Genomic DNA, 115343 nt, shown 5'->3' with positions numbered 1-115343 from the left:
GACCGAGATGGCCAGGCGGGAATGCTCCCGGTGGGCCGTGATTTCTACCAGATGCTTGAGCAGCGGTTTTTTCATCTCGTCGTCGATGTCCTGCATGAGCCCATTGTTCTATGTATGGTCGGTACTCGGCTGTGCTTGCCCGGCGTCTTCGACAGCGGGCTGGCTGACATGCCATGAAGCAGTGCCCGGCCATCGGCAGGAGCGCAGTCAGGAGCAAGGCATGTCACAGCGCAACGAAGACGATCCCGTTGCAAGATTCACGCCATCAAGCTAGCACGGAAGCAAAGCGATTTTACAGGCGGCAAGCAGGGGAATGAAGCAGTTTCTGCATTTCACTGCAGAAAAATCTCCATTTCATTTCCATGTGGAAACTCCAACTCTTGCGTGATTTTCACTTACGTGCGACTTGGTGAGTTTTTCTCTCCCGGGCGCCTTCCGATATCAGACAAACCGGCTACAAACCAGCTGTGTAGCGGAATTGACGCTGATCTGACATTGTCTGCCGGCGACCGGTCCTGCTTCTCATGCTCCGAAAATCAATACGCCAGTTCCGGGATTGACTTAAAAAAATCGCCGACTGGGTAGCCGGCGATTTTTGTTTATATCATTTACGATCTTGTTTCGGATTGCCGATGGCGGCTACCCTCCATCCAGCCTCAGGCATAGATGATCAGCAGGGCGACGGCAATGATGAGACCGAACTTGGTGATCTTGTAGACGGTCTTGTTCCAGTTCTTGAAGCGGCGGCGATACTGCCCGGCCAGCCAGACGAAACGGAACAGCTTGTTGACGCGCCCGGTCTGGTCGCCGGTCTCATTGGGGGAGGCGGCGGCGGTCATCATGGTGCGGCCGAGGAAGCCATTGATGGCTTCTGCCCAGCGATAGCGCAGCGGTCGCTCGACATCGCAGAAGAGGATGATACGGTTCGTCTCGGTACCGTTCTGCGCCCAGTGGATGAAGGTCTCGTCGAACACCACGCTCTGGCCATCGCGCCAGCTGTAGCGCTGGCCGTCGACTTCGATGAAGCAGCGGTCATCGTTGGGCGTGACCAGGCCCAGGTGGTAGCGCAGCGAACCGGCGAAGGGGTCGCGGTGCGGATTGAGGGTCCCGCCCGGGGCCAGCTCGGCGAACATGGCGGCCTTGACCGAGGGAATGCGCTTCAAGATTTCCACGGTCTTGGGGCAGAACTTCTCGGCCGAGGGATGACTGGCGTTGTACCACTTGAGGTAGAAGCGCTTCCAGCCAGCCTTGAAGAAGGAGTTGAAACCGGCATCATCATTTTTCTCCGCCGCCTTGATCTTGGCCATTTCACGCAGGGCCACGGCTTCGTCGCGGATCACTTCCCAGTTCTGGTCGATGATGGCCAGGTCATCAAACTGCTTGACGGCCGGATAAGGCACGGCTGGCACGCGCGAAAACGCGTACATGAACAGATTGATCGGCGACATGATCGACGAGTGGTCGAAGAACTGCCGAAGGAAGGGCAGGCGCACCCGACCTCGGAAGTGGATGAACAGGATGGAAAAGAGATAAATGAAGACAATTGCCCATTTCATTGCAGGGTCCTTTGATGTTGCCGGCCTCTTCAACTGAAGGAAAAGGCTGTGACGGATATCCGTCCATATGGGGTCGGGAGCAGGGAGATCAACGACAACAAGCGGTTCGAGCCGGGGCAGCAGCAGAAAAAAACAGGCTGGAAGAAGCCATGATGCCGCAAGATGCACGATGATGAGTTGAAATCCCGCTCACTGCGCAGGCCCGGCGAGACGCCGACGACGCAGAGCAAGCGAGGATTCTACACCAAGGGGGAGTCAGCGTTTGTAAGGAGGGCTGATTGCCCTATGTGAATATTCTTTCAACAGCGGCTTGCGCTGATCCAGATCAAGGGGATAAAAAAAGGACCGGGAGTCCGGTCCTTCGCGAGAGGGTGAAGCAAAAGGCTCAAGCGGCCTGGGTCACCACCTGGCGTGCCCGGTTCCAGCGCGGCAGTCCGGTGAAGGCGAAATCGATTTCCGGCACTTGGCCGGAGACGATCTCGGCAATCGCGCGGCCCGAACCGCAGCCCATGGTCCAGCCCAGGGTGCCGTGACCGGTGTTCAGATACAGGTTGGCGAACTTGGTCTTGCCCACATAGGGGACGTTGGAGGGCGTCAGCGGACGCAGGCCGGTCCAGTAGGTCGGGTTTTCGTAGTCGCAGCCATCGGGGAACAGTTCACGGGTGCGGCGGGTGATGGCTTCGCAGCGGGTGGTGTTCAGTTCGCGGGTATAGCCGTTCAGTTCGCAGGTACCGGCCACGCGCAGGCGGTCGCCCAGGCGCGAGACCACCAGCTTGTAGCCGTCGTCGGTGAGCGAGACGGTGGGGGCGGCGTCCGGGTTGGTGACCTTGTAGGTGGCCGAATAGCCCTTGCCGGGGTAGAGCAGCAGGTCGATGCCCAGCGGCTTGACCAGTTGCTGCGAGAAGCTGCCCATGGCGACCACGAAGGTGTCGGCCTGCAAGACTTCATGGCGGCCGTCCGGGTTGATGATTTCCACGCCGGTCACGCGGGCCGATGCACCGGCACCTTCGGTAATGAGACGGGTGATGGTGGTGGAATAGCGGAATTCGACGCCGGCTTCCTCGCTCTTCTTGGCCAGGCCGGTGGTGAGCTTGAAGACATCACCCGATTCATCGGTGGCGGTGAAGTCGCCGCCGACGATCTTGTTGCGGATCGAGGCCAGTGCCGGTTCGATGCGTATCACTTCATCGGCGCCGATGGATTCGCGTGGGCAGCCCAGGTCGCGCATGAGCTTGGCGGCCGGCAGGGAGTCCTGGAATTCCTTTTCTTCAGTATAGAAGTGCAGGATCCCGCGGGTCAGGTGGTCGTACTGCACGCCCGTCTCTGCGCGCACGGCCTGCAGGGTCTGGCGGCTGTATTCGCACAGGGCGACGATGTTGCGGATGTTCTCGTCGGTGCGGGCGGCGGTGCATTCGCGCAGGAAGGCCACGGCCCACTTCCATTGCAGCCATTCCGGACGGAAGCGGTAGAGCAGCGGGGCGTCTTCCTTGCCCAGCCACTTCAGGACCTTCATCGGGGCAGCCGGATTGGCCCAGGGTTCAGCGTGCGAGACCGAGATCTGGCAGCCGTTGGCGAAGCTGGTTTCCTGCGCTGCGCCGGGCTGACGGTCAATGACGGTGACGTCGTAGCCCTGCTTCTTCAGGAACCAGGCCGAAGCGGTTCCGATAATGCCTGCGCCCAATACGATCACTTTCATCTTGCTCTCCCGGTGTTGCGTGAACTTGCTGTGGTTGTTCGGACGTTCGCATCCCTGAATTCAAATGCGAACAATGCAAGCATTGTAAGAAAAGCGTGATTGCAGATGTGATCAATACTGGATCAATTTTTTGTGAATAAAAAGACTGATGCGGAATTTTTATTCAAAATAAAAAGAAAAATCAGATCGTATTTACATTTTTGAAGATGTGAAACGTGCCATCTCTTCCGCGACGGCCCGCTCTACCGTTTCGGTCAAGGCATCGCGCAGGCCTTCCCTGACGCGCTGCATCACGATCTCGGAAAGATGGTCCAGGGCCAGCGCCATCTGGTCTTGCAGGTGTTGGTGCAGCACGGTATCGACGCGTTCGAGCAGGCTTTGCAGGACGTTTTCGCGGATTTCCTGTTCCCATTGGCGGTATTGCTCGGCGACCGGGGTAACCGGGGGCATGGCGGCCATCATGGGCGCCGCAGCGGCGGGCGCCTGGTAGCTGGCCGCAGCAGGCTGGGTGTGGAAGGCGCCGGGTTGCGCGGGCGCGGTGTAATCCGGGGCGGCAGGTGCCAGCGGGATGATCTCGGTGAGGAGGGGAATGCTGTTGTCGTCGTGGTTCATGGCATGAGCGGGCGGGGCGGGCTCAGGCGGCCACATGGTGCGAGAGGGGGTAGCCGCGTTCTTTATAGAAACGGTAGCGGTCACGGCCGGCGGCCTTGTCGGCATCGTCGGCGGAAATGATTTCCAGCAGGCGTTCGAAGCGGGCGAAGTGCGCGGGGGTGTCGCCACCCAGGTTGATGAGGATCTGGTGGTGCGGCAGTTCGGTGCTGTCGTCGGCGGTCAGGATGATGGGCGTCTGCGCCGCCAGCGGGTCGCCGGCCATCACGTGGGGCAGGAAATCCTGCTCGGAGAAGCTCCAGAGCGCCTGGTCGAGCTGCTGCAACTCGGCGCGGTCGGGCGTGCGCAGCACCAGGTTGGCGCCGGAAGCGCGCGCTTTGCGCACCAGACGGCACACGTAAGCGATCTTTTGCGGGACGTTGCTGTGAAAGTCGATTCGGGTCATCCCGTCAGTATAGTGGGTCGCGGTGCAGCAGGCTATCGGAGTGCCAAAGAACGCCCTTGTCCGCCGGATTTCGGTGGTGGTTCCCGTCAGGTGAGTCGATCTTTTTCGAGAAATGGAGTCTGATTGCTTGAGGGCAATCTGCTTTGCCGGTTGTCAAATTTAGACTCCTTTCACTCCAAAACGTCAGCACCTCTTCAGCGAGCGCTGATGGGCTTTGGGGCGAGCGTTTGCGACTGATGGAAGGAGCAAAAATGAAACACACGGAATCGGATGGGCGGCACTTGGCAAGCGATTTTTCAGGCAGCATCGGCACGCATGGCCTTCTACAAGCTGGCTACCTGTGCCGGACGGGAGATCGCGCATGAAGATCATCGGTTGGATTCGCTACGGTGACAAAGCCGCCTGCGGTGGTACGGTGATCGAAGGTGACCAGACTTGCCTCAGCCATGGGCGTGCCTACGCATTCCAAGGCGCTCGCATGGCGTGCCGCAAGCATGAGCAAGATTCTGGTGCAACAAGCCAAGGTGCGGACCAACACCATCAAGGACTCGGTGTGCAAGATTGACGTGCCTGTCGTGAAATTCTCGGACCTGTGGGACAACTACGTGAGTGGCGCTCCGTTCAAGCCGGGGCCTGAGGACAAAGGGGACTACAGCAACCAGTGCGCCTTGCGCGTCAGTGCCACATTTCACAAGGTGGGCATTCAGATGCGCTCCTTCTCGCAGAAGACGGTCAAGCCGATGCCAGGCGCCAAAGCCTTGGGCCGTGTCATGATGGATGGCAAGCCGGCAGCCGTGCGAGCGTATGAGCTTGGCGAGTGGCTCAAGCTGCAACCATTCTGCGGTTTGCCCAAGCAGCCAGAGGACATCACAGGCAAGGATTGGGAGTCGAAGGTGAAAGGGCGTACAGGGATCATCATGTTTCATGCGTATTGGACTCATGAGGGACAGGCTGCCGCCAATGCAAGCGGTGGGCATATTGACCTTTGGAATGGGTCACGCATGACTATCAGCGGAGCTGGCAGCTTTTTGGTAATGATGGGGCGCTATCTGGGACGGCAATCGTTTTTCCCTGGGACTCGCTACGGCTACTCTGACCTACGGAATTCAAAGGTCATTCTGTTCTGGGCGGTAGAGTGATCCGCCGGTCCGCTATAGCGTTGTTGTTTGCTGTCCTAGGTTTTTTCAGCCTGATATTGCTTGGCGTTGCTGAAGCAAAAATATGTGAACTCTTTCCAGGGTTGCGTCAGTGCCGCTCTGAGTTTCACAGATGCGGTCTTGACTGCTCTGAGTTGTGGTCGCTGACTGAGCAGATAAAAGCATTTTTGTTTTATTTCAGCCCGTCGATAGTGTTCGCCGTTACCGCATTCATTTTCAGTAAACGTCGTCATCGGACCATCGTTTGGGGCGCTCTACTTCTCGGTCTTGTGTCAGTACACGGCATATTACTGTGGGTTGGCTATGTCATTAGCATTAGCGGCTGATCTGGTTATTTACGAGGAACAAGTTCTTGTAGCCTCAGGAAAAAACGCCCCAAAAAACGATAAAGCCTTGGTTTTTGCCAAGGCTTTATCGTTCATCTGAAGAACTGTCTACTCAGGCCGCCATCCCACTATGCCGCAACAGCGCATCAATGCTCGGCTCCCGCCCACGGAACGCCTTGAAGGACTCGATGGCCGGACGCGAACCGCCCACGGCCAGGATTTCCTGCTGGAAGCGGCGGCCGGTTTCCAGCGAGATCACATTGCCGCTGCTGGCAGCTGCCTCTTCAAAGGCGCTGTAAGCGTCAGCCGACAGCACTTCCGCCCACTTGTAGCTGTAGTAACCCGCCGCATACCCACCCGCAAAGATGTGCGAGAACGAATGCTGGAAACGGTTGAACTCCGGCGGACGGATCACGGCGATGCGGTCGCGCACGCTGTCGAGCAGTTGCTGCACGGTCTGGTTGCCGCCCACTTCATATTCATGGTGGATCAGCATGTCGAACAGCGAAAACTCCACCTGGCGCAGCATCTGCAAGCCGGACTGGAAGTTCTTGGCGGCGATCATCTTGTCATACAGCGCGCGCGGCAGCGGCTCGCCGGTTTCTGCATGTGCAGTCAGCTGCTGCAGCACATCCCATTCCCAGCAGAAGTTTTCCATGAACTGTGAAGGCAGTTCCACCGCATCCCATTCCACGCCGGAAATACCCGATACGCCCACTTCATCGACCTGCGTCAGCATGTGGTGCAGGCCATGGCCAAACTCATGGAACAGGGTGATGACTTCATCATGGGTGAACAGGGCCGGCTTGGTCACGCCATCGACCATGGCAGGTTCGGTGAAATTGCAGACCAGATAGGCAATCGGGGTTTGCACGCCTTGCGCGGTGAGGCGGCGGGCGCGGGCGTCATCCATCCAGGCGCCGCCACGCTTGCCGGAGCGGGCATACAGGTCCAGATAGAACTGGCCGACCAGCTGGCCATCGCGCTCGATGCGGAAGAACTTCACATCCTTGTGCCAGACCGGGGCGGTATCGGGCTTGATCTGCACGCCGAACAGTTGCTGCGCTACCTGGAACAGGCCGCCGACCACCTTGGGTTCGGGGAAATATTGCTTCACTTCCTGTTCCGAGAAGGCGTAGCGCTGCTCGCGCAGCTTTTCGGAGGCATAGGTGCTGTCCCAAGCCTTCAGTTCGTCCAGGCCCAGCTTTTCGCGGGCGAAGGTCTTCAGTTCTTCATAGTCTTTCTGGCCGAAGGGGCGGGCGCGCTGGCCCAGGTCTTCCAGGAAGGCAATCACTTCGCTGGGCGACTTGGCCATCTTGGCCACCAGCGAGACTTCGGCGAAGTTGGCATAGCCCAGCAATTGCGCTTCTTCCTTGCGCAGTTGCAGGATCTGGTCGATGTTGGCGCTGTTGTCCCATTCGGGCTTTGCGCCCAGTTCCGACGCCTTGGTCGCGTTGGCGCGGTAGATCTTCTCGCGCAGCGCGCGATTATCTGCATATTGCAGAACCGGGAAATACGAGGGGAAGTGCAGCGTGAACTTGTAGCCGGGCTTGCCGTCCTTCTCGGCGGCGGCACGTGCAGCTTGCTTCACATCGGTCGGAAGCCCCGACAGTTCGGCCTCGTCCTCGACGAAGAGGGCGAAGTCATTGGTGGCGTCCAGCACGTTTTCGGAGAAACGCGTGGTCAGCATGGCCTGCTTTTCCTGGATCTCGGCGAAGCGTTCCTTCTTGTCCTCGGCCAGTTCGGCACCGGACAGACGGAAATCGCGCACGGCATTGTCCACCACCTTGCGGCGCGCGGCCGACAGGGAAGCGAAGGCCGGGCTGGTCTGCAGCGCCTTGTACTTCTCGAACAAGGCCAGGTTCTGGCCCAGCCCGGTCCAGAATTCCACCAGGCGCGGCTGGTTCTCATTGTAGGTGGCGCGCAGGGCCGGGGTGTCCATCACCGAATTCAAGTGGCCGACCACGCTCCAGGCGCGGCCCAGCTTTTCGGTGGCCGATTCCAGCGGCTCGACGAAATTGTCCCAGGTGACTTCGGCCATCGGCGCTTCCAGTTCGGTGACCAGACGGCTGGCGTCGGCCAGCAGCTTGTCCAGCGCCGGGGTGACGTGTTCGGGCTGGATGGCGTCGAACTGGGCATAGCCCGAGAAATCGAGCAGGGGATTGGCGGCGATGTCGGTGGTGGTCATGGGCTCTCGTTTCTCTGAAAACATCCGGCAGCCAGGCTGCCGGAGGGTATTGCGCTAGGGGCGTGCCGATCAGCTGCGTTCGGCGGCTTCGATGGTGTTGACCAGCAGCATGGTGATGGTCATCGGACCCACGCCACCCGGCACCGGGGTGATCCAGCCGGCGACTTCCTTCGCGTTGGCGAAATCGACGTCGCCACACAGCTTGCCGTTGTCATCGCGGTTCATGCCGACGTCGATGACGACCGCGCCAGGCTTGACCATATCCGCAGTGACAATGTTGCGCTTGCCGGTGGCGACCACCAGGATGTCGGCCTGGCGGGTGTGGTGGCCGAGGTCACGGGTCTTGGAGTTACAGATAGTGACGGTGGCACCCGCTTGCAAGAGCAACATGGCTTGCGGCTTGCCGACGATGTTGGAAGCCCCCACCACCACGGCATTGGCGCCGCGCACCGGGTAATTGATCGATTCCAGCATCTTCATGACGCCGTAGGGCGTGCAGGGGCGGAACAGCGGCTGGCCGGTCATCAACAGGCCGGCGTTGCTGACGTGGAAGCCGTCCACATCCTTTTCCGGGGCGATGGCTTCGATCACCTTGTGGGCGTCGATGTGCGCCGGCAGCGGCAGCTGCACCAGGATGCCGTTGATCTTGGGATCGCCGTTGAGGGCGTCGATGCGGGCCAGGAGCTCGGCTTCCGTCATCGTGGCTTCATATTTCTCAAGAACAGAATGAAGGCCATTGTCCTGGCAGGCCTTGACCTTGTTGCGCACGTAGACCTGGGAAGCCGGGCTGTCGCCCACCAGGATCACGGCCAGGCCGGGTTGCTTGCCTTGGGCGGTGAGGGCGGCGGCGCGCTGGGCCACTTCGGCGCGCAGTTGTTGGGAGAGCAGGTTTCCGTCGATCAGTTGGGCAGACATGGCAGATAGGGCAAATAGAAAGTGAAGGGCAGGGCTGGGAAGAAAGCGCCCGGACAGGCCGGGGCCACTGAAGGGCGCTAGGCGCCAGAACCCGTGATTATAAAGCCAGGCGGCAGGCCGGACGAAATGCCGGCGAGCGAGGATTTGTTGTCATATTGAAAATAGATATTGTCCCCTTGATCTGACATTGGCTTTTGGGGCAGCGCACGACGGGGATTTGCAATTTCGGTTATGCTCCCGCAACCAAGCCTCCCGGCCCCTGATAGACCGCCCTGAAGAAACAAGGATTACCGCATGACCGATCTCCTGACCCGCCGCCTGCACCAGCTATCCCAGCCGCAACATCTTGCGTTGTTGGGCCAGGGCCTGCGCGGGGTGGAGCGGGAGACGCTGCGCGTGGACGCCCGGGGCCACCTGGCCCGCACGCCCCATCCGCCGGCACTGGGTTCGGCCCTGACCAATGACCTGATCACCACCGATTACTCTGAAGCGCTGCTGGAATTCATCACCCCGGCCATGCCCGACATCGCCGATGCCTTGCAGCGCCTGGATGAGATCCACCGCTTTGCCTATACCAAACTGGGGGGCGAATTCCTGTGGAACGCCTCCATGCCCTGCGTGCTGCCGCCGGAAGACGAGATTCCCATCGCCTGGTACGGCAGCTCTCACATCGGCATGTTGAAGCACGTCTACCGCCGTGGCCTGGCGCTGCGCTATGGCCGCACCATGCAGTGCATCGCGGGTATTCACTACAACTTCTCCTTGAGTGAAGACCTGTGGGAAGTCCTGCGCGAGGGCGATGAGAGCGTCGATCCCTCGCTGTCGCGCCGCGATTACCAGTCCGAGCGCTACATCGCCCTGATCCGCAACTTCCGCCGCTACAGCTGGTTGCTGATGTACCTGTTCGGCGCCTCGCCGGCGGTGGCGACCAATTTCCTGCGCGGCCGGCCGCACCAGCTGGAGACGCTGTCCGACGATACGCTCTTCCTGCCCTACGGCACCAGCCTGCGCATGAGCGACCTGGGCTACCAGAACCACGCCCAGGCCAACATCACCCCGCATTACAACAACCTGCCGGCCTACATCCGCAGCCTGTCGCATGCGGTCAGCGAGCCGTATCCGCCGTATGAAGCCATCGGCACCCAGCGCGATGGCCAATGGGTGCAGATCAATACCAATATTCTGCAGATCGAAAACGAGTTCTATTCGTCGATCCGTCCCAAGCGCGTCATCAACAGCGGCGAGCGGCCGATACAGGCGCTCTCGGCGCGCGGCGTGCAGTATGTGGAAGTGCGCTGCATGGACATCGATCCCTTCAATCCCTTGGGCATCGGGCTGGAAGCCGCGCGCTTCCTGGATGTGTTCCTGCACTTCCTGGCGCTGGAATCGAGCTGCCTGACCTCGGACGAGGAAGGCGTGGAAAATCGCGCCAACTTCCTGGCCACCGTCAAGGAAGGTCGTCGGCCCGGCCTGCGCCTGCAATTCAAGGGGGAATCCCTGCTGCTGACCGACTGGGGCCGTCAGTTGCTGGACCGCATGGCACCGGTGGCCGAGCTGCTGGACCGTCAGCGCGGCGGCAGCCAGCACCGCGACAGCCTGGCCGCCCAGCGCGCCAAGCTGGCCGATCCCGATGCCACGCCCTCGGCACGCGTGCTGCGGGAAATCCGCGCCGCCGGCAATTCCTTCCCGGCCTATACCCTCGCCCAGAGTCAGCGCCAGGCCGCCGAACTGATCGCCCGTCCGTTGTCGTCCGACCAGACCGCCGATTTCGTCGCCATCGCTCAGGCTTCGCTGGATGCCCAGCGCGAGATCGAACGCACCCAGGTGGGCGACTTCGATACCTTCGTGGCGGCTTACCGGGCCAGCACCCTGGGCAATATCGCTATCTAGCCCACCTTCGCTTATTCACTTATATAGAGCAATAACTGAACAAGAAACCGACAAGAGCGCCTCGTCCCCGGACGAGGCGTTTTTGCTGGTCGGTCGGAAAGCCCCATGCTTGCTGTCCTGGCAATTCTTTATGTTCACTTTTCTTGGGCAAAAAATGCTGTTTTGTGCGCTCCGGCAGGTCTTTGCCGCATTGCAAACAGGGCAAGAAAACCCCGCCGCAAGGGCGATATAGTAAAAATACGAGGCCCTGGAAGCCCCTATTCATGCCGCTTTGCAGCATATTTTCGTATTATGAAATCGATTATCGTAATTTGAAAATTGAAAATTCCCTGATAAAATTCGTCGTCCACACGGCTGGAAGACCGTACATTTAAGCCTGTTTCGCCTCCGACGCCTTGCCCCAAGGGTCAGGAAAGATTGCAATACAGGCAACACATGACAACTTCCTGCATCACCTGCCGGCGGCATTGCGTACCGAATGACCCGACCGACCCGCCTGGTTTATCCGACCGGACGGATCTCTCAACAACCAGGAGACATGACATGTCAGCCCAAATCGATCAAGTTCTGGCGCAGGCCGCCAACGATCCCGATGTGATGGAAACCCAGGAGTGGCTTGACGCCCTCGAAGCCGTGATCGAAAAGGAAGGCCCGGATCGCGCCCACTACCTGATGGAACGCATGGTCGATCTGGCCCGCCGTCGTGGTGCCCATATCCCCTTCTCCAGCAACACCGCCTACGTCAACACCATTCCCGCCGACCAGGGCGAGCACTGCCCGGGCAACCTGGAATATGAAGAGCGCCTGCGCTCCTGGATGCGCTGGAACGCCATGGCCATGGTGGTCAAGGCCAACCGCGTCGATGGCGATCTGGGTGGTCACCTGTCTTCCTTCGCGTCGCTTGCCAACATGCTGGGCATCGGCTTCAACCACTTCTGGCACGCCCCGACCGAAGACCACGGCGGTGACCTGCTGTACATCCAGGGCCACTCCTCGCCCGGCATCTACGCACGCGCCTTCCTGGAAGGCCGCCTGACCGAAGACCAACTGATCCACTTCCGCCGCGAAGCCGATGGCCATGGTCTGTCGTCCTACCCGCACCCCAAGCTGATGCCGGAATTCTGGCAGTTCCCGACCGTCTCGATGGGCCTGGGCCCCTTGATGGCGATCTACCAGGCCCGCTTCCTGAAGTACCTGCACGCCCGTGGCATCGCCAAGACCGACAACCGCAAGGTCTGGGCCTTCTGTGGCGACGGCGAAATGGACGAGCCGGAATCGATGGGCGCCATCGGCATGGCCGGCCGCGAAAAACTGAACAACCTGGTCATCGTGGTCAACTGCAACCTGCAGCGTCTGGACGGTCCGGTGCGCGGCAACGGCAAGATCATCCAGGAACTGGAGTCCGATTTCCGCGGCGCCGGCTGGAACGTGGTCAAGGTCATCTGGGGCAGCGGCTGGGACGAGCTGCTGGCCAAGGACAAGGACGGCATCCTGCAGAAGGTCATGATGGAAACCGTCGACGGCGAGTACCAGAACTACAAGGCCAAGGATGGCGCCTACGTGCGCAAGCACTTCTTCGGCAAGCATCCCAAGTTGCTGGAAATGGTCTCCAAGATGTCGGATGACGACATCTGGCGCCTGACCCGTGGCGGCCACGACCCGCACAAGATCTACGCCGCCTTCAAGGTCGCGCAGGAATCCAAGGACCAGCCCACCGTGATCCTGGCCAAGTCGATCAAGGGCTATGGCTTCGGCAAGGCCGGCGAAGCGCGCAACACCGCGCACAACACCAAGAAACTGGACGACGAAGCCATCCGCGCCATGCGCGACCGCTTCCAGCTGCCGATCTCGGACGCTGAACTGCCCAACATCCCGTTCTTCAAGCCCGCTGACGACGCACCGGAAATGCAGTACCTGCACGAGCGCCGCAAGGCCCTGGGCGGTTACCTGCCGCAACGCCGCGTGCACGCGGACGAAAAGCTGCCGGTGCCGGAACTGTCGGCCTTCCAGGCCATGCTGGAGCCCACTGCCGAAGGCCGTGAAATCTCCACCACCGCCGCTTATTCGCGCGTGCTGACCGCACTGCTGCGCGACCCCAACCTGGGCTCGCGTGTGGTGCCGATCATGGTCGACGAGTCCCGTACCTTCGGGATGGAAGGCCTGTTCCGCCAGATCGGCATCTTCAGCCAGGTCGGCCAGCTGTATGAACCGGTCGACAAGGACCAGGTGATGTACTACCGCGAAGACAAGGCCGGCCAGATCCTGCAGGAAGGCATCAACGAAGCGGGCGGCATGAGCTCGTGGATCGCTGCGGCGACCTCGTACTCGACCAACAACCGCGTGATGATTCCGTTCTACACCTACTACTCCATGTTCGGTCTGCAGCGTATCGGCGACCTGGCCTGGGCAGCGGGTGACATGCGCGCACGCGGCTTCCTGATCGGCGGCACCGCCGGCCGTACCACCTTGAACGGTGAAGGCCTGCAGCACGAAGACGGCCACAGCCACGTGTTCGCTTCGGCCATTCCGAACTGCGTCCCCTACGACCCGACCTTCGCCCACGAAGTCGCCGTGATCATCCATGATGGCCTGCGCCGCATGGTGGCCAACCAGGAAGACGTGTTCTACTACATCACCGTGATGAACGAGAACTACGGTCACCCTGGCATCAAGCCGGGCCAGGAAGAGGGCATCATCAAGGGCCTGTACCTGTTGAACGAAGGTGGCAAGGAAAACAAGCTGCGCGTGCAACTGCTGGGTTCGGGCACCATCCTGCGCGAAGTCATCGCCGCCGCCGACCTGCTGCGTGATGACTGGAAGGTCGATGCCGACGTTTGGTCCGCACCGTCCTTCACCCTGCTGGCCCGCGATGGCCAGGATGTGGAACGCTGGAACATGCTGCACCCGGCCGAGGCCCCGAAGAAGAGCTACTTCGAGCAATCGCTGGAAGGCAGCGAAGGCCCGATCGTGGTCTCCACCGACTACATGCGCACCTACGCCGAGCAGGTCCGCGCCTTCGTGCCGAAGGGTCGTTCCTACAAGGTGCTGGGCACCGACGGTTATGGCCGTTCGGACACCCGCGCCAAGCTGCGTGAGTTCTTCGAAGTGAACCGTTACTTCGTGACCGTGGCGGCCCTGAAGTCGCTGGCCGATGAAGGCAAGATCAAGCCGGAAGTGGTGGCGCAAGCCATCGCCAAGTACGGCATCGATCCGAACAAGCCGAACCCGGTGACCCTGTAAGGACTGCCTGACCGACCATCCCCGCCTCAGCCTGCTGATCGCGGGGATGTGTCGTGTCTGGAACTGCCACCCAAGGGGAAGGTCTGCCACCCGATGATGTGATGGCTCAAGAAGCCAGCGTCGTGCGGCACATCCAGTACCTTCCCACCTGCGAATACTTCTCCCGGCCCAATGCCGGGGAACAGAACAACGGAGCGCATCAGATGAGTCAAGTCGAAGTAAAAGTCCCGGACATCGGCGATTTCAAGGAAGTCGAAGTCATTGAGGTGATGGTCAAGGTCGGTGACACGATCAAGGTCGACCAGTCGCTGATCACGGTTGAATCCGACAAGGCCAGCATGGAAATCCCGTCCAGCCAGGCGGGCGTGGTCAAGGAAATCAAGGTCAAGGTCGGTGACAAGGTCGCCGAAGGTTCGCTGCTGGTGATCGTCGAAGGCGAGGGCGCTGCTGCTCCCGCCGCCGCACCGCAAGCCGCCGCTGCCGCTCCTGCGGCCGCTCAGGCCTCCGCCCCGGCACCGGCCCCTGCTGCTGCACCGGCAGCCGCTGCTGGCGGTACCGTCGAGATCGAAGTGCCCGACATCGGCGACTTCAAGGAAGTGGAAGTCATCGAAGTCATGGTCAAGGTGGGTGACACCGTCAAGGCCGAGCAATCGCTGTTGACCGTGGAATCCGACAAGGCCAGCATGGAGATCCCCTCCAGCCACGCCGGCGTCATCAAGGAACTGAAGATCAAGCTGGGTGACAAGGTTGCCAAGGGCAGCATCATCGCCACCATCGAAGCTGCGGGCGGCGCACCTGCTGCTGCTGCGCCTGCCGCAGCGCCTGCAGCTGCACCGGCTCCTGCAGCGGCCCCCGCTCCTGCAGCAGCAACCGCGCCCGCCGCTGCGGCCGCCGTACCTGCCATCGCTACCGCGTCGGCCACCAGTACCGGTGGCAAGGCCCACGCTTCGCCTTCCGTGCGCAAGTTTGCTCGCGAACTGGGCGTGGACCTGTCGCGCGTGCCGGCCACCGGTCCCAAGGGCCGCATCCTGCAATTGGACGTGCAGAACTTCGTCAAGGGCGTCATGGCCGGTTCCACCTCGGTGGCCGCTTCCGCACCGGCGACCAATGGCAGCGGCGCGGGCATGAACCTGCTGCCGTGGCCGTCGCTGGACTTCAGCAAGTTCGGTGAAACCGAACTGCAACCGCTGTCGCGTATCAAGAAGATCAGCGGCCCCAACCTGCATCGCAACTGGGTGATGATCCCCCACGTGACGCAGTTCGACGAAGCCGACGTGACCGAGCTGGAAGAATTCCGCAAGACCTCCAACGACGCCTTCGCCAAGGCCAAGTCGCCGGTCAAGCTGACCATGCTGGCCTTTGTCATCAAGGCCAGCGTCTCGGCCCTGAAGAAATTCCCGGCCTTCAATGCGTCCCTGGACGAGAAGGGCGAGAACCTGATCCTGAAGAAGTACTACAACATCGGCTTCGCCGCCGATACCCCGAATGGCCTGGTGGTCCCGGTCATCAAGAACGCCGACCAGAAGAGCATCGGCCAGATCGCCACCGAAATGGGCGAGCTGTCCGCACAAGCCCGCGACGGCAAGTTGAAGCCGGCCGACATGCAGGGTGCCACCTTCACCATTTCCTCGCTGGGTGGCATTGGCGGTACCGCCTTCACGCCCATCATCAATGCGCCGGAAGTGGCCATCCTCGGCCTGTCCAAGTCGATCACCAAGCCGGTCTGGGATGGCAAGCAGTTCGTGCCGCGCCTGATGCTGCCGACCTCGCTGTCCTATGACCATCGCGTCATCGACGGCGCCATGGGCGCGCGCTTCTCGGCTTATCTGGCCGACGTGCTGGGTGACCTGCGCAAGTCGCTCCTCTAAGCCACCACCGAACATTACGGAGTCAGGACAATGAGTCTCTCTGAAGTCAAGGTCCCCGATATCGGGGATTTCAAGGAAGTCGAAGTCATCGAGGTGATGGTCAAGGTCGGCGATACCATCAAGGTGGACCAGTCGCTGATCACGGTCGAATCCGACAAGGCCAGCATGGAAATCCCGTCCAGCCAGGCCGGCGTGGTCAAGGAAGTGAAGGTCAAGGTCGGCGACAAGGTCGCCGAAGGCTCGCTGCTGTTGCTGGTGGAAGCCGCTGGTGAAGTTGCTGCCGCACCGGCTCCTGCTGCAGCACCTGCACCGGCTGCAGCGCCTGCTGCGGCAGCCGCTCCCGCTGCTGCGCCTGCCGCTGCCAGCTTCGGCGGCAGCGCTGATGTGCAGTGCGACGTGATGGTGCTGGGTGGTGGTCCTGGTGGTTACTCGGCTGCCTTCCGCGCCGCCGACCTGGGCTTGAACACCGTCATCGTCGAACGTGAAGCAACGCTCGGTGGCGTCTGCCTCAACGTCGGTTGCATCCCGTCCAAGGCACTGCTGCACGTGGCCGCCGTGATCGACGAGACGGCCGCCATGGCCTCGCACGGTGTCACCTTCGGCAAGCCCGAAATCGACATCGACAAGCTGCGCGCCTACAAGGACAAGGTCATCGGCACCATGACCGGTGGCCTGGCCGGCATGGCCAAGGCCCGCAAGGTGCAGGTGGTCAATGGCGACGGCCAGTTCGCCGGCCCCAACCACATCGAAGTCACTGCAGCGGACGGCAGCAAGAAGGTGGTGCAGTTCAAGCACGCCATCATCGCCGCCGGTTCCTCGGTGGTGAACCTGCCGTTCGTGCCGCAGGATCCGCGCATCGTCGACTCGACCGGCGCGCTGGAACTGCGCCAGGTGCCCAAGCGCATGCTGGTCATCGGTGGCGGCATCATCGGCCTGGAAATGGCGACCGTCTATTCCACCCTGGGCGCGCGCATCGATGTGGTCGAGATGATGGACGGCCTGATGCAAGGTGCGGACCGCGACATGGTCAAGGTCTGGCAGAAGTTCAACGAGAAGCGCTTCGACAACGTCATGGTCAAGACCAAGACCGTGGCCGTGGAAGCCCTGCCCGAAGGCATCAAGGTCACGTTCGAAGCCGCTGAAGCTGGTGCCACCGCACCCGAGCCGCAGCTGTACGACCTGGTGCTGGTGGCCGTGGGCCGCAGCCCGAACGGCAAGAAGCTGTCGGCCGACAAGGCTGGCGTGATCGTCTCGGACCGCGGCTTCATCGCTGTCGACAAGCAGATGCGTACCAACGTGCCGCACATCTTCGCCATCGGCGACCTGGTGGGCCAGCCCATGCTGGCGCACAAGGCGGTGCACGAAGGCCACGTGGCCGCCGAAGCGATTGCCGGCGAGAAGAGCTTCTTCGACGCCAGCGTCATTCCTTCGGTGGCTTATACCGATCCGGAAGTGGCATGGGTCGGCGTGACCGAAGACGAAGCCAAGGCCAAGGGTATCAAGATCGAGAAGGGCCACTTCCCGTGGGCCGCTTCCGGCCGCGCCGTGGCCAATGGCCGTTCGGAAGGCTTCACCAAGCTGCTCTTTGATGCCGAGACCCATCGCATCATCGGTGGCGGCATCGTTGGTACCCATGCCGGCGACATGATCGGCGAAGTGGCGCTGGCTATCGAGATGGGCGCCGATGCGGTCGATATCGGCAAGACCATCCACCCGCACCCGACCCTGGGTGAATCGCTGGGGATGGCTGCTGAAGTCGCAGAAGGCCATTGCACCGACTTGCCGCCGCAGCGCAAGAAGTAAGCGCAGCGTCGTGCATGAAAAATGGCGGACCTTCGGGTCCGCCATTTTTTTCGTGGGTTCATGGTCACGCCGGCGTGATTAGCGGGCTAGAGCAGTTTGCCCGGATTCATGATCAGGTTGGGATCAAACGCCTGCTTGATGCGCAGCATCAGTTCCATCTCCAGCGGCGACTTGTAGTGCCGCAGTTCATCGCGCCGCAATTGGCCCACGCCGTGTTCGGCACTGATGCTGCCTTGTTTCTCCGTCACCAGGTCGTGCACCAGCCGGTTCAACTGCAACGTGGCCTGCTTGACCTCTTCATACGAGGAGGACAACGGAATCATCACATTGAAATGCAGGTTGCCATCGCCCAGGTGGCCGAAGTTGATGATCTCTGCCTGCAGCTCGCAAGCGGCAATCATGCGCTCGGCCTGCTCCACGAACTCGGCGATGGCCGAGATCGGTAGTGCGATGTCGTGCTTGATGACCTTGCCCGCCCGCACCTGGGCCTGCGAAATGCCCTCGCGGATTTTCCACAGGGCGGCGGCCTGCGTACCGCTGGTGCAGAGCATGGCGTCATTGACCAGGGCATCTTCCATCGCTTGCCCGAGCAGTTCTTCCAGCATGGCCTGCAAGCCCAGGTCTTCGGTATCGGCCAGTTCGATGAGGGCGTTGTAGCGCGCCGGCTGGGCCAGTGGTGCGCGGGTATCGGTCACGTGCTGCAGCACCAGCGCCAAGGAGGCGGCCGACATCATCTCGAAAGCCACCAGCCGGTCGCCGCAGCGCGCCCGCGTGCGCGCGAGCAACTCCGCCAGCTGCGCCAGGCTGTCGCAGCCGACCCAGGCGGTAGCGCGCGCATGCGGTTGCGAAAACAGTTTCAGCACTGCACCAGTGATCACGCCCAGGCTGCCTTCGGAGCCAATGAACAGGTCGCGCAGGTCATAGCCGGTATTGTCCTTGCGCAGGCCGCGCAAGCCATTCCAGATGCGGCCATCGGGCAGGACCACCTCCAGCCCCAGCGCCAGCTCGCGCATGTTGCCAAAGCGCAGTACCGCAATGCCGCCGGCATTGGTGGCCAGGTTGCCGCCGATCGTGCAGCTGCCTTCTGCACCCAGGCTGAGCGGAAAGTAGCGTCCTGCGGCGCGCGCCGCGTCCTGCGCATGGGCCAGGATCACGCCGGCATCCACCGTCATGGTGTTGTTGATGGGGTCCACCGCGCGGATGCGGTTCATGCGCGTGGTCGAGAGAATCACCTGGGCACCGCTGTCGTCGGGCGTAGCGCCCCCACTCATGCCGGTGTTGCCGCCCTGGGTGACGATGGGGGTGTGGGTCCGGTGGCACAGGCGTACCACCTCGGCGGTTTGTGCGGTGTCGGCGGGGCGCACCACGACGGCAACCCGGCCATGCCACTTGTTGAGCCAATCCTTCACATACGAAGCCTGCTCCTCGGCCGCCGTGACCAGTCCCGCGTCACCCACGATGCTGCGCAGTTGCGCTATCAGTTGCTGGGTATTTTCATTCATATCGGTCCTCAGGCGCCATGCCAGTTCATCTTGATGCGGCCGATGGCCATCGCCGCTGCCGCCTGGCTGGGTTCCACCACGGGTATGCCCAGCGCTTCCTGCAAGGCGTCTCGATAGACCGCCATGCCCGCGCAGCCCATGACGATGACATCGGCTCCCTGCGTATCGCGCAGGCGCAAGCCCACCTCGTGCATGCGGGCCAGCGTGCGCTCGTAGTCGGCCAGTTCGGTCACTTTCAGGCCGATGGCCAGTTCGCCCGCCAGCCGCGCTTGCACGCCCATCGCCCCGTAGGCGCGCAGATGGCGCGGGATCGAGCCCGGCAGGATGGCGATGACGCCGAAGCGCTGGCCCAGTGTCAGGGCCGTCAGCACGCCACTTTCCATGATGCCCAGCACCGGCACGTCGACCGCCTCGCGCACCGCATGCAGGCCGGGATCGGAGTAGCAGGCGATGACGAACGCACCGGCACGGGGACGCAAGGAGCGCGCCAGCGATACCAGCTGTGGCGCCACGCTGTCCACGTCCTGCTGGGTCTGGATGCCGGGCGGGCCGGAGGGCAGCGACAGGCATTCGATGACCGGCCCCCCGGCCATGCGCAGCGGCGCCATCGCGGCATCGATGCCGCGCGTGACGGCGGCCGTACTATTGGGATTGATGACGAACAGGGCAGGGCCGTCGGCCGCGACATTGGACATGATGGTTTCTCGCAAAACAGGAGTCAGCACAGGCAACGACTGTACCCCAGCCTGACGGGCATGCTCCTTGCTCATTTGTCGGTTCCCCTTAACATGCTGTTATGCGCGATGAGGATCCATGGCACTGAACCTGCGCCAGATCGAGGTGTTCCGGGCGGTCATGACGACCGGCTCCATCAGCGGCGCCTCGCAATTGCTGTTCGTCTCGCAGCCGGCCGTCAGCCGCCTGCTGTCCCACACCGAGCAGCGGGTCGGCTTCGCCCTGTTCGAACGCATCAAGGGCCGGCTGTATGCCACGCCCGAGGCCAAGAAGCTGTTCCATGAAGTGGAACACGTGTACCAGGCCGTGCAGCGCGTCAACGAGCTGGCCACCGATCTGTCGGAAAACCGCAGCGGCATCCTCAACATCGTCTCCAGCCCGAGCATCGGGCAGATGCTGATCCCGCAGGCCATCGCGCTGTTCCGCAATCGCCATCCGGACGTCAAGCTGACCTTCCACTGCCTCAACTATGGCTACCTGAAAGATCGCCTGCTGGCGCGCCAGGCCGACCTGGGCATCATCATCCTGCCGATGGAGCATCCCAGCCTGCAGGTCACGCCCTTGTGCAGCAATCGCCTGGTCTGCGTGCTGCCCTACAACCATGAGCTGACCCGGCGTGGCACCCTGAGCCTGGCCGATCTGCGGCCCTTCCCGCTGATCTCGTACAACCGTGATTCCCCTTTCGGCGGCATCGTCGGGCGCTTCTACCAGTCCGAAGAGGAAGCCTTGCGGCCCATCATGGAAGTGGGCTCGCCACAGAACGCCTGTTCGCTGGTGCAGATGGGTGCGGGCGTGGCGCTGGTGGATGAATTCTCGGTGCGCAGCTGGGCCGGGACCAGCCAGATGGTGGTGCGGCCGGTGGCGCGGGCGCCCATCCTGCGGGCCAACCTGGTGCACGTGCGCACCGAGCCGCTGTCGCAATTGACCCAGGCCTTCATTGCTGAATTGCAGCAGCTGGTGCGCACGCAGGGTTACGGCTTGCCCGATGAAGAAACGAACATATCGGCTGCAAGCGGCGATTAACACGACGTTAAGGCGTGCACACAAAAAGGCATGCGACAAGCGCAGATGACTCCACGACAATCGTTTCCAACTTCTCCGGTCCGGCCCCTGGGCGGGCCGCCGCTCCACACTTTCTTCATGGAACGTCGCGCATGTCTTCTTCTCTTGCCCCTGCTTCCGCGCTGGCCACTGCGCGCGGTGTCTATACCATCTGCCCCACCCCGTTCCACGCCGATGGCGCACTCGACCTGGGCAGCATCGCCAGCCTGGTCGAATTCCAGATCGCAGCCGGCGTGTCCGGCCTGGCCATCCTCGGTTTCCTGGGCGAAGCCCACAAGCTCTCCAACGCCGAGCGCCGCGCGGTGACGTCCACGTTCGTCAAGTGTGCTGCCGGACGGGTGCCGGTGTGGGTCGGTGTGCGCGCACTGGGCCTGGCCGGTGCCATCGAGCAAGCGACCGAGGCGGCCGAGGCGGGGGCGGCGGCCGTCTTCGCGGCGCCGCTGGACATGGCCTCCGATGCGGTGCAGTTCGACTACTACAAGTCGCTGGCGGCGGCCCTCTCTATCCCCGTGGTGATCCACGATTTCCCCGATTCCTTCGGCACCGAGATCAAGGCCGAGGTGATCGCCCGCCTGGGACGCGAAGGCGGCGTCAACTTCATCAAGATGGAAGAGCCGCCGGTAGGCCAGAAGATCAGCCGCATCCGCGACCTGGCCGGGGAATCGATGCGCATCTTCGGTGGCCTGGGCGGTGTGTATTTCCTGGAAGAGTTGCAGCGCGGTGCGGTCGGCACCATGACCGGGTTTGCCTTCCCGGAGATCCTGGTGCGCATCTATGACCAGTTCGCGGCCGGTGACCTGGCCGGTGCGGCGGCCACTTTCGACAAGTACTGCCCGCTGATCCGCTATGAATTCCAGCCCAAGATCGGGCTCTCGTTGCGCAAGTACGTCTATCGCAAGCGCGGTGTCATCAGCAGCGACGCCATCCGCTCGCCCGGCATGCGTATCGATCCCGAGACCGAGCGCGAACTGGAAGCCGTGATCGCCCGCGTGGGCCTGGACCTGGATCAGCGCGGCGCGCTGGTGATCCGCTGAGGAGCCGCCGATGAATCTGGGAATCGCCGGACGACGCGCACTGGTCTGCGCTTCCAGCAAAGGCCTGGGACTGGCCTGCGCCATCTCGCTGGCGCGCGAGGGTGTGGCCGTGACCATGACCGCACGGGGTGCCGAGGTGCTTGAGGCAGCGGCGCAGCAGGTGCGGGACGCCACCGGCGCCACCGTCATCACCGTGGCCGGTGACATCACCACCCCCGAGGGCCGTGCCCTGGCGCTGGCCGCCTGTCCCGCGCCGGACATCCTGGTGACCAATGCAGGTGGCCCCAAGCCGGGCGACTTCCGCGAGTGGTCGCGCGAAGACTGGCTCGCCGCCATCGACGCCAACATGCTGACCCCCATCGAACTGATCAAGGCCACCGTGGATGGGATGATGAAGCGAGGCTTCGGCCGCATCGTCAACATCACTTCCGGGGCGGTGAAGGCACCCATCGACATCCTTGGCCTGTCCAATGGCGCGCGTTCCGGCCTGACCGGATTCGTTGCCGGTCTGGCGAGAAAGACCGTGGCCCACAATGTGACGATCAACAATCTCTTGCCCGGTCCCTTCGAGACCGAGCGCCTTCTCACCACGGCGGCAGCCAGCGCCCGTGGCACCGGCAAGACGGCTGAGGAAGTATTGGCTGCGCGCCGTGCCGCCAACCCGGCCGGCCGCTTCGGCCAGCCGGCCGAATTCGGCGATGCCTGCGCCTGGCTGTGCAGCGCCCAGGCCGGTTTTGTCACCGGACAAAACCTGCTCATGGATGGCGGCGCCTATCCCGGAACCTTCTGACCCTGAGACCACCGCATGGACTTCGACCTGACCATCCGCAATGGCCGCATCAGTACTGATCGCGAGACCTTCCTGGCCGATATCGGCGTCAAGGATGGCGTGATCGTGCGCATCGCGGCGGACCTGCCGCCCGGCCGCGACGACATTGATGCCGCAGGCCGCTGGGTCCTGCCCGGTGGCATCGATAGCCATTGCCACATCGAACAGCTCTCCGGCATGGGCATGATGTGTGCCGATGATTTCTATTCAGGCACGGTCTCGGCCGCTTTCGGCGGCACCACCACCATCATTCCCTTTGCGGCCCAGCATCGCGGCAATCGCATCCCCGACGTGATCGCCGATTATGCGCAACGTGCCCGCGAGAAGGCGGTGATCGACTATGGTTTCCACCTGATCCTGGCCGATCCCGACGAGCAGGCCCTGCAGCACGATTTGCCGCAGGCCATCCGCGATGGCATCACTTCGCTGAAGGTCTACATGACCTACAACGCACTCAAGCTGGACGATTACCAGCTGCTGGACGTGATGGCGCTGGCCGGCCGCGAAGGGGCGCTGGTGATGATCCATGCCGAGAACCACGACATGATCCGCTGGCTCGCCTCGCGCCTGCTGGACCAGGGGCATACGGCTCCCAAGTTCCACGCGGTGGCCCACGATCCGCTGGCCGAGGCCGAAGCCAGTCATCGTGCTATCGCCCTGTCTCGCCTGATCGGCGTGCCGGTCCTGATCGTGCACGTGGCTGGTGCCGAGACCGTGCAGACCATCCGCAACGCCCGGCTGCTGGGCGCGCAGATCTACGCCGAGAGCTGCCCGCAATACCTGTTCCTCACGGCCGAGGATATCGACCTGCCCGGCGTGGAGGGCGCCAAGTATTGCTGTAGCCCGCCGCCGCGCGACGCCAATGCGCAGGAGGCGGTCTGGGCCGGTCTCAAGGATGGCACGCTGGGCATGTATTCCTCGGACCATGCGCCTTATCGTTTTGATGAAAGCGGCAAGTTGCCGCGCGGCGAGGACACCACCTTCAAGGAAATGGCCAATGGCGTGCCGGGGATCGAGCTGCGCCTGCCGCTGCTGTTTTCCGAGGGCGTGCAGAAGGGCCGCATCGACATTCACGAATTCGTACGCCTCACCGCCACCAATCACGCCCACATGTATGGGGTGTCGCACTGCAAGGGCAACATCGCCGAGGGACTCGACGCCGACCTGGTGATCTGGAACCCGGAGCGCGAGACCACCATCACTGCCGCTCTCCTGCACGACAACGTGGGCTATACGCCCTACGAAGGACGGCAGATCAAGGGCTGGCCGGAAGTGGTCATCAGCCGTGGCCGCGTGGTGGTCAGCGCGGGTGAACTGAAAGTGGCGCGCGGCTCGGGCCGCTACATCGCGCGCCAGTGTCCGGAGCCGGCCAGCATTGCGCAGCGGCCGACACGCAGCCATCTGCCGGGTCTGCTCGGCCTCAAGGGAAAGGCATGGGAATCGCAATGAGCAACAAGCACAATCGCTTCGGCCTGGCCGTGGCCCAGATGGGACCGGTGCAACTGGCCGAGGACCGGACCACGGTAGTGCGCCGCCTGCTGGAGATGATGCGCGAGGCCGCCGCCCGTGGCGCGAAGATGGTGGTGTTTCCCGAACTGGCACTGACCACCTTCTTCCCGCGCTACTGGATGGAAGACCAGGCCGAGATCGATGCCCGTTTCTTCGAGTCCGAGATGCCCGGCCCGCAGACCCGGCCGCTGTTTGATCTGGCTGCGCAGCTGGGGATCGGCTTCTACCTGGGCTATGGTGAACTTACACCCGATGGCCATCACTACAACACCGCCATCCTGGTGGATGACCAGGCCAGGATCGTGGCGCGCTATCGCAAGATCCACCTGCCCGGACACAGCGACCACAAGCCCGATGCGCCTTTCCAGCATCTGGAAAAGAAGTACTTCGAAGTCGGCAACGATGGCTTCGGTGTCACCGACATGCTGGGTACCCGCATCGGCCAGTGTCTGTGCAATGACCGCCGCTGGCCCGAGACGTATCGGGTCATGAGCCTGCAGAGTGCACGCATCGTCGCGCTGGGCTACAACACGCCGTCCTGGAACATCCACTGGAACGAGCCGCCGCACCTGCGCATGTTCCACCACCTGCTGTCGCTGCAGGCCAATGCCTACCAGAACGGATTGTGGGTGGCCGCCGCTGCCAAGTGCGGGTTCGAGGATGGCTTCCACATGATCGGCGGCTCGGCCATCGTCGCGCCCTCCGGCGAGATCGTGGCGCAGGCGCAGGGTGAAGAGGATGAGGTGATCTTCGCCAGTTGCGATCTGCAACTGGGTGAAACATTTCTGCAGCATGTCTTCAACTTCGCCAAGCATCGCCGTCCGGAACATTACCGCCTCATCGTCGAGCGCACCGGGGCCGGCGAGCCGTTGTCGCCGTCCGAGCTGTCTACCTGAATCACTGTCCACCTTCCACCCAATCGAGGAGTGTTGCGATGTTCCCGTTCCTGGCCCTGCCTTCCAAGTCTTCCCTGAAGTGTTCCCTGCTGGCCGTACTTTCTGCCAGTGCGCTGTTGTCGGCCGGCGCGATGGCGCAGAGTGGTCCGCTGCGTACCGGTGTGGATGCCACCTTTGCGCCGCATGCCATGGTCAAGCTGGGCGGTGGCCTGCAAGGCTTCAACATCGACCTGGGCGAAGAACTGGCGCGCCGCCTGGGCCGCAAGATCGAGATCGAAGGCACCGAGTTTTCCGGCCTGGTACCGGGGCTCAATGCCAAGAAATATGACTTCGTGCTGGCGCCCGTGACGGCCACCCCCGAGCGCGCCAAGTCCATGCTCTTCACCGAAGGTTATCTGGATACCGACTACACCTTCGTCATCAAGAAGGGCGCCGCCCCCATCAATGCGCTGGACGACCTGAAGGGCAAGACCATCTCGGTCAACAAGGGCTCGGCCTATGAGCTGTGGGCACGCGACAACGCACCCAAGTACGGCTTCAAGTACGACGTCTATGGCAACAACGCCGATGCGGTGCAGGCCGTGCAATCCGGCCGTGCCGATGCCAACCTCGCCGGCAGCACCGTGGCCGCCTGGGCCGCCAAGCAGAATCCGGCCGTGCAGACCTCCTACACCGTCAAGACCGGCCTGGTGTGGGCACTGGCCTTCCGCCTGGATGACAAGGCCGGCCGCGACGCCGCCGGCATGGCGCTCAAGTGCATGAAGCAAGACGGCACGCTGGGCAAGATCGCGCAGAAGTGGTTCGGCTATAGCCCGGCGCCAGATGCCACCGTGGTCAAGGTCGGCGTGGGGCAGGGCGTGCCGGGCCTGGATGGCTACGACCCGACGCCCGTGACGCTCAAGTGCAAGTGAGCCCGCAGCACCGCGCCCGGATTGCCCGAATCGCCTGAACGAACCGAGACTGATGCCGCCATGAACCTTGCCGCACCCATCCTTGAAATCGTCGGCCTGCACAAGTCCTATGAGGGCAATACGGTCCTGCGCGGGATCGACCTGCGCGTGCGGCCGGGCCAGTTGATCTGCGTGATCGGCCCGTCCGGTTCGGGCAAGAGCACCATGCTGCGTTGCTGCAACCGGCTCGAAGAACCCAGCGCCGGCCAGATCGTGGTGGACGGCGTGGACATCATGCACGCCCGCGCCGACCTCAATGCGATCCGCCAGAAGGTCGGCATGGTGTTCCAGCAGTTCAACCTCTATCCACACATGAGCGTGCTGGGCAACGTGATGCTGGCCCTGAAGAAGGTGCAGAAGCATTCCCAGGCCGAGGCCGAGCGGCGCGCGCGGCGGGCCCTGGAGCAGGTGGGGATGCTGGAGAAGGCATCAGCCTTCCCCGGCCAGCTTTCCGGCGGCCAGCAGCAGCGCGTGGGCATCGCCCGCGGCATCGCACTGGAACCCAAGGTGATGCTGTTCGATGAACCGACCAGCGCGCTCGATCCCGAACTGGTCGGCAGCGTGTTGCAGGTGATGCGTCAACTGCGCGAAGCCGGCATGACCATGCTGGTGGTCACGCACGAAATGGCCTTTGCCCGCGCGGCGGCCGATCGCGTGGTCTTCATGGACGGTGGCGTGATCGTCGAGGAAGGACCGCCCGAGCAGATCTTCGGCGATCCGCAGCAAGCCCGCACCAAGGCCTTCGTGGCGCGCTTTGCACAGCACGGCTGAACCATGGAGCAATTCCTCTTCACCTTCTTCAACGCCGAGATCGCCGCCCGCTACTGGCCCGACATCCTGCGCGGCATGGGCGTGACCGTGCTGCTGAGCCTGGTCGTGATCGTCTCCGGCCTGCTGCTGGGCCTGCTGCTGGCGGTGCTGCGCGCTACCGGCAAGCGCGGCCTGGTGTGGCTGGTGGTGGCCTTTGCCGATGTGATGCGGGCCTTGCCGCCGCTGATCCTGATCATCGTGCTCTTCTTTGCGTTTCCGTATATCGACCTGGCCATGTCGTCCTTCACCGCGACCTGGCTGGCGCTGACGCTTGTATTGGCCGCCTATGCCGAAGAGAGCATCTGGGCCGGCATCGCTTCCTTGCCGCGCGGGCAGAGCGAGGCGGCCCGCTCGACCGGGCTGTCCTGGGGGCAGACCATGGCCGCCGTGATCCTGCCGCAGGCCTTGCGCATGGCCGTGCCGCCGCTGACCAACCGCGTCATCTCGATCACCAAGAATACGGCGCTGGGCTCGGTGGTGGCCTTGTCCGAAATTCTCAACACGGCCCAGGCCGCCAGCAGCAATGCCGGCAATCCGACCCCGCTGATGCTGGGAGCGGCAGCCTACCTGCTGATCTTCATTCCGGTGGTCTTGTTGGCGCGCTGGCTGGAAACGCGCTGGCGCTGGAAACGATAGGAGAGGGCCATCATGGATGCCTTGCTGCAGAATTTCTTCAACCTGGAGGTGTACCGCCAGGTCCTGCCCTTCCTGCTGGGAGGCTTGTGGACCACGGTGTGGCTGTCGCTGCTGGTCATTCCGATTGGTGTGATCTCGGGTTTGCTGCTGGCCTTGCTGGCGACCCAGAGCCGTTCGCGCACGGTGCGCATTGCCGTGGCGGTATATGTGGACTTTTTCCGTTCCTTCCCGCCGCTGGTGCTGCTGATCCTGATCTATTTCGGCGCGCCGTTCCTGGGGCTGGAACTGCCCAAGCTGCTGGCGGTGGCGCTGGGCTTCATGCTCAACAATTCCAGTTACTTCGCCGAGGTGCTGCGCGCCGGCATCGAGAGCGTTCCCGGCGGACAGATGGAAGCGGCGCGCTCCACTGGTCTCTCGCGCGCCCAGGCGCTGGCGTATGTGGTGGTTCCCCAGGCGGTGCGCAACGCCTTGCCGGACCTGGTGGGAAATGGCATCGAAGTCATCAAGCTCACCACCATTGCCAGCGTGGTGGCGCTGCCCGAACTGCTGCGCGTGGCGCGCGATGCCCAGTCGCTGGTCTACAATCCTTCGCCCATCGTGCTGGCGGCCTTGCTTTACCTGGCGCTGTTGCTGCCGCTGGTGCGCTGGCTGTCGTGGCTGGAGCACCGCGGCCGCGCCCTGCATTGAGGAGGCGGCCGGCGGCGCGACTTCAGGCCGGGCTCAGCAGGGCAGTCGTGCTGCCAAAGCCGGGTTCACGAGAAACAAGCGGCGCCAGCGCTGGCGGCTCGATACGAAATACCGACACGGCCTGTCGCAGGCTGTCGGCCTGTTGCGCCATGGATTGCGCCGCGCTGGCCGATTCTTCCACCAGCGCTGCGTTCTGCTGCGTCACTTCATCCATCTGCGAGATGGCGATGTTGATCTGGCTGATGCCCGAGCTCTGTTCGCTGGACGCCGCCGTGATTTCGCTCATCAGGTCATTGACCTGCTGGATCGACTGCACCACCTGGCTCATGGTCTGGCCGGCCTCGTCGACCAGTTTCTGGCCTGCTCCCACGTGCTGTACCGACGACTCGATCAAGCCCCGGATTTCCTTGGCCGCCGAGGCACTGCGCTGGGCCAGCGAACGCACCTCGGTCGCCACCACTGCGAAGCCGCGGCCCTGTTCGCCGGCACGAGCGGCTTCCACGGCGGCGTTGAGTGCCAGGATATTGGTCTGGAAAGCGATACCTTCCACGGTCGAAATGATCTCGGTGATCTTGTTGGCGCTGTCGGAAATATCCTTCATGGTATCGACCACACGTTCCACCACCTCGCCGCCCTTTTGCGCATGCAGTGAGGCAGAGCGCGCCAGCTGGTTGCCCTGGCCGGCGTTCTGGGTGTTCTGCTCCACGGTGGAGGTGATCTCTTCCATGCTCGACGCAGTTTCTTCCAGCGACGCCGCCTGCTCTTCGGTACGGCGCGACAGATCCAGGTTGCCTACCGCGATCTGGCCGGCGGCGGTGGAAATCGACTCGGCCGAACGCTTGATGCCATCGACGATGCTGGTCAGCTGGGCGCGCATGTTCTCCAGCGAGGCCATCAGGCTGCTGTGGTCACCCTTGGCCAGCGGGATAGTCACGGCCAGGTTGCCCTGGGCGATCTGGGCCGCCAGTTCCTGGGCATGTGCCGGTTCGCCACCGAGCTGGCGCAGCACGCTGCGCACGATCAGGAAGGCTGCGCCCAAGGCCAGCAGTACCGCAACGGCCACCAGCGTCCAGGTGGTGGTCAGGATGCCACTGTAAGTGACGTCAGAGTCGGCAGCCGCCTGGGCGTTGAGCTTGTCTTCGAAACTGCCCAGTTCATCCAGGTTGTCCAGCCATTTGGCCTGGACCGGGCGGATCTTCTGGACCAGCAGGCTGGTCACTTCCGCCGTCTTGTTGTCCTGGGCCAGCGCCACGGCCTGGGCCAGCAGTGGCTCGGTCTCGGCGGCGTTCTGCGCGATCCGATCAAAGAGTTCATGTTCCTTTGGCGTCGTCCCCGGCTGTTCAAAGAGCTTGGCGAGCTTGGTGCGCGCCTCCTGGTAGGACTTTTCCTGCACCTTGATGCGATCGATCTCGCGCTTGATCAGCGCCGGATCCTGGAACAGCGCAATGTTGCGGATGGCCAGAGCACGGACGCGCACGCTGGTGTTCATCTGGTCCACCATCGAACCCTGCTGGTTGTTGACGATGATGTCGGACAGGTTGCCCTTGACCGTGGACATGCCCCACACGCCGACGAGAGAAATGACGACCAGCAAGACGACAACGCTGGCAAAGCCCAAGGCCAGGCGGGTGGATACTTTCAATTTGTTCATGGAAAAGCCCCTCTAGATGTAATTTGCTTCCGATCAGGTTGCAAGACCCCCTCAGACCTGCCATGGCTGTGGCCGCCATGTACAGGGTGAATGAAATTCCCGTATATAAATGATGCAATTACACATTTTTACGCGGCCTATATGCCATGTTCGTTTAATTGCATGCAGGTTGTGCAACTAATTGCCTGCTTTATGACGATATGCACGGATCTTGTAACGTTATTGAGTTGACTCATCCAGAAAAGATCCGTCAAGTTGTGATTATTTTTCCGTGATATCGATTCAGTTGCTTTCTCATGGCATTTCCACGACAAGCACGGGGAAGCCCGGCGTAATGCCCAGCGTCGCGTAGCCGCGACAGGCGCCAACGCAGTGCAAAGCTGCACCGTACTTTGGTGGCGACGGGAGATTTTGGGGCGACGAAGTTTGTCCTGCCTGACATAAACCCGGTCAGACGGGGCTTTCGAGCCTGGTATGCAATTTGCTTTTTGCTCTGAAACGGTTTTTATATAAACCATCAGTTTATATATGGAACAAAATAAGTTATTCCGCGCCGAGATATCTGCTATATTGGCGTTGAATATCTCCCATATATAAATTGTTGTTTCATATATGGAACGTTTCCGCGCCCGGCAGGAGACACCCGTCCATCAGAGGCGGCAGCCGGGAAGACTAGCTGGGGCGCAATCGCGTGCCAGGGCAAAGAGCAGAGGCAACATGATCGAAATCGAATTCCGCAAGGTCGGCAAGCGTTTTGTCGATCGCCAGACGGCACAAGCACGGGCGGCCGTCACCAATGTCAATCTGTCCATCAAAAGTGGCGAGGTGGTCTCCATCATCGGTCCCTCGGGCTGTGGCAAGAGCACGCTGCTCAACATGGGGGCCGGCCTGTACCTGCCCAGCGAGGGCGAGGTCTTCGTCGGTGGCGAGAAGGTGACCAAGCCGGTCCGCAAGGTGGCCTTCATGCTGCAGAAGGATTTGCTCATGCCCTGGCGCAATATCCGCGCCAACGTCACCCTCGGCCTGGAGATCGATGGCATGCGCGAGGCCGAACGCCGTCGCATCGCCGATGAACTGCTGGCCAAGTGCCACCTCAAGGGCTTCGAGGAGCATTACCCGTACCAGCTCTCCGGTGGCATGCGCCAGCGCGCCGCGCTGGCCCGGACGCTGGCGGTGGATCCGCAGGTGCTGTTGCTCGATGAGCCTTTCTCTGCCCTGGATGCGCAGACCAAGATGGTGCTGCAGCAGGACCTGGCCAAGATGCTCTACGAAAAGAAGAAGACCGCGCTCTTCATCACCCACGACCTGGTGGAAGCCATCGCCCTGTCGGACCGTCTGCTGGTCATGAGCGAACGTCCCGGCACCATCGTCGAGGAAATCGAAGTCAACCTGCCGTTCCGCGACAACCCGCTGGAGCGTCGCAAGCTGCCCGAGATCGGTCCGTTGCAAGGACGCCTGATGGAACTGCTCAAGGTGGGCAAAGAGACCGCCGAGCTCCACTGATTTCACGCTGCATCTTCACCCGTTTTCACCCGTCAACAGAGAGACCTCAAGGGAGAGCCAGAAACATGAAGAACCTGTTTGCATCCGCCGCCAGTGCACTTGCCCTGGTTGCCGCCGTCGGCGTGACCGTCGTTCCGGCAGTGGCCCACGCGGCCCCGGAAGAAGTGACCTACCTGCTGCCCGCGCCCCCCAATTCACCAGCCTTCGCCCCTTGGGTGCTGGCCCAGCACAAGGGCTATTACGCCGACGAAAATCTCAAGGTCAGTTTCATCGTCGCCAAGGGCGGCGTTGACGTGGCCAAGCAGATCGGTGCCGGCAATGCCGTCATCGGCGGTGCCATCGGGGATACGCCCATCGTGGTACGTGCCAACGGCATTCCGGTGAAGGCCATTGCCGTGCTGGGGGCAGGTTCCGTCACCATGGTGGCGGCCAATCCGGCCGATGGCATCAAGACCCTGAAGGATCTGAAGGGCAAGACAGTGACCGTCATGTCCTATACCGACACCACCTATTACGCCTTCCTCGGTAGCCTCAAGACTGCCGGACTGTCCAAGACCGATGTGCAGATCCAGGCCGCCGGTCCCGCCGGCGTGTGGCAGCTCTACACCTCGGGCAAGTCGCAGGGCTTTGCCGGGGTGCCCGACTGGGTGGTCAATGCGACCGATGCCGGCGCCAAGCTGGAGCTGCTGGACAACGGCGGTTTCAAGAGCATGGCGCAGGCCATCCTGGCCTCGGATGACACCATCAAGAAGAACCCCGAACTGTTGAAGCGGCTGGTGCGCGCCACCCTGCGCGGCATGCAGGACATCATGAAAGACCCCAAGGCGGCTGCCGATGACTATGTCGCCGCGCTGCCCAGCTACAAGGGCAAGGAAGCCAGCATCCAGGCCACCTTCGAGATGTACGACAAATACGTCTATGCCAACCAGAAGACCCTGGGCCAGATCGACCCGGCGCGCATGGATGCGGTGCAGAAGTTCTACGTCAGCGAAGGCATCGTGAGCAAAGCCACGCCGCTCAATGAACTCTTCACCAACCAGTTCGTGGGAGTGGCCAAGTAATCATGAACACCACGACAGCCAAAGACCTGACCATGTCCAGTTCCGAGCCATCCGCTGTACCCGCGACCCAGCCGCGTCGTCCGCTGTTCAGTGAGAAGGCACGTACCGTATGTGGCAGCCTGGTGCTGCTGGTGCTCTTCATCGCCGCCTGGCAATGGGGGCCCGGCATGCTCGGCCTGCCCGAATACATCCTGCCCAATTTCATGCAGGTCGTGCGTGAGGGCGTGGTGATGTGGAACAACGCACAACTGCTGCAGCACTTCGGTGTGACTGCCATGGAGGTGGTGTTCGGTTTCCTCTTCGGGGCCTTGCTCGGCTTGGCCGTCGGTGTGGCGCTGGGCCTCTCGCCGCGTGCCGAAGCCATGCTCTCGCCCTACATCCTGGCACTGCAGATCGCGCCCAAGGTCGCTTTTGCGCCGCTGTTCGTGATGTGGCTGGGCTACACCATCTATCCCAAGATCATCGTGGCGGTATTGATCGTGTTCTTCCCCATCATGATCAACGTGCTCTCGGCCATCCGTACCGTCGACCCCGATATGGTCAACCTGGTGCGTACGCTCAACGCCGGGCGCTGGCAGATTTTCCATCTGGTGGAGTTTCGCTCGGCACTGCCGGCACTGTTCTCGGGGCTGCGTATCGCCTCCACGCTGTCGGTGATCGGCGTGACCGTGGGCGAGCTGGTCGGTGGCAACCAGGGTCTGGGCTATCTGCTGGTGGATGGCGAAGGGCAGGGCAACACCGCCGCCGTCTTCGTCTCCATCGTCGCCCTGACCCTGATCGGCGTAGTCACCTACGGCGCGGTGGTCTGGGCCGAACGCAAGGTGCTGCACTACCTGCCCAAGGTCCATACCAGCACCGTCTGAGCTTGATGGCGATTTCCCGACAGGACACAGGAGCATGAACATGTCAGCAGCAAGCACGGCGACTCTTTTGGCAGGACGACGCATTCTGGTCACTGGCGCGGCACGCGGCCTCGGCCTGGCGTTCGTCGAAGCCCTTGCCGCCGCCGGGGCCAGGGTGGCCATGGCCGATATCCTGCAGGACACCCTGGCGGCTGCGGTCTGCACGTTGCAGCAACGCGGTCTGGCCGTCGAGGGTTTCACGCTGGACCTGGCGGATCCGTCATCGGTGCAATCCTCTGCGCAGGCCGCCATCGCATGGCTGGGGGGACTTGACGGGCTGGTCAACAACGCCGCCATCACCAATTCCGGTGGCAGGAGCAGCGAGCAACTGGCGCTGGAGATGTGGGACCGCGTCATGGACGTCAACGTGCGCGGTACCTGGCTCATGACCAATGCCTGCCTGCCGGCCTTGCGCGCCTCGGGGCGTGGCGCCATCGTCAATCTTTCTTCGGACACGCCATTGTGGGGCGCGCCCAATCTGCTGGCCTATGTCGCCAGCAAGAGTGCGGTCATCGGCATGACCCGCTCGCTGGCGCGCGAACTGGGCGGCGACAATATCACGGTCAATGCCGTGGCACCCGGCCTGACCCTGGTGGAGGCGACCGAGTACGTGCCGCAGGCGCGTCATCAACATTACCTCGATGGCCGCGCCCTGCAACGAGATCAGTTGCCGGAGGATGTGTGCGGTGCCGTGGTGTTCGCCCTGTCGGATCTGGCGCGTTTCTTTACCGGCCAGGTAATGGCCGTCAATGGCGGATTCGTGATGCACTGAAGCTGCCTGCAGGGCAGGTGCTGGACCCGGATCAATTCAGAACCAATTCAAGGAGAAAAGCATGACCGATATGTCCGAACAGGAAAACATGGGCCGCAGCTGGGACCGCCCGGCCGGCGCCAGCTTTGCCGACTGGATGGAGTCGCGCGTGGCGCGCCTGTCGACCCGCACGTACGACTGGAATGCGCTGAAGTTCCAGGCCGACTACGACCCCAAGTATCGCCGCGCCCAGATGCGCTACATCGGTACAGGCGGAACCGGGGTGGCGCAAGATGCCAACGTGATTCCATCCGAACACTTCACCTTCTCGACCATGATCATCCCGGCCGGCCACGAAGGTCCCTCGCATCTGCACATCGATGTCGAGGAAGTGTTCTTTGTCCTGCGCGGCAAACTCAAGCTGGTACTTGAGAAGGATGGCGAACGTTTCGAAACCATCCTCACCGACCGCGACGTGGTGTCGGTGCCGCCAGGGGTGTATCGCGAGGAAATCAACATCGGTGACGAGGATGCCCTGATGTGCGTGATGCTGGGCGCCAAGAAGCCCATCACGCCGACCTATCCGCCCGAGCATCCACTGGCCTCGATCAAGCGCTGAAGACAGAGAGACCGACCATGAACGCCACGTTGCCCGCCGGATCGGATGACAGCCTGCATGCCTGGCTGGCACTGCTGGCCCGTCATTTTCCCGAGCAGCACGTTGCCGTGCCAGGCGGGCAGGTCAGCTATCGCGTCGGCGGGCGCAGCGACAACGAGCGGGTCGTGGTCCTGCTGCATGGCATCAGCTCCGGCGCGGCCTCCTGGCTCAATACGGCGTTGGCGCTGGCCGCCGATGCCCGCGTGATCGCTTGGAATGCGCCCGGCTATGGCAGCTCCACGCCACTGCCGATGGCCGTGCCCAAGGCGGACGATTATGCCCGGCGTCTGCAGCAGATGCTGGCGGCGCTGGAGATCACGCAGTGCGTGCTGGTCGGTCACTCGCTGGGGGCCTTGATGGCGGCCGCCTACCTGGCCCACGGTGATGGTCGGGCACGCTGCACCCTGCTGGCCGACCCGGCCCAGGGCTATGGCGCGGCCGGTCAGCAAGAACGGTCTGCGCAGGTGCGCCGGGAGCGCCTGGACGCCTTGCAGCGGCTGGGTGTGGCTGGTCTGGCCTCGCAGCGCACGCGCCTGCTGTCGGCACAGGCCAGTGAAGAACAGCACGCCTGGGTACGCTGGAACATGCAGCGGCTCGATGCGCAGGGCTATACCCAGGCGGTGCTCTTGTTGTGCGGTGATGATATCGCGACTTATCTGCAGGCAGCGCCACGACGGGGGGTGTCGGTGGCCTGCGGTGCAGAAGATATCGTCACCACCCCGCAGGCCAGTGAAGGGCTGGCCCGGCAGTTTGAACTTCCCTTTCAATTGGTGGACGGCGCCGGCCATGCCTGCTATATCGAGCAGCCGTCGTCCTTTGCCGCGCTGGTGCGCGCGCAGTTCACCTCAACCAACCAGAACAGATAATCATCATGAACAAACCAGTGATGCCAGAAGAAGAGTCGCAAGACAAGTACTCCGTCCCCGGCCTGGAACGTGGCCTGCGCCTGCTGTGCGAATTCAGCCGCCAGGACAAGACCCTCTCCGCTCCCGAGCTGGCGCGCCGCCTGGACATTCCGCGCTCCACCGTGTTCCGTCTCTTGGCCACGCTGGAACGCATGGGCTTCGTCGAGCGCGCCGATGGCGGGCGTGACTATCGTCTGGGCATGTCGGTACTGCGCCTGGGCTTTGAATATCTGGCCTCGCTGGAGCTGACCGAGATCGGCCGCCCGCTGCTGGAGCGCCTGCGCGACGAGATCGGCTACTCCTGCAACCTGGTGGTGCGCGATGGCCGTTCCATCGTCTACGTCGCCAAGTCGGTCACCCAGACCGCCTTCACCAGCCACGTCAACGTCGGTACCCGCCTGCCCGCGCATGCCACCGTGCTGGGCCGCGTGCTGCTGGAAGACCTGACCCTGCCGCAACTGCGCACTCTGTATCCGGAAGAACACCTGGAAGTCTTCTCCAGCAACACGCCCAAGACCGTGGTCGAGCTGTTCGACATGGTGCAGGCCGACAAGGAGCGCGGCTTCGTCTTGCAGGAAGGCTTCTTCGAAACCAGCATTTCCACCGTCGCCGCCCCGGTGCGCGATCATTCCGGCAATGTGGTGGCGGCGCTGGGTGCGACCATTCCCTCACCACACATCGACGCCAGCCAGCTGGACGTGATCGTGGCCCGGGTCCGCGAGACCGCCGCCGAACTCTCGCGCCTGCTGGACCATGCGCCCGAGCGTGGCGCCAAGGTCGTCAACATGTGGCGAGGCTGAGATGCCCATGACTTCTCTTCAGGGCAGGGTGGCCGTGGTGACCGGTGGTTCCTCCGGCATCGGCCTGGCCACCGTGGAACTCTTGCTGGAAGCCGGTGCGGCGGTGGCCTTCTGCGGCCGCGATGGCGAGCGCCTGAAGCAGGCTGAGGCCGCGCTGCGTGAACGCTATCCCCAAGCCCGACTCTACAGCGCGCCCTGTGACGTGCTGGCGCAGGAGCAGGTGCAAGCCTTTGCAGCCTCGGTGGAAAGCACGCTGGGCCCGGTCTCCATGCTGGTCAACAACGCCGGACAGGGACGCGTCTCGACCTTTGCCGACACGGCCGATGAGGCCTGGAGCGAAGAGCTGCGTCTGAAATTCTTTTCGGTGATCTACCCCACCCGCGCTTTCTTGCCGCAGTTGCAGGCCATGAGTGCGCGAGATGGCGATGCCGCCATCGTCTGCGTCAACTCGCTGCTGGCCACGCAACCCGAGCCGCACATGGTGGCGACCTCGGCGGCCCGCGCCGGAGTACACAACCTGGTGCGTTCGCTGGCCACCGAACTGGCCGGCGGCGAAGCCGCACGCGTACGCGTCAACGGCATCCTCATCGGCCTGGTGGAGTCGGGCCAATGGCGCCGCCGCTACGCTGCCCGTGGCCCGGAGCAGCAGGATCAGAGCTGGGCCCAATGGACCGCTGCGCTGGCCGCCAGAAAACAGATCCAACTCGGCCGTCTCGGCCTTCCCCGGGAAGCCGCGCAGGCGATCGTGTTCCTCGCCACGCCGCTTTCCTCGTACACCACAGGCAGCCATATCGATGTTTCAGGAGGACTTTCCCGCCATGCCTAATACCCAACCCCAAGTCACCGTCGGCTGCGCCATTGCGGCTTTCCTCGAGCAGTGCGGCGTGAAGGCTGCCTTCGGTGTGATCTCGATCCACAACATGCCCATCCTCGATGCCTTCGGCGAGCGCGGCAAGATCCGATTCATTCCGGCGCGCGGCGAAGCCGGCGGCGCCAACATGGCCGATGCCTACGCCCGTACCACCGCTGGCCTGGGCGTTTGCCTGACCTCTACCGGCACCGCCGCCGGCAACGCCGCCGGTGCCATGGTCGAGGCACTCACCGCCGGTACGCCCCTGCTGCACCTGACCGGCCAGATCGAAACACCCTATCTGGACCAGAGCCTGGCCTACATCCATGAAGCACCGGACCAGTTGAGCATGCTCAAGGCCATCTCCAAGGCGGCCTTCCGCATCCGCAGCGTCGAGACTGCCATCAGTACCATCAAACTGGCCGTGCAGACGGCGCTGACGCCGCCCATGGGCCCGGTCTCGGTGGAGATTCCCATCGACATCCAGGCGGCCATGATCCCCATGCCGATCAACCTGCAACCGCTGGCTATTCCGCAGAGCGTACCGTCGGCGCGCGCGCTGGATGAACTGGCCGAGCGTCTGATGAAGGCCAAGCGTCCACTGCTGTGGCTGGGCGGCGGTGCCCGCCATGCCGGTGCACAAGTACAGCGCCTGCTGGATCTGGGCTTTGGCGTGGTGACCAGTACCCAAGGGCGCGGCATCGTGCCCGAGGATGACCCACGCTCGCTGGGCGCATTCAACCTGCACAAGCCGGTGGAGCAGTTCTACCAGAGCTGCGATGCCATGCTCGTGGTCGGTTCGCGCCTGCGCGGCAATGAAACCCTCAAATATGAACTCAAGCTGCCGCGCCCGCTGTACCGGGTCGATGCTGACCCGGCGGCCGAAGGCCGCTGCTATACCAGCGACTACTTCGTCTGCGGAGATTCGGCGCTGGTGCTGGCCGGGCTGGCGGACCGTCTGGCGGCGCTGAAGGTCGATCCGGCCTTCATGGGCGATCTGGGCAAGGCGCGCGAGATGGCCGTGCATGGACTGGTCGATGGGCTCGGCCCCTACAGTGCCCTGGTGGAGCAGTTGCAGCAGAGCGCCGGTCGTCAATTCAACTGGGTGCGTGACGTGACCGTCTCCAACAGTACCTGGGGCAATCGCTATCTGCGCATCTTCGATCCGCGCGCCGGCGTGCACGCCCTGGGTGGCGGCATTGGTCAGGGTCTGGCCATGGGCATCGGTGCGGCCATCGGCGCGGCGGTCACGCGGTCGGGCAAGAAGACCTTCACCCTGGCCGGTGACGGCGGCTTCATCCTCAATCTGGGTGAGCTGGCCACGGCGGTGCAGGAACAGGCCGACATGGTGATCGTGCTGATGAATGACAAGGGTTACGGCGTCATCAAGAACATTCAGGATGCGCAATACGGTGGTCGCCGCCACTACGTCGATCTGCACACGCCCGATTATGCCCAGCTGTCTTCGGCGCTCAAGCTGCGGCACCAGCGCGTGGGCAACCTGGGCGAGGTGGCGGCTGCACTGAAGGAGGCCTCGTCTGCACCGGGCCCCTTCCTGCTGGAGATCGACATGCTGGCCATCGGCAGTTTCAAGACTGCCTTTGCCGGACCTCCGGTCAACGAGAAGGAAAAGGCCGCTGCCGCCGCTGCTGCCGTGGTTGCCGCTGCGGCCACTGCGGCCACGGCATAAGGAGAACGGCATGTTGCACGTATCGATGATCGGATGCGGCGCCATTGGAGTGGGCGTCATGGAAATCCTCAAAAGCGATCCCGAGGTCGCCTTCGACATGGTGGTGGTGCCCGAGGCCCACATGGACCACGCCCGCAGCGCCGTCTCCACGCTGGCCCCTTCGGCGCGGGTGGCCTCGCGCCTGGGGGAGGAACGTCCCGACCTGCTCATCGAATGCGCGGGCCACCAGGCCATCGGCGAACACATCATCCCGGCGCTGGAGCGCGGTATCCCCTGCATGGTGGTTTCCATCGGTGCCCTGTCCGAGCCCGGCCTGGTCGACAAGCTGGAAGCCGCTGCCCGTGCCGGCCGCACCCAAGTGCAACTGCTCTCTGGTGCAATCGGTGCCATCGATGCCCTGGCGGCGGCCAAGGTCGGCGGTCTGGACGCGGTGGTCTACACCGGACGCAAGCCACCGCGCGCCTGGAAAGACACGCCGGCGGAGACGGCCTTCGATCTGGATGCCTTGCAGGAAGCGACCGTGATCTTTGAAGGCAGTGCCCGCGAGGCCGCGCGCCTGTATCCCAAGAATGCCAATGTCGCGGCCACGCTGTCGCTGGCCGGGCTGGGCCTGGACCAGACCCGGGTACGGCTCTACGCCGACCCCGGCGTGAGCGAGAACATCCACCACGTGGAGGCCAGCGGTGCCTTTGGCGGCTTTGAGCTGACCATGCGCGGCAAGCCGCTGGCGGCCAATCCCAAGACATCGGCGCTGACCGTCTACAGCGTCGTGCGCGCCCTGGGCAATCGTGCCCATGCGCTCTCGATCTGAACCGGGGCAGGAGAAAAGAACCATGTTGAATCTGAACGATATCCAGCCCATCTGCATCGCCGGTCAATGGCGCCTGGGGGGCGGGGATCGGTATGCCACGCTCTATCCGGCCACCGGCGAAGCCGTGGCGAGCCTGCACGCAGCCAGCGTAGCCGACGTGGAGGAAGCCATCAGCGGTGCTGACCGGGCGTTTCGTACCAGCGGCTGGGCGCAGAAGAAAGCGCATGAACGCGCTGCCGTGCTCTATCGCGTGGCGCAACTGATCCGCGAGAACGGTGAGGCGCTGGCGCAACTGCAGCGCCTGGACAACGGCAAGCCCATCAGCGAGACGCGCAATCTGGTAGCCAGTGCCGCTGCCACCTTCCAGTTCTTTGCCGCTGCCTGCGAGACCCTGGAAGAAACGCTCACCCCCATGCGCGGCGACAATCTCACCATGAGCGTGCATGAGCCCATGGGAGTGGTGGCCGCCATCACGCCGTGGAATTCGCCCATTGCCAGCGAGGCACAGAAGATGGCACCGGCGCTGGCGGCCGGCAACGCGGTGGTGGTCAAGCCTGCGGAAGTCACGCCGCTGGCCGCGCTGGCGCTGGCGCGTCTGTGCATCGAGGCCGGCGTACCTGCGGGCCTCATCAGCGTACTGCCGGGCAAGGGCTCGGTCATCGGTGATGCCATCACCCTGCATCCCCTGGTCAAGCGCGTCTCCTTCACCGGCGGCACCACGACCGGCAAACACATCGCCCACATTGCCGCCGACAAGATGATGCCGGTATCGCTGGAACTGGGCGGCAAGTCGCCGACCATGGTGTTCGAGGATGCCGATATCGATCATGCCGTCGCCGGTGTGCTCTACGGCATCTTCAGCAGCTCCGGTGAATCCTGCATCGCCGGTTCACGCCTGTTCGTGGCGCGCTCCTTGCATGAAGCCTTCATGGAGCGCCTGGCCGCCGGTGCGGCCGCCCTGCGGGTGGGCGATCCGGCCGACGAACGCACCCAGATGGGACCGCTGATCACCGCCCGTCATCGCGAGGGCATCGAGCGCTACGTCGACATGGGCGTCACCGACGGCGGCCGCATCCGCACTGGTGGCGTGCGCCCCAAGGGCGCAGCCTTCGAGCGTGGCTACTTCTATACGCCAACCATCATCGAGGGACTGCGCAATGATCAGCGCATCTGCCAGGAAGAAATCTTCGGTCCGGTGCTGGTCGCCATGCCCTTCGACGATGAAGAGGATCTGATCCGGCAGGCCAATGACAGCGTCTACGCCCTGGCCGCCGGTATCTGGACGCGCGACTACAAGCGCGCCTGGCGCGTGGGCCGTGCGGTACAAGCCGGCAATGTCTGGATCAACACCTACAAGCAGTTCTCGATCTCGACTCCCTTCGGCGGCTGGCGTGACAGCGGCCTGGGACGCGAGAAGGGGCGATTGGGCATCCTGCAGTACATGGAGCAGAAGGCCATGTACTGGGGCCTGAACGAACAGCCGCTGCCCTGGGCCGGCTGAACACGGATTGGAGAGTCACATGGACGTATTGGGTATCGATGAAATCATCTACGGCGCAGACGACCTGCCGACCTGCCGCCGGTTCTTCCTCGACTGGGGCATGGCGCTGGTAGAGGAGAGTGCCGCCGGGCTGGTCTTTGAATCGCACAACGGCTGCCGTGTCATCGTGCGCGACAGCGCCGACCCCAGCCTGCCCCCGGCCATCGAAGCCGGTCCGACCCTGCGCGAAGTGGTCTGGGGCGTCTCTTCGGCGGCGGTGCTGGACAAGTTCGCCAGTCGTATCAGTGGTCTGCCTGGCTTCGTCAACGATGGTCAGCGCGTGGGCTGCACCGATCCCAACGGACTGGCGGTGCGCTTCCAGGTCTCGGTCAAGCGTGAGGTGGAGGTGCAATGCGCCCGTATGAACACCTGGAACGAGAAGAATCGCATCAACCAGCGCAGCCCCATCTACGAGCGCGCTGCGCCCATCGAAGTGGGGCACGTGGTGTTCTTCGTCAAGGATGTGAAGGCTTGTGAAAAATTCTATTGCGAGCATTTCGGCTTCGTCCCTTCCGACCGCTATCCGGAACGCGGCGCCTTCCTGCGTTGCGCCGACGTCGGCGGCCATCACGACATCTTCCTGCTGCAACCGCCCGAAGCGCGCGCCGGACTCAATCACGTCGCTTTTACCGTGCGCGATATCCACGAGGTCTTCGGTGGCGGCATGCACATGTCGCGTCAGGGCTGGGATACGCAACTGGGGCCGGGCCGCCATCCGATTTCCTCGGCCTATTTCTGGTACTTCAAGAATCCGGCCGGTGGCCTCATCGAGTATTACGCCGACGAAGACCAGCTCGATGCGCACTGGGAGCCGCGCGACTTCGAACCCGGCCCGACCGTGTTTGCCGAATGGGCCATCGATGGCGGCATCGACGGCAACACCCGGCGCCAGAAAAACGCCCAGGGGCCGAGCGGCAAATTTCTGACCGACCGCGCGCCGGCCGGCAAGTAAGACATTTCACGAAAGGAAATCCAGATGTCCTTCAAGATCGGAATCCTCGGTGCCGGCATTGGCGGCCTCACGGCAGCCATCGCCCTGCAGCGCGCCGGACATGAGGTAGTGGTGTATGAACAGTCGCGCCAATTCCTGCGCGTGGGCGCAGACATCAACCTGACCCCCAATGCAGTGCGCGCACTGGATGGCCTGGGCATCGGCGAGGCCGTGCGCCGGACCGCCGCGCGTCCCACCCATCGCATCAGCCGCACCTGGAATACCGGCGAGGAAACCTCGCGCCTGGCCATGGGCGATACCGCCGAACAGAAATACGGTGCGCCGCAGTTGACCATCCATCGTGCCGATCTGCTGGCCGCGTTGGCCGACGTGTTCCCGCTGGAGCAGGTGCGCTTTGCCAAGCGTGCTGAAACGATCCGGGAGGAGGGCGATGGCATTGTCCTGCACTTCACCGATGGCAGCGAGGATCGTGTCGATGTCCTCATCGGCGGCGACGGCATTCACTCCGCCGTACGCACTGCCATGTTCGGCGCGGAAAGTCCGCGCTTCACCGGGGTGGTGGCTTTCCGCGCCGTGATCCCGGCAGCGAAGGTGGCCGCTGTGCCCAACCTGCAGGCCTTTACCAAATGGTGGGGACCGAATCCGGAAAGCCAGATCGTCACCTTCCCGTTGAATCGCGGCCAGGACATCTTCATCTTTGCCACCACCGCTCAGGAAAGCTGGCATCTGGAATCGTGGACCACGCCGGGCAACGTGCAGGAACTGCGCGACAGCTATGCGGGCTTCCATCCGGATGCCACAGCCCTGCTGGACGCCTGCGATGAGGTGCTCAAGACCGCCCTCTACGAACGCGATCCGCTGCCGGCCTGGGCCAAGGGCAATATGGTTCTGCTGGGCGATGCCTGCCATCCCATGATGCCCTTCATGGCACAGGGGGCTGGCATGGCCATCGAAGACGCGGTGGTGCTGGCGCGTTGCCTGGCCAGCGTCGCTGCGCTGGACGACGTGCCTGCCGCCTTGCATCGCTACGCGCAACTGCGCATGGAGCGCGCCTCGACCATCCAGATCGGATCACGTGGCAACAACTGGCTGCGTGAAGGCGGCAATGCCGACTGGGTGTATGGCTACGATGCCTGGCAGGTGCCGCTGCAGCCACAAGCTGAAGTCGTCACTGCATGAAACAAGGAGCGCCAGTGAATCCGGAAACCTCCGCCGACACCATGCTGCTGACCATCGTCCTCAAGCATGACCAGTCCATGAATCTCGAGCAGATCCAGGCGCACATGAAACAGGTGGACTGGTGGGAGCGTTTTCCCGTTGAAGGGACCCGCGTGGTGTCCTGGACCGTGGCCATGGGCCTGGGCCAGATCGTCACGCTGGCGCTGCCACCGGCGCTGCTGCCGCAAGTCAATGTCGAACTTGAGCGCTCGGCCTGGGGCGTGTTCCGTACCGAGTGCTATCCCACTTACGATTTTGTTCCCGTGCGCGAACGCATCCGCGAGCGCGTCAGAAATGGAGGCCAATGATGGTTGCAACTGTTACCGATATCTATCTCAACCCGCACCAGGCGCGCCGCCGCCCGCCGACCCAGTTCGAGGACCTGCTGGGCGACTCCATCGAGCGCGCCTACGCCGCCGGTATCCATGAATTGAGTGCGCTGGTGGCGCATCTCAATCGTACCGGCCCGAGCTGCCCCTACAACGCCGGTATCTGGACCGAAGCCAACTACCAGGAAGAGATCGCCCGCCTGGCCGCCTGAGGACCATCGTCCATCGCCAGCCTGCCAGCCCTAACAGGAGAGACCCGAAATGAGAACTGCCGCCCATGATCCCGTCGATGCCGTCCTGGCCGTCGGCCTGAAAGACCTGTGGTATCCGATCTGCCCGTCCGAGTTCGTGGCTGAAAAGCCGGTCTCGCTGCGCCGCCTGGGCAAGAAATTCGTGTTCTGGCGCGAGCCCTCGGGCAAGCTGCATGCGCTGGAAGACCACTGCCCGCATCGCGGTGCGCCGCTGTCCATGGGCATTCCCATGGGCGACCGTATCGCCTGTGGTTATCACGGCGTGCAGGTGCGCTTCGACGGCGTGGTCACCAGTGTGCCCGGCAGCCCCGGCTGCAAGCTGGAAGGTGCCAAGGCAACACGGCGCTTCCACGTGACCGAAGCGGCCGGTGCCATCTTCCTCTACAACAGCCTGGAGGATGTCGATACACCGCCGCCGCTGCGCCTGCCGGAAGAACTGACCAGCCCCGAGTATTCCAACTTCCTCTGCTACACCGAATGGAAGGGCGACTACCGCTACGTGCTGGACAATGTCATGGACCCGATGCACGGCACCTTCCTGCACAAGCAGTCGCACTCCATGGCCGAGGGCGACAATACCGCCAGCTTCGGCATCCGCGAGACTGACATCGGTTTCGTCTTCGAGAAGGAAGGCCAGCGCGACGTCAACTTTGACTGGACCGAATGGGGCGATACCGGCCTGCACTGGATGCGCCTGGCCATTCCCTATCCCAAGACCGGTGGCCCCGGCGGCAGCTTCGTCATCATCGGCAGCTACACGCCCATCGTGGACAACATCGCCGCCGTCTTCCACTGGCGCTGCCGCAAGCTCTCGGGCTGGCAGCGCGACACCTGGCGCTTCCTCTATCGCAACCGCCTCGAAGCACGCCACTGGAACGTGCTGGAGCAGGATCGTGTGGTGCTGGAACTGATGGAGCCCGATGCCAACCAGCGCGAGATGCTGTACCAGCATGACATGGGTATCGTGCGCCTGCGTCGTCATCTGCGCGGGCTGGCCAAGGCCCAGCTGGCACGCGAGGAAGAACTGGCCGCAGCCAAGGCTCCGGTCCGCGCGGCATGAACGACGCCACCCACGCGCCCGTCGTGCGCCATGTGCAGTGCGCCAGTGTGCCGGAGTTGGCATCGGCTACCTGGTCCAACTGCCTGGTGATCGGCGAGGACATCATGATGTCCGGCATGACGGCGCATCCGGCCACACGCCAGCAGACCTTGGACACCTACCGGCAGACGCTGGTGGTGCTGGGCAAGATCGCCGACCTGGTGCGCGCTGCCGGCGGTACGCCGGGCAGCATCACCAAGCTGGTGATCTACCTGACCGATATCGCGCACAAGGACGAGGTTGGACGTGCGCGCCGTGACTTCTTCGGTGAGCACGGTCCGTATCCCTGCTCCACGCTGGTGGAAGTCAGCGCCCTGGTGTTTCCGGAACTGACGGTGGAGATCGATGCGTATGCCCGTCTGGGTGTGGATCTGCGGCGCGCAGAGCGCATGACCGCGTGACCGCATGAGCTTGTTTGAACGAATCTGATTTGATGGTGGTGCATTCATGAGCAGTCCTCTTCTTTCCGTCCGTGTACAGGCCATGCGCTGGGAGGCGCAGGGTGTCGTGAGCGTGGAACTGTGCCTGCCCGACGGCGGCGAGTTGCCGGCCTTCGAGGCGGGCGCGCACATCGACCTGCATCTGGGCAATGGGCTGGTGCGCAGCTATTCGCTGTCGAACTCACCGCTCGAGCGTCATCGTTACGTGGTGGGCGTACTCAACGACCGCAGCAGTCGTGGCGGATCGCGCTACGTACATGAACAATTGCGGGTCGGTAGCACGTTGTCGATCTCGGCACCGCGCAACAATTTTCCACTGGACGCATCGGCGAGCCTGTCGGTGCTGATTGCGGGAGGCATCGGCATCACGCCGATCTCCTGCATGTATCACCACCTGCGCGCCCAGGGCAGGGAGGCAGTGCTGCACTACTGCGCCCGCTCGCGCAAGGAAGCTGCCTTCACCGCGCAGTTGCTGGGACAGCCCGGCGTGAGCAGCCATTTCGACGACGAGGCCGGTGCACCGCCGGACCTGCGTGCGGTGCTCGCGGCCTATCCGAAGCAGGCGCATTTCTATTGCTGCGGTCCGACCCCCATGCTCAATGCCTTTGAAAGCCTCTGCGAAGAACTGGGTTTGCCCAATGTGCACATCGAGCGCTTCGCCGCCGAGAAGCTGGCACCCGTGCAGAGCGGCAGCTATGTGGCCGAACTGGCGCGCAGCAAATCCAGCCTCACCATCCCGGCCGGCAAATCGCTGCTCGATGCCCTGCTCGATGCCGGCATCGCGGTCGATCATAGCTGCCGCGAAGGCGTGTGCGGTGCCTGCGAGACGCGCGTACTGGAGGGGGAACTGGATCATCGCGACGGCGTGCTCAGCAAGGCCGAACGCGCCGCCGGCAAGACCATGATGGTGTGCGTCTCCGGCTGCAAGGGACAGCGCCTGGTGCTGGATCTCTAGCCGTTTTCGCGCAAGACCATGCCCGTGCCCAGGCACCGGGCATTTTTTTGAGCCTGAAAAATTTTTGGAACGGCGATCCATAGGTGAAACAAATATCACCGGACCCGGACCACCGGCAAGCCTGCGCCGCCCGCTGACCATGCAGCGGCGGCCTTGCCGGCAGAAGTCACCTTTCCTGCGCACGGGGCACAGGGGAGCAGTGAGTGAATGCGGCCTGGCCGCGTGTTTGGACTTTATTCGTTGAAGGGGAGTTTGATGAAGAAGTTAATGATGGCCGCAGTGGCTTCCTGCCTGTCGGCAGGTGCCTTTGCGCAGAGCAGCGTGACCATCTACGGCAGCCTTGATGCTGGCGTAGCCTATATCAACAACCTCAATGGCGGCTCGGTATCGCGCCTGGACCAGGGCACCATGCAGCCGGACCGCATCGGTTTTCGCGGGACCGAGGATCTGGGTGGCAACCTGAAGGCCATCTTCCAGCTCGAAGCGGGCTTCTACACCGATACCGGTGCCACGCCCAATTCGTCCAAGCTGTTCAACCGCTACAGCACCATCGGCCTGTCCGGTGACTTTGGCGCGGTGACCCTGGGCCACATGCCCGACGTGGTATTCGACTATGTGGGCAAGCTCTCCAACGGTTTCCAGCTGACCAACTGGTACCTGTTCCATCCGGGCAATCTGGATAGCCTGGCCAACACCTACCAGTTCGACAATGCGGTGCGCTATACCTCGCCGACCCTGGGCGGATTCCAGGGAAGCCTGATGTACGGCTTTGGCGAAGTGGCGGGTGACAGCAGCAATGGTCGCAATGTCAGTGCCGGCGGCACCTACACCAATGGTCCGTTGCGCGCGGCGCTGGCCTATTCCAAGCTGAACAACCGCGCTGCCGGTTTTGCCGGGACCTTCCTCACCAGCGTGGGGCTGGGCAATGCGGCGACGGTCTTCAACAGTCTGACCACGACGGCCGCCGGCCTGGGCTACACCATCGGCAGCGTCCGCCTGAACACATCCTACACCCAGGTCAAGCTGGCCCTGCCCAGCGGTGCCACGCCCAAGCAGAAGAACCTGGATCTGGGGGCGGCCTGGCGCTATGCGACGCTCGACACCATCAACTTCGGCTACGGACTCTCCAAGTTGGAAGGCGCGCGCTGGAACACCTTGAGCCTGTCGCACGTGCATGAGTTCTCCAAGCGTACCCAGTGGTATGTGCAGGCGGCTTACCAGCGTGCCGGCGGCGATGCGCGCTTTGCCGTCATGAACGGTACCGGTGCAGGTGGCGCCACCGGCGTCTCCGGTGGGCGCAGTCAGCTGGTGACCACCATCGGCATGCACCACTCGTTCTGAAGATCTGAAGATCTGAGGATCTGAGGATCTGAGGTTCGCATGAGGTCCTCTTGCGAGGGCCAGCTTTACCTTCTGTGAATAGTCTTGTCTTGCGTGCGCCCATTCTGGAGCGGATGGGCGCTTCGTAGTGCCTTGGGCGGGGAAGTGCTCTTCTCCGCCTTTTTTTGTCCAGACCGAATTCATTGCCGGGCGGCATCCTTGCAGGACCGCCGGCATTCTTGCGTTGCGGAGAAACTTCATGATTGCACAACTGAAACTGGGCGCGCGCCTGGCGCTGGGCTTCGGCCTGGTGCTGGCGCTGCTGGCGGGCATCACGGCCCTGGCCATCGCCAGTCTGTCCACCTTGCACCAGGATACGCGCCGGATCGTCGAGGACCGGTATCCGCAGGTCCTGCTGGCCAATGACGTGCTCCTGCGCATCAGCGAAAACGCCAGCGCCATGCGCAACCTGCTGCTGCTGGATGACCATCAGAAACTGACCGAGGAGATTGCGCGCATCGCCAGCGGCGAAGCGGCCATCACGGCCACGCTGGACCAGCTGCAGGCGCGCCTGTCCAGCGAGCAGGGGCGCAAGTCCTTTGCCGAGATTCTGGCCTTGCGTGGCAAGTATCAGCAGGGGCAGCAGCGCTTCCTGCAACTGGCCTCCACCGGTGCCACCATGGACGCCTCCGAATTGCTGCTGACCACCTTGCGCCAGGATCAGGAGAACACTATTGCGCGCCTGAAGGGCTATATCGCCGTCGGCACCCGGATGATGGAGCACAGCGGTGAAGAAGCCGCTGCGCAATATCACCAGAAGACCCGCATCATGCTGGGCATCGCCCTGCTGGCAGTGCTTGTCGGCGGCGGGTTTGCCTGGTGGATCACGCGTTCCATCACGCGCCCGGTACGACACGCGGTCGAGGTCGCGCAACAGGTGGCCTGCGGCAACCTGGCCAGTCCTATCGAACCGGGCAAGAGCGACGAGATCGGCCAGTTGCTGGAGGCGCTGCGGCAGATGAACGGGAGTCTGACCGATATCGTCGGAGAGCTGCGTCATGGTGCCGAGACCATTGCCACCGCTTCGTCCGAAATTGCCGGCGGCAATCTTGACCTCTCCGCGCGCACCGAGCAGCAGGCAGGATCGCTGGAGGAGACGGCTGCGGCAATGGAAGAGATCACCTCCACCGTGCGCCAGAACGCCGACAACGCCCGGGCCGCCAATGAGCTCGCGGCAGAAGCCTCGGCAGTGGCTTCACGCAGTGGCGCGGTGGTGCAGCAGGTCGTGGCGACCATGGCCGGCATCAGCCTGGCCTCGCGCCGTATCGTGGACATCATCGGCGTGATCGATGGCATTGCCTTCCAGACCAACATCCTCGCCCTCAATGCCGCAGTGGAAGCGGCACGCGCCGGTGAGCAGGGCCGGGGATTTGCGGTGGTCGCCTCCGAGGTGCGTTCGCTGGCCCAGCGTTCAGCCGGCGCCGCCAAAGAAATCAAGGCGCTCATCGATGACTCCGTGACGCAGGTCGATGCCGGCGCACGCCTGGTGGAGCAGGCGGGATCAACGATGGAAGAAGTGGTGGGCAGCGTGCGGCGCGTCTCGCACATCGTCGGCGAGATCAGCGAGGCCACGCAGGAACAGCGGACCGGCATCGAGCAGGTCAATCAGGCCATCACGCACATGGATGAAACCACCCAGCAGAATGCCGCGCTGGTGGAGCAGGTGGCCGCCGCTGCGCAATCCTTGCAGGATCAGTCGCAGCGGCTGCGCGAACTGGTGGGCGTGTTCCGGCTATCCGGGGCGCAGCCGCAGGCAGCCGCTCAGGCAGCTACTCAGGCAACCGAACTGGCAGGCGCGCTCGCTGTCTTGCCGCGATACAGTACCAGCGTGGCGATCAGCCCGCAGATGGCGGCAAAGCTCATCCAGTAACCGGGCGCGGCCTTGTCACCGGAGGTCTGGATCAGCCAGGTCGAGACCAGCGGCGTGAAGCCGCCGAAAATCGCGGTAGCCAGGCTGTAGGCCAGCGAGAAGCCGACCGTGCGCACGTGCGCCGGCATCACTTCGGTCAGCGCCACGACCGCCGCGCCGTTGTAGCTGGCGTAGAGGAAGGACAGCCACAGTTCGGTGATCAGGAGGTGCTTGAAGCTGATATCCGACACCAGCCAGGACATCACCGGATAGGCCGTCAGCAAGGTCAGCAGCGTAAAGGCCACCAGCACCGGACGGCGTCCCACCCGATCGGAGAGCGCGCCCATGACCGGCAGCCAGCAGAAGTTGGACAGACCCACGCAGAAGGTCACGACAAGACTGTCGGCGGCCGACAACTTGAGCACGTTCTTGCCGAAGGTCGGCGTGTAGACCGTGATGAGGTAGAACGACACGGTGGTCATCACCACCATCATCATGCCGGCCACCACGATCTTCCAGTTCTGCGCGATGGAGTGCATGATCTCGCCGAAGCCGGGATGACGCTTGCGCGCCAGGAATTCCTCGGTCTCCTGTAGCGAACGGCGGATGACGAAGATGGCCGGCACGATCATGCAGCCGATGAAGAAGGGGATGCGCCAGCCCCATTGGCTGATCTGCGCGGGCGACAGCCACTGGCTGACCAGATAGCCGATCAGCGCCGAAGCCATGATGGCGGCCTGCTGGCTGGCCGACTGCCAGCTCACGTAAAAGCCCTTGTTGCCGGGTGTGGCCATCTCGGCCAGGTAGACCGACACTCCTCCCAGTTCCACTCCCGCCGAGAAGCCCTGCAGCAGGCGTCCCGTCAGCACCAGGATCGGGGCGGCCACGCCGATGGTGGCATAGCCGGGCACGAAGGCGATCAGCAGGGTGCCGAGAGCCATGATGGCCAGCGTCACGATGAGCCCCTTGCGGCGACCCACGCGATCGATGTAGCTGCCCAGGATGATGGCGCCCAGGGGACGCATCAGGAAGCCCGCACCGAAGGTGCCGAAGGTCAGGATCAGCGAGACGAACTCGTTGTCCGACGGGAAGAAGGTCCTGGAGATGTAGCTGGCATAGAAGCCATACAGGAAGAAGTCGAACATCTCCAGGAAGTTGCCGCTGGTCACGCGCAGGACGGTGGACAGCTTGGAGTGCTTGGAGTGCTTGGCGTTTTTGGTTGTTATGTTCATGTCGGTGTCTCTCTTTCTCTCTCTGGCGCAGTTGTTGAGCGCGTTCCTTCACTTTTGTCAGTGCGCGGCCGGATCCAGGCCCGACGCCTTGATCGCATCGACAGCCTCGGGCGAGGCGAGGAAGTCCAGCAGTTCCCGGGCCGCCTTGGGCTCATGCGTGCCGACCACGACACCGGCGGAGAAGGGGGTGATCTGCTGGGCGCTCTCGGGGATGGGGCCGATGATGTCGATGCCCTTGACCGGCTTCAATTCGGAGATCTGCTGCAGACCGACTTCGGCCTCGCCCCGGGCGACCACTTCACCGACCGGTTCGGCCGGGATCATGCGACCCTTGTAGGCCATCTGCTGGTCGATGCCCAGACGCTTGAAGAGCCTGGTGGAGAGGAACACGCCACTGGCGCTGTCCGAATAGACCACCGAGTGCGCAGTGAGCAAGGTGCGTTTGAAGGCGTCAAGGGTGGAAATATCCGGCCTGGGGGTGCCAGCCTTGACCGCCAGGCCGATGCGCGAGAGCGCCAGCAGCTTGTGCTCGGACCTGGAGACCTTGCCCTCTGCCACCAGCTTGTCCAGCGCGTCGCCCACCATGATCACCACATCGATGTGTTCGCCGCGCTGCAGGCGGTTGGGGATGGCCTGCGGCGTCTGTCCCATGGAGGGGCCCCAGCCGGAGATGAGCTTGTGGCCGGTCTTCTTTTCGAAGACGGGCGCCAGCGCCTTGTAGGCCGCCGCGAAACCGCCCGAGCTGACCACGTGGATATCGGCGGCGGCAGCCAGCGTGCTGACTGCGCCCAGGGCCAGCGCCAGCACGCTGCGGTGGAAAAGAGACGTGCGCAAGCTGCGCGCAGGGTGCTTCAAACGGATCATGCGGATCTCCTGTGAGTGTTTTATCTTGCTGTAATGGGGAGCGAGACCCGGCAGTTTGCGTAGTATCCTTTGAAAAGTTAATTGCAATTAATCTTGGGATTGATAAAAAATGCGCATCAATATCGAGACGGCGGAATTACAGGCCTTCCTCGCCGTGGCGCGGCAGTCGAGCTTTCGCGCGGCGGCCGAGGGTCTGTTCATCACGGCGCCGGCGCTGAGCCGTCGCATCGAGAATCTGGAGCAGGCCTTGCAGGAAAGACTGTTCGACCGCACCACGCGGCGTGTCTCGCTCACGCCTGCGGGCGAGCTGTTCCTGGTGCATGCCCAGGCCGTGATGGAAGAGCTGGAGTTGGCCGTCAAGAGCGTCGAGCAGGGTATGGCGCATCGGCGCGAGCACGTGACGGTGGCCTGCGTCCCCTCGGTGGCCAACAATCTGCTGCCGCAGGTCTTGAAGCCGTATGCGCGCAGCCATGCCAAGGTGCGGGTGCGCATCATTGATGAAAGTGCGGCGGACGTACTGGAGAGCGTACGCAAGGGCGAGGCTGATTTCGGCGTGAATTTCATCGGTGCGCAGCAAGCCGAGATCGATTTCGAGGAATTGACGCGCGAGCGCTACCTGGCCGTGATGCCGGCCCATCATCCGCTGGCCGCGCAGAGTACTTTGCACTGGAAATCGTTGGCGGGGGAGAAGCTGGTGTCGGTGTCCTCCAGCAGCGGCAACCGCAGCCTGATCGACAATGCCTTTGCGCGGGTGCCGCAGCGGCCGGTGATCCAGTACGAGACCAATCACGTGGCCGGTGCCATCAGCCTGGTGGCTGCCGGTCTGGGCGTGGCGCTGCTGCCGGAGCTGGCCATTCGCAATGCGCCGTACAAGGGCATCGTGGCGCGCCCCGTCACCAGCCCGGTGTTGAGCCGCGCGATGGGGCTCATTACCTTGAAGGGGCGCGTGCTGAAACCGGCTGCGGCAACGCTGGCGCAAGCCTTGCGGGAAGCCATGGCCGGCAAGGGCCGGAAATGATTTCCGGGCTCTGCAGCTTGCCTAAATTTTGTGCGGTTTATTGGGAGGGCAGGCGGGGACGGCACTTGCGTGGGGCGAAAGGAGCTTATCCACAAGTTTATGCACATAAAACGGGGATAAGTTTCCAGCGCTGGCGCGGTTTCTGGGGAGGTTGCGCAAATTATTTGCAAAACCGTTGGCCATAAAAAAAGGCCCTCGCAAGCGAGGGCCTTTTTGTGGATGTTCTTTGCCATTCCGGCAGTGTCTGATGCCGTTTTGCGATTCCCGCAGCTCGTCGAAAAATGGCTTCCTGCGCTATGCCGAGGGGCGCTGCTGCAGCGGTCTTTTTTCGAAGAGGGGACGATTATATAGCCATGGGCGGAAAAATGATACTGCTCGATTGAGAAAATTATTTTCACTCAGAAGGAGAGGGATTCTTGCGCACGAAGGGGTAGCCCGCTTCGTAGATGATCCAGCCTTTGCCCTGTGCGCAGGAGACTTCCCGATACATGAAGGCCTTGACGATCTGCTCCCGGCCCAAGGCACAGGTTTCTCCTTTGCGCAGGAAGAAAGCCGGTTCATCGGCCTCATCGGCAGCCTTGAATACTGTCATGTCCTGGGTTGCCTGCCATGTGCCTTCGGGCTGGCTGCAGCCGGGCAGGGACAATACAGAGAGCAGGAGCAGAAGGTTTTTCATTTCCGGGGGTAGTCGTTGAGCTTGACCGCGCGTTTTGATCGTTGAACGACGATTAGCAGTTCTTTGGGAGAGACGCCTGCATTGGAAGCCGCAACTCTTTGATGCCTGCCGGATTGGTCATAGGCCCCTTTTTCGTCTAATGCACTCGCGTCCCCACTTGGGCCGGTAAATCTTCCATCACCGATAGTTCTTGTAATACGGGAACTAAGTCCAGCCGCCCCTCTCGAAACGGCGCGCGCCATCTCATCGCAGTGCGCAAGAAATAATTAAAAAGCAACACTTCAAATAACTCAGTCGTCATGACGTGGGTCTTCGCAGGGATGACATGTTTGTCGCATCCATCGGGATATTTGCATGCCGCAACGCAATGACGTTACCAAGAGAAATTCGGCGCGTAAATCAGAATGCAGACGTCGTCATCCGGCGCCGTGTCCGTGTGCCGACGCTGTATCGGAGATAAACTTGGACGACCAACCTTTGATTGAACAGATCGCGGGCCGCGCCGCACCAGCGTCTCCTCCATGGGATGGAGTATTGCAGCAACTGCATCGCGAGATCGATCAACATGGCGACGGTAGGTGTTTCGTCTGGGTTGACCCCGCCCAAGGAGAGCCTGAACTAGGAGAGGCCGACCCTGGTCTGCGCGTTAGCGTCCCCATCGTGCATCCCAATTACGACCGCCGTTTTGCCCCCTATCTGGTGCCATTGAATCTCAGTCGCTTCAGCGACGATTGCGTTCTCACGGCCAGCATGGAGCTCGCCTGGACTGCATGGAGCATACCTTTTCTCACGGCGCGCAGAGGGCAGCCGATTAGCGGCTGGATCATCAGTGACCGCAGTGCGCGCGAGGTTGCCGCGTATTGGGGCAGGCACTGCTATTTGCATATCGCGCGAGGACGGACCCGTCTGCTGCGTTTCCATGATCCCGGTGTGCGTGCCATGCTATGGCAGGATCTCGATGCGAGGCAGCGCGCCTTGCTGCTACACCCGGTGAAAGCCGTCTTCTCGTTGAACCGGCATCAGGCGCTGGAGTCCTTCAGCGCGCCATCGACGCCAGCCAGCGACCCCAATGCGACCGCCTCCAATCGCCTTGATGAACAGTTGCGGCTCAGCGAGCAGCAATGGCAGCAGGTCAATGATTACTCCACCGTACATGCTGCCTGGAGCTATCTGGTAGGCCAAGACCTGATCAGCCGTGATACCCCAGTGACCGAAGCCTTGCGACACAGCCTGGGCGTGGCTTCGTCCTATGGCGTGACGTCAGCTGACGACCGCATGTTGTTCCTGGTCTGTGGCTTGTGCCATGGCATCGGTTTTCACGCGCATGCACGCATGGCCGACGTCTGGCGACGCACCGCCGGCGGTGAGCCATTTGTAGATGCCGTCGAAGCCGTGTCGGGTCGTTCCTTCGAGCAATTGTCCACCTACCTGATGGATTGAATTCTTGTTATGGCTTGCACCAACCCCCAAAACCCTGACTGCAAAAATTGCAACAAGGACGGCCTGGCGATTCTGCTGGCCCGTTATGCCGTGGTCCCGCTCAACATTCCGGGCGACGTCCCGGCACCACTAGGCAACAAGGTCACTGGTACCGCGCTGACGAACTACAAGTATGTATTGCGTACGCTGCGCGAAGGTTTCGTCTACCTGTTCTACGAGCGCCACCCCTCCAACATCACCGTCAAATGGGAAGCCTATGCCGTCTCCCCCGAGGGACGGCTGTGGAAGCGACCCTCGCACCTCTTTCCCCAACCGGTACCCGTGGAGCCGGTATGCACGCGCAGCGGCGACAATATTCCGACATCAGTGATCCACATCGAACATCCTGCCAAGTGCGGTCGTGTTTGGATAGCATTCTCGCAGCATGCCTGGAGTGAGGCGACCTTCAAGGCGTTCGCCAGCGACATCAAACTGCGCGATCAGCGCATGCAGACCTTTATTCCCAAGCTGTGGATCAGCGCGGGCGGTTATCGCCACGGCATGGTCGCCACCGAGGGCAACGTACAGAAGGTGCTCGAATACAACCCGGCCTATTCGCCCGACCTGCTCAATGAAAAGGCCGCCATCGGGTTATTTGGCAGCGCGAGTGGTGGATATAACCGCGCCAAGCTTCAGGCCAACACCACGATCCATCGATCCTTCAGCCGTAAGGACGAGGTCAAGCCCCTGGTGGCCAAGATGGAAGAAATCTGCACCCACGGCAAGGGAGAGAAATACAAACCCATGATCATGGGTGTGTGGGACGCGCTGGGGATTGGTATCGAACTCAACAACTTCCGCAACGAACCGGCGGGGTGGATGCATCGCTACAACACCGAGCTTGCGCTTCAGATCGATGGCATGCTGACCATCAGCAGTCTGAAGGATCTGCTGGAAAATCACGCAGGTGCCGTCGTCGATCGCAATGCGGACCTGGCCAGGCAGCGCGCGCAGCAGCATGACTTTGCCAAGGAACGGGTCGATGCACAAAAGTTGCCCGCGGAGGCCAGGGCAAAGCGCCTCAAGGCGATCGAGATGCAGGAGTATGTGCAGTCCAAAGACGTCGAAGTGGATAACGTCTACGAGAACCGCATCATGCACGCCACCATGCTGCCCGACGCCGCGCGCGACAAGGAGTATGCCCAGATCAAGGCCGATGCCGACACGGTGGTGAGTTCACGCGCCGCCTACCGGAAAGGCCGTGTTGAAAAAGCCTGGCCGCCATATGCGGAGAAACTCGACATGAAGGCCTACGAGACCTTCAAGAAGAATTTCGAAAGCCTGCAGGATGAAGCCACGGCCCTGATCGAAAAGCGCACCGCCGACATGCTCGCGTGGATGCAGTCCCGGCATTTCCTGGATGGGCTGCGGGAGTACCACGGCGATGATATCCAGGATGCCGTCGCCTTCGAATCGCATGTCAGCGAAGTCACGTTCCTGTTGAACACGACCAAGAGCGGTCGCGGCAAGATCGACGAATGGGTCAATGATCTGCAGATCGCGGAATCCAACCTGATGTACCGCCTGTTGAGCATGAATCAGGATGCGGCGCGAACCGAAGTCTCACAATTCCTGACCCAGGCCGAGACGTTCAGGGGCGATCAGACGGCAGCCACGGTATGGAACTGGTATGCGTATATCCAGAAGTCGATGAAGGCCATCGCGGATTTATACAAGAAAGCGGCAGGCCTCTATAACGCCAACGAAAAGGCAAAGGCCGGCACCAACGTCGCCTTCAATGTGAAGCTTGAACCCTACCGGCAGTTCGGCATCGACAAGACGGCCTCCACCTTCGGTGATTTCATCTTCAAGAAATTCAGACTCGACGGCAAAATGGCCGACATGGCCTGCGAGAAGATCATTCAGATCTGGTTTGGTTTGCGTGCCGGTGTGGAAGTGGCTGCGGCGGGTGCGCTGGCCGATGCGCAGGCGCGTTATGCCATGAGCGGTCGGCTTGACATACTGGAGCGCGTGCGAGCATCCAAGAACCCGCTTGCGCCGGAGGTCCCTGAGAAGGAAACGGTGTCGTCCAGGACGCTCAAGCGTGATTGGGCCGCATTCCGCGATTCAGAGAAGAGCGCCAGTGCCATGCGGGATGCGCGCATGGCGTTGGTGGTGTTGCTGATCGAGAGCGGGAATTTTGCGAAGATGATGCATGACTGCATTGAGAAAGGGGATAGCAAGAGTCGGGCTGGATTGGCGGCATCTGCGATGACGATCGCTAGCGGCGTCATTGATATCTGGGGTGTGGCGGTCAAGGAAATGCAGACGGCGAATGCGACTTCTTATCAAGTCATGAAGTTGGGTGGGGCGGGTTTAAGTGTTGCTGCGGGGATTATCGGGATTGTGTTCGATGCTCAGGATATGGGAAAAGCATATGGTAGAGGTCAATATGGAATTCATGGGCTGTATTTTATAAAGATAGTCTTTGGCACTGTAAATCTCGTTGCAACCAGTCTATCGGCCTTTACATATGCTGCGCCAGTTATTCTGAGAATGACGGGGCGAATTGCTGCGGCTCAGGCATTGGATTTGATTGGTACCCGCGCGGCAGCATTCATTGCTTGTCGGATTCTTTTTATGTCGGCTGGAATGTGGATTGGAGTGTTCGTCTTTATTGTTCAGGTGATGATCTGGACGCTAAGTGATGACGACTTGGAAACTTGGTGCACGCTTTGCGTTTTTGGCACCAAAAAAGGTGCTGACGACGCTTATAAGGATGCGTTGAAGCAGCGTGCAGAATTAGGTAATGCCTTGATCGCGGTAGGAGTTGGGTAATGGATAAGTATCTGGAAACGCCAGGCCAGCAAGGTGGCTTGATAAAAGTTAGCGGCGAGATCAAGAATTATGCCAGCAAGAGGGAGGCGGCCAGTTTTATCTTGACCAAGAAAGATAAGACCGGAATGGGCATGGTGTCTGTTGCGCTGGCAGCCGCTGGTATGGGGGGGCAAGCAATAGCAACCGCTTCAAACGCCGCCAATTTACAAGAGGAAGCGGATTATGTGGAATTTGAATTGGAAGGGAAATCTGTGAAGGGCTGGTTGTGGCGTAGCCCCTTCAAAGAAGGAGATACCGTCGATGCAGCGGTTGTATGGCAAGGTGAATATTTCGAATTGGTCGCACTCGCAAAACCATCTGAACGGATCATTGCATTGTATCCGCATTGTGTGCGGGGGCGCCGTGCGTTTTATGCGCTGGTTTTCCGCTGGTGGTTTATTTTTTCTGGAATATTTCCTCCTGCGGTCACCTACTTCGGTTTTCTAGCTTTTGGTTTTAACCGCGTTATTTTTGAGTTTTCGTTTTGGATTGCGTGGGGGGGGATTGCATTTGGTTGGACCTTTATTATTTTCATGCTGATGCTGCAATGGACGCCATTCGGTAAAGCGGCGCAACGTGTATTTTCAGTACTGGGATTAAGAGATCCATCAGGCATCGATCTTAAAAAGACCACCAAGGCACAGCGCAAGCCGGGCGATCCGCCAGAAATGGGGGCATTCTTCTTCCGATATTGAGTAAATTCAAGAAGGGCGTGTTCGGATTTCCATCCAGCTCGCCGAATCCACCTGGTTTTGAGAAAACAGTTCAAAGGGCTTTTTTATCTTGAATGCCATCTTCTGGAGGCGAAGATTGATGTCCATTTTCCTCGAACTGAACATGTCCACGTTGCCGAACTGGCTGACCACCTTCGCCGAAATACGCAACTGTAATGACCCACTGAAAACCTGCTCTGCAGTTCCCTCGGCTAATGCGAACCTGAAAACCTGACCGCATATCTGCTTAACTCGATGCGCTGAATCGATGGCGCCTCTTGCTTCCATTTTGCGGACGGCAGTCAGCACGTCACGGGGACCAATGGTCGAAATGGCTTGCTTTCCGATGGCCGGGAACACATTGCTTTCCAGCCAGTTCGTAATCTTTTCTTGTGTAGTGGTAGCCCGATTTGCTGCCGTCTTTGAAAGCCATTAACGGGCAACAATCTCAAAGGTGTTTCCCGCTGCGAAAATTTGTGCTTGTTTCATGTCTCGCTTACTTTGAGCAGGATCAATGCCATCTGCGAGCATTTCGCGGGCTTCCTCGCGGCGCTTTCTAGCCTTGGCAAGAGATATCTCTGGATAGACGTCTAACGCCAAGGTCTTGCGTTTATTTAAATACCGATAGTCCATGCGCCAGTATTTCCCCGTCGCCTTCACGAGAAGATACATGCCGCCGCCATCGGCGTATTTGTCGCCATTGGGTTTGATGGGCTTTACCTGCTTCACAAAGGTATCGGTCAGAGACATAGCGTGTTTGACGGTATCTGGAATTGGGTAGGGAGGAGATGCCGTCAAAAATGACGGCATTAATCGTGGATGTAATGCTACGTCCTTGGACGGACGCGGACAAGAAAAGCCCGCTGTGTCAGCAGACACGCGGGCTTTAGAACATCTTTGGACTTCGTTGGATAACTTGTTGGTGCCGGGAGCCGGAATCGAACCGGCACGCCTTGCGGCGCGGGATTTTGAGTCCCGTGCGTCTACCTATTCCGCCATCCCGGCGACGCGAGCCAGCGATTATTACCGATTTCGTTGCTCCGGGCAAGCCCCGATAGCTACGGCAGACAGCCGATGTGAAAATTATTTACCGCACACCGCCTCAATGGCCCGTTCCCCCGTCGAGCCCGGAATCGGATCCTGAAGCTTTACATCCGAATACGCCAGCTGCGGCGCCAGCAGCAATTGCCCTTTGCCATCGGCCTGCGCATACATCTTGCGGCTGCCAAAGCCAAGCTGGCGCGCGCTGCAGTCGAAGTAGGCGGTGGAGATCTCCGACAGGTAATAGGTCTTGCTGCCCTGGCCCATCAGCAGTTGCGGACGGTTCCAGTTCAGCAGGATCTGCGCCTGCCGCACGCTGCGGGTGGTGACAATGCTGCTCTTGTCGATGAAGAAGCTGCCAATGTTGTTCTCCCCCAGAGGCATCCACTCCGCATGGGCCGACACACAGGTCATCGTCAGTGCCGCCGCCAGCAGCAGTGCCAGGCGCGGCGCAGGGGAGGGAGAAGAAGAGCGTTGATCCATGTCGGGCAGGGCGTCGCGTCAGGTCAGCATCATGGCCAGCATGGCGACATCGTCCTCCAGCAACAGCACCAGGGTGATGCTCCAGAAGATCAGTTCCGCCAGCACGCGGTGTCCTGTCAGCGTCATGCGCAGGCTTGCAGCCATGTCCAACTCATCGATTGCGAAAAATGAAAGTGCGGCCATCCTAACATGCCCTTTACGAATGGACATGACCCCCGACATGAAAATGGCCCGCACCAGGGCGAGCCACTTTCTGCTGCAGCGATGACGCGGACCGATCAGATCGCCGCCGCAATCGCCTTGCCCACTTCCGTGGTGTTGCTCTTGCCACCCAGGTCCGGCGTGGTCGGTCCATTGACCAGCACGTTTTCGATGGCAGCCAGCATGGCGTCGTGCGCCTGGCGATACTTGCCCTGGCCATCGCCGAGGAAGTCCAGCATCATCGCGCCGGACCAGATGGTGGCCACCGGATTGGCGATGTTCTTGCCAAAGATGTCCGGTGCCGAACCATGTACCGGCTCGAACAGCGAGGGCAGCTCGCGCGTCGGATTGATGTTGGCCGAAGGCGCAATCCCGATCGTGCCGGCACAGGCCGGGCCAAGGTCGGAGAGGATGTCGCCAAACAGGTTGGATGCCACCACCACGTCGAAACGATCCGGGTTCAGCACGAAGTGCGCCGTCAGAATGTCGATGTGGTACTTGTCGCGGCGCACCTCCGGGTAGTTCGCGCCCATGGCCTCGACGCGCTCATCCCAGTAGGGCATGGTGATGGCGATGCCGTTGGACTTGGTGGCCGAGGTCAGGTGCTTCTTGGGACGGCTCTGTGCCAGCTCGAAGGCGAACTTGAGGATGCGGTCGGTGCCCTTGCGGCTGAATACCGATTCCTGGATCACGGTCTCGCGCTCGGTTCCCTCAAACATGCGGCCGCCGATGGCCGAATATTCGCCTTCGGTATTCTCGCGCACCACGTAGAAGTCGATGTCGCCCGGCTTGCGGTTGGCCAGCGGGCAGGGTACGCCCGGCATCAGGCGCACCGGACGCAGGTTGACGTAAAGGTCGAAGTCGCGGCGGAACTTCAGCAGCGAACCCCACAGCGAAACGTGATCCGGCACCGTGGCCGGCCAGCCGACCGCGCCGAAGAAGATGGCTTCAAATCCCTTCAACTGATCGAACCAGTCATCGGGCATCATCTGACCATGCTTGGCGTAGTAGCCGCAATGGGCCCAGTCGAAATGGGTGAATTCGATGTCGATGCCGAACTTCCTGCTGGCGGCCTCGACCGCGCGCAGCCCTTCGGGCATCACTTCCTGGCCAATGCCGTCGCCGGCGATGACGGCGATTCTGTGGGTCTTGCTCATCGTTGCTGCTCCTCTGAATGACTGGTTGACTGGTCGACGGGCTGCCCGAGGTGACCGGGCAATGAAAACATGCCCTCATCATAAATCGCTTCACGCGATGGATCATCTACGAACTGGTGATGTAATAAAACACGATTCGTGAACAGTGCAGAAAGCGTCAGCCATGAAAAAAGGCAGTGCGGTCATCCCGACACTGCCTGTTCTGCGGCCTGCCCGCGACATGGCTGCGCCTCAGCTGCCTGCGGTCTCGCCCCACAGTGTCACGCCCAGGGTATGCTCGGCGCCGGGCTCCAGTTCCACCAGATCGTCCATCACGTTGGCCGTCTCGATGCACAGCATGCGCTGCCAGGCATCATCGGCGAACTGCGACAGGCGGCGTGCCTTGCTCACCCAGGGGTTCCAGACCACGGCCGAGGTCGAGCCGCTGGCCTGGATGTGGATGCGACGGTTCCAGCCCTCGTCGCGGATGGACAGGTGCGGCGGCAGGTCGAGGTAGATGCGGTCGGTTTCGCCGCTGACCACCAGCGCACGCTTCTGTTCGCGCTCAGCCCAGCCTTCCAGGGTTTCGATGTAACGTCGGCCTTCCAGCCCATCGACGCTCACGTTGTGGATGCTGCTGACGGCGAAGTAGCTGTGCAGTGCCTGGGTCAGGGCGAGGTGCTCTTCGCTGCCGTTGCGGGTGGTGAGCTTGAGATGCAGGCGGTCGTCCAGCAGGATTTCCAGGCGCAGTTCGATCCCCGGGGGCAGGTGGCGTAGCGCCGGTGATTCGCTGGTGGGCGGGATGGCCAGTACCAGACGCACGGTATCGCCTTCGATGGCGTTCTCCATCAGCAGCCAGGGGATGCCGCGCACCAGGCCGTGCGCAGGCAGGCGCCCGCCCGCGTGCAGGGCCTGCACCTGCGGTGGATTGCGCATGAGGTCGCCGAACCACGGCCAGCACACCGGAATGCCGCCGCGCACCGAATTGCCGGCTTCGAAGGCGGCTTCCTCGCTCATCCAGATCACCGGTTCCTGACCGTGCACCTGGTAGCGCAGCACCTGCGCGCCTTGCTCGGCGATCAGCAGTTCAGCGCGCGCAGTCTGCACGCGCAGACATTGCAGCTGGTTGACTTCGATGCGCTGGATATGCGGAAGATCGGGCGGGACTTCCTGTTCTTCGATGAGGCTCATGCCGGACACTCCAAGAGAATTCGTTGCGATGGTGCAAGACTGCCACATTTCGGGCCTTTGCGGGAGATCGGGCGCGCGAGCAGGCGATGCGCTGCGTCTCGTTGTGATGCGTGCGGAGACGGGGTCAGGACTATAATCCACGAATCGTGGACATCATCGGCTACATATCGTGAACAATTCTCCCCTGCTGGAAGACCTGCGCCTGTTCTGCGTGGTGGCGCGCCACAGCAATTTTGCCGAATCGGCGCGCGAAGTGGGTGCCTCCCCGGCCTTCATCAGCAAGCGCATCGCGCTGCTGGAGCAGGCGCTGGGTGTGCGGCTGTTCCACCGCACCACGCGCAGCGTGGTCATGACCGAGGATGGCGGCAACGTCCATGAATGGGCGCGCAAGATCCTCGACGATGTGGAGCAGATGATGGAAACCGTCAGCAGTGCCAAGCGCGTGCCGCGCGGGCTGCTCAAGATCAGTACCAGCTTCGGACTGGGGCGCAAGGTGGTGTCGCCCTTGCTGTCGCGCTTTGCCACCGAACATCCGGAACTGAAGATACAACTGGAGCTGGTGGACCGGCAGATCGATCTGGTCAATGAGGGAATCGACCTCGATATCCGCGTGGGCGCGGGTCATGAGCCGCATCTGTTTTCCAGGCGCATCCTGCCCAGCCAGCGTGTGCTGTGCGCCAGTCCCGCCTATCTCAAGAAGCACGGCGCACCGGCTGATCTGGCCGCGCTGCGCCAGCACCAGTGCCTGGTGATCCGTGAGCGCAACCAGTCCTTCGGCATCTGGCGCATGATGGGGCCCAAGGGGCAGGAAACGGTCAAGGTCTCGGGCGCTCTGGCCTCCAATCACGGCGAGATCATCCATCAGTGGGCCGTGGACGGGCACGGCATCATCCTGCGCTCGATCTGGGATGTGACCGACAGTCTCAAGCGCGGACGGCTGGTACGGGTACTGCCGCAGTATGCCCAGGAGGCCGACCTGTGCGCGGTCTATCCCGTGCAACTGAAGAATTCAGCCAAGGTGCGCGAATGCGTGCGCTTCCTGCAAAAGCATCTGGATGTGACCGCATCATCGGCCACGGTGTAAGCAGGCCAGACTCGCGTTCAACGTCCGTCGAATCGCTGCCGCACGATACGTTCCAGCACCTGCGCCACCAGCGTCACCGAGGCATCTTCCACATGGCGGCGATGTTGCAGCAGCCGTAGTGGGGGTGCCTCCAGCGGCAGCGGCGGGCGCAGACAGGCCAGCGCCACCGGATGCGCGGCGGTAGCCGCCGGCACGCAGTGCATGGGCATGACGGCGATCAGGTCCGAGCCCTGCAACAGCGCCGGCACCATCAGGAAATTGGGAACCACCATGCCGATGCGGCGGCGCAGACCCTGCATGGCAATCTGCTCGTCGATCATGCGGTTGAGGGTGTCGTGGCAGGCGATCTGCAGATGTGGATACGAGAGCCAGCGCGCAAGAGTCAGTGCGTGCGCAGCCGGATGGTCGCGCCGCATGACGGCCACGCAGCGTTCCTGCAGCACTTCGCGCCCGCGCACCTGGCCGGTCGGTGCGGCACTGCCCAGCACCAGGTCGGTCTGTCCGCGTTCCAGCCGAGCCACGGCATCGGCATCGCCCAGCCAGGTCTGAAACTCCAGGTCCGGCGACGGCGCGTCGGCGGCCAGCGCCTGATACAGCGCATGCGCTACCACTTGGGCCGGATAATCCGGCATGAGGATGCGTACGCGCTGGGTCACAGTCGCCTGTGCCGGCGCCGGGAGGAGCGCCTGTGCTGCCTCGGTGCCCCCGGCCAGCGCCAGGCGCAGGGGTTCGCGCAGGGCTTGTGCGGTGGCCGTCAGTCGCATCTGCGTACCGCCGTCTTCCAGCAGCGGATCGCGCAGCAGCTGGCGGCAGCGCTCCAGTGCACTGGCTGCCGCCGGTAGCGGCAGGCCGACTCGCGCTGCGGCGCGCGCCAGATGGACTTCATCGAGGACGGCGTCGAGCAGGCGTAGCAGGCGCGCATCCATTGCGGTCAGTGCGGGCAGGGCAGGGGAGAACACAGGGGCAGGACTGGCAGCGGAATTCATGGCGCAGTGAGGCAGTGGCAGCGAAAGTGACAAGGCCTGCCGCCAGGACGGCAGCAGGCCAGGGGCGCGAGTGTAGCCGCTTCGCCGGGCGCCCACAAGCGCCGTTTGGGGCAAGGGGCGCGGGGCCGCGTTGCGGCTTAGCCGAAGGCTTCCTTGATGGTCTGGATCTTGCCCATGTCAGTGGCGTCGTAGCCGGCCAGATTGTTGACCACCTTGCGGAAGGCATCCGATTGCAGGATGTCGATCACCGCGCGGATCAGCGGATCCTGCAGGGAGGCCGCCGGCAGCGCGAAGAAGTAACGCTCGCGCACCAGCGGAATGAAGCCCAGACCGAAGCGATGCGCGGCGGTCTGCACCCCGAAACCGACATCGGCCATGCCGCTGGCGATGAAGGCGGCCACCGCCGAGTGCGTGAACTCGGTGTTCTCGAAACCGTTGATCTTCTTGTGGGTGATGCCGGCCCCCTGAAGCATCAGTTCCAGCAACATGCGCGTACCCGAACCGGCCTCGCGGTTGACGAAGCGCAGGTCGGTGCGGGTGAGGTCGGCCAGGCCGCGCAAGCCCTTGGGATTGTCCGGCTCGACGAACAGACCCTGGTTGCGGATGGCCAGGTGGATCAGGCAGTCGCTGCGCTTGTTGAGCCATTTGGCATAGGTGGCGATGGCGGGTTTCTCGAATTCGCCCAGCGGGACGTGAAAGCCCGCCAGGTCGCATTCCTGGCGCGACAGCGCGGCCACGGCATCGGTGCTGTGGCGATAACGCACCTCCACCGGCAGGCGGCCTTCGTTGATCTTGTTCAACAGCGCCGCCACCGCAAAACCGTGACTGGCGTTGATGCGCACCTTCTCGGATTTGCCTTCGACCGTTTTTCCCAGCTCCACTTCCAGTTCCGAGGCCAGGCTGTCCAGGGTGGGCGACAGGCGTGCCGTCACCAGGCGATCGGCCCACAACAGCTTGCTGGCGAAATCGGTCAGTGTGGTGCCGCGACCACGCCCGCTTTCGATCAGGGCATTACCGAACAGACGCTCGGCCTCGCGCAACAGACCCCAGGCATGACGATAGGAATAGCGCGTCAATTGCGCGGCACGTGCAATCGAGCCGCTTTGCTGGATTGCGGTGAGCAGCGTCAACAGATTGGCCGTGTCCAGCGCCGCCTCGTTGTCGTAGGCGATTTCCCAGTGAGGTTTGATGTGGACTTTGAACATTTATGTGAAATAAAGCATATTGATACGGCCGTTTATCGGTGATAATTTCGCGTCACTCTGCATAAATGATAGAAAATATATGCGGTGTTGTACATAAATAAATCAACGAAAAGAGAAGGATATCGTCGCAAAGATGGGTCGGTGTCACGATCCGGCCCTACCGGCTTTGCGATGCAATCCTTCCTTCGATTTGCCCACATCACACTCATAAAATATTCGGAGGAATAATGGCTTTCGATTTCCTGAACAAGGAACACACAGTCGCCAAGCCTGGCTTCAATCGCTGGCTGGTCCCGCCGGCGGCGCTCGCAATCCACCTGTGCATCGGCATGGCTTACGGTTTTTCCGTATTCTGGCTGCCCTTGTCCAAGGCACTGGGCGTGACCGCGCCCATCGCCTGCGGCGCTGACATCGGCTTCTTCGCGCAAGTCTTCTCGTCCACCTGTGACTGGAAGATTTCCATGCTGGGCTGGATGTACACCATGTTCTTCGTCCTGCTGGGCATCTCCGCTGCACTGTGGGGTGGCTGGCTGGAACACGCCGGTCCCCGCAAGGCCGGCGTGGTCGCTGCCATCTGCTGGTGCGGCGGCCTGCTGATCTCGGCCCTGGGCGTGAAGACGCACCAGATCTGGCTGATGTGGCTGGGTTCGGGCGTCATCGGTGGTGTCGGCCTCGGCCTGGGGTACATCTCACCGGTGTCGACCCTGATCAAGTGGTTCCCTGACCGTCGCGGCATGGCCACCGGTATGGCCATCATGGGCTTCGGCGGTGGTGCTCTGGTCGGCACGCCGCTGGCCGATGCGCTGATGAAGAAATTCGCCTCCCCCACTTCCGTGGGCGTGTGGGAAACCTTCGTGGTCATGGCCATCATCTACTTTGTCTTCATGATGGCCGGTGCCTTCGGTTACCGCGTGCCGCCCACCGGCTGGAAGCCGGCTGGCTGGACCCCGCCGGTGGCCAAGTCCTCGGCGACCATGATCACCCAGAACCACGTGCACGTCTCCAAGGTCTGGGGCATTCCCCAGTTCTGGCTGGTGTGGCTGGTGCTCTGCCTGAACGTGTCGGCCGGTATCGGCGTCATCGGCATCGCCTCGCCGATGCTGCAGGAAGTCTTCGGCGGCAAGCTGCTGGGTCTGAACATCGGCTTCAATGATCTGTCGGTCGAGCAGAAGACAGCCATCGCCGCACTGGCGGCCGGTTTCACCGGTCTGATTTCGCTGTTCAACATCGGTGGCCGTTTCGCCTGGGCGTCGTGCTCGGACTTCTTCGGCCGCAAGATGACCTATGCCATCTTCTTCGTGCTGGGCTTCGTGCTGTACGTGAGCCTGCCGTGGTCGGCCAAGGCCGGCAACATCCCGCTGTTCGTGGGCGCAGTCTGCATCATCCTGTCGATGTACGGTGGCGGTTTTGCGACCGTGCCGGCTTACCTGGCCGACCTGTTCGGCACCCAGATGGTGGGCGCCATCCACGGTCGCCTGCTGACCGCGTGGGCAACCGCCGGCATCCTGGGCCCGGTGGTGGTGAACTACATGCGTGAGTACCAGCTCTCCCTGGGCATGCCCAAGAGCCAGGTCTACAACACCACCATGTACATCCTGGCGGGCATGCTGGTGCTGGGTCTGATCTGCAACCTGCTGATCCGTCCGGTCGCGGCCAAGCACTTCATGACGCCGGAAGAACTGGCCCGTGAAAAGCAGCTGGCCCACGAAAAGTCGGCAGCCGATGCCGTCGCCACTGCAGGTTCGGGCGACATGTCGCAGATCGGTACTGGCGGCAACCCGGTGGTGATCGGTCTGGCATGGGCGGCCGTGGGTATTCCGCTGATCTGGGGCATCACCCTGGTGTTGCAGAAATCGGCCGTGCTGTTCCGTTGATCGCGCAGTTGAGTCGTTCGTAGTTTCGCTTCATCGGCAGGCCGGCTCCACCCGGCCTGCACGCAGGACCCCAGCGGCGAAAGCCGCTGACACAAGCCGCCATGGCCCCGTGAACCGGGGCGGCTTGTGTCAGCGACTATCAAAAAACAGGAGCCTGGTCGGCCCTTGCCTTGAAGGTAAGCGCAGGCCAGCATCCGCAGTGTTCACACCAACCCCCAAGGCAGGGAGAACATGCAGCAACGGAGACCAGCTGGTTCATCACGCACGGCCGTGCGCGCCCTTTACCGGGGTGGCGTCATGCCGCCGCATTGTTCTTCCCATCCCTTGATCTGCTTTCCGCAGGCCGCTCCTCCCTAGGGCGGTCCATTTCCTTTCATTCGTCATTTGCGCGGTCCACAGAAGATCCTCCGGGAGAAGGACGCGGTCCGCATCGAAGCAACACAGGAGGCAACAATGAAGAGGCAACAGGTTTTCGACGTGGCGGCGGTGCGCGGCATCATCGCCGAGCGCAAGGACATGGCCGGTGCCATGCTCCCCATCCTGCACGGCATCCAGGACAAGGTCGGCTATATCCCGGCCGATGCAGTCCCGATGATCGCGGGCGAGTTGAACGTCTCGCGCGCCGAGGTGCATGGCGTGATTTCGTTCTATCACTTTTTCCGCCAGGAACCGGCGGGTCGCCACGTGGTGCAGGTCTGCCGTGCCGAAGCCTGCCAGGCACGTGGCAGCGAAGCTCTGGCCGAGCACGCGCAGAACGTGCTGGGCTGCGGCTTTCATGAAACCAGCGCAGATGGCCAGTTCACGCTGGAGCCGGTGTATTGCCTGGGCCAGTGTGCCATCGGCCCCAATCTCACCCTCGATGACGAGCTGCATGCCCGTGTCGATGCCGATAAATTCAAACGCCTGATCCAGGCCAAGCGGGAGGCATGATGAGCGCACCCGATATCGTGACCATCTACGTCCCGCGCGACTCCACCGCGCTGGCACTGGGCGCTGACGAAGTGGCGGCCGCCATTGCTGCCCAGGCGCAACAACGCGGCCAGTCCATCAGGCTGGTGCGCAATGGATCGCGCGGCATGTTCTGGCTGGAGCCGCTGGTGGAAGTCTCTACCGCAGCAGGCCGCGTCGCCTACGGACCGGTGACGCCCGAGGATGTTCCCGGTCTCTTCGATGCAGGGCTGCTTGCAGCTGGCCAGCACAGGCTGCATCTGGGGCTGACTGAAGAAATGGACTTCCTCAAGAACCAGGAACGTCTGACCTTCGCGCGGGTGGGCATCATCGATCCGCTCTCGCTGGAGGATTATCTGGCCCATGAAGGTTATGTCGGATTGAAGAATGCCCTGGCCAAGACGCCCGAGGCCATCGTCCAGCAGATGATCGACTCCGGCCTGCGGGGCCGGGGTGGTGCAGCCTTCCCGACCGGTATCAAGTGGCAGACCGTACTGCGTGCGCAGTCGGCGCAGAAGTATGTGGTCTGCAATGCCGATGAGGGGGATTCCGGTACCTTCTCGGACCGCATGATCATGGAAGACGATCCCTTCACGCTGATCGAAGGCATGACCATCGCTGCCGTCGCGGTGGGTGCGACCGAGGGCTACATTTACGTGCGCTCCGAATATCCGCATGCGATCGCGACGATGAACGAAGCCATCGCCATCGCCACTGAGCGCGGCTATCTGGGCAAGGACATCCTCGGTTCCGGCAAGTCCTTCCGGCTGGAAGTGCGCAAGGGCGCAGGTGCCTACATCTGCGGCGAAGAAACCGCCATGCTGGAAAGCCTGGAAGGCAAGCGCGGCGTGGTGCGCGCCAAGCCGCCCCTGCCGGCCATCGAGGGTCTGTTCGGCAAGCCGACCGTGATCAACAACCTGATCTCGCTGGCTTCGGTGCCGGTGATCCTGGCGCGCGGTGCGGACTTCTACAAGAACTTTGGTGTGGGCCGTTCGCACGGCACGCTGCCTTTCCAACTGGCTGGCAACATCAGGCAGGGTGGCCTGGTGGAGAAGGCCTTCGGCCTGACGCTGCGTGAGCTGCTGGAAGACTTCGGTGGCGGCAGCGCCTCGGGCCGTCCGATTCGCGCTGTGCAGATGGGTGGGCCGCTGGGCGCGTATCTGCCACCCTCGCAATTCGATACGCCGCTCGATTATGAAGCTTTCGCCGCCATCGGCGCCATGATCGGGCACGGCGGACTGGTGGCATTTGACGATCGTGTCGATATGGCCCGTCAGGCCCGCTACGCCATGCAGTTCTGTGCAGTCGAGTCCTGTGGCAAGTGCACCCCTTGCCGCATCGGTTCCACCCGGGGCGTGGAGGTGATCGACAAGATCATCGCCAACGATGACCGGCCGCAACAGATCCATCTGTTGAAGAGTCTGTGCGACACCATGGTCAATGGCTCGCTGTGTGCCATGGGGAGCATGACACCGTTCCCGGTGCTGTCGGCCCTGAACCATTTCCCGGAAGACTTCGGCGCGCCCGGCGAACAGGCGGCCTGATCCCATTACCGAATGCAAGGAGTTGCACCATGAATCAGCTCAATGAAACGGATTACGGCACCCCCGCACGTGCCTCGGAAAACCTGGTCACGCTGGAAATCGACGGCGTGGCAGTGACGGTCCCGGCCGGCACGTCGGTGATGCGCGCCTCGGTCGAGGCCGGTATCAATGTCCCCAAACTGTGCGCCACCGACAGCCTGGAACCCTTCGGCTCCTGCCGCCTGTGCCTGGTGGAAATCGAAAAGGATGGCCGCAAGATGAAGGGCTATCCGGCCTCCTGCACCACGCCCTGCGAGCCAGGCATGAAGGTGCAGACACAGACCCCCAAGCTGGCCGAGATCCGCCGTGGCGTGATGGAGCTCTATATCTCCGACCACCCGCTGGATTGCCTGACCTGCCCCACCAACGGCAACTGCGAACTGCAGGACATGGCCGGTGTGGTGGGCCTGCGCGAAGTGCGCTATGGCTACGAGGGCGAGAACCATACCAAGATGAAGAAGGATGAATCCAATCCCTACTTCACCTATGACCCTTCCAAGTGCATCGTCTGCAATCGCTGCGTGCGCGCCTGTGAAGAAACCCAGGGCACCTTCGCGCTGACGATCAACGGGCGCGGTTTCGAATCGCGCGTCTCGGCCGGGCAGATGGAAGCCTTCATGGAATCGGAATGCGTCTCCTGCGGCGCCTGCGTCGAGGCTTGCCCGACCGCGACACTGACCGAGAAGACCGTCATCATGCTGGGCCAGGCCGAGCACAGCAAGGTCACCACCTGCGCCTATTGCGGTGTGGGCTGCTCCTTCAAGGCCGAGATGAAGGGCAATGAAGTGGTGCGCATGGTGCCGTACAAGGATGGCAAGGCCAACCAGGGCCACTCCTGCGTCAAGGGGCGTTTTGCCTGGGGCTATGCGACCCACAAGGACCGCATCCTGAACCCCATGATCCGCAAGAGCATCAACGACCCCTGGCGCGAAGTGTCGTGGGAAGAAGCGCTGTCCTACGCCGCCAGCGAATTCCGCCGCATCCAGGCCAAGCATGGCAAGGATTCCATCGGCGGCATTACCTCGTCCCGCTGCACCAATGAAGAGACCTATCTGGTGCAAAAGCTGGTGCGCGCCGCCTTCGGCAACAACAATGTCGATACCTGCGCGCGCGTGTGCCATTCGCCGACCGGCTATGGCTTGAAGCAGACCCTGGGCGAATCGGCGGGCACGCAGACCTTTGAATCGGTGATGAAGTCGGACGTGATCCTCATCATGGGCGCCAATCCGGCGGCCGGCCATCCGGTGTTTGCCTCGCAGATCAAGCGCCGCGTGCGCCAGGGCGCCAAGCTCATCGTGATCGACCCGCGTACCACCGAGATGGTCAAGTCGCCGCACCTGCAGGCCGACTATCACCTCAAGCTGCGCCCCGGCACCAACACCGCCATCATCACCGCGCTGGCTCACGTGATCCTCTCGGAGGGTCTGCAGAACGAAGCCTACATCCAGGAACGCTGCGACCTGCAGTCGTACCAGGACTGGAAGCAGTTCGTCCTGCGCGAAGACAATTCCCCCGAAGCCATGGCCGCCATCACCGGTGTACCCGCCGAGATCATCCGTGGTGCTGCCCGCCTGTACGCCACCGGCGGCAATGCGGCGATCTATTACGGCCTGGGCGTGACCGAACATGCGCAAGGGTCGACCACCGTGATGGGCATCGCCAACCTGGCCATGTGCACCGGCAACGTCGGCCGCGAAGGTGTGGGCGTGAACCCGCTGCGGGGTCAGAACAACGTACAGGGTTCCTGCGACATGGGTTCCTTCCCGCATGAGCTGCCGGGTTATCGGCACATTTCCGACTCCACCGTGCGCGGCCAGTTCGAGCAGGCGTGGGGCGTGACCTTGAATCCCGAGCCGGGCCTGCGCATTCCCAACATGTTTGATGCGGCGCTCGATGGCAGCTTCAAGGGCCTGTACTGCGAGGGTGAGGACATCGTGCAATCGGACCCCAACACCCAGCACGTCGCAGCCGCCCTGCAGGCCATGGAATGTATCGTGGTGCAGGACCTGTTCTTGAATGAGACGGCCAAGTATGCGCACGTCTTCCTGCCCGGTTCGTCCTTCCTGGAAAAGGATGGCACCTTCACCAACGCCGAACGTCGCATCTCGCGCGTGCGCAAGGTGATGCCGCCCAAGGCTGGCAAGTCCGACTGGGAAGTCACGGTAGCCCTGGCCGAAGCGCTGGGTTACCCGATGCCGTACAATCACCCCTCGGAAATCATGGACGAGATTGCCGCCCTGACACCCAGCTTCCACGGCGTGAGCTACGACAAGCTGGAAAAGCTCGGCAGCATCCAGTGGCCCTGCAACGAAGCAGCACCGGAAGGCACGCCCATCATGCACGTGGGCAGCTTCATCCGGGGCAAGGGCAAGTTCATCAACACGCAATACTTCGCCACCGACGAGAAGGTGACGCAGCGCTACCCGCTGATCCTGACGACCGGCCGCATCCTGTCGCAGTACAACGTAGGCGCGCAGACCCGCCGCACCGAGAACTCGCAATGGCATAGCGAAGACCGGCTGGAGATCCACCCGCACGATGCCGAGGACCGGGGCATCCGCGAGGGCGACTGGGTGGGCGTGGAGTCGCGTGCAGGCCAGACTGTGCTGCGTGCAACCGTGACCGAGAAGGTGCAGCCGGGCGTGGTCTACACCACCTTCCACTTCCCGGAATCGGGCGCCAACGTGATCACCACCGACAACTCCGACTGGGCCACCAACTGCCCCGAGTACAAGGTGACGGCGGTGCAGGTCATGCCGGTGACGCAGCCTTCGCAATGGCAGCAGCATTACGAGCGCTTCAACCGTACCCAGCTGGATCTGCTCAAGGGCGAGGTGCAGAACGAGCCTCTGGTGACGAAGTAAGCGGCACGGGCTCGTCGGGCTCGTGCTTAGATGATTTCCGCAGCGAGCCCGACCGACCCAATCACATCAAGCCGCATCAAGCAGGACAGCATGAACACAAGCAAGCGCAACAGCCTCCACATTGACGACACCACCGGCGACTACGCCACCTTCGCCCGCGTGCAAGTGGATCGCTGGCGAGATGGACAACGCGAGACGGTGGAGGATGTGGTCGCCGAAGAGGTCCCCATCGCGCTGGAATACAACGGTATTTCGCATGCCGTGATGATGGCCACGCCCAGCGATCTGGAAGATTTTGCGCTGGGCTTTTCGCTCACCGAAGGCATCCTGGGCGATCCGGGCGAGTTGTATGAGTGCGAGATCGTGCCGGGCTGCGAAGGCGTGCAGGTACAGATGCGCATCGCCACCGAGCGTTTCGTGGCGTTGAAGGAAAGGCGCCGCAACCTGACTGGTCGTACCGGCTGCGGGCTGTGTGGTGCCGAGACCTTGGAGCAGGCGGTACGTCATCCGCAGGCGGTGCAGGGCGGTGCGTCGTTCTCGGTGGACCAGCTGCATGCGGCCTTCGAGCAGATGCAGGCCGCACAGCAATTGCAGCAAGCCACCGGTGCCACGCACGCCGCCGCGTGGATGGATGCGTCAGGAAGCATCGTGCTGGTGCGCGAAGACGTGGGCCGTCACAACGCGCTGGACAAGCTCATTGGCGCGCTGGCCGAAGAGGAGGCGGATTTCTCGCAAGGCGCGGCCATCATCACCAGCCGTGCCAGTTACGAGATGGTGCAGAAGGCGGCCACGGTCGGCATTGGTTTCATTGCTGCCGTCTCGGCACCGACGGCGCTGGCGATCCGGCTGGCCGAAGAGACGGATGTGACCTTGCTGGGCTTCGTGCGCAAGCAGGGCCACGTGGTGTATGCCCGACAGCATCGCCTGCGCTGAGCCGCAGGCGCGCGGACAAGGGACGGACAATTGACGAACGGAGCAGGAGGAGAACACTCATGAACACCGAACACCTGGTCAAGATGGCCAACCAGATTGGCAGTTTCTTTTCCACCATGCCGGACCGCGACCAGGCCATTGCCGACCTGGCCTCGCACCTCAAGCGCTTCTGGGAGCCGCGCATGCGCAAGGCCTTCCTGGAGCATATCGAGAAGACGCAGGGCGAGGGCCTGGATGCCATCGTGCTGGAGGCGGTGAACCGGCATATGCAGCAGTTGGCGGTGTAGGGCTGCTGCCTGCTTGTGAATTCGAGGAAACCGCTCAGTTGGATGAGCGGTTTTTTTTCGTCGGTGAGGTGCGGGTGCCTAACCAAACCAGCCGCCGGTAGATGATCGTCAAAGCGCCAATTGCACGCCAATAGCTGTTAAAAAGTCGCAATAAGCTTTTGATTTAAAAGGTGAATTTCGCGGCAATAAAATCGAAAAAGTCCGCCAAAAGCCCGCCATCAAGGGCGCTGCGCAGTATCCACCGCCTCACGCCGCCAACGCCACCTCCGCCGCAATCCGGTGAAAACGCCGTCCAAAATAAGCCAGCCCATCGGCTTGCGACGCGGCCAGGCGAATATGCCGGATCTCCACGAACAGCACGCTGTGCGTGCCCGCCTGCTGCTGCAATACGATGTCGCCCTCCAGCACCGCCAGCGCATCGGGCAACACCGGCTGGCCATAGTCACCGGTTTCCCAGCCTACCTGCGCCATACGTTCCTCGGCGGCCAGCCCGGTCATGCCGGCAATCATGCGCGCCACGTCCTCGTGATGTCCGGCCAGGATGTTGATGCACAGGCGTCCGTTGCCAACCAGGATGGGATGGGCGGCGCTCTTGACATTGATGCACACCAGCACCGTGGCCGGGTCGTCGGAGACCGAACTGACGGCGGAGACCGTCATGGCCGCGCGTCCTGCAGGACCATCGGTGGTGATGATGTTGACGGCCGCCGAGAGACGCGCCATGGCGTCGCGAAAATCTTGCTTCATGGTAGGTCCATCCAAAAAAGAGATGACATCCGGCACAAGGCTTCGTATCCTTTGCGCCATCAGCAAGGTCGTCTGCGGCGCCGTCAGGCGGATGTCGATCAGCAGGTGAGAGGGAGAACGCATCGCTTGAAAAAGCCTGCGTCCTGGGATGAACAATAGACCCTGCACAATTGACGGGTCAAATGATTGTCTGGAATGTTCCGCATGAAGCAAATGAATATCGGCGCAGTGGACTTGAACCTGCTCAAGACCTTCATCGTCATCTGGGAGCTGCGCAGCCTCACCGCCGCCGCTGATCGCCTGCACCTGACCCAGCCGGCCGTAAGTCACGCGTTGCGGCGCCTGCGCGAGATGTTCGATGATCCGCTCTTCGTGCGCAGTACCACCGCCATGGTGCCCACCGAAACCGCGATCCGCCTGCACGAGCCGATCTCGCGCGCGCTCGGCATCCTCCATGAAGCCCTGCACAGCCACGCCAGTTTCGACCCGGCCACGGCCACGCGCACCTTTCATCTGGTGATGTCGGACATGTCCTGCAGCCATGTGCTGCCGATGCTGATGGAAGAACTGGCGCACGCTGCACCGCACGTCTCCATTGAAGTGCAGCAGATGGCCATGGAAAACCTCGGTGCGGCCATGCGCAATGGCGACATCGATCTGGCCTTCGGCTACTTGCCGGGGCTGCCCGAGGATTGCCAGAGCCAGCTGGTGCTCTACGACGATTACGTCTGCATGCTGCGCAGGACCCATGCCCTGGCAGGGCAGCCGCTGACCATGGAGAACCTGCTGCAGCTGCGCTACGTCTACGCCAGCACCAATACCACCGGCCACCAGCTGGCCGAGGACGTGCTGCGCAATGCGGGCGTGAAGCGCGATTTCGCGCTGCGCATGCCGCATTTCACAGTGGCGCCGCAGATCGTGCGCAATACCGACCTGGCCCTGTTCCTGCCGCGCAGCATCGCCGAGCGCCACAACCTCGATGAGGCGTGTGTGCTGCTGGACTTGCCGCTGGACATGCCGCGCATCCCGGTGAGCCTCTACACTCATACACGGTTCTCGGCGGACTCGGGCATCCAGTGGCTGCGCAGCCTGTTGATCGAGATGTTCGGACGCGAGGCGGAGGTTGCCTGATGCTGAGTGCCAGGGCCTTTACCCGCGATTGAGCCCTAGCAACTGCGCTGCAGGAAATCCATTACCGCTTCTGCAAAGAGTTCCGGCATCTGGTCCGGCATGGGCACCATGCCTTCCTCCAGCGTCAGCAGCTGGCTGCCTGCGATGGCCTGGGCGATGCGTTCGCTGTAGGGCGCCGCATGCGGATCGCGTCCCGCCCGCAACACCAGCGTGGGTGCGCGTACCAGGCCGATGCGATCTTCCATGTGATAGTTGCGGACCACGATATGGCCATGCGAGGCCATGGTCCCGGCCTTGAGGGCGTCGACCATGAAGCGCGTCAGCAGGTCGGTATCGCCTTCCGGATAGAAGGGCTGGCGGCGCTGCCACAGCTCCTGCAGGTGAGTGCCATCGGGTCGGACCTCCACATCGTCCACGGTGCGTTTGCCCGCGTGGGCGCTGCGCCGCGCGGCATCGTTGTACGGGCAGGATGACAGCACCAGCGCCGCTACCCGCTCAGGAGCCGACGCCGCGATTTCCATGGCCGTGACGGCGCCGGTATGGTGGCCAACCACGGCCGCTTGGCCGATCCCCAGCTGGTCCATCACTTCCAAGGCGAGGCTGGCCCAGCGCTCGATGCTGTGCTCAGCCAGCGGCGGTTTGCAGGAGTCGCCAAAGCCAAGCGTGTCGATGGCGATGGGCCGGTAGCGCCGCGCCAGCAGCGGCAGCACGTCGCGGAATTCGTCCCAGGAACGCGGGGTTTGGTGCAGCAGCAGCACCGGCAATCCTTCGCCCATGCTGGCTACGTGCAGCGGGCCAGCGCTGGTGGGGATGAACTGGCGTACGAGGGCGGGAAGGGCAGGGGACATGAGAATGGCTCTCCGACACGGTGAAGAGGCTGCAGCCTCTTCCCGGTCATATCATCAACAACGAACAGCAGCGTGCAATACAAAATGATATAAATGATTTGTATCGTTTTTAGATTTCAGCGCTTCGTTACTTCATCAGCACCGAATAGGTCGGCACATTGTTGGCCCAGCCGGAAGCCAGCGGTGCCACGAACACATTCTCGGTACGGGTGCGCGCGATCTTCCACACTCCGTCGACTTTCTTGAACAGGTTGTTGAGCCGGCTGGAACGCAGCAACGACGAGCCGTCGGCGAAGATCCACGGCTGGCAGTGCACCCACTGGCCATCGGCGTGCGTGCAGTCGGCATGGACGTGGATCTGTTCCGAGGTCAGGTAGTGCACGTTCAACAGCAGTTCCGGATCTTTCTTCTGCCCCCAGAATGCCTGGAAGTGCTGGCCGATCGCATCCTTGCCGACGGCCTGGCCGAACTGGCCCTCGTAGTAGGAGCCCACGCCTTCCCAGATGGCATCTTCGGCATAGAGGTCGAGGATCTTCTCGATGCGTTCGGCGTCGTCGGCGACCGGTTCGGGGCAGGGCGTGTCGCACAGGAACATGTAGCGCGCCTGAATGCGGCGGATGTCGGCCTCGGCGTCGAGGATGTCGAGGCGGCGCTTGAGTTGCTGGATTTCCTGGGTGAAGTCGGTCATGGTGTCTTCTCGCTTGTCATCTTGTGTGAAAGGGAAAAAGCCAATCGTGCGTACATGCACGATTGGCGGCGGCGACCAGTGCGTCGCCGCGCAGGGCTTACAGGTAGCGCGCCAGCAGCTTGCGGGTGGCGATGCGCAGCACGCGGTCGAACAGGTAGCCCAGCAGGCCCAGGGTGATGATGCCCACGAATACCCATTCGGTACGGCTGAAGTTGCGCGCCGTCCAGATCAGGGCGCCCAGCCCTTCACGCGCCGACACGATCTCGGCCGACACCACGGTCAGGAAGGAATTGCCCATCGCGATGCGGGCGCCGGTGACCATGAAGGGAACGGTCGAGGGCAGGATCACGGTGGTGAGGATCTTCCATTGTCCCGCCCCCAGCGAAGCCGCCGCACGCAGTCGCAGCGGGTTCACCGCCTGCACACCGGCGATGGTGTTGAGCGTGACGATGAAGACGGTGGTGTAGAAAATCAGCGCGATCTTGGAAAGCTCGCCCGGGCCCAGCCAGATCACCGCCAGGGTGACGAAGGCAATCGGCGGAATGAAGCGGAAGAATTCGATATAGGGATCGAGCAGCTGCCGCACCAGATCGAAGCGGCCCATGAAGATGCCCAGCGGCACCCCGATGGCGACCCCGGCACCCCAGCCGGCCAGGATGCGTCCGGAAGAGGCCAGCACGGATTGCTGCAGGGTACCGTCACCGATGAGTTCCAGTGCGGCGGCCCAGGTCATCGGGACCGAGGGCAGGAACAGTGGCGAGGTGGTCATCGAGACCAGTTGCCACAGCACCAGGCCACCGACGATGGCGATGACGGAAATGAGGAAAGGACGGACCGATTTCATGCGGCGCCCCAGGCTGGATGGCATGGCCGAGGCGGGCGCGCTCGGGGTGGCTGTCTGTGTGAGCTGCGTCATTGCAGGGATTCCTCTTCAATCAAACCTTGGGCGCGCAGCACGCGCGTGACTTCGGCGCCGATGTCGTCGCGGATGCGGGCATACAGCGCCATGCAGGCGGGGTCGGCCGGATCGCGTGGATGCGGCAGGTCGACCTCTTCGATGGTCTTGATGTGGGCACGCGGACCGGCCGTCATCGTCACCACGCGGTCGGCCAGGAGGATGGCTTCCCAGATGTCGTGGGTGACGAAGACGATGGTGCAGCCGGTGCTTTTCCAGATGCGATCCAGCTCGCTTTGCAGCACTTCGCGGGTCTGCGCGTCGAGGGCACCGAAGGGCTCGTCCATCAACACCACCGATGGTTCATTGACCAGCACCCGGGCAATCTGCGCACGCTGGCGCATGCCGCCCGAGAGCTCGGCGGGAAACTTGTCGATGGCGTGCTTCAGGCCCACCAGCGAGACGTAGCGCTCGGCCGCCGAGCGGCGTTCGGGCCCGGCAATACCGCGCAGCTTGAGGCCATACTCGACGTTCTCGCGCACCGACAACCAGGGGAAGAGCGCCTCCGAGGACTGGAACACCACGCCACGATCCAGTCCCGGACCGCTGACGCGCTTGCCCGCCACGGTGATCTCTCCTGCCACCTCCTGGAAGCCCGCAATCGCATTGAGGAGCGTGGACTTGCCGCAGCCCGAGGGCCCCAGCAGGCAGATGAATTCGCCGGCGCGGATATCGAGGTCGATGCCCGCCATGATCTCGTTCTTGCCGATGGCAAGTCCCACACGCTTGATGGAAACTGCAGATCCGTGTCCCATGGCTTACCCCTTGTAGAAGCCGCGCTGCAAGATCTTGCTCATGTCCACCGGCGCCTTGATGGCCTGTTTGGACAGCAGGAAGTCGCCGATGGCATTGGCGGTCTTGACGTCGGTCTCGGTGAAGTCGCGCACGATGGGTTCCATGTCCTTGAGTGAATTCAAGGTCTGCGGCACCGGGATGCGGGTGATGGCCTGCACCGACTGCGCCGCGCGTGGCGGGTCCTTGCGGGTGATCTCGGAGGCTTCGGCCAGAGCTTTGAGGATGTTGCCGGCCACTGCCTTGTTGGCGGCCAGCCAGGGCGCGGTGGCCGAGAGCCACAGGGTGCTGGTGTAGCCGACGTCCCCCGAGGTCATCAGGATGTGGCCGCCTTGCTGCACGCCCAGCGTAGGCCAGGGTTCCCAGACGAAGTAGGCATCGATGTCGCCGCGCGCCAGCAGGGCGGGCAGTTCCGGCGGACCGGAGCGCACCATCTCGACCTTGGTGGCATCGATGTTGAGGGTCTTCAAGGTCAGGCCGGTGACGTACTCCGAGACCGAGCCGGCAACGATGCCGAATTTCCTGATCTTGTCGGCCGAGGCGATGGCTTTGCGCGCCACCAGCTTGACGTAGGTTTTCGACTGGTAGGTAACGGCCAGCGGGCGCAGTTCCGCGCGTGACAGGCGCACGATGTGCGTGGGCTCGCCGGCGCAGCCCATCTGTACCTGGTTGGCCACCAGCGCATTGAGCGCTTCGCCGCCATCGGTGTAGGACTGCACGGTGACGTTGGGCGCTCCATGCTTGGCAAAGAGCTTTTCGTTGGCGGCCACGAAGAAGGCCGTGAAGACGGGATCGGCACCGACGCCGATGACGACGGGGGCATCCTGGGCCAGGGCTGGCAGGGCAGGTGCAGCGCCTGCGGCGAGCATGGAGGCGGCGCCGAGCAGCAGCTTGCGGCGGTGTGGCGAGATGGTGGAGTGGGTCACGGGCTGGGTCCTCTTTGTAAAGTTGGTGAAGCGCCAGTGGAGTTGGCAGGCACGGCAGTAACAAAGGCAAATCGCAAGGAGTGCTTGCGCGTGCAGCGTCGGTGACGATGCAGGCAAGGCGTCAGCGGGGAAGGCGACTCAGCGCCTGATCCCCAGCTTTGCAAAAAGCGCACCAGCGCTTTCGTAATTCAGTTCCGACAGCGCGGCGTGCTGCGTAACCACCATCGCATCGCGCACGATGCGCTGCAGGCGGTGCGTGCGCTGGATGGCGGCCATCCCGGCGGCCTGGTAGGCGTCGTTGACGACGTCCATCGAGACGCGTGCCGCGTAGGTGGCCGAGAGTTTGAGCATCATGTCGATCTCCTCGGTGATGGGGTTGCCGGCCACGATCTGTTCCCATGCCTGTTCGCAGGCATCGTAGAAGAACATGCGGGCGCTGCGCCATTTGGCTTCGGACAGGCCGAGCTTGATCTTGTAGTAGGCACGATCGGCCAGTCGCAGTGCACCCGGCATGATCTTGGCGCCAGCGGCCATGTCGGTGACGATATCCAGGGCGGCGCGGGCCAGGCCGATGTTGACGGCGGCATGCACTTCAGCCTGGTAGGCCAGTGCGGGATAGCGATACAGCGGCTCGTCGATGAGTCCGGCGGCACCGCGTGCGCAGGTCCATTCGTGGGCGATGAACTTGTCTTTCAGACGCGTATCGTGGCTGCCCGTGCCCTGCATGCCGACCACGTTCCAGTTGTCGATGATCTCGATTTCCGCGGCCGGCATCACGGCCATGAGGGCGGGTTTGGGTGCGTCATCATCTGCGCTGCTGCTGTCCTTGATGCCCACGCCGATCCAGTCCGCGCCCTTGCAACCGCTGGCGAAGTGCCAGCGTCCGGAGATTTCCCAGCCACCGGGGACGGCCTTGGCTTCCTGCAGCGGATAGAGCCCACCGGCGTAGACCTGGTCGGGACCGCTTGCGTAGATCTTGCGTTGCGTCTCGACGGGCAGTGCGGCGAGATAGGTATTGGCCGAACCGAAGGCGGCGACCCAGCCGGCCGATCCATCGGCCTTGGAGATGCGTTCGACCATCGCCAGGAAGGCCGCGGGAGCCAGTGCTTCGCCGCCGAACTTGCGGGGTGTGCCGCTGCGGAAGATACCGGCTTTCTTCATCGTGGCCACCAGATCGCGGGGGACGTGGCCGAGCTGGTCGAACTCGTCGCGGCGAGCGATCACTTCCGCGATGAGCGCATCCATTTCGGGAGAGTCCGCATGCGGGGAGACGGCGGTGACGACTTTTTTCTGGACGGGATAAACATCGAGCGTGATCGAATTCATGGCACACCACTTTGGTTGAAAGAAGGTAGCTGAGTGTCGTCCGGGGTCAAAGCAGGGTCAAATTCTATTTAGGAATTGGCCGGATGAATATTAGTAATAATGATTAGGCCGCTCCGTGATTGCGCGCAGACTTGTGCGTGGTGCACCTGCATGATGCGTGAAAGTCGCGCGGGAAGCGGGTTTGGCGCGGATATGCACCAAACGCGAGAGGGACGTTACCCAGTGAGGAGGAGTATTTGCAGTATGGATGCGGCTTATCGGTGGTACCGATTTGCCATGGATCGCAAGGGCTCACTACCATGAAGGCCGAGATTGAAAGGAACACTGTTCAGTTTCGTCATAGGCTCCTTCTGGCCTTCATTTCGGGCGGACTTCTTTTGAAGTCCGCCATTTTTCTTTTCTGCTTTCCAGTGAAAAAAATCGGCCCTCGATGGGGCCGATTTTTATTGATGAAGCTACTGCTGGATCAGTAACGATACCCCAACGTCAGCAAAATGGTCCGGTCATCCCCCAGAGCCACCGCCTTGGCCAGACCGCCCGCATAGTAATGCGTGTTGAAGATGTTCTTCACGTTCAGTGCAGCGCGCCAGCGCTCGGCGTTGTAGGCCACACCGGTATCGGCCAGCACGTAGCCGGGCAGGGTATAGCCATTGGTGCGCATCATGCTCTGCCCATGCACGCCACCATTCCACTCCCAACCGGCCAGTTGGCCCTTGAAGCGATAGCGCGCGCTGGTGGTGAAGTTGTGGCGCGGCACGTTGTCCAGCCACTGGCCCACGGTAGTGGTGCGCTGGCCGCCGTCGTCGGTCACGATGGCCGCCGTGTAGGAGTAGCCCGCGTTGAGACTGAGGCCATTGCGCAAGTCGGAGGTCACGCTGATCTCGCCACCTTGCGAACGTTGCTCACCCACTGCAACGCTGAAGCCGGTGTTGTTGGGATCGCTCACCAGCACGTTGCGGCGGCGCAGGTCGAACACGGCCACGTTAAGGCTGGTACGGCCTTCGTCGAGGTCGAATTTCACGCCGGCTTCCCATTGCTTGCCGGTCTCTGGTTTGAAGGTGCCGCCACTCACATCGGTGCCGCTGTTCGGATAGAACGAGGTCGCATAACTGATGTATGGACGTACCCCGCGAAGCAATTCATACATCAATGCTGCCGAGCCCGTCGTGGCGCTGGCCGGATTGTCGGTATGTACGCCGGTACGCAGATTGGTCGAGTAGGTCGAGGCATTGTCGTAGCGCAAGCCCGTCAGCAATTGCCAGCGTTCGCCGAAGCTGATCTTGTCGCGCGCATACAAGCCGGTATCGCGAATGCTGGTCGAAGTATAGGTCGTCGGCGTGGTGGGGCAATTCAAACGTGCGCCATAAACGGGGTTGTAGACGTTGAGCGCGGCTACCGTACAGGTATAGGAGCGCGTATCTTCGCGCGAGTTGAGATAGTCGGTGCCCAGCGTGATCTCGTGCTTGCCGAAGGCCGTCCTGAAGCTGCGTTGGACATTGGTGTCGATGCTGAAGGTCTGTCCGTCATAGGTCTGATCCGTACCAGTGCGGGTGAGGCTGCTGCCGGTCCGGGAGAGGGCATTGTTGGCCACCAGTTGTCCACTCATCCCGAACTGCTGGTAGCGCACATTGTTGTTGAGCGTCCAGCCATCATCGAAGCGGTGCGTCAGCGCATAGCCGATGCGGGTCTCGTTGGCGGCATACGGGCGCGCGCCCGGTTCGCCGATGAAGAGGCTGCGCGGTAGCGCACCGTTGACGTTGCTGTTGATCGAGCCCGATAGCGGCAGACCCTGCTGGCGCACGTAGTTGCGTTCCTGGTAGCTGGTCAGAATGGTGAAGTCGGTGCGCGCACCGAGGTCCAGCGACAGCGAGGGCGCGATGTAGCGGTTCTTGAACCAGACATTGTCGGTGGCGTCGTCCGAATTGGAAATGAGGCCATTGATGCGGAAGGCCTGCTTGCCGTTTTCGGACAGGGATTTGTTCATGTCCACGGTGGTCTGGTAGAAGTCGTGGCTGCCCACGGTCACGTCGACGTTGGCAAAGTCGGTTCCCTGCGGGCGCTTGCTCACCATGTTGACCAGGCCACCCGGCAGGACCAGTCCATACAACAGCGAGCCTGGTCCCTTGAGTACTTCCACCTGCTGCAGGCCGAACAACTGCTCGGCCACGCGCGAGCTGGCCGTCGTGCGCAGGCCATCCAGATACAGCGAATCCGAGGCGACCTGGCCGCGGATGATCAGGTCATCCCAGCCGCGCCGTCCGTATTGCTGCGCGACCACCCCGGGCACGTTCTCCAGCGCATCGGCCAGAGAAACGGCTTGCTGGCTGTCCAGCATGGAGCGCGTCACCACCGAGACCGATTGCGGCGTCTGCGACAGCGGGGTATCGGATTTGTTGACCTGGCTTTGGGTGGCCTTGAACCTGGTGTCGTTGACGCCATCGGCAACCACATCGACGGTGGGCAACTGGGTCGTGGCCGTGCTGTTGTCCGTGCTGCTGGCAGTCTGCGCCAGGACGGTGGAAGCGGGCAATACGGAGAAGGCGAGCAGAACGGCGAGAGCGCCGGGAGTGAGCGAGGGCATGAATCAGATAATAATGAGAATAATTACTATTCATGATATCGCATTCTTGTGCCTGGCAACAAATTTTTACTGATCGTTTGCATCTTGTCGCCTGGCGCGCATGCTGCGAGTTTGGCGCGTTGCATCAATCAGGAACCAGGTGTCAGACCTTGAACGGCGGGAATGAAGCAGTCGTCCGAAAGCGCCCGTCTCATGTGCCGATCCATTCATATTGCCGTGCGAGAACGTGAGCGCGCCATTCATGGCATCTGTTCAAATTTTTCATCTGAAATAAGTTTGACCCGCCAGAATCCCGCTGCTATCTTGGAACCGGTTCCAAAAGATTCATATAAATGATCAGCCCGGAACCTTCAGGCAAATCACTCGACGCAGTTCAACGATTTGGCGGGCAATAGTGAGACAACACACCAAGACCGGCACTGACCGGGTCACCATTGCGCAGGTTGCGCGGGAGGCCGGGGTGTCCAAGACCAGCGTATCGCGGTACCTGGGCGGCGAGTTCGACGCGCTCTCGGCACCGCTGCGCGATCAGATCGGCAAGACCATCGCGCGCCTGGGCTATCAGCCCAGCCAGATGGCGCGCGGTCTCAAGGGTGGCCGTACGCGGCTCATCGGCATGCTGGTGGCTGACATTCTCAATCCCTATTCGGTGGCCGTACTGCATGGTGCGGAAGCGGCCTGCCAGAAGCATGGCTATACGCTCATGCTGTGCAACACCGGCAATGACGAGGCGCGCGAGAAGCAGTCGCTGGCGGCTCTGCATTCCTACAGCGTTGAAGGGCTTCTGTTCAATACCCAGGGCCGCAACGTGACGCCACTGCGCGAGCTGGGACAGGCGGCCTTTCCGGTGGTTCTGCTGGATCGCCATGTGGAGGGCTGCGATTTCGACCTGGTGGGACTCGACAACGTCAAGGCCGCGCAACTGGCCACACGGCATCTGCTGGCGCAAGGCTATACCGATATCGCGCTGGTGGTGCAGCCGCTGCTGGGCGTGAGTTCGCGACAAGGGCGACAGGCCGGTTTCTTGCAGGCGATGGCGCAGCGTCCCGATTGCTACGGCCAGACGCTGGAAGTGGACGTGGATCAGCCCGGCCATGTGGCCACGATGCTGCGTGAATTCTTCCTGCGCCGGGCGGCAGCCGGCGGCGGGCGGCTGGCCCTGCTGGCCGGCAACGGCATGGTGTCGCTGCAGATCGCGCTGGCCTTGCAGAGCATGACGCTGCGCTTTCCGGATGACGTGGGCTTGCTGTGCTTCGATGAGCTGGCCTGGTCGCCGCTGGTGGGTAGCGGCATCAGCACCATCGAGCAACCGACCTACGACATCGGTTTTACCGCCATCGAACGCCTGCTGGTGCGCATCCACGGCGAACGTTCGGTGCGCATGGAAATGCTGCTGGACCCCCGCCTCATCTGTCGCGGCTCGACCGCCAGCGTGGAGGGGCATCCGCAACGCGCGTTGGCACGCAGCATCGCCGCCAAGATCAGTCCGGCGCCGGTCGCTGCCATGCGCTGTAACTGAGCCGGTCGCTGGAACCGGTACCAAAGGGCAGGGCAACGAAGGCCGGAGTTCGCCTTACTGGTAAGACCTTGCAACAGGACGGAAGAGCAGCAAGGCCAGAGCAGTTCGCAATCGCATCACGCAATCGCATTCCGGCCCTCGGGCCGTATCACAGACCTGCACGCGGGAAGCAAAGCAGGCAGCAACAAAGAGGGGCACCAGAATCCACGCAGCCACCTGCGATAGCGGGCGGCGGGATTGGGCGCCTGTCGCACTCAACGGACTGCCGTCCACACGGCATTGATTGATCAGGAGACCAGGATGAGCATCAAGAAAATTTTCAACGCAAAATTCGTCGCACTGACGCTGGCTGCCGCCTGCGCAGTGGCGGCCACCGCCAGTGCCAGCGCGCAGAGCATCGCCGAGCTGACCAAGAAGGGCAAGATCACCATCGGTGTGGTCAGCGGCACGCCACCCTTTGGTTCGGTTGACGCCAAGGGTACGCCCATCGGCTATGACGTCGATGTAGCCAATCTGATCGGCAAGTATCTCGGCCTGCCGGTGGAGATCGTGCCGCTGGTGCCGCCGGCGCGCATCCCGGCGCTGGAGTCGGGCAAGGTCGACATGCTGGCCGCCACGCTGGCACCCACACCCGAGCGTGCCAAGTCGGTGCTGTTCACGATTCCCTACAGCGGCTTCGAGCTCTCCATCGTCGGCCCGGTCGGCACCAGCTACAAGAAGCTGGATGACCTGGTGAAGAAGAAAGTGGGCGTCTCGCGCGGTTCCACCAACGACACCGCGCTGACCCGCCTGGCGCCTCCGGGCACGGTGCTGGTGCGCTTCGAGGATGACTCCACGGTGACTCAGGCGCTGCTGTCGAACCAGGTCGATGCCATCTCGATTCCCAACACCATGGCCAATGAGATCGTCAAGAGCCGTGGCCAGGGCAAGATCGAAGTCAAGTTCCCGTACTCGGTGCAACCCAATTCGATGACCGTGCGCAAGGGTTCCTACGAGCTGCAGCAGTGGCTCAACAACTTCATCTACTACGTCAAGCTCAACGGCGAACTGGATGCGATCTCGCGCAAGTGGGCCGGTCCGCTGCCCAACCTGCCAGTGTTCTGATTCCGACATACGGAACCTGTCTTGCAGAAGCGACTGCGCAGGCATGACCTGCGCAGCCTGAAAAGAACAGATCACGCGCCGCTCAGGGGATGAACGGGCGGCGCGGATTTGTCGGAGGAGCACACGATGCAATACGATTTTCAGTTTGCGTTCATCTTCCAGCATCTGGATCAGTTGCTGGTCGGCGCACTGCTCACCATACGGCTGAGCGCGCTGTCGATGATCTGCGGTTTGGCCGTCGGCATTTTCGGCGCCATCATTTCCATCCACGGCAGCAGGCCGGCGCGCCTGGTGGTCACCTCCTATGTCGAGCTGATCCGCAGTACGCCTTTCCTGTTGCAGTTGTTCATCATCTTTTTCGGCCTGCCGTCGATCGGCGTGCAGGTCAATGCCAACATTGCCGCGCTGGTGGCGATGACGGTCAATCTCGGCGCCTATTCCACCGAGATCGTGCGAGCCGGCATGATGGCCATCCACCCCTCGCAGATCGAAGCGGCGCAGGCACTGGCCTTGACGCGCTGGCAGGTGATCCGGCATGTGGTCCTCACGCCTGCGCTGGAAAAAGTCTATCCGGCCCTGGCCAGCCAGTTCACGCTGATGATGCTGGCTTCCAGCATCGTCTCGGCGATCTCGGCTGAAGAGCTCACTGCCACGGCCAACCTGCTTGATGCCGAGACCTTCCGCAGCTTCGAGATCTACCTGGTGGTGATGGTGCTCTACATCCTGCTGGCCCTGCTGTTCCGCCTGGCCTTCTGGCTGATCGGTCTGGTGGTCTTCAAACGCCGTCGCCGCCTGGGCGTGGCCCGTCCGAGGAGAATGTGATGCTTGCTGATTTTTCTTGGGACAATTTCCTGTTCCTGCTGGAAGCGGCGCGCTGGACGCTGCTCTTGTCGGCCCTGGCTTTCGTCGGCGGCGGCATCGCCGGCTTCCTGGTGGCCCTGATGCGGACCTCGCATCTTGCCCCGCTGCGGCTGCTCTCGGCAGTGTATATACAGATCATCCAGGGCACGCCGGTGCTGATCCTGCTGTTCCTGTCCTTCTACGGACTGGCGATCTTCGGCTACAAGCTCCCGCCCATGGTGGCCGCCACCATCGCCATGACGATCTATTCCAGCGCCTATCTCGGCGAAATCTGGCGCGGTTGTATCGAAGCCGTGCCGGTGCCGCAGTGGGAAGCCTCGACCGCCCTGGCCATGACGCGCTGGCAGCAGTTGCGCTACGTGATCCTGCCGCAGGCGGTGCGCATTTCGCTGCCGCCGACCGTGGGCTTCCTGGTGCAGATCGTCAAGAACACTTCGATTGCCTCCATCATCGGCCTGGTGGAACTGGCGCAGGCCGGCAAGCTGGTCAGCAATGCGACCTTCCAGCCCTTCCTGGTCTTCCCCATCGTGGCCGGTATTTACTTCGTTTTCTGCTATCCGCTGTCGCGCTTCGCCTTTATCCTGGAAAGGAAATACCATGCCCATCGTTGAGATTGACAACATCACCAAGCGCTTCGGCAGCAACCAGGTCTTGAACGGCATTTCACTGTCGGTCGAGCGCGGCCAGGTGGTGGCCGTCATCGGGCGCTCCGGGTCCGGCAAGAGCACCATGCTCCGCTGCATCAACGGCCTGGAAACCATCGATGGCGGCAGCATCACCGTGGCCGGTCACAAGCTGACCCACAAGCACGAACACCTGATCGAATTGCGCAAGGATGTGGGCATGGTGTTCCAGCATTACAATCTCTTTCCGCACCTGACCGTGGAGGAGAACATCATGCTGTCACCCCGCATCGTCAAGAAGACCGCCACCGAGACTGCCCGCGAGACCGCCATGAAGGTCTTGAAGCAGGTCGGCCTGGACCACAAGCGCGACGCCTATCCCGAGCAGCTCTCCGGTGGCCAGCAGCAACGCGTGGCGATTGCCCGCTCGCTGGCCATGGAGCCGCAGGTGATGCTGTTCGATGAAGTGACCTCGGCGCTGGACCCGGAGCTGACCGCCGAAGTGCTGAAGGTCATGGAAGAGCTGGCGCGCGGCGGCATGACCATGCTGCTGGTGACGCACGAGATGGAGTTTGCGCGTCGGGTGGCGGATCTGACAGTTTTCATGCACCAGGGCAAGGTGTGGGAAGCACGTCCTTCGGAGGAGTTTTTCGCCGATCCGCAGACACCGGAAGCCAAGCAGTTCATCGGCGCAGGGTCGATCAAATGAGCCCGGTCCTGGTCGCCGCCTCGGCCTATGGGGCCGATCTGGTGCGGCGGGTTGGTCATGCTGACCTCATCCCCATGGTGGCGGCGGCCGGGGCCGCAGGCCTTGAAATTCGGCGCGAGCTGTTCGATGGGCCGCAGGACCTGCCTGCCTTGCGCGCACTGCTGGAGCAGCACAAGCTGTTTTCGGTGTATTCCGCACCGTTTGAGTTGTTTGGTACCGAGGGACGTTTCGACCGTGAGCAGATCAGTCTGGCGATGAGCGAGGCCGAAGAGATCGGGGCGCGTTTCCTGAAGGTATCGCTCGGACATTTTTCGGCGGGCAGCGATCTGCAATCGCTGCTGCGTTTTCTCTCGCAGGCCCCCATCGAAGTCTTGCTGGAAAACGACCAGACTCCGCAAGGGGGGAGGCTGGAGCCCATCGTCAGTTTTCTGGCGCTCTGTACCGGCAATGGCTATGCCTTCGGCATGACCTTTGACATGGGCAACTGGCACTGGCAGGGCGTCGACCCCGAGACTGCCGCGCGCTCTCTGGCGCCGCACGTGCGCTACGTACATTGCAAGGGCGTGCAGGAGGACCAGGGCAAGCTCAAGGCGGTGCCCTTGCAGGCACAGGACCATCACTGGCCGGCCATGCTGGGGCATTTCCCTGCGGGCATCTTGCGCGCCATCGAATTCCCGTTGGTGGGCACCGATCTGGAAGAAACGACGCGCCGCCACGTGGCGATGCTGGCGGCGGTCTGAGGACAAGCACAATGACGATGCAGCTGGATGTGGTGACCTGGGGGGAAGCCCTGGCACTCTTGGTGGCCGATGAAGTCGGCCCCTTCGAGGAAGTGGAAAAATATACGCGCCGCCTGGCCGGTGCCGAGACCAATGTGGCCATCGGTCTGGCGCGACTGGGCTTGAAAGTGGGTTGGGCCAGTCGCGTGGGCAATGATGCCTTTGGTCGTTTCATCCGCAAGCGGGTGGCGCAGGAAGGTGTGGACGTCAGCCGCGTACTCACCGACATGGAATTTCGCACGGCCATCCAGTTGAAGGCCAAGGCAGTCGATGGGGCAGACCCGGCCATCGAGTATTACCGCAAGGGCTCGGCGGCCAGCCACCTGTCGCTGGAGGATTTCGACCCGGCGTATTTCGGCGCGGCGCGACACTTGCACGCCACCGGCATCGCGCCGGCCTTGTCGCCCACCACGATGGCTTTCGCCCATCACGCCCTGGATTTCATGCGGGCGCAGGGCAAGACGATTTCCTTCGATCCCAACCTGCGCCCCATGCTGTGGCCGTCGCGCGAGGTCATGGCGCAGCAGTTGAATGCGCTGGCCTGCAAGGCCGACTGGGTGCTGCCGGGGCTGTCGGAAGGCACGCTTCTGACCGGATATGAAGATCCGCGCGCCATTGCCGGCTACTACCTGGAGCGCGGTGTGAAGATGGTGGTCATCAAGCTGGGCGCCGAGGGCGCTTACTGGCGCAATGGTGAAGGCGAGGGCAGGGTGGCCGGCGTGCCGGTGAAGGAAGTGGTCGATACCGTGGGGGCCGGTGACGGCTTTGCGGTCGGCGTCATCAGCGCGATGCTGGAAGGTTTGTCGGTGCCCGAGGCTGTCATGCGCGGCAATCGCATCGGGGCGTTCGCCATCCAGGTGGTGGGCGACATGGAAGGCTTGCCTACCCGGGCCGAGCTGGAGGCGGCCTCGGCCTGATTTGACTCTTACAGGAATCGCCATGAAGCCGCACGTAGTCGTCTACAAAAAATTGCCCGAGCATCTGCTGCAGCGCCTGCAGGCGGAATGTGAGGTCACGCTCTTTGACCGTATTACGCAAGACAACCGCGCCGATTTCCTTGCGGCCCTGAAGACCGCCCACGGCATGATCGGCGCAAGCCTGCCGATCACCAACGACATGCTGGAGGGCGCGCCGCAACTCAAGATCGCCTCGACCATCTCGGTGGGCGTGGACAATTTCGACCTGGATTATTTTCGTCGGCGCGGGCTGATGCTGGCGCATACGCCCGGCGTGCTCACCGAAGCGACTGCCGACACCATCTTTGCCTTGATCCTCTCCACCGCGCGCCGCGTGGTGGAACTGGCCGAGTACGTCAAGGCCGGACGCTGGAAGGGCAGCATCGGTGAGGCCCAGTTTGGCGTGAACGTGCACGGCAAGACGCTGGGGCTGATCGGCATGGGCCGCATCGGTTCTGCGGTGGCACGGCGGGCGCATCATGGTTTCGGCATGCCGATCCTGTATCACAACCGCCGGCCCGATCCCGAGGCCGAGCGCGAACTCGATGCGCGCTACGTCAGCCAGGATGAGTTGCTGGCGCAGGCGGACTTCGTCTGCGTGATGCTGCCCCTGAACGCCGCGACCGAACGCCTGATCGGCGCACGCGAATTCACGCTGATGAAGCGTAGCGCCATCTTCATCAATGCCTCGCGCGGACGTATCGTCGATGAGGCGGCGCTGATCGCGGCCCTGCAAGACAAGACCATCTACGGTGCCGGCCTGGATGTGTTCGAAGTCGAGCCGCTGCCCGCCGAGTCCCCCTTGCTGCAACTCCCCAACGTGGTGGCCTTGCCCCACATCGGTTCGGCCACCCATGAAACCCGGCTGGCCATGGCCGAGCTGGCCGTCTCCAATTTGCTGGCTGGTCTGCGCGGCGAACCGGTGCCCCACCTGGCGGTCTGAACAACGCGGTGTTGCCTGCGGGCAGCCCGCGCTGCAATTCCGCTGCATGAAGTTTTTTTTAGCTTCTGTTCATTTCCTCTTCCGCTCACGTGAATCTTTGGTGTATGCTGCGAACATTAAAAAGAACGATCGTGCTAAAAACCGGTAGGCACCCCGTTTTGCTTTTATAATCCTGCGGAAGTTTACGTTTACGTCAATTCCTTTTTGCAAGGGCCATGCGATGAAAGTATTAGTACCAGTCAAGCGCGTCGTGGATTACAACGTCAAGGTGCGCGTCAAGAGCGACGGCAGCGGCGTCGATATCGCCAACGTCAAGATGTCGATGAACCCGTTTGACGAAATCGCGGTGGAAGAAGCCGTGCGCCTGAAAGAAGGCGGCAAGGTCACCGAAGTGATCGCCGTCTCCGCCGGCGTGACGCAGTGCCAGGAAACCCTGCGCACCGCCATGGCCATCGGCGCCGATCGCGGCATCCTGGCCGAAGTGGCGGCTGATGTCGAACTGCAACCGCTGGCCGTGGCCAAGATCCTGAAGGCCCTGGCCGAGAAGGAACAGCCGCAGCTGATCATCCTGGGCAAGCAGGCCATCGACGACGACTGCAACCAGACCGGCCAGATGCTGGCTGCCTTGCTGGGCTGGCCGCAAGCCACCTTCGCCTCCAAGGTGGTGCTGGAAGAGGGCAAGGTCACCGTGACCCGTGAAGTGGACGGCGGCCTGGAAACCCTGGCCCTGACCCTGCCGGCCATCATCACCACCGACCTGCGCTTGAACGAGCCGCGTTACGTCACGCTGCCCAACATCATGAAGGCCAAGAAGAAGCAGCTCGATACCGTCAAGCCCGAAGAGCTGGGTGTGGACGTGGCCCCGCGCGTGAAGACCCTGAAGGTCACCGAGCCTGCCAAGCGCAGCGCCGGCGTGAAGGTGCCGGATGTCGCGACCCTGGTCGCCAAACTGAAAAATGAAGCCAAGGTGATCTGATCATGACCGCACTCGTTATTGCCGAACACGACAACGTTAGCCTCAAGGGCAGCACCCTCAACACCATCACCGCCGCAGCACAAGCCGGTGGTGATGTCCACGTCCTGGTGGCCGGCGCCAACGCCAAGGCCGCCGCTGACGCTGCCGCCCAAGTGGCAGGCGTGGCCAAGGTGCTGCTGGCTGATGCCCCGCAATTTGCCGATGGCCTGGCCGAAAACGTGGCCGAACAAGTCCTGGCCATCGCCAAGGATTACAGCCACATCCTGGCGCCCGCCACTGCCTACGGCAAGAACATCCTGCCGCGCGTGGCCGCCAAGCTGGACGTGGGCCAGATTTCCGACATCACCAAGGTGGAGTCGGCCGATACCTTCGAACGTCCCATCTACGCCGGCAACGCCATTGCCACCGTGCAGTCGATCGACCCGATCAAGGTCATCACCGTGCGTACCACCGGTTTCGATCCGGCCGCGCAGGGTGGCTCGGCCGCCGTGGAAAGCATCCCGGCCGTGGCCGATTCGGGCAAGTCCAGCTTCGTGGGCCGTGAAGTGGCCAAGTCGGACCGTCCGGAACTGACCGCAGCCAAGATCATCGTTTCCGGTGGCCGTGGCATGGGCTCGGCGGAAAGCTTCAAGATCCTGGAGCCGCTGGCCGACAAGCTCAACGCCGCCATGGGTGCATCCCGTGCCGCTGTCGACGCAGGCTACGTGCCCAACGACTGGCAGGTCGGCCAGACCGGCAAGATCGTCGCGCCGCAGCTCTACATCGCCGTCGGTATCTCCGGCGCGATCCAGCATTTGGCCGGCATGAAGGACTCCAAGGTCATCGTCGCCATCAACAAGGACGAGGAAGCGCCGATCTTCTCGGTGGCTGACTATGGCCTGGTGGGTGACCTCTTCGAGGTCGTGCCCGAGCTGGTCAAGCAGCTTGGCTGATCTGGTCTGAACCGTAGTATCCGCCCCGGCTCAAGCCGGGGTGTTTTCGTGTACCCAAGGAACGCCGGCAGAGCGTTCCCAATGGAGGTTGGAGATGAGTTACACCGCGCCCGTGAAGGATATGTTGTTCGTCATGAACGAACTGGCCGGTCTGGCAGCCGTGAATGCGCTGCCCGGCTGCGAGGATGCCACGCCGGAAACGGCCGAGGCCATTCTCGAAGAAAACGCCCGTTTCTGCAGTGAAGTGATCGCCCCGCTGAACCATTCTGCCGACAAGGCGCCCAGCAGCTGGTCCGACGGCAAGGTCACCACCAGCCCCGGTTTCAAGGAGGCCTTCCGCCAGTTCGGTGAGGCCGGCTGGCAAGGCGTGCAGCATCCCGTGGAGTTCGGCGGACAAGGCCTGCCCAAGCTGCTGGCCACGCCCTGCATCGAGATGCTGAACTCGGCCAATCTCTCCTTCGCGCTGTGCCCGCTGTTGACCGATGGCACCATCGAAGCGCTGATGACGGCTGGCACCCAGCAGCAGAAGGAAACCTTCATCGCCAACTTCATCTCCGGCAAGTGGACCGGCACCATGAACCTGACCGAGCCGCAGGCCGGCTCCGACCTGGCACTGGTGCGCACCCGCGCCGTGCCGGAGGGCGACGGGACCTACAAGCTCTTCGGTACCAAGATCTTCATCACCTATGGCGAGCACGACATGGCCGAGAACATCGTCCATCTGGTGCTGGCCCGCACGCCCAATGCGCCTGAAGGCGTGAAGGGCATTTCACTCTTCATCGTGCCCAAGTTCCTGGTCAACGCCGACGGTTCGCTGGGCGCGCGCAATGACGTGCACTGCGTCTCGATCGAACACAAGCTGGGCATCAAGGCCAGCCCGACTGCCGTGCTGCAGTTCGGTGACCATGGTGGCGCCATCGGCACCCTGGTCGGTGAAGAGAATCGCGGCCTGGAATACATGTTCATCATGATGAATGCGGCACGCTTCGCCGTGGGCATCCAGGGTCTGTCGGTGTCGGAACGTGCCTACCAGAAGGCCGTGTCCTACGCCCGCGACCGCATCCAGTCGCGCGACCTGGCCGGCTCGCCCGGTCCGGTGGCCATCATCCACCAGCCCGATGTGCGTCGCATGTTGATGTCCATGCGCGCCCAGATCGAGGCGGCGCGTGCGCTGTCCTACGTGGCGGCAGCGACTTCCGATGCGGCGCATTTCAGTGATGACGAGGCGACCCGCAAATCCAACCAGGCCTTCTACGAATACCTGGTGCCCATTGTCAAGGGCTGGATCACCGAGATGTCCATCGATGTCACCTCCACCGGCGTGCAGGTGCATGGCGGCATGGGCTTCATCGAGGAAACCGGTGCGGCCCAGCATTACCGCGATGCGCGCATCCTGCCGATCTACGAAGGCACGACGGCCATCCAGGCCAATGACCTGGTCGGCCGCAAGACCGTGCGTGACGGCGGTGCCGTTGCCAAGGGCATCATCGCCCAGGTGCGCCAGACCGTGTCCGAGCTGCAGGGCGATGCGCAACTGCAGCCCATCGCGGCGCGCCTGGCAGAGGCCGCCGATGCGCTGGAGCAGGTGGTGGACTATGTGGTGGCCAACATCAAGAGCGATATCAAGGCTGTCTTCGCGGGCAGCGTTGCGTATCTGAAGATGGCCGGTGTGGTGCTGGGCGGCTGGCAGATGGCGCGTGCAGCGGCCATCGCGGCGGGCAAGCTGAAGTCCGGTGAGGGCGATGGCAAGTTCTTTGAGGCCAAGCTGGCGACCGCACGTTTCTATGCCGAGCAGATCCTGCCGCAGGCGCTGGCCTATCGCACGGCCATCGTCGATGGCGGTGCTGCGGTGATGGCGCTGGCCGAAGACCAGTTCTGATCCGCGTCTGCAAGCAAAGCCCGGCATGCCGCATTGGCGGCATGCCGGGCTTGTTCATTGGGGCAGGGCAGTGGTCAGCCGAAGGCGCCGCCCGTAAAGAGCAAATCGAAGCTGCGCGCCAGCAGGGCGATCACGCCCAGGGCACCCAGCCCTACGGTCAGGACCAGGATCAGCGCCAGGATCCAGTGCGAGTCCGAGGACTGGCCGCTGGCGGCGTTGTGGCGTGCATCCCATTTTTCGTCAGGGGTGAGGCCGATGACCAGCGCTTCCAGGCAGGCGATCAGGGCCGAGAGCACGAAGGGCAGTCCCGTGAAGAGCTTGGGGGAGTCCGGTCGAGCCGCCATCAGGGCCAGTGACAAGGGAATGGTCAGTACATGCAGCCAGCCGAAGCGGTCGCGGCCCCCGCAGAGGTAAAAGCGATGCAGACCGATGCTGCCGAAGACAGTGGCCAGGAAGGTCGTCAGGGTCTTGTTCTTGTGGCGGGGCGATGGGGGCATGCTGCTTGTCTCTTTATTCTGTTGTACGCCGGCGCAAGTGACGCCGGCGGTCATTTTGTCGTCATGGGTCGGAGCAGTATAGCCCAGCCCGTGGCGGGCAGGCATTTCCGGCAGGACAGTCGGCAACCCCGCTGTCCTGCCCGGATGGGGGCAAAAGTGATGTCTTTTGGCATCACTTTTGCCGTGTTTTGGGGAGTTTCAGGGCTTTTGTGCGTTGGTCTCTGGCACAAAAGCCCCAAGCAACTTGCCCGGGTGGGCGGAAGTCCGTTATAATCTGCGGCTTTTCCGTGTCCGTATTCTTACTGGAACCATTATGGTCGTTATTCGTTTAGCTCGTGGCGGCGCCAAGAAGCGCCCCTTCTACAACATCGTTGCAACCGACTCGCGCAATCGTCGCGATGGCCGTTTCATCGAGCGCATCGGCTTCTACAACCCGGTCGCTTCCGGCAAGGAAGAAACCGTGCGTATCGCTGCTGACCGTCTGGCTCACTGGCAAGGCGTTGGCGCACAACTGTCGCCGACCGTTGCTCGCCTGGTCGCTGAAGCCGGTTCCAAGGCTGCTGCTTAATACAGGTTTTCCTGTCTGATTCCGCGCCGGTTCTGCTGGCGCCCGGATGAAGAACAGGTCTGGTGTACTCATGACTCATCCAGCCCAGGCGGGGTTCTCCGCACCCGACGATCTCGTGACCGTCGGCCATGTGACCGGAGCCTACGGAATCCAGGGCTGGATTCGCGTGCGTCCTTATTCTTCCGAGGCAGATGCCTTGCTGAATGCCAAGACCTGGTGGCTGGAGAAGTCCGGCCAGCCCAAACAGGATGTCGATGTCATGCAGTCCAAGGGGCACAGCGGCGATGTCGTTGCGCGCCTGACCGGGGTAGCGGACCGCAATGCGGCCGAAGCCATGAAGGGAACGGTGGTCTCCATCTCCCGCAAGCACTTCCCGGCGCTGGATGACAATGAATTCTACTGGGTCGATCTGATCGGCTCGGCAGTGGAAAATCTCCAGGGTGAACAACTGGGCGTGGTGTCCGACATGATGGACAACGGCGCCCATCCCATCCTGGTGGTGAAGGCCCCGGTGCAGGAAGCTGCACCAGCGCTGCAACCGCAACCCGCTGCCGACGCAAAGCCGAAAAAGGGTGCCAAGGAGAAATCCGCGGCGGCGCCCGAACTGTTGATTCCGTTTGTCGACCAGTTCGTCAAGACGGTGCAGCAGAGCGAAAAGAAGATCATCGTCGACTGGGACAAGGATTACTGACCTTCAAGGTCAGTTTTTTCTTTTCCGGCGCTGATGTCGGCAGATTCAAAAGATTCAAAAGAACCCAGGAAATGGAGGCGTGATGCAGTTTGATGTCGTCACTCTGTTTCCCGAGATGTTCGCCGCGCTGACGCAGTCCGGCATTACTCGCCGGGCGCTGGAGCAGCAGCGCTGGGGCTTGCAGTTGTGGAATCCGCGTGAATTCACCACTGACAATCACCGCACCGTGGATGACCGCCCCTATGGCGGCGGTCCCGGCATGGTGATGCTGGCCAAGCCGCTGCAGGCTGCCATCGAGGCGGCGCAGCAGCGACAGCAAGCGCTGGGCCTGGCCCGGCCGCGTGTGATTTATCTTTCACCGCAAGGTGCACCGCTGACGCATGAGCGCGTGGTGAGGCTGTCGCAGGACAGCGGGGCAGTGCTGCTGTGCGGTCGCTATGAAGCGATTGACCAGCGCCTGCTCGACAAGTGCGTGGACGAGGAAATCAGCATCGGCGACTTCGTCCTCTCCGGCGGTGAGTTGCCGGCGATGGCGCTGATGGATGCAGTGATCCGGCTCTTGCCGGGTGCGCTCAACGACAGTGCCTCGGCAGTGGAAGACAGTTTCGTCAACGGTCTGCTGGATTCGCCCCATTACACGCGTCCGGAAGTCTATGAAGGTGAGCCGGTGCCCTCCATCCTCCTGGGTGGACACCATGCCGAGATCCAGAAATGGCGCCGGCAGCGGGCACTGGAGGCCACGCAGGCCAAGCGTCCCGACCTCATCGTCCGGGCCCGCGAGCAGGGCTTGCTGAGCAAGGCCGATGAAAAGTTTCTGGGCGGTCTGGCGCAGCCCTGAAGGTTTGTAGCAAATGCAGTACCGCAGGCCCGGCAACGGACCTGCACCGTGCGGTGGCCGATGTCACCGTGTTTGAAACCCCATCCTCTACCGGGCTTTACAATCCGCCCTCGTGGCAACGGCGCCGGCAAGATGGTTACAGGAGCAAAAAATGGATCTGATCCAGCAACTCGAGCAAGAAGAGATCGCGCGTCTCGCCAAGAACATTCCCGACTTCGCCCCCGGCGACACCGTGATTGTCAACGTGAACGTGGTTGAAGGTACCCGCAAGCGCGCTCAGGCTTACGAAGGCGTGGTCATCGCCCGCCGTAACCGTGGTCTGAACTCCAACTTCATCGTCCGCAAGATTTCTTCGGGCGAAGGCGTGGAGCGTACCTTCCAGCTGTACTCGCCGCTGATCGCCTCGATCGAAGTCAAGCGTCGTGGTGACGTGCGTCGTGCCAAGCTGTACTACCTGCGCGAACGTTCGGGCAAGTCGGCACGTATCAAGGAAAAGCTGCCCAGCCGTGCGGCAAAGGCTGCTGCTGCCGAGTAATCGGTCGCCTGTTGATGCGTCAGGAAAAGGGGTGTCTCACGACGCCCCTTTTTCGTTTCCGATGCCCAATGGAAGTTGAAGTGGAAGTCCTGCCAACCTAACGATCAAGCGAGCACAACGTGGCCAGTTTCGATCCTCTCAATCTGCCGGTGGATGCCGTCGCCGGCGAAAGTGCGCTGGAGACTGCGCGCCTGAATGCCGACTGGCTGCGCCAGCGCTTCGCCGACCCGCCGCGCTGGGAGCCCGAGCACAGCGGCGACCAGATGGCCCGGCTGGCCGAGTCCAAGGGACGTTTCCGGCTGGCCTCGGTGCTGATCCCGATCGTGCTGCGCGAGCAAGGTTTGACGGTTCTCTTCACTCAGCGCACAGCTGACCTGAAGGACCATGCCGGACAGATCAGCTTCCCCGGTGGTCGCCGCGAAGACTACGACGGCTCGGCCATCGACACCGCCCTGCGTGAGACCGAAGAGGAAATCGGCCTGGCGCGTCATCACATCGAAGTCATCGGTTCGCTGCCTGATTACTTCACCGGCACCGGTTATCGCGTCACGCCCGTGGCGGGCTTGATCCAGCCGCCGTTCGAGACTATCGGCGATCCGCGCGAAGTGGCCGAGATTTTCGAAGTTCCGCTGGCTTTCCTGATGGATGGCGTGAACCATCAGCGTCGTTCGGTGGAGCTGCCGGCACCGGTCGGTCGACGCAGCTTCTATACCATGCCCTATGAACGTTACTTCATCTGGGGCGCCACCGCTGGCATGCTGCGCAACCTGTTCCACTTCCTGCGTAGTTGACAGTGCAATATGTCGCGCATCTGCGACGCTATGTCTCTGTTAGTGTTCAAGTAAGTAAAAATCCGTGACATTGCGCGCTTGATCCTGCTGGGTGAATCAATTGTTTGATTCCCCTCTTGCACTGCGCTATCGTACGGGCTATAGAGACCCCTAAGGCAGCTTGATGACATTTCTTTCCATTCTCTTTGCGCTGTTAATCGAACAACTCAAACCACTGCGCGCAGACAATCCGGTATACGCGTCGATCAAGTCTTTCGCGGCCACGATTGAAGGCTGGTTCAACGCCGGCCACGCCCATCATGGGCGCCTGGGCTGGGTGGTGATGGTAGGTGCCCTGACGGTGCCGGTGGCACTGGTCTACTGGCTCTTGCTGCATGTGAGCCTGGTGGCCGCCTTCGCCTGGAACGTGCTGGTGGTCTACATGACCCTGGGTTTCCGCCACTACAGCCATTACTTCACTTCCATCCAGCTGGCGCTCAACAGTGGCGACGAGATGACCGCGCGTACCCTGCTGGCCGAATGGACCAGGCAGGACACCACGGGCATGGATGTGAGCGAAATCTCGCGCATCGCCTCCGAGCGTGCGCTCATCACTACGCATCGCCATGTGTTCGGGGTGTTCTTCTGGTTCCTCATGCCGGTGGGGCCGGCGCTGGCGGTGATGTACCGCGTCGCCGAATATCTGTCGCGCGCCTGGAACGAGCCGGATCACATGAAGTTCGAAGCTTTCGGTCGCTTTGCCGCCCAGGCCTTCTACTGGATCGACTGGATCCCGGCCCGTCTGACCGCCTCCGCCTTTGCCGTGGTGGGCAACTTCGAGGAGGCCATCTATGCCTGGCGCAACTTCGCCCGCCGCTGGGACGATGAGGCCGCCGGCATCATCCTGGCCGCCGGTGGCGGTGCCATGGGTGTGCGCTTCGGCACCGAGAAGGAAGCAGCAGCCGGCATCATCCTGCCGGCTGACGCTGCCACGGTCGATTCCATGCCCGAGGAAACCGACGGCCTGCCTGGCGACACACCCTCGCCACGCACCCTGCAAAGCACCGTGGGCCTGGTCTGGCGCGCCTTGCTGCTGTGGATGTTCCTGTTGCTGCTGCTGTCGGTGGCGGTGTGGATGGGCTAGGCGGAAAGATGGATGAAAAAGCGGGCGCAGGCCCGCTTTGTTTTTGGGAACGCATTTCTCGCCAACCCGGTATACTTCCGGCTTCACTTCACAAGATCGCCACTTGCCTGGCAGCAGCATGCCCCGGCAATCGCAGAGCGGCATGCAGGAGCCGGGGAGACCGGTAGAAGCCAAGTCTTCTATAAGATATAATACTCAGTACCGCGCAGGCACCCAGGCAGAGCATCGCCGAGGCACCGCGCGCTCCAGGGCTCCGGTCCCACCAGGACAAGGGCATTCGGTTGCAAGCGCTTTAGAAGAACTGCATGTATGGCTGATCCCATCAAACCCGCAAACGCACCGGCCAAAGAATTCATCATCCTGGGCAAGACCTCGGATGGCCGGCAGTTCCGCCCCAGCGACTGGGCGGAGCGCCTGTGCGGCGTGATGTCGTGCTTCCGTCCTGAAGGCAGCGGCGGTCGCAATGCACACCTGAAATATTCTCCCTACGTGTTGCCTACCCACATCGATGGCGTGCGCTCGGTGGTGGTCAACGAAGCCCTGCGCGAGCTGGAACCACTGGCCTATCACTTCGTGGTCAACTTCGCCAAGGACAACGACCTGCAAGTGGTCGAGGCCTGTGTGCTGCCCGATCCGCCCAAGGACAACAAGGCCGGCTGATTCCTCGCTGCCGCTGCCGCGCCGGTCTTGCTGCGGCATTGCCAACCCCTCGCCAGCTTCATGCCGCCGCGTCCTGCGGGCGGTCCCGCCAGCAGTTACACTAGATGTCACATTGTCAGTCTCGTCGATGACTCAGCCTTGTCATTGCGCCAGAGTCTCACGGGATCATCGGGCCGCTTGCGGCCCTCTCATCACGGAGAACCAGCATCATGAACCACCGCATGGAGCGCGACACCTTTGGCCTGATCGAAGTCCCGGCCGAACGCCTGTGGGGCGCGCAGACCGAACGTTCGCTGCACCACTTCCACATTTCCACCGAGCGCATGCCGGCCGAGCTGATCGTGGCCCTGGCCGCCGTCAAGCGCGCCTGTGCCACGGTCAACCGCGACCTGGGCAAGCTGGACGGCAAGAAGGCCGAGGCCATCATTGCGGCTGCCGATGAGGTCATCGCCGGCAAGCATCCGCTGGAGTTTCCGCTGTCGGTCTGGCAGACCGGGTCCGGCACCCAGAGCAACATGAACATGAACGAGGTGCTGGCCAACCGCGCCTCCGAACTGCTGGGCGGCGTGCGCGGCGAGGACCGTCTGATCCACCCGAATGACGACGTCAACCGTGGCCAGTCCTCCAACGACATCTTCCCGACCGCCATGCACGTGGCGGCCTGCATGGCCGTGGCCACGCACCTGATCCCCTCGCTGCACACCCTGCGCGCCACGCTGGCGGACAAGTCCGCGCAGTTTGCCGACATCGTCAAGATCGGCCGTACCCACCTGCAGGACGCCACGCCGCTGACGCTGGGCCAGGAGTTCTCGGGCTACGTGGCGCAGCTGGATCATGCCGAGTCGGCCATCATCGCCACGCTCAACGCGATCTCCGAGCTGGCCGCTGGTGGCACGGCCGTCGGTACCGGGCTCAATGCCCATCCCGAATTCGGCGAGCGCGTGGCGGCCGAGCTGGCCAAGTATTTCGGTTTCCCGTTCAAGACTGCGCCCAACAAGTTTGCCGCCCTGGCCGGACACGATGCCCTGGTGGCCGCGCACGGCGGACTCAAGACCCTGGCGGCGGCCATGATGAAGATCGCCAACGACGTGCGCTGGCTGGCTTCCGGCCCGCGTTCCGGGTTGGGTGAGATCACCATTCCCGAGAATGAACCGGGCAGTTCCATCATGCCGGGCAAGGTCAACCCGACCCAGTGCGAAGCCATGACCATGCTGTGTGCCCAGGTCTTCGGCAACGATGTCGCGCTCAACATTGGCGGTGCCAGCGGCAACTTCGAGCTCAATGTGTTCAAGCCGGTGATCATTCACAACTTCCTGCAGAGCGTTCGTCTGCTGGGCGATGGCATGGCCAGCTTCGAGGAGCACTGCGCGCGCGGTATCGAAGCCAACCACAGCCGCATCGGCGAGCTGATGGAAAAATCGCTCATGCTGGTGACGGCGCTGGCCCCGCACATTGGTTACGACAAGGCCGCCAAGATCGCCAAAGAGGCGCATCACGACGGCACCACCCTGAAGCAGGCGGCATTGGCGCTGGGCTATGTGACGGAAGAGCAGTTTGCCGAGTGGATCAAGCCGGAGCAGATGACGCGGCCGGGTTGAGCACTGCGATCTCGCCCCGGTTGCAGGGGCGCCGGAAGTGTTGCGTTACCGGAGAGTGCGACCATCAACGGCCTTGAAGAAGGCCGTTTTGTTTTTTGCGGCACGCATGAGATCGTGCTTCGCGGGCGCGACAAGCCCCTGATTGCAAAGCCTTTTCAACCCCGTGTATATCTCTGTTGATTAGGGTTACGAAATGAAACATCTCAAGATTTCACCGCGCCCCGCGCGTATATTGCTTTCCTGCGCCAGATGCGTCTGCAAGCCGCAGCCGGAAAGGATTCCAGGCTCATACGAGTGCGTGGGGAACGCGCCCGTGATGCCCTCTGGCAAATATTCCAGGCATTTCAAACATTCTGCGACACACCCAAGGGCAACAATATGAAGAAACTAGCGGCAATTGGCCTCTGCGGCATGCTGGCAACCGCCGGCCTGGTCGCCAGTGCCTCGGCCTATGCGCATGGACGCTTCTATGGTGGCGTGGTCATCGGTGGCCCTCTGTGGGTGCCGCCCCCGGTCTACTATCCGCCACCGGTGTATTACCCGCCGCCGGTCTACGTGGAGCGCGTGCCGGCGCCGGTCTATGTGGAACCGCAGCGTCAGGAGTACTGGTATTACTGCTCAGATACCAAGTCCTATTATCCCTACGTCCAGAACTGCCCCAGTCCGTGGATGAAGGTGGTGCCCAATACGCCAGGCGTGCCGGGTGGCGCGCCACCGCAGTGAGTCAAGCCGCCTGCGTCGTCTGTCGTCGATCCCCCCGATAAAGGAAACATCGTGAAGCCCCTCTACAAGACCGCTGCTACCGTTTCCGCTCTGGGCGCCATGCTGGCGCTGGGCGGCTGCGTGAGCGTACCCACCGGCCCCTCGGTCATGGCCATGCCCGGCAAGGACAAGACCTACGAACAGTTCCGCGCCGACCAGCAGCAATGCCAGCAATACGCGCAGGACGCCATCGGCGGGCAGGCCGCGCAGACCCAGAACAATGCCGCCAACAGCGCCGCTGTCGGTACCGCCGTCGGTGCCGTGGCCGGCGCACTGATCGGGGCCGCCTCGGGCAACGCCGGAGCGGGTGCCGCCATCGGCGCCGGTGGTGGCTTGCTGGTGGGCAGTGCCGCCGGCAGCAACGCGGCAGCAGGTGGCAACTACTCGATGCAGCAGCGCTACGACATGACCTACACCCAGTGCATGGTCAGCAACGGTAACCAGGTCCAGCAGCCGGTCCAGACCACCACCGTCTACACCTATCATCCACGCTACTACTATGCACCGCCGCCGCCTCCGGGGTATTACGGCCCGCCGCCGGTGTATTACGGTCCACCGCCGGGCGCCTATTGAGCGCTCGCACAAAAACCGTCTCTGCGGAGGCGGTTTTTTCTTATGCAGCGCAACATGGCGCGCTGCCGGTGCTATACTCGCCGCCATGCTTTTCCGAAATCAACTTGCGAAAACCCAGCATTGGTGGCGCGCCTGAACGAGGCGGCCCGTTTTCACACAGCTTGACCATGTGACCATGATGCCGCCGGTTCCGGCGGCATTGTTTCTTCAGCTTCGGGACCGGCGGCATTCCAGATAACGATCAGGAATGACCATGTCTTCGAACGCACCGAGCAATACCTCCTCCGCCTTGCCTGTGGTCCTCACCGGCGATCGCCCCACCGGGCCACTGCACCTGGGCCACTACATCGGCTCGCTCAAGTCGCGCGTGGCGCTGCAGGAAACCTCGCGCCAGTTCCTGCTGCTGGCCGATACCCAGGCCATGACCGACAACGTCGGCCGCCACCAGAAGGTCACCGACAACGTCCTGGAAGTGGCGCTGGACTACCTGGCCGTAGGCATCGATCCCGAGAAGTCGACCATCTTCATCCAGTCCCAGGTGCGCGAGCTGTATGAACTGTCGATGGTGCTGTTGAACCTGGTGACGGTTTCGCGCCTGGAGCGCAACCCCACCATCAAGGAAGAAATCCGCCTGCGCGGCTTCGAGCGCGATATCCCGGCCGGTTTCCTGACCTATCCGGTCAGCCAGGCCGCCGACATCACCGCCTTCAAGGGCCAGCTGGTGCCGGTGGGCAGTGACCAGTTGCCCATGATCGAGCAGACCAATGAGCTGGTGCGCAAATTCAATGCCACCGTCGACCGCGAAGTGCTGGTCGAGTGCAAGGAAGTGCTCTCCGAAACCGGCCGCCTGCCCGGCATCGACGGCAAGGCCAAGATGAGCAAGTCGCTCGGCAATTCCATCCCCCTGGGGGCTACGCCGGCCGAGATCAAGCAGGCCGTGCACCGCATGTACACCGACCCCAACCATCTTCGGGTGGACGATCCGGGCCAGGTCGAGGGCAATGTGGTCTTCACCTTCCTCGATGCCTTTGATCCCGACCGCGACGCCGTGGCCGAACTGAAGGCCCACTACACCCGAGGTGGCCTGGGCGACAGTGTGGTCAAGCGCCGTCTGGAAGGCATCCTGCAGGAAATGCTGGAACCCATCCGCACCCGCCGCGAAGAGTTCGCCAAGGATCGCGGCGAAGTGCTGGCCATCCTGAAGCGCGGCACCGAACGCGCCAGCGCCGTGGCCGCGCAGACCATGGCCGAAGTCAATGCTGCCCTGGGCCTGAACTACTTCGGTTAAGGCACATTTGCCGACTATATGAAAACCGCCGCATCCCATCCGGGTTTGCGGCGGTTTTTTTATGCCTGCGTGAAGGTTTTTACCGATTTTTGGGAGGCGTCATCGGCGGCAGTTCCAGCAGGACTTCCAGCCCGCCCTCCGGCAGGTTGCGCAGGCGCAGCTGGCCGTGATGGTTCTCGGCGATGTTGAGCGCGATGGTCAGGCCCAGCCCGGTACCGCCGGTATCGCGCGAGCGCGAGGTCTCCAGGCGATAGAAGGGTTCGAACACGGCCTCCAGTTCGGCCTCCGGAATGCCCGGCCCCTGGTCGCGGATGCGGATGGCGATCTTCTGCTGTTCCAGCGCGATACTGACGCGGGCTGACTTGCCGTACTTGCAGGCATTGTCGATGAGGTTGGTCAGGCAGCGCCGCAGCGCGCCCGGCTGGGCCATCACGAAGGCGCGGGTGCTGCCTTGCAGGGTGACGTCCTGGCCGGCATCGGCGGCGTCGGCGCAGACGCTGTCGAGCAGGGAATCGATGTCCAGAGCCTGGATCTTCTCGGAAGAATCCATGCTGCGCGCCAGGTCCAGCCCTTCGCGCACCATGCCGTGCATGACGCCCAGGTCGTCGATGAGCTTCTGCTGCAAGCCGGGATCGCTGACCTTTTCCAGTCGCAGCCGCATGCGCGTCAATGGTGTCTGCAGGTCATGCGTGATGGCCGCCAGCATGTGGGTGCGATGCTGGATCTGGCGACGGATGCGTCCCTGCATGGCGTTGAAGGCATGGGCCGCCTGGCGGATTTCGGTGGGACCGGTTTCGGCCAGCGGGGCGTGGTCGATGTCGCGGCCCAGGCGCGAAGCGGCTTGCGCCAGCTGGCGGATAGGGCGGGTGGCCATGCGCGCCACCAGCCACGCCAGCATGGCAATGAGTACCAGGAACAGCAGGATATATTGCAGACCGAACAGACCGGCCGGCCCGCCCGGTCCGCCGCGCCCGCGCAGGGCCGGGGGCTCGCCCGGCTGGTGCAGGCGCAGGCGCATGAGCGCCTGGTCATGCAGGCTGATGTAGATGACGCGACAGGTATCACGGCGCGGACCACGCCCGTCATCGGCATGCAGCGGCGGGCATTCGCTCTCACGCTGCACGGCGATCTTGCGGTCCTCGCCCAGGCGCGCCTGCAGCATCTCGATCAAGGGACTGCTGCTGCTGACATTGGAGCCGATGGCGTCGTTCATGTCGTCCACCATGCGCGCCTCGAAACCGAAGTTGGTCGCCGCCTGCAGCACGATGGGCCGCTGCGCGGAAGGGATGTTGTCCACCGCCTGCACGATCTGCTCGACGCGGTCGGCCAGATGCTGGAAGCGCAGCTCACGCAAGATATTGCGGCGCTCGTTGCCGGCCAGCCAGTTGGTGGCAAACACCGCCACCACGATACCGCCCAGCAGCAGGAAGAAGATGCGGTTGCCGATGGAGCCGAGGAAATTCTTCATCCCGGGCGGCCCGTCCCTTCGGCCGTCACGGTCGTGGCCAGCACGTAGCCCTCGTTGCGCACGGTCTTGATGATGGTGGGGGTACGCGCATCATCGCCCAGCTTTTGGCGCAGGCGGCTGATCTGGATATCCACCGAACGGTCGAAGGGATCGGATTCGCGGCCTTGCGTGAGCTCCAGCAACTGGTCGCGGTTGAGCACGCGGTTGGGATGGTCGAGGAACACCTTCAGCAGCCGGAATTCCGCTCCCGACAAGGCCACCACCACACCATCCCGGCTCACCAGGTGACGCGCGGTGAGATCCAGGGTCCAGCCGGCAAAGCGCATGGTGGCAACGTCCGGCTGGGCCATGTTGGGCGGCAGCGCCTGGGTACGGCGCAGCACGCTGCGGATGCGGGCAAACAGTTCGCGCGGCTCGAAGGGCTTGGCCAGGTAGTCATCGGCGCCCATCTCCAGCCCCAGGATGCGGTCCAGCGGCTCGCCGCGCGCGGTCAGCATGATGACCGGTACCGAGGAGGTGGCGCGCAGGTTGCGGCAGATGGTCAGACCGTCTTCGCCGGGCAGGGTCAGATCCAGCACGATCAGGTCCACGCGCGACTCTTCCAGTACCCGGCGCATTTCGCTGCCATTGGTGGCGGTCAGGGTGCGCAGGCCATTGCTGTCCAGATATTCGGCCAGCAGGGTGCGGATGTCGCGGTCGTCATCGACGACGAGGATGTGAGTATTTGTATCCATGGACCGCATTATGCCGAACTTGTCCGTCCCTGCAGGGGGGATTTGTATCGGGTCTTTACAAGGAGCAGGGCAGAAATAAAACGATACCTGCGCGGCCCGCATATATACAAAACGATACAAATGACGCCACAGCGGAAAAATCCTTGATACACGCCGCCGGTTTAATGGGAACCATGCCAGGACAGCACGTCGCTGTTCAAAAGCATAACGAGCACCACCCCCTGAAAGGAGCAAGCCATGTTGACATTCAAGAACCGTATCCTGGCCGGCGTCGCCGCCGTAAGCATCAGCGCCGTCACCCTGTCGGCCTTTGCCCAGATGCCCCCGGGCGGCCCGCAAGGTCATGCGCCAAGCCCGCAACAGATCGCCAAGTTCGAGCAGATGCGCGCCAAGCACCAGGCCGAGCTGCACGACAAGCTCAAGATCACCGCCTCCCAGGAAGCCGCCTGGAAGCTCTTCCTCGACAAGACCAAACCGGCCCCGTTCGACCCGGCCGGCCGTCCCGACAAGGCAGAATGGGCCAAGCTGAGCACCCCGGAACGTCTGGACAAGCAGCTTGACATGATGCGCAAGCGTGAAGCCTTCGCCGAGCAGCGCATCGCCGCCACCAAGGACTTCTACGCCACTCTGTCGCCGGAGCAGCAGAAGATCTTCGATGCCGAGCACGCCAAGATGGAGCGCCATCGTTGGGAAAAGATGGAACACATGCGCCACGGCGACCGCAAGGGTCCCCCGCATGGCGGCAAGCCGGCACCGGATGCCCCGCCGGCCAACTAAACCGGGGCAGGCATGACCTGCCGCTGCGCCGGTGCAAGCCTGATACCGGCGCAGCGTGCAGTTCCACCCGACAGCCTTGCGTTTGCCCGCAAGGCTGTTCTCGTTGGCACATCGTGCAATGGCGGCAATAGCTGGGTACACTGCGTGCCAGCCCGCCGACTTGATCGGTTCACAGGTTTTCCTGACATGACAAATACTCCCAATTCCCGGCAGCCGTCTCCCTCCAACAGCTCTTCCCGTGGCAGCATTCTGCGCCGCTGGTGGTTCTGGGTCCTGGTAGCGGTGCTGGCCGCAGGTGGCGGCGCCAAATGGTGGTCCAAGAAGAAGACCGAACAGGAGCAGATGGCGGCCATGGGTGGCCCGGGCGGACGTCCCGGTGGCCCTGGTGGGCCGGGTGCGCGGCGCCCCGGTGCCGGCGCCTTTGGCAGCCAGACCATGCCGGTGGGCGTGGCCACGGCCCAGGTGCAGAACGTGGATGTGTTCCTCAACGGTCTGGGTTCGGTGACTCCGACGGCCACGGCCACCGTGCGGGCCCGCGTGGATGGACAACTGATGAAGCTGCATTACAAGGAAGGCCAGGTGGTCAAGGCCGGTGAGCTGCTGGCCGAGCTCGATCCGCGTGCGCTGCAGGCCGCGCTGACCCAGGCCGAAGGGCAGCTGGCGCGCGATCGCGCCTTGCTCGCCTCGGCCCGGCTGGATCTCAAGCGCTACCAGACCCTGCTGTCGCAGGACTCGATTGCCAGCCAGCAGGTCGATACCCAGGCCGCGCTGGTCAAGCAATACGAGGGCACGGTCAAGGCCGATGAAGGCAGTGTCGCCAGCGCCCGTCTGCAATTGTCGTTCACCCGCGTCACCGCCCCGATCAGCGGTCGCCTCGGCCTGCGCCAGGCCGACGTGGGCAACAACGTCACTACCAGCGATACCAATGGGCTGGTCATCATCACCCAGTTGCAGCCGATCACGGCCATCTTCAGCATCCCCGAAGACAATATCCCCAAGGTCTTGCAGCAACTGCAGAGCGGCCGCAAACTGCCGGCCCAGGCCTGGGACCGCGAGCAGAAGAAGAAACTGGCCGATGGCGTGTTGTTGACCATCGATAACGTGGTCGACTCCACCACCGGCACGGTCAAGCTCAAGGCCCAGTTCCCCAATACCGATTACGCGCTCTTCCCCAGCCAGTTCGTCAACATCCGCCTGCAACTCAAGACCGAGAAGGGCGCCACCGTCATCCCCACGGCCGCCATCCAGCGCGGGGCCAAGGGCTTGTTCGTGTATGTGGTCAAGCAGGACAACACCGTCACCGTGCGCCCGGTCAAGACCGGCCCGGTGCAGGATGACCAGACCGTCATCACCGATGGCATCAGTGCCGGTGAAACCGTGGTCATCGATGGCATCGACCGCCTGCGCGAAGGCGCCAAGGTGGAAGCGGTCACCCGCGGCGGCGCCGATGATCCGGCCAACAAGCTCACCACCGAGAATCCGGAACGTCGCCATGGCAAGCGGGGGCAGGGCGGTCAAGCGGCCCAGGGCGGCGAGGCCAACCTGAGTCCGGAAGAGCGGCAGAAGCGCTGGGCCGAACTCAACAAGCGCATCGATGCCGGTGAATTCGGCGAAGAAATCAAGAAGCTGCCCGAAGACCAGCGTCGCCAGAAGATGATGGAGCTGCGCCGCCAGCGCGAAGGCGGCGCCAACAATGCAGGCAACGCCAACGGCGCCAAGTAAGCACCCTCAGTCCGATTTGCCCAATCTGCACAAGGCTCACGCATGAATCCCTCGCGCCAGTTCATCCTGCGGCCGGTCGCCACATCCTTGCTGATGCTGGCGATCCTGCTGGTGGGCATCGTGGCCTACCGGCTCCTGCCGCTGTCGGCCCTGCCCGAAGTCGATTACCCGACCATCCAGGTGGTCACGCTCTATCCCGGTGCCAGTCCGGACGTGATGACCTCCTCCGTCACCGCACCGCTGGAACGCCAGTTCGGCCAGATGCCGGGCTTGAAGCAGATGTCTTCCACCAGCTCCGGCGGGGCCTCGGTGATCACGCTGCAATTCAATCTTGATCTCAGCCTGGACGTGGCCGAGCAGGAAGTGCAGGCCGCCATCAATGCCGGCAGCAACCTGCTGCCCTCGGATCTGCCGATGCCGCCGCTCTACAGCAAGGTCAATCCGGCCGATACGCCCATCATCACGCTGGCGGTCACCTCCAGGACCATCCCGTTACCCAAGGTGCAGGACCTGATCGATACCCGCCTGGCGCAAAAGATTTCGCAATTGTCCGGCGTCGGTCTGGTGAGCCTGTCGGGCGGCCAGCGTCCGGCCGTACGCATGCAGATCAATCCGCGCGCCGTGGCCGCGCTGGGCCTGAACCTGGATGACGTGCGCACGGCCATCGGCAACGCCAACGTCAACCAGGCCAAGGGCAGTTTCGACGGCCCCACGCGCGCCTCCACCATTGACGCCAACGACCAGCTGCGCTCGGCCGATGAATACCGCAACCTGATCATCGCCTACAAGAACGGCGCGCCCATCCGCGTCTCGGATGTGGCCGATGTGATCGACGGTGCAGAAAACGTCCGCCTGGGGGCCTGGGCCAACCAGCAGCCGGCGGTGATCGTGAACATCCAGCGCCAGCCCGGTGCCAACGTGATCGCCGTGGTCGACAGCATCAAGAAGATCCTGCCGCAGTTGCAGGCCAGCCTGCCCGGCGCCATCGATGTCCACATCCTGACCGATCGCACCACCACCATCCGCGCTTCGGTGGCGGACGTGAAGTTCGAGCTGCTGCTCTCGGTGGCGCTGGTGGTGATGGTGATCTTCGTCTTCCTGCGCAACGTGCCCGCCACCATCATCCCCAGCGTGGCGGTGCCGCTGTCGCTGGTGGGCACCTTCGCGGTGATGTACCTGGCAGGCTTTTCGATCAACAACCTCACGCTCATGGCGCTGACCATTGCCACCGGCTTCGTGGTCGATGACGCCATCGTCATGATCGAGAACATCTCGCGTTACATCGAAGAGGGCATGAAGCCCATGCAGGCCGCACTCAAGGGCGCCGAGCAGATTGGCTTCACCATCATCTCGCTGACCTTCTCGCTCATCGCCGTGCTGATTCCATTGCTCTTCATGGGCGACGTGGTCGGTCGACTGTTCCATGAATTCGCGGTCACGCTGGCGGTCTCCATCCTCATCTCCGCCGTGGTCTCGCTCACGCTCACGCCGATGATGTGCGCGCGCCTCTTGCGCCACCAGCCGGAACAACAGCAGGGCTGGTTCTATCACAAGAGCCAGGCTTTCTTCGACCGCATCATCGCGCGCTATGGCGTGATGCTGGAATGGGTGCTGGAGCGCCAGAAACTCACGCTCTTGGTGGCCCTGGCAACGCTGGGCCTGACCGTGCTGCTGTACGTGTTCGTGCCCAAGGGTTTCTTCCCGCTGCAGGATACCGGTGTCATCCAGGGTATCTCGGAGGCCACGCAATCGATCTCCTTCGGCGCCATGGGCGAGAAGCAGCAGCAACTGGCCAAGGTGGTGCTGGAAGATCCGGCGGTGGAAAGCCTGTCCTCCTTCATCGGCGTGGACGGCACCAACGCTACCCTCAACAGCGGCCGCATGCTCATCAATCTGAAGCCGCATGAAGAGCGTGATGTCTCGGCCTCCGACGTGATCCGCCGCCTGCAACCCAAGCTCACCCAAGAGGTGCCGGGCGTGACGCTCTACATGCAGCCGGTGCAGGATCTGACCATCGAAGACAGCGTCTCGCGCACGCAATACCAGTTCACGCTGGAAGACGCCGACCCGACCACCCTGAGCACCTGGGTGCCCAAGCTGATCGCGCGTCTGCAGCAGGTGCCGCAACTGGCCGACGTGGCCAGCAACCTGCAGGACCAGGGCTTGCAGGCCTATATCGAGATCGACCGCAATGCCGCCTCGCGCCTGGGCATCACCACGGCCGCCATCGACAATGCGCTCTACAACGCCTTCGGCCAGCGCTTGATTTCCACCATCTACACGCAATCGAACCTGTATCGCGTGGTGATGGAGGTCAAGCCGGAATTCCAGCGCGGGCCTGAAGCGCTGGACAGCATCTTCCTGGTCACCTCCGCCGGCGGCCAGGTGCCGCTGTCCTCGATTGCCACCGTGACCGAACGCACGGCCCCGCTGGTGGTGAACCACATCGGTCAGTTCCCGGCGGCGACCATCTCCTTCAATCTGGCCAAGGGCGCTTCCCTGGGCGAGGCGGTCAAGGCCATCAAGGTGGCCGAAGACGAGATCGGCATGCCCGACTCCACCGTCACCAACTTCCAGGGCGCGGCGCTGGCCTTCCAGGCCTCGCTGTCCAACACGCTGTGGCTGATCCTGGCGGCCATCATCACCATGTACATCGTGCTGGGCGTGCTCTACGAGAGCTACATCCATCCCATCACCATCCTCTCCACCTTGCCCTCGGCGGGCGTGGGTGCCTTGCTGTCGCTGATGATCTCGGGCACGGATCTGGGCATCATCGGCATCATCGGCATCATCCTCCTGATCGGCATCGTCAAGAAGAACGCCATCATGATGATCGACTTCGCCCTGGAAGCCGAACGGCATGAAGGCAAGAGTCCGCGCGAGGCGATCTACCAGGCTTGCCTGCTGCGCTTCCGCCCCATCCTGATGACCACCATGGCCGCGCTCCTGGGGGCGCTGCCGTTGATGCTGGGGACCGGTGTCGGTTCCGAGCTGCGCCAGCCGCTGGGCATCACCATGGTGGGTGGTCTGCTGGTGTCGCAGGTGCTGACCTTGTTCACCACGCCGGTGATCTATCTCGGTTTCGACAGCCTGGGCCGCCGCCTGCGCGCGCGCTTCGGACTGCGCGAACCGGGCCATGGCGGCGAGGATGACGATGACGGCAAACCGGCCACCCTGCCGCCTGCGGTGTAAGCGGATGCGCGCATGAATATCTCGCTTCCCTTCATCAAGCGGCCCATCGCGACCACGCTGTTGACCATTGGCATTGCGCTGGCCGGCATGGTGGCCTTCCGCCTGCTGCCGGTCTCGCCGCTGCCGCAGGTGGATTATCCGACCATCTCGATCTCGGCCTCGCTGCCCGGGGCCAGCCCCGAGACCATGGCCGCGACCGTGGCCACGCCACTGGAACGCGCCATGGGCGCCATTGCGGGCGTGACCGAGATGACCTCGACCAGCTCCCAGAACTCCACCCGCATCACCTTGCAGTTCGACCTGAGCCGCGATATCGACGGTGCCGCCCGTGACGTGCAGGCCGCGCTCAATGCCGCGCGCAACCTGCTGCCTACCGGCATGCCGAGCAACCCGACCTATCGCAAGGTCAACCCGGCCGATGCGCCCATCCTGATCCTGGCCATGACGTCGGACACCATGACCCAGGGCCAGATGTACGACGCCGCCGACAGCATCGTGGCGCAGAAACTGTCGCAGGTACGCGGCGTGGGGCAGGTGAGCGTGGGCGGCAGCTCGCAGCCGGCGGTGCGCATCGAGTTGAACCCCACGGCCCTGAACAAGTACGGTATCGGCAGCGCGGATGTGCGCACGGCCGTGGCTGCCACCAATGCCAACCGTCCCAAGGGCTTGCTGGAGGACGATGGCCGCAACTGGCAGATCTATGCCAACGACCAGGCCAAGACCGCCGCCGAATATGCCCCGCTGATCGTTGCATATCGCAACGGTACGCCGGTTCGGGTGCGGGACGTGGCCGAGGTGCGCGACTCGGTGGCCGATGTGCGCAATGCCGGTTCTTCCAACGGCAAGCCCTCGGTGCTGATCATCATCAACCGCCAGCCCGGCGCCAACATCATCGAGACGGTCGATAGCGTGCGTGCGCTGCTGCCGCAGTTGCAGGCATCGATTCCGGCCGCCATCGACATGAAGGTGGTGCTGGACCGCACTCCCACCATCCGCGCCTCCTTGAAGGAAACCGAATTCACCCTGATGCTCTCGGTGGCGCTGGTGATCATGGTGGTGTTCCTGTTCCTGCGCAATGCGCGGGCCACGTTGATCCCCGCGGTGGCCGTGCCGGTCTCGCTGATCGGCACCTTCGGCATCATGTACCTGGCCGGTTTCAGCCTCGACAATCTGTCGCTGATGGCGCTGACCATTGCCACCGGCTTCGTGGTCGATGATGCCATCGTGGTGCTGGAGAACATCTCGCGCCACATCGAGGCCGGCATGAAGCCTTACAAGGCGGCCTTGCTGGGAGCGCGCGAAGTGGGCTTCACGGTGCTGTCGATGAGCATCTCGCTGATCGCCGTCTTCATTCCCATTCTGATGATGGAGGGCATCGTCGGGCGGCTCTTCCGCGAGTTCGCCATCACCTTGTCGGTGGCCATTCTGGTCTCGCTGGTGGTGTCGCTGACCACCACGCCGATGATGTGTGCGCAACTGCTGCGCCATGATCCGCAGGCCGATGAGGCCCGCCGCAAACGCCGTCATCCCTGGCTGCAGAAGATCGCTGACCAGAGCGCGGCCATCTTCGCCGACATGCTGCTGGCCTACGAGCGCACCCTGGCCTGGGCGCTCCGTGCGGCACCGCTGATGATGCTCATTCTCCTGGCCACCATCGCCCTGAATGTCTACCTCTACAAGGCCATCCCCAAGGGCTTC

The 115343-nt window shown here is 62.5% G+C and carries 104 protein-coding genes and 1 tRNA gene (2 of these 105 cut by a window edge); 72 read left to right on the top strand and 33 right to left on the bottom strand.

The annotated features are described in order from the left end of the window. From ACODSZ_RS00770 to ACODSZ_RS00750, 5 genes are all read right to left on the bottom strand, one after another. Positions 1-96, bottom strand: the 5' end (the start) of a protein-coding gene (locus tag ACODSZ_RS00770) for a GGDEF domain-containing protein (RefSeq protein WP_008326997.1). Its footprint begins 972 nt before the window's first position; only the first 96 of its 1068 coding nucleotides appear in the window; it begins with the start codon at positions 94-96; its stop codon lies beyond the left edge, outside the window. A 560-nt stretch (positions 97-656) separates the two neighbouring features. After that, positions 657-1556 (bottom strand): lipid A hydroxylase LpxO, encoded by a 900-nt coding sequence (lpxO, locus tag ACODSZ_RS00765; RefSeq protein WP_008326998.1) that lies wholly within the window; start codon positions 1554-1556, stop codon positions 657-659. Between the two features lie 385 nt (positions 1557-1941). After that, the gene (locus tag ACODSZ_RS00760; protein ID WP_175343093.1) at positions 1942-3252 is read right to left on the bottom strand and encodes a D-amino acid dehydrogenase; all 1311 of its coding nucleotides are present in this window, start codon (positions 3250-3252) and stop codon (positions 1942-1944) included. Between the two features lie 192 nt (positions 3253-3444). Then, entirely contained in the window at positions 3445-3864 is a 420-nt protein-coding gene (locus ACODSZ_RS00755) for a hypothetical protein (RefSeq protein WP_008327000.1), read from the bottom strand. 22 nt (positions 3865-3886) lie between these two features. Then, the gene (locus ACODSZ_RS00750; protein WP_008327001.1) at positions 3887-4306 is read right to left on the bottom strand and encodes a DNA polymerase III subunit chi; all 420 of its coding nucleotides are present in this window, start codon (positions 4304-4306) and stop codon (positions 3887-3889) included. 494 nt (positions 4307-4800) lie between these two features. Between ACODSZ_RS00750 and ACODSZ_RS00745 the strand changes: the two genes are divergently transcribed. Next, complete coding sequence (locus ACODSZ_RS00745) at positions 4801-5445, top strand: type VI secretion system amidase effector protein Tae4 (protein WP_044530868.1); 645 nt, start codon at positions 4801-4803, stop codon at positions 5443-5445. A gap of 456 nt (positions 5446-5901) precedes the next feature. Here the strand turns inward: ACODSZ_RS00745 and ACODSZ_RS00740 are convergent, their stop codons facing one another. Together ACODSZ_RS00740 and folD are read right to left on the bottom strand one after the other, a co-directional pair. Beyond that, positions 5902-7977, bottom strand: coding sequence for a M3 family metallopeptidase (locus ACODSZ_RS00740; RefSeq protein ID WP_488926831.1), 2076 nt, complete (start codon positions 7975-7977; stop codon positions 5902-5904). A 69-nt stretch (positions 7978-8046) separates the two neighbouring features. After that, positions 8047-8892, bottom strand: a complete 846-nt coding sequence (folD, locus tag ACODSZ_RS00735) for a bifunctional methylenetetrahydrofolate dehydrogenase/methenyltetrahydrofolate cyclohydrolase FolD (protein ID WP_008327011.1) — start codon at positions 8890-8892, stop codon at positions 8047-8049. Positions 8893-9186: 294 nt separating this feature from the next. On the opposite strand from folD, the gene gshA reads away from it, so the two are divergent. From gshA to lpdA, 4 genes are all read left to right on the top strand, one after another. After that, positions 9187-10782, top strand: coding sequence for a glutamate--cysteine ligase (gene gshA, locus ACODSZ_RS00730; protein WP_488926830.1), 1596 nt, complete (start codon positions 9187-9189; stop codon positions 10780-10782). Positions 10783-11325: 543 nt separating this feature from the next. Further along, entirely contained in the window at positions 11326-14022 is a 2697-nt protein-coding gene (gene aceE / locus ACODSZ_RS00725) for a pyruvate dehydrogenase (acetyl-transferring), homodimeric type (protein WP_488926829.1), read from the top strand. A 203-nt stretch (positions 14023-14225) separates the two neighbouring features. Beyond that, positions 14226-15890, top strand: coding sequence for a dihydrolipoyllysine-residue acetyltransferase (gene aceF / locus ACODSZ_RS00720; RefSeq protein WP_488926828.1), 1665 nt, complete (start codon positions 14226-14228; stop codon positions 15888-15890). A 30-nt stretch (positions 15891-15920) separates the two neighbouring features. Next, entirely contained in the window at positions 15921-17693 is a 1773-nt protein-coding gene (gene lpdA / locus ACODSZ_RS00715; protein ID WP_299539134.1) for a dihydrolipoyl dehydrogenase, read from the top strand. Between the two features lie 86 nt (positions 17694-17779). Here lpdA and ACODSZ_RS00710 read toward each other — a convergent pair whose 3' ends face one another. Both ACODSZ_RS00710 and ACODSZ_RS00705 read right to left on the bottom strand, forming a co-directional pair. After that, entirely contained in the window at positions 17780-19195 is a 1416-nt protein-coding gene (locus ACODSZ_RS00710) for an FAD-binding oxidoreductase (RefSeq protein WP_488926827.1), read from the bottom strand. An 8-nt stretch (positions 19196-19203) separates the two neighbouring features. Beyond that, a complete protein-coding gene (locus ACODSZ_RS00705) occupies positions 19204-19890 on the bottom strand; it encodes an aspartate/glutamate racemase family protein (RefSeq protein ID WP_175343083.1) in 687 nt (228 codons plus the stop codon). Positions 19891-20008: 118 nt separating this feature from the next. Between ACODSZ_RS00705 and ACODSZ_RS00700 the strand changes: the two genes are divergently transcribed. The 9 genes from ACODSZ_RS00700 (at position 20009) to ACODSZ_RS00660 (ending at position 28343) form a co-directional block, all read left to right on the top strand. Then, positions 20009-20953, top strand: a complete 945-nt coding sequence (locus tag ACODSZ_RS00700) for a LysR substrate-binding domain-containing protein (protein WP_241821011.1) — start codon at positions 20009-20011, stop codon at positions 20951-20953. 131 nt (positions 20954-21084) lie between these two features. After that, positions 21085-22026 carry a dihydrodipicolinate synthase family protein gene (locus ACODSZ_RS00695; protein WP_488926826.1) on the top strand — a complete coding sequence of 314 codons (942 nt, stop codon included), beginning with the start codon at positions 21085-21087 and terminating at the stop codon, positions 22024-22026. Positions 22027-22036: 10 nt separating this feature from the next. Further along, positions 22037-22816: an SDR family oxidoreductase gene (locus tag ACODSZ_RS00690; protein WP_488926825.1), complete on the top strand. Its 780-nt coding sequence runs from the start codon at positions 22037-22039 to the stop codon at positions 22814-22816. A gap of 15 nt (positions 22817-22831) precedes the next feature. After that, positions 22832-24304: a dihydropyrimidinase gene (gene hydA / locus ACODSZ_RS00685; RefSeq protein WP_488926824.1), complete on the top strand. Its 1473-nt coding sequence runs from the start codon at positions 22832-22834 to the stop codon at positions 24302-24304. Then, positions 24301-25260: an N-carbamoyl-D-amino-acid hydrolase gene (locus tag ACODSZ_RS00680; protein WP_175343079.1), complete on the top strand. Its 960-nt coding sequence runs from the start codon at positions 24301-24303 to the stop codon at positions 25258-25260. The genes hydA and ACODSZ_RS00680 overlap by 4 nt, the downstream gene beginning before the upstream one ends. A gap of 38 nt (positions 25261-25298) precedes the next feature. Next, positions 25299-26171, top strand: a complete 873-nt coding sequence (locus ACODSZ_RS00675; protein ID WP_488926823.1) for a transporter substrate-binding domain-containing protein — start codon at positions 25299-25301, stop codon at positions 26169-26171. Between the two features lie 60 nt (positions 26172-26231). Next, the gene (locus tag ACODSZ_RS00670) at positions 26232-26981 is read left to right on the top strand and encodes an amino acid ABC transporter ATP-binding protein (RefSeq protein WP_008327042.1); all 750 of its coding nucleotides are present in this window, start codon (positions 26232-26234) and stop codon (positions 26979-26981) included. 3 nt (positions 26982-26984) lie between these two features. Beyond that, on the top strand, positions 26985-27656 hold the full coding sequence (locus tag ACODSZ_RS00665) for an amino acid ABC transporter permease (protein WP_488926822.1): 672 nt from the start codon (positions 26985-26987) through the stop codon (positions 27654-27656). Positions 27657-27668: 12 nt separating this feature from the next. Beyond that, the gene (locus ACODSZ_RS00660; RefSeq protein ID WP_175343076.1) at positions 27669-28343 is read left to right on the top strand and encodes an amino acid ABC transporter permease; all 675 of its coding nucleotides are present in this window, start codon (positions 27669-27671) and stop codon (positions 28341-28343) included. Between the two features lie 22 nt (positions 28344-28365). On the opposite strand, the gene ACODSZ_RS00655 is transcribed toward ACODSZ_RS00660, so the two are convergent. Further along, positions 28366-29994 carry a methyl-accepting chemotaxis protein gene (locus ACODSZ_RS00655; protein WP_241821007.1) on the bottom strand — a complete coding sequence of 543 codons (1629 nt, stop codon included), beginning with the start codon at positions 29992-29994 and terminating at the stop codon, positions 28366-28368. A 717-nt stretch (positions 29995-30711) separates the two neighbouring features. Here ACODSZ_RS00655 and ACODSZ_RS00650 point away from each other — a divergent pair. The 20 genes from ACODSZ_RS00650 to ACODSZ_RS00555 all read left to right on the top strand — a co-directional run bounded on the left by ACODSZ_RS00650 (position 30712) and on the right by ACODSZ_RS00555 (position 49959). Beyond that, the gene (locus ACODSZ_RS00650; protein WP_008327047.1) at positions 30712-31497 is read left to right on the top strand and encodes an ABC transporter ATP-binding protein; all 786 of its coding nucleotides are present in this window, start codon (positions 30712-30714) and stop codon (positions 31495-31497) included. A gap of 65 nt (positions 31498-31562) precedes the next feature. After that, entirely contained in the window at positions 31563-32558 is a 996-nt protein-coding gene (locus ACODSZ_RS00645) for an ABC transporter substrate-binding protein (protein ID WP_008327048.1), read from the top strand. 2 nt (positions 32559-32560) lie between these two features. Then, a complete protein-coding gene (locus ACODSZ_RS00640; RefSeq protein WP_008327049.1) occupies positions 32561-33421 on the top strand; it encodes an ABC transporter permease in 861 nt (286 codons plus the stop codon). A gap of 40 nt (positions 33422-33461) precedes the next feature. Next, complete coding sequence (locus ACODSZ_RS00635; protein WP_488926821.1) at positions 33462-34232, top strand: SDR family oxidoreductase; 771 nt, start codon at positions 33462-33464, stop codon at positions 34230-34232. 61 nt (positions 34233-34293) lie between these two features. Continuing rightward, entirely contained in the window at positions 34294-34830 is a 537-nt protein-coding gene (locus ACODSZ_RS00630) for a cupin domain-containing protein (protein ID WP_008327053.1), read from the top strand. Between the two features lie 17 nt (positions 34831-34847). Then, positions 34848-35735 (top strand): alpha/beta fold hydrolase, encoded by an 888-nt coding sequence (locus ACODSZ_RS00625; protein ID WP_488926820.1) that lies wholly within the window; start codon positions 34848-34850, stop codon positions 35733-35735. Between the two features lie 5 nt (positions 35736-35740). After that, a complete protein-coding gene (locus ACODSZ_RS00620) occupies positions 35741-36574 on the top strand; it encodes an IclR family transcriptional regulator (protein WP_034350045.1) in 834 nt (277 codons plus the stop codon). A gap of 1 nt (position 36575) precedes the next feature. Further along, positions 36576-37400 (top strand): SDR family oxidoreductase, encoded by an 825-nt coding sequence (locus tag ACODSZ_RS00615; RefSeq protein WP_175343071.1) that lies wholly within the window; start codon positions 36576-36578, stop codon positions 37398-37400. Continuing rightward, positions 37393-39114, top strand: coding sequence for a thiamine pyrophosphate-binding protein (locus ACODSZ_RS00610; RefSeq protein ID WP_034350049.1), 1722 nt, complete (start codon positions 37393-37395; stop codon positions 39112-39114). Before ACODSZ_RS00615 ends, ACODSZ_RS00610 begins: the two co-directional genes overlap by 8 nt. A gap of 10 nt (positions 39115-39124) precedes the next feature. Then, a complete protein-coding gene (locus ACODSZ_RS00605; RefSeq protein WP_488926819.1) occupies positions 39125-39925 on the top strand; it encodes an aspartate dehydrogenase in 801 nt (266 codons plus the stop codon). A 22-nt stretch (positions 39926-39947) separates the two neighbouring features. Then, positions 39948-41426, top strand: a complete 1479-nt coding sequence (locus ACODSZ_RS00600) for an aldehyde dehydrogenase (protein WP_008327064.1) — start codon at positions 39948-39950, stop codon at positions 41424-41426. 19 nt (positions 41427-41445) lie between these two features. Next, positions 41446-42417, top strand: a complete 972-nt coding sequence (locus tag ACODSZ_RS00595; protein ID WP_008327066.1) for a VOC family protein — start codon at positions 41446-41448, stop codon at positions 42415-42417. A 24-nt stretch (positions 42418-42441) separates the two neighbouring features. After that, a complete protein-coding gene (locus tag ACODSZ_RS00590) occupies positions 42442-43596 on the top strand; it encodes an FAD-dependent monooxygenase (protein ID WP_175343069.1) in 1155 nt (384 codons plus the stop codon). Positions 43597-43637: 41 nt separating this feature from the next. Next, positions 43638-43943, top strand: a complete 306-nt coding sequence (locus ACODSZ_RS00585) for a hypothetical protein (RefSeq protein WP_034350516.1) — start codon at positions 43638-43640, stop codon at positions 43941-43943. After that, positions 43943-44176 carry a recombinase-like helix-turn-helix domain-containing protein gene (locus ACODSZ_RS00580; protein WP_034350517.1) on the top strand — a complete coding sequence of 78 codons (234 nt, stop codon included), beginning with the start codon at positions 43943-43945 and terminating at the stop codon, positions 44174-44176. Before ACODSZ_RS00585 ends, ACODSZ_RS00580 begins: the two co-directional genes overlap by 1 nt. Before the next feature lie 49 nt (positions 44177-44225). After that, the gene (locus ACODSZ_RS00575; protein WP_008327074.1) at positions 44226-45275 is read left to right on the top strand and encodes an aromatic ring-hydroxylating oxygenase subunit alpha; all 1050 of its coding nucleotides are present in this window, start codon (positions 44226-44228) and stop codon (positions 45273-45275) included. Beyond that, complete coding sequence (locus ACODSZ_RS00570) at positions 45272-45715, top strand: RidA family protein (protein WP_008327075.1); 444 nt, start codon at positions 45272-45274, stop codon at positions 45713-45715. Before ACODSZ_RS00575 ends, ACODSZ_RS00570 begins: the two co-directional genes overlap by 4 nt. A gap of 46 nt (positions 45716-45761) precedes the next feature. Continuing rightward, entirely contained in the window at positions 45762-46709 is a 948-nt protein-coding gene (locus tag ACODSZ_RS00565) for a PDR/VanB family oxidoreductase (RefSeq protein WP_175343068.1), read from the top strand. Between the two features lie 255 nt (positions 46710-46964). Further along, positions 46965-48050 carry a porin gene (locus ACODSZ_RS00560; protein WP_034350054.1) on the top strand — a complete coding sequence of 362 codons (1086 nt, stop codon included), beginning with the start codon at positions 46965-46967 and terminating at the stop codon, positions 48048-48050. Positions 48051-48288: 238 nt separating this feature from the next. Then, a complete protein-coding gene (locus tag ACODSZ_RS00555; protein WP_488926818.1) occupies positions 48289-49959 on the top strand; it encodes a methyl-accepting chemotaxis protein in 1671 nt (556 codons plus the stop codon). Here ACODSZ_RS00555 and ACODSZ_RS00550 read toward each other — a convergent pair. Then, positions 49863-51170: an MFS transporter gene (locus ACODSZ_RS00550; RefSeq protein ID WP_175343066.1), complete on the bottom strand. Its 1308-nt coding sequence runs from the start codon at positions 51168-51170 to the stop codon at positions 49863-49865. The genes ACODSZ_RS00555 and ACODSZ_RS00550 overlap by 97 nt on opposite strands. 57 nt (positions 51171-51227) lie before the next feature. Further along, on the bottom strand, positions 51228-52034 hold the full coding sequence (locus ACODSZ_RS00545) for a substrate-binding domain-containing protein (RefSeq protein WP_488926817.1): 807 nt from the start codon (positions 52032-52034) through the stop codon (positions 51228-51230). Positions 52035-52143: 109 nt separating this feature from the next. On the opposite strand from ACODSZ_RS00545, the gene ACODSZ_RS00540 reads away from it, so the two are divergent. After that, on the top strand, positions 52144-53052 hold the full coding sequence (locus ACODSZ_RS00540) for a LysR family transcriptional regulator (RefSeq protein ID WP_008327080.1): 909 nt from the start codon (positions 52144-52146) through the stop codon (positions 53050-53052). 394 nt (positions 53053-53446) lie between these two features. Here ACODSZ_RS00540 and ACODSZ_RS00535 read toward each other — a convergent pair whose 3' ends face one another. After that, positions 53447-53644, bottom strand: a complete 198-nt coding sequence (locus ACODSZ_RS00535) for a hypothetical protein (protein WP_175343064.1) — start codon at positions 53642-53644, stop codon at positions 53447-53449. Between the two features lie 546 nt (positions 53645-54190). On the opposite strand from ACODSZ_RS00535, the gene ACODSZ_RS00530 reads away from it, so the two are divergent. The 3 genes from ACODSZ_RS00530 to ACODSZ_RS00520 are packed head-to-tail and all read left to right on the top strand — an operon-like array spanning position 54191 to position 58719. Then, entirely contained in the window at positions 54191-55168 is a 978-nt protein-coding gene (locus ACODSZ_RS00530) for a DUF4123 domain-containing protein (RefSeq protein ID WP_175343063.1), read from the top strand. Between the two features lie 9 nt (positions 55169-55177). Continuing rightward, positions 55178-57985: a T6SS effector BTH_I2691 family protein gene (locus tag ACODSZ_RS00525; RefSeq protein ID WP_488926816.1), complete on the top strand. Its 2808-nt coding sequence runs from the start codon at positions 55178-55180 to the stop codon at positions 57983-57985. Next, the gene (locus tag ACODSZ_RS00520) at positions 57985-58719 is read left to right on the top strand and encodes a putative type VI secretion system effector (RefSeq protein ID WP_488926815.1); all 735 of its coding nucleotides are present in this window, start codon (positions 57985-57987) and stop codon (positions 58717-58719) included. Before ACODSZ_RS00525 ends, ACODSZ_RS00520 begins: the two co-directional genes overlap by 1 nt. Positions 58720-58725: 6 nt before the next feature. On the opposite strand, the gene ACODSZ_RS00515 is transcribed toward ACODSZ_RS00520, so the two are convergent. The 7 genes from ACODSZ_RS00515 to ACODSZ_RS00485 form a co-directional block, all read right to left on the bottom strand. Then, the gene (locus ACODSZ_RS00515) at positions 58726-59109 is read right to left on the bottom strand and encodes a phage integrase central domain-containing protein (RefSeq protein WP_488926934.1); all 384 of its coding nucleotides are present in this window, start codon (positions 59107-59109) and stop codon (positions 58726-58728) included. 60 nt (positions 59110-59169) lie between these two features. Then, positions 59170-59487 (bottom strand): Arm DNA-binding domain-containing protein, encoded by a 318-nt coding sequence (locus tag ACODSZ_RS00510; protein WP_249776948.1) that lies wholly within the window; start codon positions 59485-59487, stop codon positions 59170-59172. A gap of 170 nt (positions 59488-59657) precedes the next feature. Further along, a tRNA-Leu gene (locus tag ACODSZ_RS00505) sits at positions 59658-59742 on the bottom strand. 78 nt (positions 59743-59820) lie between these two features. Continuing rightward, positions 59821-60261, bottom strand: a complete 441-nt coding sequence (locus ACODSZ_RS00500) for a surface-adhesin E family protein (protein WP_008327099.1) — start codon at positions 60259-60261, stop codon at positions 59821-59823. An 18-nt stretch (positions 60262-60279) separates the two neighbouring features. Further along, positions 60280-60405: a hypothetical protein gene (locus ACODSZ_RS00495; RefSeq protein WP_008327100.1), complete on the bottom strand. Its 126-nt coding sequence runs from the start codon at positions 60403-60405 to the stop codon at positions 60280-60282. A 134-nt stretch (positions 60406-60539) separates the two neighbouring features. After that, a complete protein-coding gene (locus ACODSZ_RS00490) occupies positions 60540-61619 on the bottom strand; it encodes a tartrate dehydrogenase (RefSeq protein ID WP_008327101.1) in 1080 nt (359 codons plus the stop codon). Between the two features lie 231 nt (positions 61620-61850). Next, positions 61851-62789, bottom strand: a complete 939-nt coding sequence (locus ACODSZ_RS00485; protein ID WP_488926814.1) for a D-hexose-6-phosphate mutarotase — start codon at positions 62787-62789, stop codon at positions 61851-61853. A gap of 169 nt (positions 62790-62958) precedes the next feature. Between ACODSZ_RS00485 and ACODSZ_RS00480 the strand changes: the two genes are divergently transcribed. After that, complete coding sequence (locus ACODSZ_RS00480; protein ID WP_175343053.1) at positions 62959-63873, top strand: LysR family transcriptional regulator; 915 nt, start codon at positions 62959-62961, stop codon at positions 63871-63873. A gap of 17 nt (positions 63874-63890) precedes the next feature. Here ACODSZ_RS00480 and ACODSZ_RS00475 read toward each other — a convergent pair whose 3' ends face one another. Further along, a complete protein-coding gene (locus ACODSZ_RS00475; RefSeq protein ID WP_175343052.1) occupies positions 63891-64859 on the bottom strand; it encodes a LysR family transcriptional regulator in 969 nt (322 codons plus the stop codon). Positions 64860-64996: 137 nt separating this feature from the next. Beyond that, positions 64997-66064 carry a substrate-binding domain-containing protein gene (locus ACODSZ_RS00470; RefSeq protein WP_175343051.1) on the bottom strand — a complete coding sequence of 356 codons (1068 nt, stop codon included), beginning with the start codon at positions 66062-66064 and terminating at the stop codon, positions 64997-64999. 227 nt (positions 66065-66291) lie between these two features. Between ACODSZ_RS00470 and ACODSZ_RS00465 the strand changes: the two genes are divergently transcribed. From ACODSZ_RS00465 to ACODSZ_RS00440, 6 genes are all read left to right on the top strand, one after another. Next, entirely contained in the window at positions 66292-67938 is a 1647-nt protein-coding gene (locus ACODSZ_RS00465; RefSeq protein ID WP_488926813.1) for an OFA family MFS transporter, read from the top strand. 453 nt (positions 67939-68391) lie between these two features. Continuing rightward, entirely contained in the window at positions 68392-68868 is a 477-nt protein-coding gene (locus tag ACODSZ_RS00460; RefSeq protein WP_008327136.1) for a formate dehydrogenase subunit gamma, read from the top strand. Then, positions 68868-70430: a formate dehydrogenase beta subunit gene (locus ACODSZ_RS00455; RefSeq protein WP_488926812.1), complete on the top strand. Its 1563-nt coding sequence runs from the start codon at positions 68868-68870 to the stop codon at positions 70428-70430. Before ACODSZ_RS00460 ends, ACODSZ_RS00455 begins: the two co-directional genes overlap by 1 nt. Positions 70431-70459: 29 nt before the next feature. After that, positions 70460-73333 (top strand): formate dehydrogenase subunit alpha, encoded by a 2874-nt coding sequence (gene fdhF / locus ACODSZ_RS00450; RefSeq protein ID WP_175343048.1) that lies wholly within the window; start codon positions 70460-70462, stop codon positions 73331-73333. A gap of 90 nt (positions 73334-73423) precedes the next feature. Next, positions 73424-74266 (top strand): formate dehydrogenase accessory sulfurtransferase FdhD, encoded by an 843-nt coding sequence (gene fdhD / locus ACODSZ_RS00445; RefSeq protein WP_488926811.1) that lies wholly within the window; start codon positions 73424-73426, stop codon positions 74264-74266. A gap of 59 nt (positions 74267-74325) precedes the next feature. Further along, on the top strand, positions 74326-74553 hold the full coding sequence (locus tag ACODSZ_RS00440; protein WP_241822855.1) for a formate dehydrogenase subunit delta: 228 nt from the start codon (positions 74326-74328) through the stop codon (positions 74551-74553). Positions 74554-74799: 246 nt separating this feature from the next. Here ACODSZ_RS00440 and ACODSZ_RS00435 read toward each other — a convergent pair whose 3' ends face one another. Further along, the gene (locus tag ACODSZ_RS00435; protein WP_154134539.1) at positions 74800-75300 is read right to left on the bottom strand and encodes a flavin reductase; all 501 of its coding nucleotides are present in this window, start codon (positions 75298-75300) and stop codon (positions 74800-74802) included. A 204-nt stretch (positions 75301-75504) separates the two neighbouring features. On the opposite strand from ACODSZ_RS00435, the gene ACODSZ_RS00430 reads away from it, so the two are divergent. Then, entirely contained in the window at positions 75505-76431 is a 927-nt protein-coding gene (locus tag ACODSZ_RS00430) for a LysR family transcriptional regulator (protein WP_034350080.1), read from the top strand. A gap of 35 nt (positions 76432-76466) precedes the next feature. Here ACODSZ_RS00430 and ACODSZ_RS00425 read toward each other — a convergent pair whose 3' ends face one another. The 7 genes from ACODSZ_RS00425 to ACODSZ_RS00395 all read right to left on the bottom strand — a co-directional run bounded on the left by ACODSZ_RS00425 (position 76467) and on the right by ACODSZ_RS00395 (position 84547). Next, positions 76467-77279 carry an alpha/beta fold hydrolase gene (locus ACODSZ_RS00425; protein WP_488926810.1) on the bottom strand — a complete coding sequence of 271 codons (813 nt, stop codon included), beginning with the start codon at positions 77277-77279 and terminating at the stop codon, positions 76467-76469. A 127-nt stretch (positions 77280-77406) separates the two neighbouring features. Further along, positions 77407-77967 carry a nuclear transport factor 2 family protein gene (locus tag ACODSZ_RS00420; RefSeq protein ID WP_488926809.1) on the bottom strand — a complete coding sequence of 187 codons (561 nt, stop codon included), beginning with the start codon at positions 77965-77967 and terminating at the stop codon, positions 77407-77409. A 97-nt stretch (positions 77968-78064) separates the two neighbouring features. Next, entirely contained in the window at positions 78065-78883 is an 819-nt protein-coding gene (locus tag ACODSZ_RS00415; RefSeq protein ID WP_008327157.1) for an ABC transporter permease, read from the bottom strand. Beyond that, on the bottom strand, positions 78880-79677 hold the full coding sequence (locus tag ACODSZ_RS00410) for an ABC transporter ATP-binding protein (RefSeq protein WP_008327158.1): 798 nt from the start codon (positions 79675-79677) through the stop codon (positions 78880-78882). Before ACODSZ_RS00410 ends, ACODSZ_RS00415 begins: the two co-directional genes overlap by 4 nt. Positions 79678-79680: 3 nt before the next feature. Continuing rightward, positions 79681-80640 carry an ABC transporter substrate-binding protein gene (locus ACODSZ_RS00405; protein ID WP_175343044.1) on the bottom strand — a complete coding sequence of 320 codons (960 nt, stop codon included), beginning with the start codon at positions 80638-80640 and terminating at the stop codon, positions 79681-79683. Positions 80641-80778: 138 nt separating this feature from the next. Next, a complete protein-coding gene (locus ACODSZ_RS00400; RefSeq protein WP_488926808.1) occupies positions 80779-81966 on the bottom strand; it encodes an acyl-CoA dehydrogenase family protein in 1188 nt (395 codons plus the stop codon). A 466-nt stretch (positions 81967-82432) separates the two neighbouring features. Beyond that, the gene (locus tag ACODSZ_RS00395) at positions 82433-84547 is read right to left on the bottom strand and encodes a TonB-dependent siderophore receptor (RefSeq protein WP_488926807.1); all 2115 of its coding nucleotides are present in this window, start codon (positions 84545-84547) and stop codon (positions 82433-82435) included. 394 nt (positions 84548-84941) lie between these two features. On the opposite strand from ACODSZ_RS00395, the gene ACODSZ_RS00390 reads away from it, so the two are divergent. The 11 genes from ACODSZ_RS00390 (at position 84942) to ACODSZ_RS00340 (ending at position 95828) form a co-directional block, all read left to right on the top strand. Next, positions 84942-86066, top strand: coding sequence for a LacI family DNA-binding transcriptional regulator (locus ACODSZ_RS00390; RefSeq protein WP_175343042.1), 1125 nt, complete (start codon positions 84942-84944; stop codon positions 86064-86066). 300 nt (positions 86067-86366) lie between these two features. Beyond that, positions 86367-87170 (top strand): transporter substrate-binding domain-containing protein, encoded by an 804-nt coding sequence (locus ACODSZ_RS00385; protein WP_008327168.1) that lies wholly within the window; start codon positions 86367-86369, stop codon positions 87168-87170. 126 nt (positions 87171-87296) lie between these two features. Further along, a complete protein-coding gene (locus ACODSZ_RS00380; RefSeq protein ID WP_488926806.1) occupies positions 87297-87992 on the top strand; it encodes an amino acid ABC transporter permease in 696 nt (231 codons plus the stop codon). Then, on the top strand, positions 87992-88642 hold the full coding sequence (locus ACODSZ_RS00375; RefSeq protein ID WP_008327181.1) for an amino acid ABC transporter permease: 651 nt from the start codon (positions 87992-87994) through the stop codon (positions 88640-88642). Before ACODSZ_RS00380 ends, ACODSZ_RS00375 begins: the two co-directional genes overlap by 1 nt. After that, complete coding sequence (locus tag ACODSZ_RS00370; protein WP_008327183.1) at positions 88629-89363, top strand: amino acid ABC transporter ATP-binding protein; 735 nt, start codon at positions 88629-88631, stop codon at positions 89361-89363. Before ACODSZ_RS00375 ends, ACODSZ_RS00370 begins: the two co-directional genes overlap by 14 nt. Then, the gene (locus ACODSZ_RS00365; RefSeq protein WP_175343040.1) at positions 89360-90103 is read left to right on the top strand and encodes a sugar phosphate isomerase/epimerase family protein; all 744 of its coding nucleotides are present in this window, start codon (positions 89360-89362) and stop codon (positions 90101-90103) included. Before ACODSZ_RS00370 ends, ACODSZ_RS00365 begins: the two co-directional genes overlap by 4 nt. 11 nt (positions 90104-90114) lie before the next feature. After that, positions 90115-91059 carry a sugar kinase gene (locus ACODSZ_RS00360; protein WP_488926805.1) on the top strand — a complete coding sequence of 315 codons (945 nt, stop codon included), beginning with the start codon at positions 90115-90117 and terminating at the stop codon, positions 91057-91059. 22 nt (positions 91060-91081) lie between these two features. After that, on the top strand, positions 91082-92041 hold the full coding sequence (locus tag ACODSZ_RS00355; RefSeq protein ID WP_488926804.1) for a 2-hydroxyacid dehydrogenase: 960 nt from the start codon (positions 91082-91084) through the stop codon (positions 92039-92041). Positions 92042-92261: 220 nt separating this feature from the next. Further along, the gene (locus tag ACODSZ_RS00350; protein ID WP_034350081.1) at positions 92262-93017 is read left to right on the top strand and encodes an electron transfer flavoprotein subunit beta/FixA family protein; all 756 of its coding nucleotides are present in this window, start codon (positions 92262-92264) and stop codon (positions 93015-93017) included. Positions 93018-93019: 2 nt separating this feature from the next. After that, entirely contained in the window at positions 93020-93949 is a 930-nt protein-coding gene (locus tag ACODSZ_RS00345) for an electron transfer flavoprotein subunit alpha/FixB family protein (RefSeq protein WP_175343037.1), read from the top strand. A gap of 94 nt (positions 93950-94043) precedes the next feature. Beyond that, entirely contained in the window at positions 94044-95828 is a 1785-nt protein-coding gene (locus ACODSZ_RS00340; protein WP_175343036.1) for an acyl-CoA dehydrogenase, read from the top strand. A 74-nt stretch (positions 95829-95902) separates the two neighbouring features. On the opposite strand, the gene ACODSZ_RS00335 is transcribed toward ACODSZ_RS00340, so the two are convergent. Continuing rightward, positions 95903-96325, bottom strand: coding sequence for an NINE protein (locus tag ACODSZ_RS00335; RefSeq protein WP_488926803.1), 423 nt, complete (start codon positions 96323-96325; stop codon positions 95903-95905). Positions 96326-96638: 313 nt separating this feature from the next. Between ACODSZ_RS00335 and rpsP the strand changes: the two genes are divergently transcribed. The 11 genes from rpsP (at position 96639) to trpS (ending at position 105752) form a co-directional block, all read left to right on the top strand. Next, positions 96639-96893 (top strand): 30S ribosomal protein S16, encoded by a 255-nt coding sequence (rpsP, locus tag ACODSZ_RS00330; RefSeq protein WP_008327198.1) that lies wholly within the window; start codon positions 96639-96641, stop codon positions 96891-96893. Between the two features lie 70 nt (positions 96894-96963). Continuing rightward, complete coding sequence (gene rimM / locus ACODSZ_RS00325; RefSeq protein WP_488926802.1) at positions 96964-97584, top strand: ribosome maturation factor RimM; 621 nt, start codon at positions 96964-96966, stop codon at positions 97582-97584. Positions 97585-97666: 82 nt separating this feature from the next. After that, positions 97667-98422: a tRNA (guanosine(37)-N1)-methyltransferase TrmD gene (trmD, locus tag ACODSZ_RS00320; RefSeq protein WP_299539315.1), complete on the top strand. Its 756-nt coding sequence runs from the start codon at positions 97667-97669 to the stop codon at positions 98420-98422. 151 nt (positions 98423-98573) lie between these two features. Beyond that, positions 98574-98957: a 50S ribosomal protein L19 gene (gene rplS, locus ACODSZ_RS00315; protein ID WP_008327243.1), complete on the top strand. Its 384-nt coding sequence runs from the start codon at positions 98574-98576 to the stop codon at positions 98955-98957. A 119-nt stretch (positions 98958-99076) separates the two neighbouring features. Beyond that, positions 99077-99748: a CoA pyrophosphatase gene (locus ACODSZ_RS00310; protein ID WP_175343032.1), complete on the top strand. Its 672-nt coding sequence runs from the start codon at positions 99077-99079 to the stop codon at positions 99746-99748. Positions 99749-99911: 163 nt separating this feature from the next. Then, a complete protein-coding gene (locus ACODSZ_RS00305; protein WP_175343031.1) occupies positions 99912-100871 on the top strand; it encodes a CobD/CbiB family protein in 960 nt (319 codons plus the stop codon). A 309-nt stretch (positions 100872-101180) separates the two neighbouring features. Beyond that, positions 101181-101531, top strand: coding sequence for a DUF3579 domain-containing protein (locus ACODSZ_RS00300; protein WP_008327247.1), 351 nt, complete (start codon positions 101181-101183; stop codon positions 101529-101531). Between the two features lie 209 nt (positions 101532-101740). Further along, the gene (fumC, locus tag ACODSZ_RS00295) at positions 101741-103129 is read left to right on the top strand and encodes a class II fumarate hydratase (protein WP_175343030.1); all 1389 of its coding nucleotides are present in this window, start codon (positions 101741-101743) and stop codon (positions 103127-103129) included. A 378-nt stretch (positions 103130-103507) separates the two neighbouring features. Continuing rightward, a complete protein-coding gene (locus tag ACODSZ_RS00290; RefSeq protein WP_008327249.1) occupies positions 103508-103852 on the top strand; it encodes a hypothetical protein in 345 nt (114 codons plus the stop codon). A gap of 51 nt (positions 103853-103903) precedes the next feature. Continuing rightward, entirely contained in the window at positions 103904-104464 is a 561-nt protein-coding gene (locus tag ACODSZ_RS00285; RefSeq protein WP_488926801.1) for a glycine zipper family protein, read from the top strand. A 253-nt stretch (positions 104465-104717) separates the two neighbouring features. Next, positions 104718-105752 (top strand): tryptophan--tRNA ligase, encoded by a 1035-nt coding sequence (gene trpS, locus ACODSZ_RS00280; RefSeq protein WP_241821085.1) that lies wholly within the window; start codon positions 104718-104720, stop codon positions 105750-105752. A 79-nt stretch (positions 105753-105831) separates the two neighbouring features. Here the strand turns inward: trpS and ACODSZ_RS00275 are convergent, their stop codons facing one another. Both ACODSZ_RS00275 and ACODSZ_RS00270 read right to left on the bottom strand, forming a co-directional pair. Beyond that, on the bottom strand, positions 105832-107220 hold the full coding sequence (locus ACODSZ_RS00275) for an ATP-binding protein (protein WP_488926800.1): 1389 nt from the start codon (positions 107218-107220) through the stop codon (positions 105832-105834). Then, positions 107217-107954 carry a response regulator gene (locus ACODSZ_RS00270; protein ID WP_217509821.1) on the bottom strand — a complete coding sequence of 246 codons (738 nt, stop codon included), beginning with the start codon at positions 107952-107954 and terminating at the stop codon, positions 107217-107219. Before ACODSZ_RS00270 ends, ACODSZ_RS00275 begins: the two co-directional genes overlap by 4 nt. Before the next feature lie 237 nt (positions 107955-108191). Here ACODSZ_RS00270 and ACODSZ_RS00265 point away from each other — a divergent pair, with 237 nt between their 5' ends. The 4 genes from ACODSZ_RS00265 to ACODSZ_RS00250 form a co-directional block, all read left to right on the top strand. Next, positions 108192-108731 (top strand): Spy/CpxP family protein refolding chaperone, encoded by a 540-nt coding sequence (locus ACODSZ_RS00265; RefSeq protein ID WP_008327257.1) that lies wholly within the window; start codon positions 108192-108194, stop codon positions 108729-108731. A 186-nt stretch (positions 108732-108917) separates the two neighbouring features. Then, positions 108918-110453 carry an MdtA/MuxA family multidrug efflux RND transporter periplasmic adaptor subunit gene (locus ACODSZ_RS00260; protein ID WP_175343026.1) on the top strand — a complete coding sequence of 512 codons (1536 nt, stop codon included), beginning with the start codon at positions 108918-108920 and terminating at the stop codon, positions 110451-110453. A 42-nt stretch (positions 110454-110495) separates the two neighbouring features. After that, entirely contained in the window at positions 110496-113645 is a 3150-nt protein-coding gene (locus ACODSZ_RS00255) for an MdtB/MuxB family multidrug efflux RND transporter permease subunit (RefSeq protein WP_488926799.1), read from the top strand. 12 nt (positions 113646-113657) lie between these two features. Further along, positions 113658-115343, top strand: partial view of an efflux RND transporter permease subunit gene (locus ACODSZ_RS00250; protein WP_488926798.1) — the 5' portion only. The gene runs 1551 nt beyond the window's last position; 1686 of the gene's 3237 nt are visible here — the first part of the coding sequence; its start codon is at positions 113658-113660; its stop codon lies off the right edge, out of view.

This window comes from Herbaspirillum sp. FG34 (assembly GCF_057809315.1).
This window is presented reverse-complemented; position numbering and strand designations above follow the sequence as displayed.

Excerpts from the sequence above, each read along its gene's own strand:
- lpxO (WP_008326998.1), bottom strand. The coding sequence starts at position 1,556 with ATGAAATGGGCAATTGTCTTCATTTATCTCTTTTCCATCCTGTTCATC.
- ACODSZ_RS00760 (WP_175343093.1), bottom strand. The coding sequence starts at position 3,252 with ATGAAAGTGATCGTATTGGGCGCAGGCATTATCGGAACCGCTTCGGCC.
- ACODSZ_RS00755 (WP_008327000.1), bottom strand. The coding sequence starts at position 3,864 with ATGAACCACGACGACAACAGCATTCCCCTCCTCACCGAGATCATCCCG.
- ACODSZ_RS00750 (WP_008327001.1), bottom strand. The coding sequence starts at position 4,306 with ATGACCCGAATCGACTTTCACAGCAACGTCCCGCAAAAGATCGCTTAC.
- ACODSZ_RS00745 (WP_044530868.1), top strand. The coding sequence starts at position 4,801 with ATGAGCAAGATTCTGGTGCAACAAGCCAAGGTGCGGACCAACACCATC.
- ACODSZ_RS00740 (WP_488926831.1), bottom strand. The coding sequence starts at position 7,977 with ATGACCACCACCGACATCGCCGCCAATCCCCTGCTCGATTTCTCGGGC.
- folD (WP_008327011.1), bottom strand. The coding sequence starts at position 8,892 with ATGTCTGCCCAACTGATCGACGGAAACCTGCTCTCCCAACAACTGCGC.
- gshA (WP_488926830.1), top strand. The coding sequence starts at position 9,187 with ATGACCGATCTCCTGACCCGCCGCCTGCACCAGCTATCCCAGCCGCAA.
- aceE (WP_488926829.1), top strand. The coding sequence starts at position 11,326 with ATGTCAGCCCAAATCGATCAAGTTCTGGCGCAGGCCGCCAACGATCCC.
- aceF (WP_488926828.1), top strand. The coding sequence starts at position 14,226 with ATGAGTCAAGTCGAAGTAAAAGTCCCGGACATCGGCGATTTCAAGGAA.
- lpdA (WP_299539134.1), top strand. The coding sequence starts at position 15,921 with ATGAGTCTCTCTGAAGTCAAGGTCCCCGATATCGGGGATTTCAAGGAA.
- ACODSZ_RS00710 (WP_488926827.1), bottom strand. The coding sequence starts at position 19,195 with ATGAATGAAAATACCCAGCAACTGATAGCGCAACTGCGCAGCATCGTG.
- ACODSZ_RS00705 (WP_175343083.1), bottom strand. The coding sequence starts at position 19,890 with ATGTCCAATGTCGCGGCCGACGGCCCTGCCCTGTTCGTCATCAATCCC.
- ACODSZ_RS00700 (WP_241821011.1), top strand. The coding sequence starts at position 20,009 with ATGGCACTGAACCTGCGCCAGATCGAGGTGTTCCGGGCGGTCATGACG.
- ACODSZ_RS00695 (WP_488926826.1), top strand. The coding sequence starts at position 21,085 with ATGTCTTCTTCTCTTGCCCCTGCTTCCGCGCTGGCCACTGCGCGCGGT.
- ACODSZ_RS00690 (WP_488926825.1), top strand. The coding sequence starts at position 22,037 with ATGAATCTGGGAATCGCCGGACGACGCGCACTGGTCTGCGCTTCCAGC.
- hydA (WP_488926824.1), top strand. The coding sequence starts at position 22,832 with ATGGACTTCGACCTGACCATCCGCAATGGCCGCATCAGTACTGATCGC.
- ACODSZ_RS00680 (WP_175343079.1), top strand. The coding sequence starts at position 24,301 with ATGAGCAACAAGCACAATCGCTTCGGCCTGGCCGTGGCCCAGATGGGA.
- ACODSZ_RS00675 (WP_488926823.1), top strand. The coding sequence starts at position 25,299 with ATGTTCCCGTTCCTGGCCCTGCCTTCCAAGTCTTCCCTGAAGTGTTCC.
- ACODSZ_RS00670 (WP_008327042.1), top strand. The coding sequence starts at position 26,232 with ATGAACCTTGCCGCACCCATCCTTGAAATCGTCGGCCTGCACAAGTCC.
- ACODSZ_RS00665 (WP_488926822.1), top strand. The coding sequence starts at position 26,985 with ATGGAGCAATTCCTCTTCACCTTCTTCAACGCCGAGATCGCCGCCCGC.
- ACODSZ_RS00660 (WP_175343076.1), top strand. The coding sequence starts at position 27,669 with ATGGATGCCTTGCTGCAGAATTTCTTCAACCTGGAGGTGTACCGCCAG.
- ACODSZ_RS00655 (WP_241821007.1), bottom strand. The coding sequence starts at position 29,994 with ATGAACAAATTGAAAGTATCCACCCGCCTGGCCTTGGGCTTTGCCAGC.
- ACODSZ_RS00650 (WP_008327047.1), top strand. The coding sequence starts at position 30,712 with ATGATCGAAATCGAATTCCGCAAGGTCGGCAAGCGTTTTGTCGATCGC.
- ACODSZ_RS00645 (WP_008327048.1), top strand. The coding sequence starts at position 31,563 with ATGAAGAACCTGTTTGCATCCGCCGCCAGTGCACTTGCCCTGGTTGCC.
- ACODSZ_RS00640 (WP_008327049.1), top strand. The coding sequence starts at position 32,561 with ATGAACACCACGACAGCCAAAGACCTGACCATGTCCAGTTCCGAGCCA.
- ACODSZ_RS00635 (WP_488926821.1), top strand. The coding sequence starts at position 33,462 with ATGTCAGCAGCAAGCACGGCGACTCTTTTGGCAGGACGACGCATTCTG.
- ACODSZ_RS00630 (WP_008327053.1), top strand. The coding sequence starts at position 34,294 with ATGACCGATATGTCCGAACAGGAAAACATGGGCCGCAGCTGGGACCGC.
- ACODSZ_RS00625 (WP_488926820.1), top strand. The coding sequence starts at position 34,848 with ATGAACGCCACGTTGCCCGCCGGATCGGATGACAGCCTGCATGCCTGG.
- ACODSZ_RS00620 (WP_034350045.1), top strand. The coding sequence starts at position 35,741 with ATGAACAAACCAGTGATGCCAGAAGAAGAGTCGCAAGACAAGTACTCC.
- ACODSZ_RS00615 (WP_175343071.1), top strand. The coding sequence starts at position 36,576 with ATGCCCATGACTTCTCTTCAGGGCAGGGTGGCCGTGGTGACCGGTGGT.
- ACODSZ_RS00610 (WP_034350049.1), top strand. The coding sequence starts at position 37,393 with ATGCCTAATACCCAACCCCAAGTCACCGTCGGCTGCGCCATTGCGGCT.
- ACODSZ_RS00605 (WP_488926819.1), top strand. The coding sequence starts at position 39,125 with ATGTTGCACGTATCGATGATCGGATGCGGCGCCATTGGAGTGGGCGTC.
- ACODSZ_RS00600 (WP_008327064.1), top strand. The coding sequence starts at position 39,948 with ATGTTGAATCTGAACGATATCCAGCCCATCTGCATCGCCGGTCAATGG.
- ACODSZ_RS00595 (WP_008327066.1), top strand. The coding sequence starts at position 41,446 with ATGGACGTATTGGGTATCGATGAAATCATCTACGGCGCAGACGACCTG.
- ACODSZ_RS00590 (WP_175343069.1), top strand. The coding sequence starts at position 42,442 with ATGTCCTTCAAGATCGGAATCCTCGGTGCCGGCATTGGCGGCCTCACG.
- ACODSZ_RS00585 (WP_034350516.1), top strand. The coding sequence starts at position 43,638 with ATGCTGCTGACCATCGTCCTCAAGCATGACCAGTCCATGAATCTCGAG.
- ACODSZ_RS00580 (WP_034350517.1), top strand. The coding sequence starts at position 43,943 with ATGGTTGCAACTGTTACCGATATCTATCTCAACCCGCACCAGGCGCGC.
- ACODSZ_RS00575 (WP_008327074.1), top strand. The coding sequence starts at position 44,226 with ATGAGAACTGCCGCCCATGATCCCGTCGATGCCGTCCTGGCCGTCGGC.
- ACODSZ_RS00570 (WP_008327075.1), top strand. The coding sequence starts at position 45,272 with ATGAACGACGCCACCCACGCGCCCGTCGTGCGCCATGTGCAGTGCGCC.
- ACODSZ_RS00565 (WP_175343068.1), top strand. The coding sequence starts at position 45,762 with ATGAGCAGTCCTCTTCTTTCCGTCCGTGTACAGGCCATGCGCTGGGAG.
- ACODSZ_RS00560 (WP_034350054.1), top strand. The coding sequence starts at position 46,965 with ATGAAGAAGTTAATGATGGCCGCAGTGGCTTCCTGCCTGTCGGCAGGT.
- ACODSZ_RS00555 (WP_488926818.1), top strand. The coding sequence starts at position 48,289 with ATGATTGCACAACTGAAACTGGGCGCGCGCCTGGCGCTGGGCTTCGGC.
- ACODSZ_RS00550 (WP_175343066.1), bottom strand. The coding sequence starts at position 51,170 with ATGAACATAACAACCAAAAACGCCAAGCACTCCAAGCACTCCAAGCTG.
- ACODSZ_RS00545 (WP_488926817.1), bottom strand. The coding sequence starts at position 52,034 with ATGATCCGTTTGAAGCACCCTGCGCGCAGCTTGCGCACGTCTCTTTTC.
- ACODSZ_RS00540 (WP_008327080.1), top strand. The coding sequence starts at position 52,144 with ATGCGCATCAATATCGAGACGGCGGAATTACAGGCCTTCCTCGCCGTG.
- ACODSZ_RS00535 (WP_175343064.1), bottom strand. The coding sequence starts at position 53,644 with ATGACAGTATTCAAGGCTGCCGATGAGGCCGATGAACCGGCTTTCTTC.
- ACODSZ_RS00525 (WP_488926816.1), top strand. The coding sequence starts at position 55,178 with ATGGCTTGCACCAACCCCCAAAACCCTGACTGCAAAAATTGCAACAAG.
- ACODSZ_RS00520 (WP_488926815.1), top strand. The coding sequence starts at position 57,985 with ATGGATAAGTATCTGGAAACGCCAGGCCAGCAAGGTGGCTTGATAAAA.
- ACODSZ_RS00510 (WP_249776948.1), bottom strand. The coding sequence starts at position 59,487 with ATGTCTCTGACCGATACCTTTGTGAAGCAGGTAAAGCCCATCAAACCC.
- ACODSZ_RS00500 (WP_008327099.1), bottom strand. The coding sequence starts at position 60,261 with ATGGATCAACGCTCTTCTTCTCCCTCCCCTGCGCCGCGCCTGGCACTG.
- ACODSZ_RS00495 (WP_008327100.1), bottom strand. The coding sequence starts at position 60,405 with ATGGCTGCAAGCCTGCGCATGACGCTGACAGGACACCGCGTGCTGGCG.
- ACODSZ_RS00490 (WP_008327101.1), bottom strand. The coding sequence starts at position 61,619 with ATGAGCAAGACCCACAGAATCGCCGTCATCGCCGGCGACGGCATTGGC.
- ACODSZ_RS00485 (WP_488926814.1), bottom strand. The coding sequence starts at position 62,789 with ATGAGCCTCATCGAAGAACAGGAAGTCCCGCCCGATCTTCCGCATATC.
- ACODSZ_RS00475 (WP_175343052.1), bottom strand. The coding sequence starts at position 64,859 with ATGAATTCCGCTGCCAGTCCTGCCCCTGTGTTCTCCCCTGCCCTGCCC.
- ACODSZ_RS00470 (WP_175343051.1), bottom strand. The coding sequence starts at position 66,064 with ATGTTCAAAGTCCACATCAAACCTCACTGGGAAATCGCCTACGACAAC.
- ACODSZ_RS00465 (WP_488926813.1), top strand. The coding sequence starts at position 66,292 with ATGGCTTTCGATTTCCTGAACAAGGAACACACAGTCGCCAAGCCTGGC.
- ACODSZ_RS00460 (WP_008327136.1), top strand. The coding sequence starts at position 68,392 with ATGAAGAGGCAACAGGTTTTCGACGTGGCGGCGGTGCGCGGCATCATC.
- ACODSZ_RS00455 (WP_488926812.1), top strand. The coding sequence starts at position 68,868 with ATGAGCGCACCCGATATCGTGACCATCTACGTCCCGCGCGACTCCACC.
- fdhF (WP_175343048.1), top strand. The coding sequence starts at position 70,460 with ATGAATCAGCTCAATGAAACGGATTACGGCACCCCCGCACGTGCCTCG.
- fdhD (WP_488926811.1), top strand. The coding sequence starts at position 73,424 with ATGAACACAAGCAAGCGCAACAGCCTCCACATTGACGACACCACCGGC.
- ACODSZ_RS00440 (WP_241822855.1), top strand. The coding sequence starts at position 74,326 with ATGAACACCGAACACCTGGTCAAGATGGCCAACCAGATTGGCAGTTTC.
- ACODSZ_RS00435 (WP_154134539.1), bottom strand. The coding sequence starts at position 75,300 with ATGAAGCAAGATTTTCGCGACGCCATGGCGCGTCTCTCGGCGGCCGTC.
- ACODSZ_RS00430 (WP_034350080.1), top strand. The coding sequence starts at position 75,505 with ATGAAGCAAATGAATATCGGCGCAGTGGACTTGAACCTGCTCAAGACC.
- ACODSZ_RS00425 (WP_488926810.1), bottom strand. The coding sequence starts at position 77,279 with ATGTCCCCTGCCCTTCCCGCCCTCGTACGCCAGTTCATCCCCACCAGC.
- ACODSZ_RS00420 (WP_488926809.1), bottom strand. The coding sequence starts at position 77,967 with ATGACCGACTTCACCCAGGAAATCCAGCAACTCAAGCGCCGCCTCGAC.
- ACODSZ_RS00415 (WP_008327157.1), bottom strand. The coding sequence starts at position 78,883 with ATGACGCAGCTCACACAGACAGCCACCCCGAGCGCGCCCGCCTCGGCC.
- ACODSZ_RS00410 (WP_008327158.1), bottom strand. The coding sequence starts at position 79,677 with ATGGGACACGGATCTGCAGTTTCCATCAAGCGTGTGGGACTTGCCATC.
- ACODSZ_RS00400 (WP_488926808.1), bottom strand. The coding sequence starts at position 81,966 with ATGAATTCGATCACGCTCGATGTTTATCCCGTCCAGAAAAAAGTCGTC.
- ACODSZ_RS00395 (WP_488926807.1), bottom strand. The coding sequence starts at position 84,547 with ATGCCCTCGCTCACTCCCGGCGCTCTCGCCGTTCTGCTCGCCTTCTCC.
- ACODSZ_RS00385 (WP_008327168.1), top strand. The coding sequence starts at position 86,367 with ATGAGCATCAAGAAAATTTTCAACGCAAAATTCGTCGCACTGACGCTG.
- ACODSZ_RS00380 (WP_488926806.1), top strand. The coding sequence starts at position 87,297 with ATGCAATACGATTTTCAGTTTGCGTTCATCTTCCAGCATCTGGATCAG.
- ACODSZ_RS00375 (WP_008327181.1), top strand. The coding sequence starts at position 87,992 with ATGCTTGCTGATTTTTCTTGGGACAATTTCCTGTTCCTGCTGGAAGCG.
- ACODSZ_RS00370 (WP_008327183.1), top strand. The coding sequence starts at position 88,629 with ATGCCCATCGTTGAGATTGACAACATCACCAAGCGCTTCGGCAGCAAC.
- ACODSZ_RS00365 (WP_175343040.1), top strand. The coding sequence starts at position 89,360 with ATGAGCCCGGTCCTGGTCGCCGCCTCGGCCTATGGGGCCGATCTGGTG.
- ACODSZ_RS00360 (WP_488926805.1), top strand. The coding sequence starts at position 90,115 with ATGACGATGCAGCTGGATGTGGTGACCTGGGGGGAAGCCCTGGCACTC.
- ACODSZ_RS00355 (WP_488926804.1), top strand. The coding sequence starts at position 91,082 with ATGAAGCCGCACGTAGTCGTCTACAAAAAATTGCCCGAGCATCTGCTG.
- ACODSZ_RS00350 (WP_034350081.1), top strand. The coding sequence starts at position 92,262 with ATGAAAGTATTAGTACCAGTCAAGCGCGTCGTGGATTACAACGTCAAG.
- ACODSZ_RS00345 (WP_175343037.1), top strand. The coding sequence starts at position 93,020 with ATGACCGCACTCGTTATTGCCGAACACGACAACGTTAGCCTCAAGGGC.
- ACODSZ_RS00340 (WP_175343036.1), top strand. The coding sequence starts at position 94,044 with ATGAGTTACACCGCGCCCGTGAAGGATATGTTGTTCGTCATGAACGAA.
- ACODSZ_RS00335 (WP_488926803.1), bottom strand. The coding sequence starts at position 96,325 with ATGCCCCCATCGCCCCGCCACAAGAACAAGACCCTGACGACCTTCCTG.
- rpsP (WP_008327198.1), top strand. The coding sequence starts at position 96,639 with ATGGTCGTTATTCGTTTAGCTCGTGGCGGCGCCAAGAAGCGCCCCTTC.
- rimM (WP_488926802.1), top strand. The coding sequence starts at position 96,964 with ATGACTCATCCAGCCCAGGCGGGGTTCTCCGCACCCGACGATCTCGTG.
- trmD (WP_299539315.1), top strand. The coding sequence starts at position 97,667 with ATGCAGTTTGATGTCGTCACTCTGTTTCCCGAGATGTTCGCCGCGCTG.
- rplS (WP_008327243.1), top strand. The coding sequence starts at position 98,574 with ATGGATCTGATCCAGCAACTCGAGCAAGAAGAGATCGCGCGTCTCGCC.
- ACODSZ_RS00305 (WP_175343031.1), top strand. The coding sequence starts at position 99,912 with ATGACATTTCTTTCCATTCTCTTTGCGCTGTTAATCGAACAACTCAAA.
- ACODSZ_RS00300 (WP_008327247.1), top strand. The coding sequence starts at position 101,181 with ATGGCTGATCCCATCAAACCCGCAAACGCACCGGCCAAAGAATTCATC.
- fumC (WP_175343030.1), top strand. The coding sequence starts at position 101,741 with ATGAACCACCGCATGGAGCGCGACACCTTTGGCCTGATCGAAGTCCCG.
- ACODSZ_RS00290 (WP_008327249.1), top strand. The coding sequence starts at position 103,508 with ATGAAGAAACTAGCGGCAATTGGCCTCTGCGGCATGCTGGCAACCGCC.
- trpS (WP_241821085.1), top strand. The coding sequence starts at position 104,718 with ATGTCTTCGAACGCACCGAGCAATACCTCCTCCGCCTTGCCTGTGGTC.
- ACODSZ_RS00275 (WP_488926800.1), bottom strand. The coding sequence starts at position 107,220 with ATGAAGAATTTCCTCGGCTCCATCGGCAACCGCATCTTCTTCCTGCTG.
- ACODSZ_RS00270 (WP_217509821.1), bottom strand. The coding sequence starts at position 107,954 with ATGGATACAAATACTCACATCCTCGTCGTCGATGACGACCGCGACATC.
- ACODSZ_RS00265 (WP_008327257.1), top strand. The coding sequence starts at position 108,192 with ATGTTGACATTCAAGAACCGTATCCTGGCCGGCGTCGCCGCCGTAAGC.
- ACODSZ_RS00260 (WP_175343026.1), top strand. The coding sequence starts at position 108,918 with ATGACAAATACTCCCAATTCCCGGCAGCCGTCTCCCTCCAACAGCTCT.
- ACODSZ_RS00255 (WP_488926799.1), top strand. The coding sequence starts at position 110,496 with ATGAATCCCTCGCGCCAGTTCATCCTGCGGCCGGTCGCCACATCCTTG.